This window comes from Amycolatopsis granulosa, from assembly GCF_011758745.1.
Lineage (GTDB): Bacteria > Actinomycetota > Actinomycetes > Mycobacteriales > Pseudonocardiaceae > Amycolatopsis_E > Amycolatopsis_E granulosa.
Genome location: NZ_JAANOV010000001.1, coordinates 2758391 through 2871398 on the forward strand (window position 1 = coordinate 2758391; position 113008 = coordinate 2871398).

The window sequence follows — 113008 nt, forward strand, 5'->3', positions numbered from 1 at the left end:
TACCCGTGGACCCTGACGGAGGTCCCGTGGTCGACGGATCGGGAGTTCACCCGCGGCCGGCTGGACGGGCTACACCTGCTCTCCTACGGCATCGCGCCGCGGGACAAGCTCGCGACGCGCCGCCAGCTGCGGGCGATGGGGTTGCGTCCGGGCGGGCAGGACCCGGTGGCGGTGCTGTACTTCCGCTGCCGCAAGGCCGGCAAGCAGGTCCAGGCCAACCTTTACCTCATTGACCGGGCCAAGCCGGTCCGTCCGATGACCCCGGCCCGCGCCGCCGCCCTGGCGAAGGCCATGCGGGCGCGGCGTACGTGCCGCCAGTGCGGGGAGACGGGCTACGCCGAACTCCCCAAGCCCTACCGGGTGTGCGAGCCGTGCCGCTACCGCTTGGGGTTGCCGGCGGATGACTACCTGCACGACTACCTCACCGGCACCCCGACCCTGACCGCCGACGAGCACGCAGCGCTGGACGCGCGGCCCGACAACGTGATCCCGCTGCACCGCCGCTCCCGCGTGGACGGTGCCTCGAACGCCCGGAAGGGGGTGGCCTGATGAACTCCACCGTCATCTACGTCCTCGGCGCGTTGGCGCTGATCGGGTTGTTCGCGACCTGGCGGTCCGGCCGCAAGTCCGCGCTCAAGGCCCGCAAGGGCGTGCGGGAGGTGACCCGGCTGGCCGGAAGCACCGTCCGCACGCTGGTCACCGCCGCCGTGATCGTCGGCGCCCAGTGGCTGGTGATCCGGTTCTGGCACAACACCACGGCCCTGGCCGTCGCGCTGATCGTGCCCGCCCTGTTCGCGGGTGCGGCCGTGGCGCGGCTGCTCGCCGTCACCGAGATCGTCACCACCACCCGAGGAGGCCACCGATGAGCACGGATCTCGCGACCAAGCAGGACGCTCGCGTGATGCCTCTGTCCACTGCGGACAAGCTGCGTCAGGACGCGGAGACCGCTGCTGAGGTGCGGGCGCTGTCCAACCACCCGGACGTGATCGCGCTGCGGGTGGAGAAGGTCCGCAGCTTCGTGGACACGCTGGTGTGGATCGGCATCTTCCTCGGGCTGGCCTTCACGATGGTCAACGTCCAGACCTTCGCCGCTGCCGGCGCCACGATGTGGTCGCTGCCGTGGCTGGCCGCGTGGCTGCTGGACCCGATGGTGTCGCTGGTGCTGGTGGCGGTGCTGCGCGCCGAGCAGATCACCGCCCGCTACCAGGTGCGCGATGGAATGGTGTGGGCACACCGGACGAAGTGGTTCGCGTTCCTGGCCACCTACGTGATGAACACGTGGCAGTCCTGGACCGAGCTGCACGTCGCCGGAGTCGTGCTGCACTCGGTGCCGCCGGTGCTGGTGTTCCTCGCCGCGGAGACCGCACCGGTGCTGCGTGACCGGCTCACCGAGGCCGTCACCAAGGCCGCCGCCCCGGCGTTCACCGGCCAGCCCGCCCAGCCTGCCGAGGAGTCCGTTCCACAGTCCGCCCCGGAGACCGTTCACGAGACGGCTCCCGAGCCGGTCACGCCGCCTGCTCGCCGCGCGCCACGCAAGCCCAAGGTGGCGACCAAGCCCGCACGGAAGCTGCGTGCGGACTACCTCGCCGAGGCGCGGGCGGCGTGGGCGCCGGGAATCGAGATCACCCCGGCGTGGGTCCGGACCGTGTGCCCAGACATCTCGCGGGGGACCAGCAAGAACGTTGCCGATGACCTCACCGTGGAGGTCACCTCGGCCACCGGGGCGAGCACCGCGCCGACCCCGTTCCCGTCCGAGCAGTCCAGCGCCGAGCGTCGTGAGGAGGCCGCCTGATGTCCGTCCCGACCCAGCCCCGCCCCGGTGACGACGCCAACCGTGAGGAGCCCGTGAACACCCCCGAGCAGGAGCCCGTGAACACCCCGGCAACCCCGGACGTGAACGCCTCCGACACCCCGGCCGTGAACACCGAGCAGACCGACACCGTGAACGGCAAGGTGCTGCCGTTCGCGCCGCGACCCGACAGCGCCGCGAATGTCGAGGCGATCCCCGTTCAGGACCGCCGCGACCTCGCCCGGTCCGAGGTGATCGACGCCGAGATCGTGGACGACGACGCCGCCGCGGCTGCGGCGCCGGTGCTGGTCGATCCGCCCGAGGCGCCGCGGACCTGGTGGGAGACCATTGGGGACGCCACCGCCCGCCCGCTGGTGGCCAAGTGGCTGACCTCGTGGGAGGAGTTCACGGCCCGCGCCAAGTACCTCGCCCGGTACGCAGCCCACGCGTTCGCCTTCCACGCCCTGCGGGTGCCGGTGTACGTGCCCACGGCATTCCTGCGCTCGTTCGGCGCCATCGGCCGGCTGGTCGCCCGGCTGTACCGGTGGGTGTACGACGCGGAGTCCAAGCCGGTGCGCATGGCTGCCCGTGACCGGGCGGACGTGAACGAGTACATGAAGCTGCGTGAAGCCCGTAACGAGACCGTGCGCAAGCGCATGCTGCCGGTTTGGCTCGGGCTGCTGTGCCTGATCGGCGTGGGGTACGTGTGCCTGTCCACGCTGTCGGCGTTCTGGAACTGGACGCTGCTGCTGTCGGTCATGACCATGATCGGGTGGTGGGGTGCCCCGGCCGACAAGCCGGTCGCCGGTCGCGCCGTGGACAGCGTGAAGACGCCGAAGATCACGTCCCAGATGGTCGAGGACGCCCTGTGTTCGCTGGGCATCGGGGCGCTCAACCAGGCTTACACCAAGGGCAAGCGCATCAGCTTCCCCTCACCGATCCAGCGCGACGGCGATGGGTGGCGCGCGGAGGTCGACCTGCCGTTGGGCGTGCCCGCGGGGGACGTGATCGCCAAGCGGCAGGAGCTTTCCTCGGCGCTGCGTCGTCAAATCGGCTGCGTGTGGCCGGAAGGTGATGCGAAGGTCCATGAGGGACGGTTGGTGCTGTGGGTGGGTGACCAGGACCTGTCCAAGTCGCGTCAGCCGGCGTGGCCGCTGGCCAAGCCGGGTGCGGTGGTGGACCTGTTCAAGCCCCAGCCCTTCGGCACCGACCAGCGCGGCCGGTGGGTGAACGTGACCCTGATGTTCGTGTCCATGGTCATCGGCGCGGTTCCGCGGATGGGCAAGACGGTCACCCTGCGGGAACTGCTGCTCATCGCGATCCTGGACCCGCGCGCCATCGTCTACGCCTACGACCTCAAGGGCACCGGTGACCTGGCCGCGATCGCCCCGTGCGCGCACGCCTACGGTGTCGGCGACGACCCGGAGGACATCGAGGTCATGGTGGCCGAGATGCGCAAGCTCCGGGAGGAAATGCGCCGACGTACCAAGGTGATCCGCTCGCTTCCGGAGTCGATCTGCCCGGACAACAAGGTCACTCCCGAGCTTGCCGCGCGCAAGGACCTCGGCCTGGCGCCGATCGTCGTGGGTGTGGATGAGTGCCAGGTGTGGTTCGAGCACGAGAAGTACGGCAAGGAGTTCGAAGAGATCTGCACCGACCTGGCCAAGCGCGGCCCGGCGCTGGGCATCCTGCTGATCCTGGCCACCCAACGGCCGGACGCCAAGTCCCTGCCCACCGGCATCAGCGCGAACGCGATCCTGCGCTACTGCCTCAAGGTCCAGGGCCACACCGAAAACGACATGGTGTTGGGCACCAGCATGCACAAGAACGGCGTCCGGGCCACGATGTTCGCCCGCACCGACCGCGGTATCGGCTACCTGGTCGGTGAGGGCGAAGAAGCCAAGATCGTGCGGTCGGTCTACAAGGACGCCACCGACGCCAAGAAAATCGCCGCCGGTGCCCGCCGTCGCCGGGAAGAGGCCGGGAACATCACCGGCTACGCCGCCGGCGAGTCCGTCGACATCGAGGCAGCCCGCCTGGACCCGCTGGCCGATGCCCTCGCGATGTTCCAGCGTGGCGAGGACAAGCTCTGGTCCGAGGTCATCGTCACCCGCCTCGCCGAGCTGCGCCCCAACCAGTACGGCAACTGGACCCCCGCCAACCTCGCCACCGCCCTCAAGCCCTACGGCGTCAAGCCCAAGCAGGTGTGGGCCACCGACCCGACGACCGGCAAGGGCAGCAACCGCAACGGCTACACCCGCGACGCCCTCCACGCAGCACGCGACACCGCGAAAAGCAACGGAGCGTAATCGCCACTCGGGCTAGGGGCGGCCCGCGCTCTAGACCGGACCGCCCCTAGACCTAGACCCCACCCCTAGACACCAAAACCACCGCTGACCAGCGCACTAGCGACCTAGACAGCCGGAGCGCTGACCAGCGGAAATCCCGCCAAGGCCCGGCTCACGGGCACTCGCCCGCCCCTAGCCCTACCTCCGCGCACTCAGCTGCAATCACAAAGAGTAATTGACCGTTGGGGACGTGACCCCGGAAGAGGAACCGACATGTGCCGCTCGTCCAAGCACGGAGGCCGCCGCTGCCCCGGCAGCAACACGACCCGCACCCGCGCCCTCAACACCGCGCGCAAGCAGGTCGAACGCGCCAACCGACGCCTCGACGCCGCCCGCGCCACCGGAGATTCCACTGCCATTCAGGCCGCCGAAACCCGCCTCATCGAGGCCCGGCAGCGACTGGCCGACACCTACGCCGCCCACCCCCGCACCTCACAGGAGCGCCCCATGACTGAAAAGCCTGCTGAGCACAGGGACATGACGGCACCCAACGGCCAGCCGCAGCCCGAACCGGCCGCGCGAACGGAGAACACCACCGTGATCCACCACGCCGAAGGCCCGATCAGCACCGGCACCGAAACCCAGATCAACGTCTACGACGGCAACCGCCAGGTCACCAGCACCACCATCGGCTCGACCGGCCCCATCGACCAGGCGGCATACGAGGCGCGCAGGCAGGCACGCGCCACCGAGCGGGCGGCCCGCGCCGAAGCGCGCGCTGCCCGCAAGGCCGCCAAGGCGCAAGGCCACTGGCGGCAGACCAGCAACCAGCCGCCGGCCGGCACGACCATCCACCACCTCCACGGACCGGCCCACTTCGGCAGCGGCAACACCTACACCAGCGAGCCCGAGTGATGAAACCCGCCGCTCACCACAGGGACACGACACCTCACCGAAGGAACCCCATGCACACCCGCACCAGCCTCAGTCTCGCGCTGCTCGCCACCCTCGCCCTGACCGCCGGATGTGACCCCCTCACCGACGCCGGCGCCACCACGGCCGACTCGACCGAGGCCACCGCCGCCCTCGCCGCGCTACCCGTCGCCCCCGAGGACACAGGCTTCCACTACGACCGCGACGACTGGCCGCACTGGAAGACCGTGCACGGCACCTGCAACGCCCGCGAACAAGCCCTGCTCGACCAGGGCCAAGGTGTGCACGTCGACGACCAGTGCCGCCCGGTCGCCGGGACGTGGGTCAGCCCCTACGACGGGGTGACCGTCACGGATGCGTCCAAACTGGACATTGACCACCTCGTGCCGCTGGCCGAGGTCGCCCGCTCCGGCCGCATCGAGAACGGCCGGCGCGTCGGCCCTCGCACGTGGTCTCGGGCGGAGCGGGAGCGCTACGCCAACGACCCCGACGTCCTGGTCGTCGCGACCGCCCGCGCGAACCGGTCCAAAGGGGACCAGGACCCCGCGCACTGGCTCCCCGAGCGGGACCGCTGCGGCTACGCCACCCGCTGGATCGAAACCAAGACCCGCTACCGCCTCTCGATCGATCAGGCCGAACACGACGCCCTGGCCGCCGTCCTCGCGCACTGCGACTGACACCGAAGGGACCACCATGGCTACCGCCACCGATGCCCTGACCAACCCGGAGCGCCAGTTCCTCGGCTGCCTCATGCAGATGCACGCCCGCGCGGCGCGGCATGTGCTGGCCGGGATGCGTGCCACCGACTTCGCCGGCGGCATGGCCGCCCACGTCCTCCAACTCGCCATCGAGGTCGTGGCCGCCGACCAGACCCCCGCCCCGGTCGCCCTCTACGCCCACGCCGTCGCCACCGGGCAGGCACCGGGCGAGAAGCGCCGCGAGTGGCTGTCCGGCTGGCTCATCGACACCTACCGCGACGCCCCGATGCCCGAGCTGGCCGACCACCTCAAAGCCGTCCTGCTGGAGACCGCATGGCGACGCGCCCTGCTCGCACACGCCCGCCGGATCGAGCAGGCCGTGTCCGGTTCCCCCACCGAGGTGCTGCGCGAGCTACCCGACGACACCGCCGCGATCGACGAACTGTGGACCCGCTACCAGGCCGCCGTGACCGGCCGCCCGAGTCTGGAGGTGGCCGCCTGATGCCCCAGCTTCGCCAGCCGCGCCGCATCACCGGCACCACCACACCCGGCCGCGCCCCAGCCGTCCCGCCGACGTGGGCCGTCCTCGGCGTGACCGCCGCCGAGCTTGCCTGGCACGAGCAGGCCGCCTGCCGCGGCACCGACCCGGACGCGTTCTTCCCCGAACCCGGCCCCGGGGCCGCCGAGCTGACCGCCGCGGCCAAGCGGGTCTGTGCCCGCTGCACCGTCCGCGCTGCCTGCGCGGAGTGGGCTCGGAGCCACGACGAGGAGTTCGGCATCTGGGGCGGACAGACCGAGCAGGAACGCCCGCACCGCCGGCACCGCCCGCAGAACCCGCGGGACCGGGAGGTCGCCCGCCTCACCCGCGCCGGCAAGACCGCCCGCGAGATCGCCTGCACCCTGCGCACGACCCCGCGCACCGTCGTCCGTGTCCGGGCTCGGCTGCGCGACGCCGCCTGACCACCCGCTCTCTGGAGGAAGGAGGGCCCCAGCCATGACCTACCCCGTCCGGCTGGTGCACCCGGCGCCGATCCCGGCCGGCGCCGACGAGTTCGAGGCCAAGGCCGCCGCCGCGGTCGCCCGCGCCCGCGCATGGTTGCCGACCTTGGACGAGACCGTGTTCGACTGCTACCTCGGACACCTCGTCCGGCAGATCGAGCCGACCAGCGAGGCCGACCCGGTGGCGATCCTCGCGTCGCTGCTGTGCTTCGCCGGGGTGCACCTCGGACGGCACCCGCACGTCCGTGCCGGTGACGACCCGCACCCGCTGTTGGTGTGGCCGCTGGTCATCGGCCACACCAACACCGGTAAGAAGGGCTCGTCCTGGTCGGCCGCCAAGCGGGTCATCACCGACACCGACGCCGAGTTCGTGCCCGCCAACATCAAAGCCGGTCTCGCCTCCGGCGAAGGGCTCGCCCAGCGCTTCGCCATCAACGAAGACGACGACACGGGACCGCGGGACCTGCGCCTGCTGGTGATGGAACCGGAGTGGGGCGGGGTCATGGCCAAAATGAAGCGCGAGGGCAACAGCCTCTCCCAAGTGCTGCGCGCCGCCTGGGAAGGCGGCGACCTGTCCACCCTCACCGTGAACGCCCGCATCGCCCCGGAGTCCCACGTCGGGATCGTCGCCCACATCACCCCGGACGAGTTCCGCGCCAAGCTCTCCGACGCCGACATGGCCGGCGGCACCTACAACCGCTTCCTCCCGCTCGCCGTCGCCTGGTCCAAAGCCCTGCCCGACAGCGTCGGCGCCGCCCCGAACCTCGTGCGCTCACTCGCCGCCGGGCTCGCCGACCGGCTCGCCGCCGGCGCCCGGCTCGGCGCCTTGGACCTCGCCGAGGACGCCCGCCCCCTGTGGCGCCAGCTCTACCTGGAGTTCAACACCGACACCCACCACCCCAAGGTTGCCCAGTTCGTCTCACGCGCCCTGCCGTACTGCAAACGGATCGCCGGAATCCACGCCGCCCTGGACGGAGAACCCGCCATCCACGCCGCCCACCTCCACGCCGCCGCCGCACTCGTGCGCTACTCCATCGACTCCGCCCGCGCCCTGTTCGTCGACACCACCACCCCCGCCAAACTCGCCGCCTGGATCGCCGAAGCCGGCGAGACCGGCCGCACACGCAAGGACATCACTCGCGAGTTCTTCGGCGGGAACGCCGACCGCGCCACCATCGACGGCATCCTCACCCAGCTGATCCACGCCGCGATGATCAACCGCAGTAGCCGCCGACCGGACAGCGGCAAGGGCCGACCGATCGAGGTCTACACCGCCCGCGCGCCCGACCCACGAACTAAACGAACTAACGAACAAGCTCCCTGACCAGCACAAACGCAGAACAGAGGTCCGGCATTAGTTCGTACCGAACGAACTAATACCCACCCCGCCAACACCAAACCCGCAGGTCAACGCGTTAGTTCGTTAGTTCGTTTCCTTCGTCGCCTCGCAACCCAAGTCGCCAACGAAAGCACTGCGGAGTCGCCATGCCTCATACCAGCCGTCGCCGACCGTCACCACTCCTCGGAGGACACCTCGTCATGGGCGCCACGTCCCGATTCCTCACCTTGAAAGCGTTCTGCGAAGAGCTTCAGGTCGCCAAGTCGACCTTCTACGACTGGTGCGCAAAGGGCCGCGCGCCGCGCCACATCAAGCTGCCGAACGGCGAGATTCGTATTCGCCGCTCGGACCTCGACGCGTGGCTCGAATCCCGAGAGGTGGCAGCCTAATGCAGACCAGCCACGACGTCCGTATCTGGGCCGTAGAGAAGATCAAGGGCAAGCGGAAGACCAGCTACCGCGTGCGCTGGCTCGTGGCGAAACAGAGGTTCGGCGAGTCCTTCGCGACGGTCGGTCTCGCCGATAGCTTCCGCTCGGATCTCGTCACCGCAGCGCGTAAGGGCGAAGCGTTCGACACCGAGACCGGCCTGCCGGTCTCGATGATGCGGAAGCTCGCGACAATGCCATGGTTCGAGTTCGCGTGCGAGTACGCCGACATGAAGTGGCCGAACTCCTCGCCTCGATACCGGAAGTCCACTGCGGAATCGCTCGCACGAATCACCTTGGCCATGACCGAGAGCCGCGCTTCGTTGCCTGATGCAGGCAGCCCCGAGGGACGGGAGTTGCGGCAAGCCCTGATGGCTGCGTTCAATCCGACGACGCGCAAGGCAGCCCTGTCCGGCCGGATGGCCGGCGAGCTGAGCACGATCGCCCGGAACAACCGGAACGTGAACGACCTGGAGAAGCCCGAGGTACTCCGGTCCGTGCTGGCCGACCTCGAAACCAACCTGGACGGGAAGCGAGGATCGGCGAACACCGTGCGCATCCGCAAGGCCGCGCTCACCAACTCCATCGACTACGCCATTGAGAAGAAGCTGCTCGCGGGAAACCCACTCGCCGAGCTGAAGACGAAGCGGCGCAACTACGCACTCAAGGAGGTCGACCCCGCATCGGTCGTGAACCCGATGCAGGCGCGGATGTTGTTGGAGGCAGTCGGAAACGTGGGGAAACCGGGACCACCACTCGTTGCCTTCTTCGCCACGATGTACTACGCAGGTTTGCGCCCCGAGGAGGCCGCGAACCTGAACAAGACTGATCTGGCGATTCCCGAGGAAGGTTGGGGTGACCTCAACCTGAGTGGCGCGCGCCCAGAGATCGGGAAGGAGTGGACCGACTCGGGTGAGGCGAGCGAAGTGGGTCCGCTGAAGCACCGCGAGGAGAACATCGGCCGGACCGTTCCGTGCGCGCCGGCGTTGACGGAGATCCTGCACAACCACCTCACCCGGTTCGGCACCGCGCCGGACGGTCGCCTCTTCCGCGGCGCCCGGGACGGCGGTCGGGTGTCGAGCAGCGTCTACGGACGCGTGTGGGCTGCCGCGCGCGAGCTGGTGTTCACCGAAGCGGTGCAGGCCGGTCCGCTCGGCAAGCGGCCGTACGACCTCCGTCACGCGTGCGTCTCAACGTGGCTGAGCGGCGGCGTAGAGCCCACCCGGGTAGCGAAGTGGGCAGGCCACAGCCTCTCGGTGCTGCTGAAGGTCTACGCGAAGTGCCTGGACGGCGGCGAGAAGGCCGCTCGTGACCGCGCTGAGCGCGCCATGCGTGGCTGGTAGGGCTCTGGGGCGTATTTGGGGCGGGATGCCGGTCCGTGCCGGACCGAGTCGGACACAGCCGGACATACGAGAACACCCCCGCGTCCTGTTCGTGCAGGTCACGGGGGTGTTTGCCCTGTGTGGCGGGTAGAGGATTCGAACCTCTGAAGGCAGTGCCGTCTGATTTACAGTCAGATCCCTTTGGCCGCTCGGGCAACCCGCCATGGCCGGGCGTCCCGGCCGGGTACTAGCTTACCAACCCCCGCGGGCGCGTCCGCCGGGGGGCGGGGCGGCGCTATGGTGTGGTCAGCCGACAAGCGAAAAGACGAGGTAGGACACGTGGCGGATCCGTCATTCGACGTGGTGAGCAAGGTCGACCGGCAGGAGGTCGACAACGCGCTGAACCAGGCGGCCAAGGAGCTTTCCACCCGCTTCGACTTCCGCGGCGTCAACGCCAAGGTCTCCTGGGCCGGCGAAGAGGCCGTGACGATCGAAGCCGACACCGAGGAGCGCGCCAAGGCCGCGGTCGAGGTGTTCAAGGAGAAGCTGATCAAGCGCGGCATCTCGCTGAAGGCGTTCGAGGCCGACGAGCCCGCGGTGTCCGGCAAGATCTACAAGGTCAACGGCAAGATCGTCCAGGGCATCGCCACCGACAAGGCCAAGCAGATCGCCAAGGCGATCCGCGACGAGGGTCCCAAGGGGGTCCAGGCGCAGATCCAGGGTGACCAGCTCCGCGTCTCCGGCAAGAAGAAGGACCACCTGCAGGACGTCATCGCCCTGCTGAAGGACAAGGACTTCGGCATCGCGTTGCAGTTCACCAACTATCGCTGACCCTCAGGACAGCAACAGCGCCACGTCCCACGGCGCGGGGTTGCCGGCGTAGGTCGCCAGTGCCAGTGCCGCCCCGGCCGCGCCCTGGAGCAGGCCGGGCTCGTCCGCCCGCTCGCCGGTGTGGCGGAGGTGCCGGAACCCGAACGGCGCCGCCGGGTCGAACGCCGCCAGCACCCGCTCGGCGACGGTGTCCCCCGCCACCCCCATCCGTGTGGTGATCTGCAGCAACCCGGCGTCGCCGTGGCAGAAGGTCGGGCCCTCCGCCGGGCCCGGCCTGCGCACCGCGGCCGAGGCCAGCCCGGCGACCCCGGCGTCGCGCAGCTCGGCTGCGGCCAGGTGCAGCGCGTACGCCACGCCGGCCGTGCCGTAGCACCAGGCCGAGCGCGACGCCGGCACCGCCGAGCCCCGCACCTGCGCGTCGAACCCGACACGCGACGGCCAGCTCACCCCGGTCTCGTCGGTCCACGCCCACCGCAGCAACCAGTCCGTGATCACCCGCATCGCATCGGTCATCCCGTCCACCCGGTGGCCGTGCCGGTGGGCCAGCGCCAGCAACGCGAGGGGACCACTGATGCCGTGCGCCAGGCCGAGGTTGAAATCGCCGCGCGGGTAGCGCTCGCGGTCGACCGGCACCGCGTACCGCTCGGGCGAACACCACCAGCCGGGCACCTCGTAGCCGTCCACAACGACCGGCCGGGTCAGCCCGACGAGATACGACAGCACCCCGTCCAGCGCGGCCGCGCACCGGTCACCGCCCACGGCGAGCAGCAGCCGGCCCTTGCCGGTGAGACCGCTGATCACGTCGTAATCCGGCACGCCGAGCGGGCCGCGCGCCGGCCACGACTCACACACCCCGGCGAGCGCCGCACCGGCCTTGCGCAGCAAGCCGTCGTAGCCGCCGCCGTGCACCGCGCGGTGCACCAGCACGGCGGGAATCAGCGCGTCCGGGGCCGCCCCCTCCGCATCCGCGAGCTGGGCGTGCGTCACCGGCGCCCAGGCCGGGTCCCAGGCGGACAGCGCCGCGTGCAGGAGCGCGATCCCGGGGTGCCCGTCCAGCAGCCCCGGCCCGCGGCCACGCACCGCGCGCAGGCGATCACCCACCTCGAACGCGACCGCCGCCGCCGTCACCGGCCGGCCTCCCCGCGCGGGAACACCCACGCCGTCGAGCGGCCTCACCGGCCGTGCCCCGCCCGGTCCAGGCGCAGCGACAGTCCACCGTGGACCACCGCGTACACCTCCTGCTCCCGCGTCCGGTCCAGGCCGAGCACGCGGTTGCAGTGCATGTGCGCCAGACTCAGCGCCACCCGCCCGTGCTGCTCCGGCGACAGCGTCTTCAGGTAGTCCGCGAGCACCTCGCTCCGCCGCCGCCACGGTTGGCCCAGTGACGGCCGGCCGGTGGTATCCAGGGCCGCGGCCAGCGCTTCCCGGCTCTCCCGCCGTGCGGCGCGCCGCTGGTCGAGGGGGACGGCCGCGGCGAGCCAGCCGAGTACCCGCGGACCGGATCCGAAGTGCCGGACGAGATCGAGCACGCTCAGGGCCAGCAGTTCCGCCGTGTCCCGCTCCAGCACGGCGAGCGCGACCACGGAATCGGCGTGGAACACCCGCTCCGCCTCGGCGATCGCATCCGGGCCGCCGTACCGTTCGACCTCGGGGTCGTAGCTGTCCAGCACCAGCCGGGACAGCAGTCCGGCGTCGCGGAGCGCGCCCGCCCAGGTGTGCAGGCGCGGCAGCAGCGTCGTCCACAGGACGTCGGGCTTGCCGGCGAAGCGGATCCGCAGGTGCGGATCGGGATCGGCGTAGCGGACGAAGTGCCAGTCGTCCACCCCGCCGACCAGCTCGGGCAGCCGCGTCCGGAGGATCTCGCGCTGCGCGGTGTCCGCGGCGTACAGCTTGGCGTACAACCAGTCACCGCCGGGCAGCCGCAGCGCGTCGGAGCGCGTCCGGACAGCCGGCGCCGGCCGCTCGGCGGGGCGTTCGCCGAGCAGCGGGAAGACGACCTCGCACGCGTGCCCGCCGAGCCAGCCGTCGCCGTGGGCGAGGACCTCCTGGACGACCAGCCGTGGCGTCTTCCGCAGCTCCGCGTCGAACAGCCGCAGGTGACCGGGGTCGTCGAGGTCGATGCGGATCCGGTTGTCCGAGCTGGTCAGCTGCACCCATCGCGGCACCTCCCAGCGCTGCCGCCAGGCCCGGACCGCCTCCGGCCAGCTGGAGGTGCGCTCCAGCATCTCGTGACTGGGCCGCCACCGCGCGGGCGCGAGCACGGTCCGGCCGTACCGGACCCGCGGCAGGTACGGGGCCGGCGCGAGCGCGCCCCACCGCCACGGCAGGCACGACGGGTTCGCCTGCTCCCCCAGTTCGAGCAGGAACCGCGCGACCGGCGGGACGTGGCCGCTGCGCGGGTTGAGCATCGAACCGGACACCGGCACGATCCGCCGCCCGGTTTCCCGGTCCACCAGGTACAGCTCGTCCTGCGTCGCGCCCACGGCCAGCCGGTCCAGCCGCACGTCGGCGACCCGCGCGACGGCCGGCCCGCACCCGACGGGAAGGCGCACCGGAAGCCGCTGCGGCACCGCGGCGACGTTGGCGGAGCGGATCGTCCGCGGCCGGAACGCGACCTGCGCGGCGCCGGCCGGGGCGCCGTTGCGGACCAGCGCGGTCAGCTCGGCGTCGACCTCCGGCATCAGGTGCGCGAACCGCGCGCTCGTCGACCCGGCCTGGGGCGACCCCAGGTTCTCCCCGACGACCAGCCGGAAGTCCCCGGCGCACAGGGCCTCCCAGTGGGGCGCCAGCACTTCCGCGCACAGCTCCATCGACACCGGGCGGCGCGCGGGCGGATCCTCGGCGAGGCGGTCGATCAGCTCGTCGTCGAGTTCGATCTCGTCGCGGCCCGCCCGCACCGCCGCCAGCAGGTGCGTCACGAGGTCCTCGTGGCCGTGCGGGTCGGGCCGCTGCCCGAACTCGGGCAGGCCCAGGCCACGGGTATCGTCGAGCAGCTCCAGCACCGGCACCGCCCGGTCACTGCCGTACCGTTCGAGGAAGCGCTGCCGATAACCGTCCAACCAGGACGGAGCGGACACGCTTCCCAGCCGCCACAGCACGTCGGCGGCGCGCGCGGCCTCCGCGCCCACCTCGGCCGGCAACGTGGCCGTGAGGTCGAGCCGCAGGTCGGTCTGGATCACGTCGTTCGCGTCGTGCAGCGCGCGCATCCGCGCCACGACCGTCCGCCGCCGTGACCGGCGGTCCTCGGCGGCGACGTCCGCGGCACGGAGACCGGCCTGGATCGCGCGCAGCTCCGAGTGCACCGGGTGCGCGGGCGGAATCCGGTCGAGGACGTGGGCGAGCGGGTCCACGCAGTCCGGCGGCGGGTCGAGGTCGGTGAGCAGGACACCGGCCTCGACGAGCTGCCGCAGCACCGTCTCGAACCCGGTGCGCCGGAAGCGGCGGCACAGCGCCTCGACCAGGTCCGGCCACGCCACCGGTGTGCGAGCGATCTCCCGGACGGCGCGCACGAGCGGGGTGAACCGGACCGACGCTTCGCGGCGATGCGCCGCCTCGTACCGCTCCGGCAGCACGAGCCGGTCCCCGCGGACGAAGACGATGTCGTTCGCCACGAGGACCGCTCGATCGAGGACGAGCGGATCGGTGCGCAGCCGGTGCAGCAGCCCGTCCAGCCACTCGGCGTCCGGTCGCGTGGCCGGACGATGCCGGTCGCCGAACCGCAGCTCGGGCCGCTCGCCCAGCCGGACGGGCGCGACGCCCGCGAACAGCCCGAACGGCGTGGCCCGGCTGGTCATGCGCAGGTGGTACTTGCCGAGGGCAAGGGCGGCGCGCCTGCGGACCTTGTCCTTGACCGGTTCGCCGCGCACCACACGGTGAACGTCGGCGGCCAGGCTCGGGCTGGCCGTCTCCACCGCTTCCATCAGGACCCGGTCCGCCGCGAGCGCCTCCAGCGGCGGGAGCGGCCCCGTGGCGCGCGGACGCACCGCGGCCCGCAGCAGGGCCGGGCTCGCACAGCTGAACATCGGTTCCCCTCCCGGCTGGAACGGGTGGCGGGCCCCCGCAGACCCGCCACCCGGGATCAGGTCAGCAGGACGGCCACAACGTGGCGCAGATGTCGCTGAAGCCGGACTTGGTGGTCAGCACTTCGCCGTCCTGCGTGGGCGTGCTGATGCGGAGGTCCAGGTCGAAGTCTTCGGGAGCCAGGTTTTCCATCGGCATGCGAACTCTCCTTCGTCGTGAACGGTGGCTTGTGCCACCGCCTCCGAACGTAGGGATCGTTGAACAATCCATCAAGGGGTTGATTTACACGTAGTACTGCGCTACAAAGTGGCCGTTTGTCAGCCTGGCGGCGCGGCCCCGGACGATCACGCTGTGGTCTAATTCCGCTGCTGACAGTGAGGGGGACGAATGCGCCGGATTGCCGCGCTGATGCTGACAACGCTGGTCATGACGGCCGCGCTGACAGTTCCGGCACAGGCCGCGCAACGCACCGAACTCGGGGTCGGCGCCTACCCACGGGCCATCCGGTTGGAGCACACGCAGTTCCGGCGCGGACGGATCATCGCCTCCGTCAACAGCTGGGACGGCGGCGGGGCGTTCGCGCGCATCTTCGAGAGCACCGACGAAGGCGCGTCGTTCCACCCCATCGCCGAGATCCGCGATCCGGAGGGCGCCCGGGGCGAGTGCTGCGGCAGTCTCTACGAGCTGCCGCAACGCGTCGGACGGCTGCGTGCCGGCACCCTGCTGTGGGCGGCGTCCTACGGGCAGAACGACGGCGCGGACCGGCGCATGTCGATCCGGATCTGGTCCAGTTCGGACGGTGGACGGAACTGGAGCTTCCTGTCCGAAGCCGTCCGCTCGCACACCGGCGACGGCGTGTTCGAGCCGGAGTTCACTGTGGACTCCGGCGGGACGCTGTGGATGCACTACGCGGACGAGACCGAGGCGCCCCGGCACAGCCAGGTGCTCAACCGGGTCCCCTCCACCGACGGCGTCACCTGGGGAACCAGGCAGACCACGGTCGCGATCTCGCCGGACCGCGTCCGGCCCGGCATGCCGATCGTGCGCAAGCTGCCCGACGGGCGCTACTACTTCGCCTACGAGATCTGCAACTACGGCAGCCGCTACTGCGATCCGTACTTCAAGATCTCACCGGACGGCGCGGACTACGGCGACCCCGCCGACCCGGGCACCCGGGTCGGGACGGCGAGCGGCAACTACTTCCAGCACGCCCACACCGTCGCCGTGTTCCCCGGCGGACCGAACGGCGTCCGGCTGGTGATGGTCGGCCAGATTTACACCGACGGCACCGGTCGCCCACTCCCCTCGAACGGGCGGGTGCTGCTCGCCAACGACAACTTCGGCGCCGGGAACTGGTACGAGCTGCCGGCCCCGGTGCCCGTTCCCGGTGCCTACAACAACTTCTGCCCGAACTACAGCTCGTCGCTGCTGCCGGTGGACGACTCCCGGAACGTGCTGGAACTGGCCGCCGACTACGACGGCGGCGTGTGCAAGGTCTACTTCGGCAAGGGGCCGGTGTCCTGATAGGTCTTGTCCAGCACGGTGGCGAACGTTTCGGTGGGCTGGGCCCCGGAGACCGCGTAGCGGCGGTCGAAGACGAAGAACGGCACCCCGTTCGCGCCGAGCGCGCGGGCCTGGTCGATGTCCGCGCGCACCTCGTCGGCGTAGCCGCCCTCGGCCAGCACGCGGCGGACCTCGGCACCGTCCAATCCGGCCTCCGCGGCCAGCCCGGCGAGGGACTCCGCGTCGAACACCGAACGGTGCTCGGTGAAGTAGGCCCGGAACAACCGCTCGGCGACCGCCTCCTGCAGACCGCGCTCGCGGGCGAGGTGCAGCACGCGGTGGGCGTCGAAGGTGTTGCCGATCAGGCCACCGTCCAAGTGGTACTCCAGGCCGTCGGCCGCGGCGAGCCGCGTCAGGCGCTCCTCGTTCGCGGCGAACTCCGCCTCGCTGATCCCGTACTTCGCGGCGAGCAGCGGGGCCTTCGGCTGCGGCTCCCGCGGCGCGCCCGGATCCAGCTCGAACGGCCGGAACACCACCTCGACCTGGTCGCGGTGCTCGAACGCGGCGAGCGCACGCTCGAAGCGCCGCTTGCCGAGGTAGCACCACGGGCACACCACGTCGGACCAGATCTCGACCTGCACGAAACGGACAAACGTCGCCGGCCCCGGAATTATTCCGCGAGCAGGCCCAGCAGCCAGGTGGCGAGCACCTGCTCGGCGTCCGAGCGGGCCTGGGCGGGGTTGTCGGCGTGCGTGATCATCAGCGCCGCCTCGTTCACGGCGCTCAGCACGAGCTGCGCGAGCACCTCGACCGGGAGCGGTTTGACCAGGCCCCGCTCGACGGCCTGCCGCAGCACGGTGGTGATCAGTCCCAGGCCGTGCCCGGCCTCGATCTCGCGCCAGGCGGCCCAGCCCAGCACGGCCGGGGCGTCGACCAGCGAGATCCGCCGGACCTCCGCGCGCTCACACGCGTCGAGGAACGCCTTGAGCGCGAGCAACAGGCCTGTCGCCAGGTCCGGCGCGTCCGTCATGGCGGCCTCGACCTCCGCCGTGACCTCCAGCTCGACCTGCTCGAACACCGCGCGGAACAGGCCCTGCTTGTCGCCGTAGTGGTGGTAGAGCGCGCCGCGGGTCACCCCGGCCGCGCGCACGATCTCATCCGCGGGCACGGCCTGGTAGCCGCGCTCGGCGAACAGCTCGCGGGCGGCCGCCACCAACGCGGCCCGGGTGTTCTGCGATCGCTCTTCCTGTGTCCGGCGCACGGCCCCTAATCTGCCATGACGCCGGCGAACGCCAGGATGTGCCGCACCAGCTCGGCCGGCTGGTCCTCGGGGACGAAGGCGGAGGAGTCGGCGATTTCGACCAGGCGCGCGCGGGGCAGGATCTCGGCGAGCCGCCGGGCCAGGCGGAGCGGGAACATCCGGTCGTCGTCACCCCAGGCGAGGAGGACCGGCTTGTCGAAGGCGCGCAGCTGCTCCGCGGCCGCGAGCGTGTAGCGCGGGTGTACCGCCCGGACAACCTTGCGCACGTCGCGGCGGATCGCGGCGGAACGGTGCGCCGGCCGCACGTAGGACTCGGTGATCGGCGCGGGAAACGGCCGCTTGGCCACCCAGCCGAACACGAGCGGAGTCCGGTGCAGGGCCTTGACCTGGAGCAACGCCGCAACCAGGCGCATCGAACCCGGGATGCGGGCGAGCTGGGTGAGCGGTTTGTACAGCGGCGGGAAGAAGTGACCGAAGCTGTCCGACGGGGTCAGCACGACACGGCCGACCCGTTCGGGGCGCCGCGACAGCATGATCTGGGTGAGCGCACCACCGGTGTCGCTCGCGACGAGGATGACGTCCCGCAGGTCGAGAGCGTCGAGGAAGTCCGCGATGAGATCGGCCAGGCCGGGCGGGGTGAGGTCGGCGTCCGGGCGGACCGGGATCTCGTGCGCCCCCAGTGGCATGTCGACCGTGAGGCAGTGGAAGCCGGCGGCGGCGACGTCCGGCACGACCTTGCGCCAGAGGTCGGCGTTGACGAAGGCGCCGTGGACGAACACGACCGGTCGGCCGGTGCCGCGGTCGAAGTAGCGGACCTCACCCTGCGGGAGGGTCACGTGCCGGGGCTGGCCGAGTGCTGGTGAGCGAGTCATCCTCCGAACATACATACAGACTGTATGTATGTGAAGCGATTCGGCACGCTAGGGTGGTTCCGGATCGATCCGGGAGGAGCTGAGGCATGAAGGGCATCGTGCTGGCGGGCGGCAGCGGGACGCGTCTGCACCCGATCACCCAGGCGGTGTCGAAACAACTGCTGCCGGTGTACGACAAGCCGATGATCTACTACCCGCTCTCGGTGCTGATGCTCGCCGGGATCCGGGAGATCCTGATCATCTCCACACCCGCCGACCTGCCGAACTTCCGGCGGCTCCTCGGATCCGGCGACCAGTTCGGGTTGCAGCTGGCCTACGCCGAGCAGCCCAGCCCGAACGGCCTGGCCGAGGCGTTCCTCATCGGTGCGGACTTCCTCGGCGACGACGACGTGGCGCTGATCCTCGGCGACAACATCTTCTACGGCCAGGGGTTCTCCGGGCGGATGCAACAGGAGGTCGCCACGCTCGACGGGTGCGTGCTGTTCGGGTACCCGGTGAAGGACCCGCAGCGCTACGGCGTGGGCGAGCTCGACCGCGACGGCAGGCTGGTGTCGATCGAGGAGAAGCCGGACCGGCCGAAGTCCAACCAGGCGATCACCGGGCTGTACTTCTACGACAACCAGGTCGTGGAGATCGCGCGCGGGCTCACCCCTTCGCAGCGCGGCGAGCTGGAGATCACCGACGTCAACCTGGCGTACCTGCGGCAGGGCCGCGCGAAGCTGGTCGAGCTGGGGCGCGGATTCGCGTGGCTGGACACCGGCACGCACGACTCGCTGCTGGAAGCCGCGCAGTTCGTGCAGGTGCTCGAGCACCGCACCGGGGTGCGCATCGCGTGCCTGGAGGAGGTGGCGCTGCGGATGGGCTACATCGATCCGGACCAGTGCCTGGCGCTCGGGCTCAAGCTGTCGAAGTCCGGGTACGGCGACTACGTGATCGCGTGCGCGCGGGCGGCCGGGGCGACCGGATAGGTCAGAACGGGCCGCGGCGGGCCATGTCCTCCAGGCGCCGGATCCGGTCCTCGATCGGCGGGTGCGTGGAGAACATGCGGGAGAACGACTCGCCGGGGCGGAACGGGTTCGCGATCATCAGGTGCGACTGCGACACCAGCTGCGGCTCCGGCACGAGCGGGGCGCGGCGCGTGCCGTCCTCCAGCTTCCGCAACGCCGAGGCCAGCGCGAGCGGATCACCGGTCAGCTCGGCGCCCGACGCGTCCGCCTGGTACTCCCGCGAGCGGCTGACGCCCATCCGGATGATGCCCGCGGCGATCGGGCCGACCAGGATGATCAGCAGCGTGACCAGCGGGTTGTTGCCCTCGCGGTCGTCCCCGCCGAACACGCCGGCGAACATCGCCACGTTCGCCAGCACGCTGACCATGCTCGCGAGCGCCCCGGCGACGCACGAGATGAGGATGTCGCGGTTGTAGACGTGGGACAGCTCGTGGCCGAGCACCGCCCGAAGCTCGCGCTCGTCCAGCAGTTCCAGGATGCCCGTCGTGCAGCACACAGCGGCGTGCCGCGGGTTGCGGCCGGTGGCGAACGCGTTCGGCGCCTTGGTCGGGCTCACGTACAGCCGCGGCATCGGCTGGCGGGCCGAGGTGGCCAGCTCCCGCACGATGCGGTGCATGACGGGCTGCTCGGGCTCGGACACCGGACGCGCGCGCATCGCCCGCAGCGCGATCGTGTCGGACTTGAAATAGGCGTAGGCGTTCATGCCCAAGGCGAGGGCCAGCCCGATGAACAACGCGCCACGCCCGAACAATGAACTGATCGCGATGATGATGGCACTCAGCAATCCGAGCAACAACGCCGTTTTCAGCCCGTTCTGGTGCCTGTGCACGTCCCCTGCGCCTCCTTCCACTTCCGCAACGCGCGAACGGGAAGCGGAGTTCCGCAGCAACTCTCGCGTGCGCGCGGGCGGGCACGCCAGGTTGCGGCTGGATCCGGGTGCCCCACCCATTGTGGAAAACGGCTGGCGCGTCGCGGACGGGCACTGGCGCCACCGCCTCGGGGAATGCCGTTCGCGCTGGTCAGGGCAGCACTGTCGGAGACTCGCGGCCGGTGCCTAGCGGTCGTCGCAGGCGGCCCTGGCCCGGGTCATCGCCGCGTCGAACTCCGGCCCCTTCGCGGCGAAGTTCTGCATCACGATGTCGACCGGGGCCTTCAGGGCGTCGGCGAGCGACTGGTAGCGCGGCTCCTGCTCGGCGGCCGCGGCCGCGAGCTGCGCCGCCGCGCCCCAGCGCTGGAACCCGGCGTGCTTGTCCACCGGATCGAGTGACGTGGTGCGCGCCACCGCGGCGCATGCGGCGTCGACGTCGGCGGCGGCGTCGGATCCCGCAGCGCCCGGACCGGACCCGATCCAGACGAGCCCCACGACTCCCGCGCCGACGACGAGCCCCACGACCAGGGCGACCACGGCGAGCGGCCACCGGTGGCGCGGAGACGGAACGGGGTGCGGCTGGGCCATGTACGGCTGGGCCATCGGAGATCCTTCCAGCGTGAGCGGTCCTCCCATGGACGCACCCCCGCCGCGTCCGGTTCCGGGGCGTTGTGCCGCCCACAGCGAGCCCCGGAGGGAATCAACGCAGGCCGGGGACGAGACCCTCGATGAGGACGTCCAGTGCCTGCTCGACGTGCACGTCCTCCGCCACCTGGACGGCGGGCCGCCCGCCGCGCCCGCTGCTGCTGTCCGCGCGGGTGCGTCCCCGTGCGGCGCCCTCGGCCAGCTCGACCCGCACCGGTGTGGAGCGGCAGCTCACCAGGTCGGGGCGGGCCAGGACGGCCGCCGCGAGCGGGTCGTGCAGCGGCATCGGCGGCCGCTGATCCGGTGGTGCGGCGGCGAGCAGCGCCGCGAAGCCGCCCCAGGGCAGCGGGTCCTGCGCCAAGGCGGTGAGCCACCCGGTCGTGGGCTGGACCTGGCGGGTCACGTCGAGCCCGACCAGCGTCAGGTCGAACCCCGCCGTGAGAACCATGTCGGCGGCCTCCGGGTCGCACCAGATGTTGGTCTCGGCCACCGCGGAGACGCTGCCGTCACCACTGAACACCCCGCCCATCACCACGACCCGGCCGGCCAGCTCGGGCAGCCGGGGTTCCTGCCGCAACGCCAGGGCGAGGTTGGTCAACGGGCCGAGCGTGAGCAGGGACAGCGCGCCCGGGCGTGCCCGCACGTGCCGGACCAGCTGGGCGGCGGCCGGCTCGCCGACGGGACCGGCCGCGGGCGCGCCGAGCAGGCGGCCCACCGGGTCCTCGGGATGGCGGTAGTGCACCTCGCGGGTCAACGGCCCGGTAGCTCCTTGCGCGACCGGCACCTCGGCCCCGAGCAGCTCCAGCACGCGCAGCGTGTTGCGCGCGGCGGCCTCGGCGGGCACGTTGCCGTGGACCGAGCCGATCGCGACGACGTCGACAGCGGGGCTGCGGGTGAGGAACACCAGTGCCAGCGCGTCGTCGAGGCCGCCGTCGGTGTCGACGAGGACGGGGACGGGTGCTGCCTGCGGGGTCATGGGAGATGACTGTGCCGTAACGCGTGAACCTCGCGCCGCCCGCCCGGTTCACGTCGCCAATTCGGGTACCCCACCACCCGTCAGCGCCCGCGGCACCACCCGCTGGTCGTCAGCACCGGAGCCTGAAGTTCGAAACCACGCAGAGGACACCCATGAAACTCGGACTGCAAATCCCCGACTTCACCTGGCCCGGCGGCCCCGCCACGCTCGGCCGCGACCTCGCCGACGTCGCCCGCGCCGCCGACGACGCCGGATTCGGCTACCTCGCCGTGATGGACCACTTCTTCCAGATCCGCGCCGTCGGACCCAGCGAACACGACATGCTCGAGGCGTACACCACGCTCGGCTACCTCGCCGCCCACACCGAGCGCGTCAAACTCCTCACCGTCATCACCGGCGTCCTCTACCGCCAGCCCGGCGTGCTCGCCAAAGCCGTGACCACCCTCGACGTCCTCTCCGGCGGCCGCGCCATGCTCGGTATCGGCGCCGGCTGGAACGAAGAGGAGAGCCGCGGCCTCGGCTTCCCGTTCCCGCCCACCGCGGAACGCTTCCAGATGCTCGAAGAGACCCTGCAGTACGTGCTGCGCATGTGGTCCGACGACGACGGGCCCTTCAGCAGCCCGCACATCGAGGCCGAACGGCTCCTGAACGTCCCGCAGGCGCTCACGAAACCACACCCGCCGATCATGATCGGCGGCAGCGGCGAGCGGAAAACCCTGCGGTTCGTGGCGCGGTACGGCGACGCCTGCAACATCTTCGACGGGCCCGACCTCGAACACAAGCTGGACGTCCTGCGCGGGCACTGCGAAACCGAGGGCCGCGACTACGCCGACATCACCAAAACCGTCTACCACCCCCTCGACGTCGGGGCGCACGGCGACAAGGCCGACGAGCTCAAGGGTGAACTGCGCCGCCTGCACGAGCTCGGCGTGGACGCCGTGATCGGCTCCATCCCGGGGCTTCCGGACCCGGGCCTGATCGAAACCTTCGCCGACGACGTCATCCCGTTCGCCGAAGCGCTCTGACCGCCGGTTCCCGCCCCAGGAGGTTTCTTCCTCGCGGAAACCCGACCAGGACAACGGTTTTCCGCGACCGCGGCCCGTAACGATGTCCTCCCGTCCCCCGACCTCTGGGTCAAGCCGGTGGCGGCGGGAGGATTTCCATGAAGATCAGCGTCTTCGGGCTCGGCTACGTCGGATGCGTTTCGGCCGCGTGCCTCGCCGGTGAAGGACACCGGGTGATCGGCGTCGACATCAATCCCGGCAAGATCGATCTCATCCGCCGGGGCAAAGCACCCGTGGTGGAAGAACGCATCGGCGAACTGACCGCACGGGTCGTCGCGAACGGCGCGCTCACCGCCACCACCAGCGTCGCCGACGCGATCGCCGGCAGCGACATCTCCCTGGTCTGCGTCGGCACGCCGTCGGCCCCCAACGGCAGCCTGTCCACCGCATTCCTGGAACGGGTCACCGAGGAGATCGGTGGCGCACTCGCCGGGAAGACCGGCCGGCACACGGTCGTGTTCCGCAGCACGATGCTGCCCGGCACGTGTCTGGACCTGCTGGTGCCGATCCTGGAAAAGACCTCCGGACTCACCGCCGGTGTCCACTTCGGCGTCGCCGTGAACCCCGAGTTCCTGCGGGAAGGCAGCAGCGTCAGGGACTTCTTCGACCCGCCGAAGACGGTCATCGGGGAACTCGACCCGGCCAGCGGCGACGCGGTCGCGGACCTCTACGCGGACCTGCCCGGCGACGTGTTCCGCGTGCCGATCCCGGTCGCGGAGATGACCAAGTACGCCGACAACGCCTTCCACGGCCTCAAGATCGGCTTCGCCAACGAGCTGGGCGCGATCTGCCGCGCCCTCGGCCTCGACTCGCACCGCGTGATGGACGTGTTCCTCGCCGACCGCAAGCTCAACGTCAGCCCCGCCTACCTGCGGCCCGGCTTCGCCTTCGGCGGCTCCTGCCTGCCCAAGGACCTGCGCGGGCTGGTCTACGCCGCGCACCGCGCCGACGTGTCGGTGCCGCTGCTCGCACACGTGCTGCCCTCCAACGAAGAACACCTCCGCCGCGCGTTCGACCTGGTCGCGCGCACCGGCAAACGGCGCGTCGGCCTGTTCGGGCTGTCGTTCAAACCGGGCACCGACGACCTGCGCGAGAGCCCGCTCGTCGAACTCGCCGAACGCCTGCTCGGCAAGGGCTACGACCTGAAGATCTACGACGCGAACGTGAGCCTGTCCCGGCTGGTGGGCGCCAACCGCGAGTACATCGAAAGCCGCCTGCCGCATCTGGGCCAGCTGCTCGCCGGCTCGCCCGGCGAGGTGCTGGACCACGCCGAGGTGTGCCTGGTGGGCAGCACCGACCCGGCCGTGCTCGCCGTGCTGCCGCACGCCGGCGGCCGGACCCTGATCGACCTCGTCCGCCTGCCCGACGCCGCCGTGCGCCGTGCCGAAGAAGGATACGTCGGCCTTGCCTGGTAACGCCCTGATCCTCGTCGAGAACCTGTCCGTGCCGTTCGACCGGCGGGTCTGGCAGGAGTGCACCACCCTGCGCGACGCCGGGTGGACCGTGCACGTGATCTGTCCACAGGGGACAAAACGGGACAGCGAACCGGAGGTCGTGCTCGACGGCGTGCACATCCTGCGGTACCCGCTCACCGCGGCCACCGGTGGCCCCGCGGGTTACCTGCGGGAGTACGGTGCCGCGCTGTGGCACACGGCCAGGCTGGCCCGCACGGTCGGCCCGGTCGACGTCGTGCACGCCTGCAATCCGCCCGACCTGCTGTTCCTCGTCGCGCTCCGGCTCAAGCGCCGTGGCGCGAAGTTCGTCTTCGACCACCACGACCTGGTCCCCGAGCTGTACCTGTCGCGGTTCGGCCGTGGCCGGGACCTGCTCTACCGCGGCGTGTGCGCGCTGGAACGCGCCACGTTCCGCGCCGCGGACGTGGTCATCTCGACCAACGAAAGCTACCGCGACGTGGCGCTGACCCGCGGGGGCAAGCGGCCGGCGGAGGTGTTCGTGGTCCGCAGCGCCCCGGTCGTGGAGCGGTTCCACCAGGTGCCGCCGGAGCCGGAACTCAAGCGCGGCAAGCCGCACCTGCTGTGCTACCTGGGTGTGATGGGGCCGCAGGACGGCGTCGACCACGCCCTGCGCGCGCTCGCGAAACTACGGGACGACCTGGGCCGCACCGACTGGCACGCGGTGTTCGTGGGATCCGGCGACGCGTTCGACGCGATGGTCGTGCTGTGCCGGGAACTGGGCCTGGACGACCAGGTGGAGTTCACCGGCCGCATCCCGGACGCCGACCTGGTCCGTTTTCTGTCCACAGCGGACGTCTGCCTGTCCCCGGACCCGCGGAATCCGCTCAACGACGTGTCCACCATGAACAAGATCATGGAATACATGGCGATGAGCCGGCCGATCGTGTCGTTCGACCTGCACGAAGCGCGGGTTTCCGCCGGCGACGCGGCGGTGTACGCGCCGGCCAACGACGAACTCGAGTTCGCCAAGCTCACCGCGCGGTTGCTGGACGATCCCGCGGAACGGCGGCGCATGGGTGACATCGGCGCGGCGCGCGTCACGGGAGCGCTGTCGTGGGCCAACTCGGCGAAATCCCTGCTCGCCGCATACGCCGCCGCGAGTCGGTGATTCGCTGACCGGTACCGGGAAAACCCCGTCGAGAAACTTTTTGCACAAGGCCGGTAACCAATTCAGGAATTGCCGCGACCTGGTTCGTGAAAGCCCATCCAACCGGACGCCGGTGGCGTCCCGCGGATCGATCGAGGGGGCAACAATTGGGTGACGACACCGTGCGCCTGTCCACGATCGGACGGATCCTGCGCAACCGCTGGCGCGTGCTGGCGGCGCTCGCGGTGCTCGGCGCGCTCGTCGGGGCGGGCGCGTCGCTGCTGTTCTCCCCCGGTTACCGGACCTCGACGAGCGTGCTGCTCCAGGGTTCGCGCGACGCGGGCGAACTCCTCACCGAAGCCCAGGTCGCGACCAGCACCGTGGTGCTCGACCGGGCCGCGCAGGCACTGGGCTGGGGGGTGAGCGGGACGGCGCTGAGCGGCAACGTCAAGGCCGGTGCGAGCCAGGCCAACATCATCGACATCACCGCGACCGCGGACACACCGGACAAGGCGCAGAAACTGGCCGACCAGGTGGCCAACGCCTACGTGGCCTACACCGCGCAGCTCTTCGGCGCGAATTCCGACGCCGCGAGCCAGGTGGCGCAGGAACAGGCGAACGCGTTGCGCCACCAGGTCCAGGAAACCAACGACCGCATCACCGAACTGTCCCAGTCCGCGCAGAAGCTGTCCGTGGAAACGGTCGACGTGCGCACGCAGCTGGAACAACTGCGCAGCGACCTGGCCGACGCGATGCTCAAGCTGGACCAGTCCGACCAGACGATCAGCCAGACCAGGACCGTCGTGATGGGTTCGGCGCAGCTGCCGACCAGCCCGGCGTCCCCGACGCTGATCCAGTTCACCGGTGGTGGCGCGGTGGCGTTCTTCCTGCTCGGCGTGCTCGGCCACCTGATCGGCGCGCGAGCGGACCGGCGGCTGCGCGACGAGCAGGAGATCGGGTCCGCGGTCGGCGGCCCGGTACTCGGCAGCGTCGACGTGCCGGTGGACCGGCACACGCACCAGGCGACCGGCAAGGCGCGGCACGCCTGGTCCCGCTGGCTCGGCCTGGACCGGGCGTGGAACGAACCCGAGCTCCTGCCGTCGGTGGACCGGGCGAGCCGGGAGGTGCGCTACCGCCGGGTGCTGTCCCGCCTGGGTGACGACCGGGGGACGTTCGGGCTCGTCGTGCTGCTGGTCGCCGACGACGACCCGGCCGGGCGGGGCGCCGCCGCCCAGCTGGTCGCGGCCTCGGCCGGCCGGCCCGAACTGCGGATCGTGGTGACCAGCGCCGCCCGGCCCACCGTCGGCGAGGTCGAGGGCGCGGACGGTGTCGTGGTCGTGCAGGGCAGCGGCACCCGGACCGGCTGGGAGCTGGTGGACCTCGCAACCGCGTGCGGGGACGCCGGGCTGCGGGTGCTCGGCACCGTCGTGGCCCACCCGGCCCGCACGTCCCCGCGCTCCGCGGACGAGCCGGCCGGGGCGCCGCGAACGGACGAGGCATTGGCGGGTTCGGCATGACCAGACCCGACCGCGCACCCGCGGACCAGCCGCTCATCGACCTCCACCGGCTGCTGACCTCGATCCGCCGCAGGCGGCGGATGTGGCTCGCCACCGCGGCCATCGGCCTGCTCGGCGGCGCGGCGTTCGCGTTCCTGACCCCGGCGAAACCGACCGCGGTGACGTCCCTGCTCGTGCTGCACACGGCCGACCAGCCCAACGACAGCAAGAGCCTGATCCAGACCGACGTGGCGGTGCTGCAGAGCACCCGCATCGCGGGCGCCGCGGTCAAGACGCTGAACCTGCCGGCCACGCCCGAGCAGTTCCGCACCACCTACACCGGTGCCGGGCTGACGAACAACATCATGCAGGTCACGGTCACCGGGCCGACGCTCCCGGACGCGCTCACCCGGGCCAAGGCGGTCGCCGACGCGTTCATCACCGACCACCGGCAGCGGTTGCAGGCGGCCGCCGACGCCGAGGCGCAGGCGCTGCTCAACCAGCGCGACCAGCTGCAGGGCGAGCTGAACCAGGTGGACGTGCAGATCGCACAGGCGTCGGGCCGCAACAGCCAGATCGGCCCCGCCGAGCTGCAATCGCTGTACGCGCGCCGGGCCGACCTCGCCTCGCGCGTCTCGGACTACACCGGCCGCGCCACCGAGGCCCGGGTCGGGCAGCCCCAGCTGGGTGCGGGCAGCCAGATCGTCGACGGGCCCCGCCCGGTCGCCTCGTCCACGCTCGGCTCGGCCGTGACCACCGGCGGGATCGGCGGTGGCTTCGGCCTGTTCGCCGGGCTGGCGATCGCCGCGGTGCTCAGCGTGGTGCGGGACCGCCCGGTGCTGCGCCGCGACATCGCCGCCGAGCTGGGCGCCTCCGTGATCGGTGAGCTGCCCCAGCCCCGCCGGGTGCGGCGGTCGCGGGCCGCCGCCCAGCACAACCGGGTGGCCGCCACGATCGCCCGCACCGTCGCCCCGGACGGCGGGTCGGTGTCGGTCCTCGAACTGGGCTGCCCGCGGATCGCGGCCACGCTCGCCCTGGACGTGGCCAAGCACGTGGCCGGCGAACTCGACGGCCCGGAGCACACCGTTGTGCTCGTCGACGACCTGCCCGGACGCGAACTCAGCGCGGTAGCCGGTGACCCGCCGGAGATCCCGGTGGTCGACGGCGAGCGACCCCTGGGCGCGGGCCTGCGGATCGGCGTCGGCTCGGTGGCGCCGGGCACGGCGTGGACCGACCTGAGCCGTCTCGGCGCGGAAACCGTGCTGGTGGTGCGCGCAGGGAAGGCGACCACCCAGTGGCTGCACACCGTGGCGCGGCAGCTGGCCGACCTGGGCATCCCGGTCATCGGGATCGTGCTGGTCGCGCCGGACCCGAAGGACCGCACCGACGGCACCCTGTGGGACGGCCTGCACACCGCGCTGCGCGGCCGCGCCACGTTCGCCGCCACCGCACGCCCGGAGGGCGGCAGCGGCCACCCCGCCCGGTGGTACGCGCCGCTCCCGGGCCGCAACGGCGAACGGACGGTGACGCTCGAACCGGTGCACGCCGACCTGCCGGCGAAGCAGTTCGCCCCGGTCACCGGCCCGGCCGGGCCCGCCGGGTCGTGCACCAACGGCAAGCCGCCCCTCGAACGCGAAGGCTGACCAGCGCATGTGCGGTATCGCAGGAACCCATCACCTCCCGGACGGCGGCCCGCTCACCGACCGGCTCACCCGGCGGCTGGCCCACCGTGGCCCGGACGGCGAAGGCCGCTACGACCACGGTGACGTCCATCTCGGGCACCGGCGGCTGTCCATCATCGACCTGTCCGGGACCGGCGCGCAGCCGATGGTTTCCGGCGGGCTCGCGCTCACCTACAACGGCGAGCTGTACAACGCGCCGGAGCTGCGCGCCGAACTGCGGGGCAAGGGTGTGCGGTTCCGCGGCACGTCCGACACCGAGGTCCTGCTGGAGGCGTGGCGGCGGTGGGGCGTGGAGTGCCTGCCGCGGTTGCGGGGCATGTTCGCGTTCGCGGTCTTCGACGAGCGCACCGGCGAGCTGTTCCTGGCGCGCGACCAGCTCGGCATCAAACCGCTGTTCTACGTGCGCCGCGGCGACGGACTCGTGTTCGCCTCGGAGCTGAAGGCGCTCGCCGGCGAGCTGGGCGGCGGGCTGCACGTGGACGAAACCGCGCTGGTCGCCTCGCTGCTCTACTACTGGGTGCCGGACAGCCGCTGCGCGTTCCGCGAGGTGCGCAAGCTGCCGCCGGGCAGCTGGTTGCGGTCCCGCCCGGACGGGCGGGTGGACACCGGCCGGTACTGGAACCTGCGGGACGTGGCCACCGAGGCGCAGGCCGGGCCGCCGGCTGATCTCGCCGCCGTGGTCGAGGACTCTACGCGGGCGCACCTGCTCGCCGACGTGCCCGTGGGGACGTTCCTGTCCGGCGGGCTGGACTCCAGCTACCTGACCGCCCTCGCCGCCCGGCACCGGCCCGGGATTTCCGCCTACACCATCGGGTTCCGCGCCGCGGACGCGAAGTTCGAGGCGATGCCGGACGACCTGCGCTACGCCCGGATCGTCGCGCGGCGCTTCGGCGTCGACCTGCACGAGATCGAGATCGCGCCGGACGTGCAGGAACTGCTGCCGCACATCACGCATCACCTGGACGAGCCGATCGGCGATCCAGCGGCGATCAACAGCTACCTCATCTGCACGGCCGCGCGCGAGGCCGGGGTCAAGGTGATGCTGTCCGGCATGGGCGCCGACGAGTTGTTCGCCGGGTACCGCAAGCACCTGGCGAACCTGATCGCGCTGCGCTACCAGAAGATCCCGCCTGGCCTCCGCCACCCGATCGAGTCCGTTGTGGACCGTCTGCCGGTGGCGAACGGGAAGCGCGGCTTCCGGTCCGTGCGGTTCGCCAAGCGGTTCCTGTCCTTCGCCGAGCTGCCGGAGGAAACCGCGTTCCGGCGCAGCTACACGATGTACGACCGGGACGAGCTGACCGGCCTGGTCCACCCGGACCTCGCCGCCGCCGTGGACGACGTGCTCACCGAGCACGCCGACACCTACCACGACAACCAGTTGCACGACTTCGTCAACCGCATGTGCCTGGCCGACGCGCGGATGTTCCTGCCCGGGCTGAACCTCACCTACACCGACCGCGCCAGCATGGCGGCCTCCACCGAGGTGCGAGTGCCGTTCGTGGACGTCGAGGTCGTCCGGGCCGCGTTCAGCCTGCCCGGCAACCGCAAGATCGCCGGGCGGCAGGGCAAGGCGGCGTTGAAGGAAGCCGCGTCGCCGATCCTGCCGAGGGAGATCGTGTACCGGCCCAAGGGCCTGTTCAGCGCTCCCCTGCGGGCGTGGATGAGCCGGGACCTGGCGCCGCTGGTGCGGGAGGTCGTGCACGACGGCGAGCTGGTGCGGTCCGGGCTGCTGCGGCGGGAGGCGTTGCAGCGCCTGGCCGACGAGGACGCCGCCGGCCGCGAGGACCGGTCCAAGCACCTCTGGCACGTCCTGACCCTCGAGTACTGGTACCGCGGCGCGACCGAAGCCGGTGCGGCCGAGCGAGCAGCGTGAAGGAGCCCTGGTGAAGCAGGTCGTGCAGAACTACAAGAGCGGCGAGCTGGCGCTGCTGGACGTCGAGGCGCCCGCGTGCAAGCCGGGCGGGGTGCTCGTGCGGACCGCGTACTCGCTGATCTCCACCGGCACCGAGATGATGAAGGTGTCCGAGGCGAGCATGTCGATGCTGGGCAAGGCGCGCTCGCGGCCGGACCAGGTCGCCAAGGTCGTGCAGAGCGTCGCGGCCAACGGCGTCGGCCCCACCTACCGCAAGGTGATGAACCGCCTCGACTCGTACACGCCGCTGGGCTATTCGCTGTGCGGGGTGGTCGAGGAGGTCGGTACCGGGCTGGCGGGCACCGTCGAGGTCGGCGATCTGGTGGCGTGCGCGGGCAACGAGCACGCGCTGCACTCCGAGCTGAACTGGGTGCCGAAGAACCTGTTCACCCGCGTGCCGGCCGGGGTGCGGCCGCGGCACGCCGCGTTCGGCACCGTCGGCGCGATCGCCCTGCAGGGCGTCCGCCGCGGTGAGCCGCAGCTCGGCGACACCGCGCTGGTGATCGGGCTCGGCCTGATCGGGCAGCTCGTCGTGCAGCTGCTGGTGGCGTCCGGGGTGCGCGTGGTCGGGGCCGACCCGGACACCGGGCGGTGCCGGCTGGCCGAGCGGCTCGGCGCGTCGGTGTGCGGTCACCCCGGTTCCGGTGAGGTGGCGGTCGCGGTCGGCGAACTGACCGGCGGGCACGGCGTCGACCAGGTGTACCTGGTGGCCGGCGGCGGCACCAACGAGCCGGTCGAGCTGGCCGCGAAACTCGCGCGGGACCGCGGGCGGGTGGTCGACATCGGCAAGTGCCGGCTCGACCTGCCGTGGAACGCCTACTACGAAAAGGAACTCGACGTCCGGTTCTCCCGCTCGTACGGACCGGGCCGCTACGACCCGGAGTACGAACTGGACGGCCGGGACTACCCGATCGGCTACGTGCGCTGGACCGAACGCCGCAATCTGGCGTGCTTCCTCGACCTGATCGCCCGCGGCCGGGCCGACGTCGAACCGCTGGTCTCGCACGTCGCGGACTTCGCCACCGCCGTGGAGACCTACCGCAGGCTCGACGAGGGCGAGCTGGCGGCCGTCGCCGTGTTGTTCCGCTACCCGGGCGCGGAGCACGAGCCCACCGAGCCGGAGCTGAGCGCCGCGGTGCCGCACCGGGAGCCGGTCCGCACCTCGCGGCGCACCGGCCGGATGCGGACCGCGTTCCTCGGCGCCGGCAACTACGCGTCCTCGATGCTGTTGCCGCACCTGGCGGAGCGGGCGGACGTCGAGCTGCGCCGCGTGGTCACCACGTCCGCGCTGTCCGCGGCGAACGCCAAGCGCAAGTTCGGGTTCGCCGAGGCCGCCACCGACGTGGCCACGGCACTGGCCGATCCGGACATCGACGCGGTGTTCGTGGTGACCCGCCACAGCTCGCACGCCGAGCTGACCCGGCGCGCGCTGCTGGCCGGCAAGGCGGTGTTCGTGGAGAAGCCGCTGGCGCTGACCGAGGCCGAGCTGGGCAAGGTGCTCGGCGCGATCGAGGAATCCGGCAACGACCGGCTGCAGGTCGGGTTCAACCGCCGGTTCGCGCCGCTGCTGCGGGACAGCGCCGGGCGCTTCGGCAGGCGGATCGGCCCGGCGTCGGTGCGGTACCTGGTCAACGCGGGCCGCCTGGAGCACGGCAGCTGGTACGACCGGGCCGCCTCGGAGGGCACCCGGTTCACCGGTGAGGGCGGGCATTTCATCGACACGGTGAGCTGGCTGCTCGGCGAGGACCCGGTGTCGGTGTACGCGGCTGCCACGCCGGACCAGCAGGACCTGCAGATCCTGCTGCGGTACCCGGGTGGCTCAACGGCGACGATCAGCTACACCACCAGCGGCGCGGCGGGCTTTCCGAAGGAGACGCTGGACGTCGCCGCGGACGGCAAGGTGCTCGCGTTCGACGACTTCGCCCGCGCTTCGGTGTACGCGCGCAAGCGCTGGACCAGCTCGCGCATCCCGCAGGGCCGGGACAAGGGTCAGCGCGCCGAGCTGGACGCGTTCGTCGCGGCGGTCACCTCCGGCGGCCCGATGCCGGTGCCGCTGGAGTCGCTGGTCGCGACCACGCTGGCCACGCTCGCCGTGCAGACCAGTCTCGCCACCGGCGCGCCGGTCAAGATCGGGGCCCGCCCATGACAGACCTGGGCTGGTACCTGCGGCGGCTTTCGCGGATGGGGCCGCGGGAAGCCGCCGGGCGCGCCGCGGACGTGCTGAACCGGCGCAGGCTGAGGCGGGCGCTGCCCGAGCCGTCCGCTCCCCTGCCCGGCCGCCGGTTCACCGCCGTGCTGCCTGCGGGCGTGCCGGTCCCGCCGGCCGCGCGGGTGCGGGTGCTGGCCACCGCGGACCGGCTGCTCGACGGCCACGCCGAGTACTTCGGCGTGCCGCGCGACGATCTGATCAACCCGGACTGGTCGCTCGACCCGAAGACCGGCCGGCGCGCCCCGACGGACACCGTCGCGTTCGACATCCCCTACCGGGACGAGGACGTGGTCGGCGACATCAAGCAGATCTGGGAGCCGTCCCGCCACCAGCACCTCACCGTGCTCGCCACCGCCTACGCGCTGACCGGCGAGGACCGGTACGCCGAGCGGGTCGCCGACCACCTGAAGTCGTGGTGGGCGGCCAACGCGCCGATGACGAGCGTGCACTGGGTCAGCGGGATCGAGCTGGGCATCCGGTTGCTGTCCTGGGTGTGGGTGCGGCGCCTGCTCGCCGCCTGGCCCGGCGCGGCCGGGCTGTTCGAGGACAACCCCGAGGCGCTGCACCAGATCTGGCACCACCAGCGCTGGCTGGCGACCTTCCCCAGCCGCGGGTCGTCGGCGAACAACCACGTCATCGCCGAGGCGGCCGGGCAACTGGCCGCGGCGCACGCGTTCCCGTGGTTCCCCGAGTCGGCGGCCTGGCGCTCGGCGGCGCTGCGGTCGCTGGCCGACCACCTGGACGCCAACACCTTCGGATCCGGGCTGAACCGCGAACTGGCCACCGAATACCACGGCCTGGTCCTGGAACTGGGCCTGGCCGCGGCGGCGGAGGCGGGGCCCGCCGCACCGGACTCGCTGTGGCGGACGCTGCTGCGGATGACCGACGCGCTCGCGGCGGTGGTGGACGTCCGGCTGCGGCCGCCGCGGCAGGGCGACGGCGACGACGGCCACGGGCTGGTCCTCGACGGCCACGGCACCGACCGCTGGTCCTCGCTGTTGTCCACCGGCGACGCCGTGTTCGGCCGGCTGGACTGGTGGCCGCGTCCACGTGGGGACGACGTGCGCACCCCGCTGCTCGCCGCGCTGGCAGGGCGGCACGAGCTGCCCGGCCGCCCGGACACCCGGGCCGACCACTTCGCCGACGCCGGGCTGACCCTGCTGCGCACCCCGCCCGGCGACGGCCGCGCCGAAATCTGGTGCCGGTGCGACGGTGGCCCGCACGGGTTCCTGTCGATCGCCGCGCACGCGCACGCCGACGCGCTGTCCGTGGAGGTGCGGCACGACGGCATCGACATCCTCGCCGACCCGGGAACCTACTGCTACCACGGGGAACCCGGGTGGCGCGCCTACTTCCGGTCCACCCTCGGCCACAACACGGTGCAGCTGGACGACACCGATCAGTCCACTTCGGGCGGTCCGTTCCTGTGGACCCGGCACGCCAGGAGCCGGGTGCTGGCCCGGCCGGGCGGCGGGGTGCCGCGCTGGTGCGCCGAACACGACGGCTACCGGCCGACCGTGCACCGCCGCACCGTCGAACTCGACCCGGCCGACCGCGCACTGCGCATCACCGACGAGATCACCGGCGGTCGGCAGCACCCGGCGCGGCTCGCGTTCCACCTCGGTCCGCGGGTGTCCGCGGAGCTGGCCGGGAACGCGGCCGTGCTGACCTGGACGGCGGGTGGCCGCGACGGAACGGCGATCCTCGAACTGCCCGGCGGGCTCGCCTGGACCGCGCACCGCGGCCGGACCGCGCCCCCGCTCGGCTGGTACTCGCCCGGCTACGGCCGCCGCGAGCCGGCCACCACCCTGATCGGCAGCGGATGCACCGGGCGCGGCAGCGCGCTGGTCACCCTGCTGCGCTTCGCCCGCTAGCCGGAGGTTGGACGCCGTGCCCGCACGATCGACGACCCGGATCCGCCTGCTGCTGCCCGCACTGGCACTGCTGGCGGTGCCGGCGTGCACGTCCCCGCCGACCACGGCGAACACCGCGCACGAGGGCCCGCCGGATCACGTCGCCGCGGTGTGCGGCCACGTCGAACCCGGGCCGGTGACCCCGCCCGCGGGCGCGGTCGTCGTGCACCCCGGCCTGCCCAACGACCTGGCCGTCCAGACCGCGGACCACCCGCCGGGCACCACGTTCTGGCTCGCGCCGGGCAGGCACGTCCTCGGCGACGACCAGTACGACCAGATCCAGCCGAGGAACGGTGACGTCTACCTCGGCGCGCCCGGTGCGGTGTTCGACGGCCGCGGCGTCAACCGGTACGCCTTCGCCGGTTCCGGAGCGAACGTGACGATCAGCCACCTCGTGGTCACCGGGTTCAACGCGCCGGTCAACGAGGGTGTGGTCAACCACGACTCCGGTGACGGCTGGGTGATCGAGCACAACAGCATCGAGGACAACCACGGCGCCGGGCTGATGGCGGGCGCGCGCCAGCAGGTGCGGGGCAACTGCCTGCGCACCAACGGCCAGTACGCGATGAACGCTTACCAGGCCGGAGACCACATCACCGGCCTCGTCGTCGAGGGCAACGAGATCACCGGCAACAACACCGACCACCTGGAGGAGCAGTACAAGGGTTGCGGCTGCACCGGCGGCATCAAGTTCTGGGCGGTCGACGGCGCCGACGTGCGCGGCAACTGGGTGCACGACAACCAGGGCACCGGGTTGTGGGCCGACACCGGCAACAACGACTTCCTCATCGAGGGCAACGTCATCGAGGGCAACGGCGGCTCCGCGATCATCTACGAGACCAGTTACAACGCGGTGATCCGCGACAACACGATCCGCCGCAACAACTGGGTCGACGGCCGCTCCTTCGTGGACAAGGGCGACACCTTCCCCGCCGCCACCATCTACATCTCCGAGTCCGGCGGTGAGCCGCGCGTCCCGGCGCGCACCGACAAGATCGAGATCACCGGCAACGACCTGATCGACAACTGGTCCGGGGTCACGCTGTGGGAGAACGCGGACCGGTTCTGCAACAGCGCGGCGAACACCTCCACCGGTTACTGCACGCGCCTGGTGCGCGACGCGGCGACCTGCTCACAACCGGCCATCGCGACCCCGCCGCTGTACGGCGACTGCCGCTGGAAGACCCAGCGCGTCGACATCCACCACAACCGGTTCTCCCTGGACCCCAAGGTGGTCGGCTGCACCGCGCTGTGCGGGCGGATGGCGGTGCTGTCCAACTACGGCACCTATCCGGACTGGTCGCCCTACCGGGGCGAGGTGATCCGGCAGGCGATCACGTTCCACCAGGGCAACCAGTGGCACGACAACACCTACGCCGGGCCGTGGAGCTTCATGGCGCTCGACACCAACGGGGTGCTCGACACGCTGGCCTGGCAGGCGCCGCCCTACCAGCAGGACACCGGCAGCACCTTCACCGGCGGGACGGGCAGCCGATGAGCGCCGGCACGTTCCTCCCGCGCGCCGGACCGGGCTCCGCCGCGGAGACCTTCCCCCGGCTGCTGCCGGCGATCTGGGGGCTGCTGGTGTTCAACACCCTCGGTTCGCAGGGCGGTCAGCTGCTGATCACGCTACCCCGCACGGTCGTGCAGGTGGCCACGATGGGCTCGATCGTCGCCGCGTTCGGGCTGGCGCTGGTCATCAACCCGCGGGTGCGGATCCGGCCGAGCGCGTTCCTGTTCCTGCTCACCCTGCTGCTGGCGTCGAGCATCGCCGGCAGCGTCCGGCTCGAAGCAGGCTGGGGCTCGTTGTTCCGCTGCTTCCGGCTGACGTTGTTCGTCGCCACGCTGTGGCTGATCAGCCCGTGGATGGGGCACGCCGTCCGGTTCATCCGCATGCACCTGCGGGCCTTGATCGTGGTGCTGGTCCCGGTCGGGATCGGCCTGTTCATCTCGCCGGGCAACGCCCTGCCGGCGAGCAACCAGGGCCGCCTGAGCGGCACCTTGTGGCCGATGACGGCGCCGCAGGTGGGCGCCTACAGCGCGATCGTCGCCGGGCTGGTCGTGCTGCTGTGGATGACGCAGGAGACCGACGGCCGCACGGTCGCCCTCGTCGCCGGTCCGGCGTTCGGCATGCTGGTGCTGAGCCACACCCGCACCGCGATGCTCGGCGTCGTGGTCGCGCTGGCCGTCGCCGGGCTGTCGGTGTTCCTGACCAGCCTGCGGGCCCGCAAGGCGTTCACCGTCGCCGCGGGTATCGCCGCGCTGGCCGCGATCCCGCTCGGCCCGCTGGTGCAGGCGTGGATGCTGCGCGGCCAGGACCAGGAGGCGCTGAGCAACCTCACCGGGCGGACGAAGGTGTGGGACGCGCTGCTGACCGAGCCGCGCGGCTGGTTCGAGCAGGTGTTCGGCACCGGGCTGTCCAACAAGTCCTTCAACGGCCTGCCCATCGACAGCGGCTGGCTCGCGGTCTACCACGAGCAGGGCTGGCTCGGGGTCGTGCTGGTGGCGCTGTTCGTGCTGACGCTGGTGATCGTCGCGTTGTCGCGCCCCCCGTCCCCGTCGCGGGCGTACGCGATCTTCCTGATCACCTACTGCCTGGTCGCCTCCTACACCGAGGTCGGTATCGGGGATGCCTCGCCGTACCTGCTGCACCTCTTCGTCGCCGCCGGATTGCTGTCCGCGCCGCGCGGAATTCCACAACGGACGGTCACCGGATGGCCGTAACGGACACCGTGGTCCCCGCGACCTCAAGACATCCCAGGAGAGGTGGTCGAACCGTGAGCCAGCCAGGGGTTCTGCTCGACCGGGACGGCACGATCATCGTCGACAGCGGGTACGTCGGCTCGGTCGACCGGGTCGAGTTCATCGACGGATCCATCGCCGCCATCGCCGCGCTCAACCGCGCGGGCATCCCGGTCGCCGTGGTGACCAACCAGGCCGGGGTGGCGCGCGGCTACTACGGCATCGCCGACGTGGAACAGGTCCACAAGCACATGATCGCCGAGCTGGCGCGGCACGGCGCGCACGTCGACCTGTGGCTGTTCTGCCCGTACCACCCGGACGGCGTCGTCGAGGCGTTCGCGCGGCGCAGCGCCGACCGCAAGCCCGGGCCGGGCATGGCGCTGGCCGCGGCCGAGGCGCTCGACCTGGACCTCTCCGCGTCCTGGGTGGTCGGCGACAGCCCGTCCGACGTCGGGCTCGCCCGCGCGGTCGGCGCCACGCCGCTGCACGTCGGGCCGCCGGGGTCGGCGGTGACCGGCGTCCAGGCGTTCCCGGATCTCGCCGCCGCCGTGGGGTTCATCCTCGGCGGCGCGGCCGTGCCGCAACCGGTGCCGCGGCGGGCGCCGAAGTTCCCGGCCGCGCGGTTCCACCGGGCCGACTCCTACGGCGGCGCGTACGTCGCCGAGCTGTCCCGGGCGTTCGCCACCGTCGACCTGGAGCAGGTGAGCCGCGCGGCGAAGATCCTGGACACCGCCTACGACTCCGATGCGGCCGTGTTCGCCTGCGGCAACGGCGGTTCCGCGTCGATCGCCAACCACCTGCAGTGCGACCACGTGAAGGGCGTGCGCAACGGGACCGGTGTCACCGCGCGGGTGCAGAGCCTGAGCACCAACGTGGAGTTGTTCAGCGCGATCGCCAACGACCTGGGATACGAGCACGTCTTCGAATACCAGTTGCAGTCCCAGGCACGGCCGGGCGACGTGCTCATCGCCGTGTCGTCGTCCGGCCGCTCACCGAACATCGTGCGGGCGCTGGACTGGGCGACGGCACACGGCCTGCGGACCATCGCGCTCACCGGGTTCGAGGGCGGGCCGGCGCGGCGCCGCGCCGAGGTCGCCATCCACGTCGGCTCCGCCAACTACGGCGTCGTCGAAGACGCCCACCAGGCGTGCATGCACCTGCTGGCCCAGTACGTCCGACAGTCGAGGATGACCCCAGATGCCGTTGCCGCCCAGACGTTCTGACCGCATGCGCGTCGCGATCAACCTGCTCACCGACGACCCGGGCAACCCGTCGGGCGCGCACTGGTTCTGGACGCGCGTCATCCCGGAGATGGCGAAGCTGCTCACCGAGGGCGAGTCGTTCCACCTGATGGTGAGCCCGCGGTCCCGGCCCACGCACTCCGGCTACGGACCGGGCGTGGAGTACCTCACCTACCCGTGGTCCAACGAGAAGCGCAACCTGCGCACGCTGTCGGAGCACCTGTATTCGCCGCTGCGCCTGCCGCTGGGCCGGATCGACGTGCTGAACACGCTGATGGCCCCGATCGTCCGGTCCGCGCCGAAACTCGTGGTGCACATCAAGACGCTGCACGCGTACACCACCCCGCACGCCATCTCGCCGCCCGCGCGGCTGTACCGGCAGCTGAGCTACCCGCGCACCGGGCGGCTGGCCGACGCGATCATCCTGAACTCGCGCAGCCTGGTCGACGAGGTCCAGCGGTACCTGGCGGTCGATCCGGCGAAGATCCGGCTCATCCCGGAGGCGGTGGACCACGACCTGTTCCGGCCCGGGGACCGGGACGAGGCGTTCGCGCACCTGTCGGCCCGCTACGGCGTGCGCGGGCAGTTCGTGCTGTTCGTGTCGTCGCTGTGGCCGTACAAGAACTGCGAGGGCCTGATCCGCGCGTTCGCGGCGGCGAAGTCCGATCTGGGCGGCCGGCAACTGGTCGTCGTCGGCCCGGGCCGCGACGTCGAGTACGTCGGGCAGCTCAAGTCCCTGGCGGCACGGCTCGGCGTGGCCGGCGACATCGTGTGGGTGGGCGGGGTGCCGCTGGCGGAGACCGTGCAGTTCTACCGCGCGGCGGACGTGTTCGTGTACCCGTCGCACAACGAGACGTTCGGCCTGCCGATCCTGGAGGCGATGGCGTGCGCGTGCCCGGTGGTCACCTCGAACGTGACCGCGATGCCGGAGACGGCCGGCGGTGCGGCGCTGCTGGCCGACCCGGCGGACACCGGCTCCATCGCCGACGCGATCGTCAAGGCGTGCGGCCCGGAGGGCGAGCGGCTGCGGGCGCGCGGGCCGGCACGCGCCGCCGCGTTCACGTGGGCGGCCACGGCGAAACGCACGCTCGACGTCTACCGGGAGGTGCACGCCCGATGAGGATCCTGGTCACCGGCGGTGCCGGGTTCATCGGGTCGCACACCTGCGACCGGCTCACCGAGCTGGGGCACGAGGTGATCGTGCTGGACGCGCTCGCGCCGCCGGTGCACCGCGGCGGTCCGCCGGAGCACCTCACGCCCGGCGTGGAGTTCTACGAAGGCGACGTGCGCAACCGCGACCTGATGCGCAACCTGATGCGCCGGGTGGACGCGGTGTACCACCTCGCCGCACACCAGGACTACCTGCCGGACTTCGCGAAGTTCACCGACGTCAACGTCACGTCCACCGCGATGATCTACGAGATCGCCGTGGCCGAGAAGCTCGACCTGGCCCGCGTCGTGGTGGCGTCCTCGCAGGCCGCGATGGGCGAAGGGCTGTACCGGTGCACGGTGCACGGTGAGCAGACCCCGGACATGCGGCCGGAGTCCCAGCTGCGCGCGGGCCGCTGGGACATCGGGTGCGCGGTGTGCGGTGAACCGCTGGAGATGCTGCCCACGCCGGAGCGGATCGCGAACCCGCAGAACGCCTACGGGATGTCCAAGCACGGCGAGGAGGTCGTGGCGGTCAACCTCGGGCGCCGCTACGGGATCCCGACCGTCGCGTTGCGCTACAGCATCGTGCAGGGGCCGCGGCAGTCGGTGTACAACGCCTACTCCGGCGCGTGCCGCATCTTCAACCTGCACTACCTGCTCGGTGGCGCGCCGACCCTGTACGAGGACGGGCAGGCGATCCGCGACTACGTCAACATCCACGACGTTGTCGACGCGAACGTGCTGGTGCTCACCGACGACCGCGCGGCCGGGCGGGTGTTCAACGTCGGCGGTGGCGCCGGGTACACCACGCGGGAGTTCGCCGAGATCGTGCGCCGGCAGTACGGATCGGACCGGCCGGGCCGGATCAGCGGCGAGTACCGCTTCGGCGACACCCGGCACATCACCTCCGGCATCGACGCGCTCGGGCAGCTGGGCTGGTCGCCGAAGCGGACCCCGGCCGACTCCGTCGCCGAGTACGCCGGGTGGCTGCGGGATCTGCCCGGCCTGGACGACATCCTGGCCGGGGCGGACGCGACGATGCGCTCGCTCGGCGTGGTCCGCAAGGCGGCAACGTGAAGGCGGTCCTGCTGGCCGCCGGGCTGGGGACGCGACTGCGGCCCCTGACCGACCACGTCCCCAAGTGCCTCGTCGAGGTGGCCGGGCGGCCGATGCTGGACATCTGGCTCGACGCGCTGGACGCCGCGGGTGTCGGCGAGGTGCTGGTCAACCTGCACCACCTCGCGCCGCTGGTGCGGCGGCATCTGGCCACGCGCACCGGCGGCCCGCTCGTGCACGCGGTCGAGGAGCCGGAACTGCTCGGCAGCGCGGGCACGTTGCGCGCCAACCGGGCGTTCGTCGCGGGCGAGGAGATGTTCCTCGCGCTCAACGCGGACAACCTCACCGACTTCGACCTGCGGGTGCTGATCGACGCGCACCGCGCGGGCGGCGCCATCGCCACGCTGTCGGTGTACCACGCCGCCGACCCCACCCGCTGCGGGATCCTCACCGTCCACGACGGACTGGTCACCGGGTTCACGGAAAAACCGGCGAAACCGGCCTCGTCCCTGGCGAACGCGGGGATGTACGCGTTCAGCCCGGCCGTCCTCGACCTCATCGGGCCGCCGCCCCGCGACATCGGCTACGACCTGCTGCCGGAACTCGCCGGGCACGCCCGTGCGGTCTCCATCGGGGACTCCTGGTTCCTCGACATCGGCACCCCCGCCGCCCTGGACAGGGCGCGCGGTGAATGGCAAGGCAGGCGAGCATCGTGATCATCACGCAGACCCCGCTGCGCATCGGGCTGGTCGGCGGCGGGACCGACCTGCCGGGCTACTACGCCGAACACGGCGGCCGGGTGCTCAACGCGGCCATCGACAAGTACGTCTACGTCGTGGTGAAGCAGCGCTTCGACGACGAGATCTACGTCAACTACTCGCGCAAGGAAATCGTCTCCCGCGTCGAGGACCTCGACCACGAACTGGTGCGCGAGGCCATGCGGATGACCGGGGTGCGCAGCGGTGTGGAGATCACCACGCTCGCCGACATCCCGTCGGCCGGGTCCGGGCTCGGCTCGTCGTCCTCGGTGACCGTGGGGTTGCTGCACGCGCTCTACGCCTACCGGGGCAGGCAGGTGACCGCGGAGGAACTGGCCGAACGCGCCTGCGCCATCGAGATCGACCGGTGTGGCAAGCCGATCGGCAAGCAGGACCAGTACGCGGCCGCGTTCGGCGGTCTGTGCGACCTGCGGTTCGGGCCGGGCGACGCGGTCGGCGTCGAGCAGATCGACCTGCCCCGCGCGGACTGGCGGAAGCTGCAGGACGAGCTGATGTTGTTCTTCACCGGCATCACCCGCAGCGCGGACACGATCCTCGGCGAGCAGAACGCGAACGTGGGCAGCAGGCTCGCCCAGCTCGGCCAGTTGCGCGACCTCGCCGGGGAGGCCGCGGACGGCCTGCGCCACGGCGACCTGTCCGCGGTCGGCATCGCGCTGCGCAAGAGCTGGGAGGCCAAGCGGGCGCTCGCCTCCGGGGTGTCGAACCGGCAGATCGACGAGGCCGTGGACACCGCGCTGGCCGCGGGTGCGTCGGGCGCGAAGGTGACCGGCGCGGGCGGCGGCGGGTTCCTGCTGGTCACCTGCCCGCTGGAGCACCAGCGGGCGGTGCGCGACCGGCTGGCCGGGATGACCGAGCTGCCCATCAAGCTGGAGCGCCTCGGGTCCCGGGTCATCCTGAACGTGCACCACGACATCTGGAGCTGACGCGTGACGAAACCGGCCACCGCCCCGCCCGTCGCCGCGGCACCCGAGGTCCGCGGGCACCGGCTGTGGCCGGCAGGCACCCTCGCGGCCGTCCTGGGGCTGGCCGGGCTGTGGTGGTGGGCCGGGCCGGCGCCGATGTCCGCGCCGTGGGACGTGTTCATCCTGCTCGACGGCGGCTACCGGATCACCGAGGGCCAGGTGCCGGGCACCGACTTCGCCAACCCGATCGGGCCGCTGGTGTACGGCCTGGTCAGCGTCGGGATGCGGATGCAGGCGGTGCCGTCGCTGAGCGCGGTCGTCTACGCCGGGCTCCTCTTCCTCGCGATCGCCGCGCCACTCGCGTGGTTCGTCGCACGCCGCCGGCTGCCCGCGGCGGCCGCGGCCGGGTTCACGGTCTTCACCGCACTGCTGGTGCTCGCCGCCCGGCCGCTCGGGTTCTCGCCGTGGATCACGACGTACGCGATGCTCTACAACCGCTACGGCTGGGTGCTCTACTCCACCCTCCTGCTGCTGGTGCTGATCCGGCCCCGCGGGCCGCTGACCGCGCGGCGGGCGGTCACCGACGGGCTCGTGCTCGGTCTGCTGCTGGGCCTGATGTTCTTCGCCAAGGCCAACTTCTTCGCGGCCGGCGTGGTCGCGGTCGTGGCCGGCCTGGTCCTGGGCACCCTGCCGCGCGGTGTCCGGCTCGGCGCCGCGGCGCTCACCGCGTTCCTCGGCGTGGTGGCCGTGATGCGGCTGGCGTTCGGCATCCGGCTCACCGGCTACCTCGCCGACCTCGTGCACGCCGGTGCGTCGCAGGGCGGGCAGCGGCTCGGCATGCTGCTGACCAGCGCGGCCTACACCGCACCGGTGCTGCTGCTCGCCGTGTCGGTCGTCGGAGCGCTGGCCGTGCGGGCGCGCCGCCGGGGACTGCCCGCGCGCCCGCTCGCCGGGGTCGCGGTCGCGGCCGGGTTCGTCTGGGTGTCCAGTGTGCTGGTCGCCTCGGCGAACACCGCCGAGCACGGCGACCTGCCCGCGCTCGTGGTGATCCCGCTCCTGCTCGTCCCGGTCCTGCCCGCGGCAGCACCCCGGGCGGTGGGGGTCGCGGGCCTGGCGGTGCTGGTCGCCGCCGCGGTGGGCCCGATCGCCGGGAAGGACGCGCTGTCGCTGGTCCGGGCCGTCGGCGGGCACGAGTCCGTGGCGAGCCCGCCGGTGAGCCAGCGGATCGACAGCCCGGGTCTGCGGGACTTCGTGGTCCCCGCCGACGCCCGGTGGCAGACGGCCTACCGCACCGCAGGCGCGGTACCGGCGATGATCGACGACGGCATCGCGGTGCTGCGCCGCCACGCCGGGCCGGCGGACACCGTGTCGACTCTCGCGCTGGCCAACCCGTTCTCGTTCGCGCTGTCCCTGCCACCGGCCGCCGGCGGTCCACTGTGGTGGGACGTGGGCATCAGCTTCGACGCGTCCACGCACCCCACCCCGGAGCAGGCGTTCGGGACGACGAAGTGGGTGATGATCCCCCGGGTCGTGGACGGCCAGGGCTGCTGCACCGAGACCGTCACCGCGCTGCGTCAGATCTACGGCCCCTACCTGGCCCAGCACTTCACCGAGGTCGAGACGACGGCCGACTGGGTCCTGCTCGGGCGGACGCGATGACCGGCGTGCGGGAACCCGCGACGAGACGGCGGAACCGGCCGCTGCTGCCCGCACCCGCGGCACGGGTGCTGCACCTGACCGCGGCCGTGGCGGCGGTGGTCGTCGTGCTGCTGGGCGTGCTCAACGCCGGGCACAGCGAACCGGGCTGGTTCGACGCGTGGGTGCAGCCGGCCGCCACCCGCTCGGTCGGCGCGGCCTGGTCCGCGGCGATCGCGGTGGACTTCCTCGGCGAACCACGGGGATCGGTGACGGTCGTCGTCGTGCTCGCGGTGCTGTTCGCGGTGCTGCGCCGGTGGCGGATGCTGGCGCTCGCGCTGGCCGGCCCCGGGTTGACGATCGCCGTGACCACGCTGGGCAAGACGCTGGCGGGCCGGACGATCCACACGGTCTACCTGTCCTATCCGAGCGGGCACACGGCCTTCGTCACCGCGGTGACGCTCGCGCTGGCGATGCCGCTGGCCGGACGGCTGCGTGCGGGTCCGGTGGTGGTGCTGGCGTGTGCGCTGGTCACCGGCGCCTACGCGGGCTGGGCGCAGGTCGGGCTCAGCGCGCACTACGCCACCGACGCCATCGGCGGGTTCTGCACCGCGCTGGCGGTGGTCCCGGCGACCGCGACCCTGATCGACCGGATCTGGCGACGGGCCGCGACCGACGCCCGCCCGGGTCAGGCGTAGGGCCGGAACACCGGTTTGACGGACCGGCCGCCCAGCCACGGCGTGGGATCCTCCACGTCGAGGGCCTTGCGGTAGACGGCGCACGCCTGCGCGACCACGTCCACCGTCCGGTCGATGTCGGTCTCGGTGAGCGCGCTGCTGACCACGAACGACGGCCCGAGCACGCCACCGGCCACCAGCTGGCGCAGGAACAGCGTCCGGTACTGCTGGGACGGCCGCAGCTGCTCGTCGAGCGTGCCGAACACCAGGTTGCTCGCGCGGCCGCGCACGACCACGTGGTCGCCGACGCCCATCGCCGCGGCCACGTCCCGCACCCCGGCCGCCAGCCGCTCGCCCAGCGCGTGCAGCCGCGCGGTGATGCCCTCCGCCACGTAGGTGTCGATCACGGCCATCGCGGCGGCCAGTGAATGCGTTTCCGCGCCGTGCGTGGTGGACAGCAGGAACACCCGTTCGCGCGAGTCGCGCAGGCCGCCCAGCTCCATCAGCTCCCGCCTGCCCGCCAGCGCGGACACCGCGAACCCGTTGCCGAGCGCCTTGCCGAAGGTCGACAGGTCCGGCGTCACCCCGTAGTAGCCCTGCGCGCCCGCCTCGGACCAGCGGAACCCGGTGATCATCTCGTCGAAGATCAGCACCACGCCGTAGCGGTCGGCCAGCGCACGCAATCCGGCGAGGTACCCGGGCGGCGGTTCGACGGCGGTCGCCGCCTCCAGGAGCAGGCAGGCGACGTCGTGCCGGCGCAGGACCTCCTCAGTCGCGGCCAGGTCGCCGTAGGGGAAGCGCACGGTCAGGTCGGTGATGTCGCCCGGGATGCCGGCGGGCATGCCGGTGGTGCCGATGAACCAGTCGTCGGTGGAGAAGAACGGCTGGTCGCCGCAGACCGCCGCCACCCGGCGCCCGGTGACCGCTCGCGCCAGCCGCACCGCGGCCGTGGTGGCGTCCGACCCGTTCTTGGCGAACTTGACCATGTCCGCGGTCGGTACGGTGGCCAGGAACCGCTCCGCGGCGGCCAGTTCGATGATGCCGGGGCGGACGAAGTTCGTGCCCCGCTCCAGCTCGCGCCGCACCGCCTCGACCACCCGCGGATGCGCGTGCCCGAGGCTGACCGAGCGCAGCCCGGAGCCGTACTCGATGTACTCGTGGCCGTCCACATCCCACACGTGCGCGCCCCGCCCGTGCGAGATGACCGGCGCCAAACCCTCGGGGTACTGGTCCTCGCCCTTCGCGTAGGTGTGCGCGCCGCCGGGCACGAGCCTGTGCAGCCGCTCGTTGGCTTCGGCGGACCGGGGCAGGAGCTGCGCGTCCATGACGGTCACCTCAGGGTCTTCAGAACTTCGGCGAGCGAGGGCGCGCGCCGGTCACGGTCGGAGGTCAGGGTCACCGGCAGCGGCCACGGGATCGCCAGGCCGGGGTCGTCGAAGGCGATCGCGACGTCCTCCGACGGGTCGTGCGGCCGGTCGATGCGGTAGGACACGTCGGCGGGGTCGGTCAGCGCCTGGAAGCCGTGGGCACAGCCCGCCGGCACGTAGACGGTGACCTGGGTGTCGCCGGAGAGCTGGAAGTACTCGCTGTTGCCGAAGGTGGGCGAGTCCGGCCGCAGGTCGACCACCACGTCGAACACCTCGCCGTAGGAGCAGCGGACCAGCTTGGCCTCCCCGGCGCCGGAGCGCAGGTGCATCCCGCGGATCACGCCCCGCACCGACCGGGACAGGCTGTCCTGGGCGAACCCGTCCGGGTCGATGCCCACCGACGCCACGACCTCCCGGTCGAAGGTGCGCGAGAAGAAGCCGCGCGCGTCGGCGTGCGGCGTCGGTTCGAACAGCCAGGCCCCGGCGATGCCGGGCACCGGAACGGCCTTCATGTCCGGCCCCCTTCCAAGACGGATTGGGACAGTGTGTCGAATTGGTGACGAATCCGCTCGGACATTGCGCGATTGCGGTCCTTGAGCACGGCGATCAGCTCCTCGCGCCGGTCCTCGGCGGCGCGGAACCGGCCGACGAGCCGGTCGAAGTCCGGTTCGCGCGCGGACAGGCAGAACTCGCCGAGCCCCATCGCGTCCATGAGCACGTCGTTCTTGCGCGCGTAGCCGAGCGAGACGGTCGGCCGCACGGTCTTCAGCGCGCACAGCACGTTGTGGTAGCGGGTGGCGACGACGACGTCGACCTCGGCCATCCGCTGCATCAGGTCGGCCAGCGAGGTGACCGGCTCGGCGGTGACCCCGGGCACGGCGGCCGCGATCCGGCGGGCGATCTCCTCGTCGGCGGTGTCGCCGGTGAACAGCCGGACGGGACGGCCCTCCGCGGCGAGCAGGCGCACGAACCGGGTCACGGTGGCCAGGTAGGCGCGGTGGATGTCCGCCGCTCGCGCGCGGTCGTCGTTGCCGCCGGAGTACGCCATGACCCCCACCCCGACCGCACCGGCCGACGGCCGCGGCTGCGGATCGGGCAGGCCGAACGCGAGGTCGGGGTGGACGGCGTCGCCGCGCACGTCGACGCCCATCCGCGCCATGGCCCGCCGCGAGTGTTCGTCCCGGTAGGAGCGGTGGTGCGCGAGCCGCGCCGCACGCGTGATCACCCAGCGCGTGGCGGGCCGGCGCACGTACTCGGCGCCGGCCGCGACGAGCGCGACCTTCGTCCCGGTCAGCCGCGCGGTCAGCCCGAGCAGCAGCAGCGAATAGGGAAACCCCCACGGCCGCAACGGAAGCGTGGCCTCCAGCACCCCCATGCCGGGCACGATCACCACGTCGTGCCGGCGGACCCATCGTCCGATCCACAGCGGGTCGGCGAGCTTGCCGAACACCTTGGCGGCCGGTGATTCCGTGCGGAACCAGTGCAGGCGCACGGCGGGGATGCCGAACCGCGCGCGGATCTCGGCGGGACCGCCGCACAGCGCGTCCACGGCCGCGTCCGGGTGTTCCCGGCGCAGGAATTCCAGCAGGGCCGCCAGGGATCCGTCGTTGCCGAGGTTTCCCTGTCCCAGCAGGCCGAAGACGCCGATCCGCATCACCGGCCCCCGCGCCCCGCCACCACCGCGTCGACGACCACGTCCAGGTCGTTGTCGACGTGCGCGAACTCCTCGGACGGTTCCCGCCGCAGCGCGCGGCGGCCCAGCCACTCGCCCAGGTGGCGGTAGCACTCGCGGCGCTCGGCCGGGGTGATCGGCGCGCGCTGGACGATGCGGATCCAGCCCCACACGTACCCGCCGAGCAGGCGGGCGGCCGGGTGCCGCAGCGGGTCGGCGCGTCGGGGGTCGAGGTTGGCGCAGCGGGACCGGATGGTCGGGTTGGCCCGCTCGGCGCGGTCCGGGTGGTCGCGCCGGAAGTACAGCAGCTCCGGGACCTGGAAGAACGGTCCCTGCAGGGCGATGTCGGCGACGAAGGTGCGGTCGGCGTGGTGGTAGCTGTCGTGCGGCTTCACCCGCCGCAGCGCCGACGCGCGGATCACGCCGTAGAAGTCGTCGCCGCCGTCGGCGAACAGCAGCGCCCGGAACCGGGTCGGCGGATGCGGCGAGTCGGTGGCGAGCCGGTACTCGAACGGCGCGGTCACGCCACCGGCGCCGTCGATGATGGCCGTGCCGGCGTGCGCGAGCACCATCTCCGGGTGCTCGTCGAGCGCCTCGACGCAGCGCCGCAACAGGTCGCGCCCGTACAGGTCGTCGTGGGAGGCCCACTTGAACAGCTCGCCGCGCGCCTCGCGGAAGACGAGGTTGTGGTTGGGCGCGGCCCCGATGTTGCGGGGCAGCGGGAGGAACCGGATGCGCCGGTCCTGCCGCGCGTACCGGCGGCAGATGTCCGCGGTGCCGTCGGTCGAGGCGTTGTCGGCGAGGATGAGCTCGAAGTTCTCGTAGGTCTGACCGAGCAGCGCCTCGAGGGATTCGGCCAGGTACTCCTCGCCGTTGTGGACGGGCAGTCCGATGCTCAGCCTGGGGGTGCCGGTCATGCGGTCCTCATTTCCTCGGAGGTGGGAGCGGATTCGCGGAGGCAGAACTCCAGTTCGAGCCACCGGGCCGCCGCGCCCAGCGCACTGCCGGCGGCGGTGCCCCAGCTGGATCCGACGGCGCCGCCCATCGCGGCCCCGGCCAGCCCGCCGCCGACGTAGCCCGCGAACGTGACGACCTCGGCGCGCAGTCCGCGGCCCGCGGCGCCGAGCGCTCGCAACGCCGACGACGAACCGGTGGTGAAGCTCGCGGCGGCGACGGCGAGCGTGGCGGGCAGGATCAGCGCGGCGGCCGAGGGCCACACGTCGCCCAGCAGGCAGCGGCCGGCGGATTCGGGCAGCAGCACGATCAGCGCGAGGCCCCACACCATCGCCGCGGCTGCCTGACCGCCGCCGAGCAGCAGCGCGAACAGCCGCAGCCGGTGCGGCCGTTCCCGCACCACCCGCGCCGCCTCGGACACGGTGACCAGCGACAGTCCGATGAGGACGGCCATGAACGGCCCGAGCAGCAGCTGGGATCCGCGGACCGCGCCGACGTCGGCCAGCCCGGCGATCGCGCCCAGCCCGTACATGCGCAGCTGCCCGGACCCGGCCACCAGCACGTTCTCCGCGAGGAACCGGCTGCCGAGGTCGCGGTGCTCGCGGATCCAGCTGCCCGTCCCGCCCCAGGCCGGGGTCATCCGCGTCTGCCAGTAGCCGTAGGCCCCGGCGACCGCGGCGGACAGGCCCCACGCGAGCAGGAACGCGACCACGCTGCCGTGCGGCATCGCCAGCAGCAGCGCCGGCACCAGGGCCACGTTCCACACCATGTCGTTGACGAACGCCTTGCGGCCCTGCCCGGCGGCGAAGAACGCGAACCGCCAGCTGTCCTGCAGCATCAGTCCCGGCAGCACGACGCCGAGCGCGATGAACGCGGCACCCACGGTCCCGCCGATCACCAGCCCGGCGAGCGCGCTCACCACCCCGGTGGCGGCACCGACGAGCAGCGCGGTGCCACTGGACCGGGCCACCGCGCCGCGCCACAAGCCGGTCGAGACGCCGCTGAACCGCACGGACAGCGGATCGGTCGCGAGCCCGCGCGAGAAGCCCAGCACCACGCCGTAGGTGACCCAGGCGAGCGTGAACACGCCGAAGGCCGCCGCGCCGAGCGAGCGGGCGACGTAGACGCCGACGAAGAAGTTGCTGACACTGGACACCGCTTGATCGCCGAGGCCCCAGGTGATCCGGCCGGCCATCGCGCGCAGCGGCGAGTCGCGCACCCGGCGGTGCCGTCCGGTCCGGTCCGTCACCGCCATGTCCGCACCCCGCCGGCAAATCGCTCCACCAGCGCGTGCATCCCGGCGCCGGTCCGCATCAGGTGAACCGCAGGGAGTCGTCGACCAGGCCGTCCTCGCGGTGCTGCCGGAGCCGGGCCAGCCGGGTGAAGCGCTGCTCGAACGCGCGGCGCGTCAGCCCGTACCGCTGGTACGCCTCGACCAGCTCGACCGCGCCGTCCTTGACCAGCCACTCGCAGGTGAAGCCGGGGACCGCCGCGCGGAACCGGGAGAAGTCGACCCGGTAGGACCGCGGATCGGCCCCGGCCTCACCGGTGATCCGCAACCGGGAACCGGGCACGGCCTCCACGACCTGCCCGGCGATCTCGGCCACGGTCACGTTGTTGCGTTCCGTGCCGATGTTGAACGCCTGGTCGTGCACCGCTTCCCGGGGCGCGACCAGCGCGGCGGCGAAGGCCCGCGCGATGTCCTGCGCGTGCACGAGCGGCCGCCACGGCGTGCCGTCGGAGAGCACCAGCACTTCCCCGGACAGGCACGCGTGCCCGACCAGGTTGTTCAGCACGATGTCCGCGCGCAGCCGCGGGGAGAACCCGAACGCGGTCGCGTTGCGCAGGTAGACCGGCGAGAAGCCGTCGTCGGCCATCGCGTGCAGGTCGTCCTCGACCAGCACCTTCGACTCCGCGTAGGGGGTCACCGGCCGCAGCGGCGCGTCCTCGGTCACCAGGTCCGCGCCGCCGGAGGCGCCGTAGACCGAGCATGTGGACGCGTACAGGAACCGCGACACCCCCGCGTCCTTCGCCAGCCGGGCCAGCCGGACCGCCGCCCGGTGGTTGATCTCGTAGGTCAGCTCGGGCGCGAGCGCACCCAGCGGATCGTTCGACAGCGCGGCCAGGTGGATCACCGCATCCACATCGGACACCTGCGCGGGCGTGACGTCCCGCAGGTCGGTCCGGTGCCCGGGCGGGTCCTGCGGCGCCGGGCCGAGCACGCAGTCGTCGAACAAACCGGAGTCGAGCCCGGTCACCTCGTGACCGGCGGCGGTGAGCACCGGCGCCATCACCGTGCCCAGGTAGCCCTTGTGCCCGGTCAGCAGCACACGCATCGCTCAGCCCTCCAGGTGGAGACGCATCTTCTGCACGTGGAAGCCCTCCGCGTACCGCGCCTGGCATTCGATGCCGCGGATGCGGGCCAGCCCGAGGAACGCTTCCCGGTCGTACCAAGGACGATGTCGCTGCGAGGCGTAGTGCCGTTGCAGCAGTTCCACTTTTTTCCCGGCGAGTTCGTCCCGCAGCGGCACGTACGCGGTGGGCGTCGTGAGGTCGCCGTCCCATTTCACGATCTCGTAGCCGAGGGTGAGGTGGCCGCGGAACGCGGTCGGCACGAGTTCCGCCAGGCCGCGGTGGTCCTGGTGCGCGTCGCCGGTGCGGGGCGCGAGGATCAGGTCCGGATCGGTGCGGGACCGCAGGTCCTCCAGCGCGTTCTTCACCTCGTCCCAGTGCGCGGGCAGCCGCCCGTCCGGCGTCTTCAGCACCGTCACGTCGAGGTCCGCGCCCGGGCAGAACGCGGCGAGCGCGGACCGTTCCTCCTCCTCGCGCTCCGTGCCGCCGCCGGAGGAGACCAGGGCGTCCACCCGCAGCCCGGGACGGGCGAGGGTGAGCAGGGTGCCGCCCGCGCCGATCGCGATGTCGTCGCAGTGCGCGCCGAGCACGACGATCCGCTGGATGCGTCCGGCAGTCAGTCCGATCACGCCGGCACTCGGTCCTTCTCCCACAGCGCCCACGGGCGCACCCCGCGCGTGTAGCCCTCGTCCAGGGCGAAGCGTTCCTTGACGGTGTCCGTCGGCTTCCAGAACCCGCGGTAGGGGTAGGCCAGCAGGCGGCCGCGCTTGGCGAGTTCGGCGCACCCGTCGGCGACCAGGTCACCGCCGGGCGGGATGTGGTCGAACACCTCCTGGCGCAACACGAAGTACCCGCCGTTCTCCCACAGCGGCATCTCGCTCACCGCGGTGATCGAGCCGACCAGGCCGCCCTCGTCCATCTCCACGCAGTGGAACGACGACTGCGGTGGTACGACCATCATCGACGCGCCCGCGTCGGTGGCGGCGAACCGCTCGATCATCGCCGGCAGCGGGGCGTCGGTGAGCACGTCGGCGTAGTTGGCGAGGAACATCGCGTCACCGTCGAGGTGCTCGCGCACCCGGCGCAGCCGTTCCCCGATCGGCGATTCGATGCCGGTCTGCACGAACGAGATCGTCCAGTCCGCGATGTCGGTGGACAACAGTTCCGCCCGGCCGCCCCGCAGCACGAAGTCGTTGGACGTGGTCTCGGAGTAGTTGAGGAAGAAGTCCTTGATGTGGTGGGCACCGTAGCCGAGGCAGAGGATGAACTCGGTGTGCCCGAAGTGCGCGTAGTAGCGCATGACGTGCCAGATCAGTGGCCGGGGACCGACCATGGCCATCGGCTTGGGCACGTCGGAGGCGGTGCCGCCGCGCATCCGCATTCCGTACCCGCCGCAGAACAGGACGACCTTCACGATGGGTTCACCTCGACGATTTCCAGGTGGGGTATGGGGAAGACCAGCCGCCCGCCCCACTCCCCGACGTAGGACAGTTGCCGGACCAGTTCGTCCCGGAGGTTCCAGGGCAGGACGAGGACGTAGTCGGGCCGGTCCGTGGCGATGCGGTCCGGCGGCAGGATGGGAATGCGCGTGCCGGGCGTGTACCGGCCGTGCTTGTACGGGTTGCGGTCGACGGTGTAGGCGAGCAGGTCCGGCCGGATGCCGCAGTGGTTGAGCAGGGTGTTGCCCTTGCCCGGCGCCCCGTACCCGGCCACGGTCGCGCCGTCGTCGGCCGCGTCGACGAGGAACCGCAGCAGGTCCCGGCGCACCCTCGCCACCCGGGCGGCGAACTCGGTGTAGCCGGACAGCTCGTGCAGCCCGGCGGCCTTTTCCCGGGCCAGCACGTCGAGCACGCGCCGGCTCGGTTCCCCCGCGGCCTCCACCGGCCGCGCCCACAACCGGATCGAGCCGCCGTGCGTCGGCAGCAGCTCCACGTCCACAAGCGACAGTCCACCGGAAGCGAGGGCGCGTTGTGCGGAAGCGACCGTGTAGTACTGGAAGTGCTCGTGGTAGATCGTGTCGTACTGGGTCTTCTCGATCAGCGTGAGCAGGTGCTGCACCTCGATCGAGACCCAGCCGTCGTCGGCGGTCAGCGACCGCAGGCCCTTCGTGAAGCCGGTGACGTCCGGGATGTGCGCGTAGACGTTGTTGGCCACCACCAGATCCGCCGGGCCGTGCTCGTCGCGCACCCGTGCGCCCGTTTCCGGGCCGAGGAACGCGGTGAGCGTGGGCACGCCGGCCGCGCGCGCGGCCTGGCCGACGTTCACCGACGGCTCCACGCCGAGACACCGGATCCCTTGTGCCACAACGTGCTTGAGCAGGTACCCGTCGTTGCTCGCGACCTCGACGACGAACGAGTCGCCGTCCAGGCCCAGCCGGTCCACCGCACCGGCGACGAACTTCCCCGCGTGGTCCACCCAGGACCGCGAATACGACGAGAAATACGCGTATTCGGTGAATGTTTCCTCCGGCGTGATCAACGGCGGAATCTGCGCGAGCCAGCAATCCGTGCAGACCCGCAGGTGCAAGGGAAAGGTATTTTCCGACTCGTCGAGCTGTTGCGCGGTCAGGAACTTCTCGCACGGCGGCGTTGCGCCGAGGTCGACGACGCTGGCCAGGTGGGTGGAACCGCAGAGCCGGCAGGAGGTCATGCCCCTGATTCGGGAGACACCGCGGAGCTGTTACAAATCCCGGGCACATTCCCGGCGCCGAGCTCGAAATGAGACGCGGGAACTACTTGCGGATCTCCAGCGTGCAGCACTTCGGGCCGCCACCGGCCTTGCGGAGTTCGGAGATGTCCACGAACACCGGTTCGTAGCCGCGCGCGACGAGCCGCTCACCCAGGCCGGTGGCCTCCCGCGGCAGGACGACGTTGCGGCCGTCGGACACCCCGTTGAGGCCGAAGCACTCGGCGTCGGCCGCGGTGGCGAGCACGGCGTCCGGGAACAGGCGCGCCAGGACGCGGCGCGACCCGGCGGAGAACGCTTCCGGGTAGTACGCGATCTGCGCCGGCGTGGTGTCGGTGGCCTCGCTGAGCACGAACAGCGCGGTGTCCAGGTGGTAGTAGCGCGGATCGGTCAGGCGCAACGACAGCACCGGCACGCCGAGCACCTCCTGCGCCTCGGCGTGCGCGGCCGGGTCGGTGCGGAAGCCGGTGCCGGCCAGCAGCAGGCGACCGGTCCAGGCGAAATCGCCCTCGGCCTCGTTGACATAGGAGGGCATGACGATGTCGCGGTAGCCGTGCTCGGCGAACCAGCGGCGGAAGTGGGCGGCCTCGGCGGCGCGCTGCGGAGCGCGGAACTTCGCGCCCAGCACGCGCCCGTCGACGACGGTGCCGGAGTTGGCGGCGAACACCATGTCCGGCAGGCCCGGCTGCGGCTCGATCTCCTCGACGGTGTGGCCGAGGCGGCGGTAGGTGTCGCGCAGCTCCCGCCACTGCCGCATCGCCCGTTCGGTGCTGACCGGCTGCGCCGGGTCCATCCAGGGGTTGATGGCGTAGTCGACCGCGAAGTACCGCGGCGGGCACATGAGGTAGCGGCGGGTGGTCGGTACCCGGGTCGTCATGGAATCAACGGTATGGCTCGATTCAGGGACAAGCAATCGCTGTTCTTTGCTCATCAACCTGATAAACATTGCGTGTGAACACTCTCGATCAGCAGATCGTTTCGTGTCTGGTGACGAATGCGCGCGCAAGTTACGCCGAGATCGGCAAGGTGGTCGGGTTGTCCGCACCGGCGGTGAAACGCCGGGTGGACCGGCTGCTGGAGACCGGCGTGCTGCGTGGCTTCACGGCGGTGGTCGACCCGGAGGCGCTGGGCTGGGGCACCGAGGCGTTCGTCGAGGTGCACTGCCGCGGCAACGTCTCCCCGGCCCGCATCCGGGCGCGGCTGGAACCACTGCCCGAGGTGGTCGCGGCCTACACCGTGACCGGCGCGGCGGACGCCATCGTGCACCTGCGGGCGGCCGACATCCACCAGCTGGAGATGGCCCTGGAGCGGGTGCGCGGGCTGGAGATCATCGACCGCACGGTGTCCACCGTCGTGCTGTCCCGGCTCCTTGAGCGCCCGCCCAACCCCGCGACATGATGGCGGGATGACCGAACGGATCGTTTCCGAGCGGCACGGCGGGGTCGCGGTGGTCACCGTGGACGCCCCGGCGCGGCGGAACTCGCTCACGGTGTCGCTGTCCACCGAGCTCGCCGAGGCGGTCGCCGAGGCGGAGCGGGACGTGCGGGTGCACGCGCTGGTCGTCACCGGGACGCCGCCGGCGTTCTGCGCCGGTGCCGATCTGACGACGCTGGGCAGTGCCGGGGAGGAGGGTCTGCGGGCGGTCTACGCGGGCTTCCTGGCGGTGGCCCGGTCCACGCTGCCGACGATCGCGGCGGTCGGCGGCGCGGCGGTCGGCGCCGGTCTGAACCTCGCACTCGCCGCGGACGTCCGGCTGGCCGGGCCGCGTGCGAAGTTCGTCCCGCGGTTCCTCGAACTCGGCCTGCACCCGGGCGGCGGGTTCACCTGGATGTTGCAGCGCGCGGTGGGTGCCCAGCGCGCGCGGGCGATGACGTTGTTCGGTCAGTCCCTCGACGCGGCCGCGGCCGAGGCGGCCGGCCTGACCCTGGGTACCGTGCACGGCGACCACGGCGACCTGCTGGCGGCGGCGCTGGAGCTGGCGGAACCGGCGGCGGAGGCACCCCGGGACGTCGTCCTCGCCACGAAGTCCTCCCTGCGGCAGACCGCGGCCATGGCCGAGCATTCCCGCGCGGTGGACACCGAGCTCGAACCGCAGCTGAAGTCCCTGGATTCGCCCGGGTTCGCGGACCGGCTCGCCGCGATGCGGGCGGCGATCGGCGCGGCGAAGTAACTGTTACCATTGGTAGCAGGTAACCGGGATCACACCGCCGATCCACGACCGGGAATCCCCGCGCACAAACAGCAAGTAAGGTGGAGGTATCGGCGAAAGTGTGCCCACGGCCACGTGTCGACGACACGACCGATCGGGAGAGAGGGATTCTCTGACCCATGAGCACGACCACGAACGGCAACGGTGTGCTGTCGGCCAGCAGGCCCACTGAAGTCGCCAAACTGGACCGCGTGGTCATCCGCTTCGCGGGCGACTCCGGCGACGGCATGCAGCTGACCGGCGACCGGTTCACCTCCGAGGCCGCGGCGTTCGGCAACGACCTGGCCACCCTGCCGAACTTCCCCGCCGAGATCCGGGCACCACAGGGCACCATCCCGGGCGTCTCGTCGTTCCAGGTCCACTTCGCCGACTACGACATCCTCACCCCGGGCGACCGGCCGGACGTCCTCGTCGTGATGAACCCGGCCGCGCTCAAGGCGAACCTGCGGGACGTGCCCGCGGGCGGCACGATCATCGTCAACACCGACGAGTTCACCAAGCGCAACCTGACCAAGGTCGGCTACGGCTCCGACCCGCTCGAGGACGACACCCTGTCGGCGTTCCAGGTCCACAAGGTCGCCATGTCGACCCTGACCCAGGGCGCGCTGGAGGGCACCGGGCTGGGCAAGAAGGACGCCGAGCGCTGCAAGAACATGTTCGCGCTGGGTCTGCTGTCCTGGATGTACCACCGGCCGACCGAGGGCACCGAGGCGTTCCTGCGGGAGAAGTTCGCGAAGAAGCCGGACATCGCCGAGGCCAACATCCTCGCCTTCCGGGCGGGCTGGAACTACGGCGAGACCACCGAGTCGTTCGCCACGACCTACCAGGTGGCGCCGGCCAAGCTGGACAAGGGCACCTACCGGCAGATCACCGGCAACACGGCCCTGGCGTACGGGATCGTGGCGGCCGGGCAGCGCGCCGGGCTGCCGGTGCTGCTGGGCACGTACCCGATCACCCCGGCCTCGGACATCCTGCACGAGCTGTCCCGGCACAAGAACTTCGGCGTGATCACCTTCCAGGCCGAGGACGAGATCGCCGGCATCGGCGCCGCACTGGGCGCCGCCTACGGCGGGGCGCTGGGCGTGACCTCGACGTCCGGGCCGGGCATCGCGCTGAAGTCGGAGACCATCGGTCTCGGCGTGATGCTCGAACTGCCGCTGGTCGTGATCGACGTGCAGCGCGGCGGCCCGTCGACCGGCCTGCCGACCAAGACCGAACAGGCCGACCTGTTGCAGGCGATGTTCGGCCGCAACAGCGAGTCGCCGCTGCCGGTCATCGCACCGCGGTCCCCCGGGGACTGCTTCGCCGCGGCCCTGGAGGCGGCCCGGATCGCGTTGAAGTACCGGACGCCGGTGATGATCCTGTCCGACGGCGCCAACGCCAACGGCTCGGAACCGTGGCTGATCCCGGACGTCGACCAGCTGCCCGACCTGTCGGTCGAGTTCGCCACCCGGCCCAACGCCACCGACGGCTCGGGCGAGTTCTGGCCGTACGTGCGTGACCCGGAGACGCTGGCACGCGCCTGGGCCGTGCCCGGCACACCGGGTCTGGAGCACCGCATCGGTGGCCTGGAGAAGGCCGACGGCAAGGGCAACATCTCCTACGACCCGGACAACCACGACCACATGGTCCGGCTGCGCCAGGCCAAGATCGCCGGCATCGACGTACCGGACCTGGAGGTCGACGACCCCTCCGGGGAGGCCCGGGTGCTGGCGCTGGGCTGGGGGTCGACGTACGGCCCGATCGGCGCCGCCGCCCGCCGGGTGCGCAAGCAGGGCATCCCGATCGCGCAGGCGCACCTGCGGCACCTCAACCCGTTCCCGCGCAACCTGGGCGAGGTCCTGGCGCGCTACGACAAGGTCGTGGTGCCCGAGATGAACCTCGGACAGCTCGCGATGCTGCTGCGCGCCAGGTACCTCGTGGACGTGCACTCCTACACGAAGGTCGCCGGCCTGCCGTTCAAGGCCGAGGAACTGCAGCACGTCTTCACCGACATCATCGAAGGAGCGCTGACCCGATGACCGCCACCGACTTGGGCCTGCCCACCCTGGGCGGTCTGGACCTGGTGCCGACCACGGACGAGACCCAGAAGGCGAAGGACTTCAAGTCCGACCAGGAGGTGCGCTGGTGCCCGGGCTGCGGCGACTACGTCGTGCTCAACACGGTCCAGTCGTTCCTGCCCACGCTCGGGTTGAAGCGCGAGAACATCGTGTTCATCTCCGGCATCGGCTGCTCGTCGCGGTTCCCGTACTACCTCAACACCTACGGGATGCACTCGATCCACGGCCGTGCCCCGGCCATCGCGACGGGCCTGGCGACCACGCGGCCGGACCTGTCGGTGTGGGTGGTGACCGGTGACGGCGACGCGCTGTCCATCGGCGGCAACCACCTGATCCACGCGCTGCGGCGCAACGTCAACCTGAAGATCCTGCTGTTCAACAACCGGATCTACGGCCTGACGAAGGGCCAGTACTCGCCGACGTCCGGGCAGGGCATGATCACCAAGTCCACCCCGATGGGCTCGGTGGACACCCCGTTCAACCCGGTCTCGCTGGCGCTGGGCGCGGAGGCCACGTTCGTCGGACGGGCGCTGGACAGCGACCGGAAGGGCCTGAGCGAGGTGCTCACCGCCGCGGCGCAGCACCGCGGGTCCGCGGTCGTCGAGATCTACCAGAACTGCCCGATCTTCAACGACGGCGCGTTCGACGTGCTGAAGGACAAGGACGAGGCCGCGCACCGGATCATCCCGTTGCGCGCCGGGGAGCCGATCCGGTTCGGCCCGGAAGCGGAGTACGGCGTGGTGCCGACCCGCTGGGGCGGGTTCGAGATCGCCAAGGTGGCCGAGGTGGGCGAGGAGAACGTGGTGGTCCACGACCCGTCGATCCGGGACACCTCGTACGCCTTCGCGCTGTCCCGGATCGGTGACCAGAACCTCGACCACACCCCGACGGGCATCTTCCGCCAGGTCAGCCGCCCCACCTACGACGACCAGGCCCGCGCCCAGGTCGAGCAGGCCCGCTCCGCGAAGCCGGCGGACCTGCAGGCGCTGCTGACGGGCCGGGACACCTGGACGGTCGACTGAGGTACCGGCCGACGGCCCCGCGCGGATCCGCCCCGCGGGGCTCGGCGGTACCCGGCCACGCCGGGCGCTGACGTCACCTCACAGCGGCCGGAACCCGACCCGCTCCGCGTCCTCGGCCGACCGGAACCACACCTCGGCCACCATCCGGCCGAACTGCGGCGACTCCTCCGTGCAGTACCGCAGAGCCGTCACGCTCGCCTTGACGGTGTACTCCTCGGACGGCTTCCCGCCGCCGGGCCGCGGCATCGCCGATCCGGGACCGAACGGCCCGGGCGGCACGGTGGCACCGGCGGTGTCGCTACGGGCCGACGGCGGGGTCGGCTCGAACAGGGAGCCGCTGCGGCCGCCCTCCTCCGGCGGCACGGGTTCGCGCCGCTCCACGGTCCGCATCGAGGGTCGCGGCGGCTCGACACTGTGCGCCGGGCGTCGTGGTTGCCGCCTCGGGAGGACCTGGGTGGTCTCGGTGGCCGTCTCCTCGTCGGCGGGCCGCTCCGGCTCGTCACCGCCGAAGGCGTAGGCCGGCGGTTCCGGCGCGGCGAACGGCGAGAACCCGGGCTCCTGGCCCCGCGCCGGCTCGGGTGCGGCGAACGGTGCGAACGTCCCCGGCTCCGCCTCGCGCGACGGCTCCGGCGCGTGTCCGGGGTCGAACAAGGACCCCGGCTCCGGCTCCGGAGCCTCGCCCCGGCCGAACAGCGACCCGCGGCCGGTTCCGGGCTCGTGCGCGCCACCCGGCTCGAACAGCGACCCGGCGTCCGGCTCCGGGGCTTCGCCCGGCTGGAACAGCGACCCGGCCTCCCGGGTGTCCTCCCGGTCGAACAGCGGCCCGCTCCCGGCCTCGAACCGTGCCGCCGGCTCCGGCTCGGCGTCCGGCCGCGCGTGCGCCCCCCGCCTCGGCTCGGCGGCCTCGGCCTGGTCCCGCTCGAACAGCGACGCGTGGCCCCGCTCGGCACCCGCCTGCCCGGACGCCGCCTCGAACCCGGCCGGCCGCTCGAACAGCGAGCCGGCGAGCCCCTGGTCGGCCGCCTCCCGGCCCTGCTCGAACAGGGCGCCCCGCTCGGCTGCCTCGTCCCGCGGCTCACCGGCCGGCCCGTGGTCGCCCGCGAACCGCGCGCCGCGCTGAGCGGACTCGTCGTCGCGCCCGAACGCGTCGAACACCGTCGTCGCGTCGGGCCGGGGTTCGGGGTCGAACAGCGCGTCGTCGTCGATCTCGGAACCCGGCTGGTACCCGGGGCGCCCGGCGAGGCTGTCGCGCTCCAGCCAGGACGTCCGCGGGTGGTGCGGCTCCTCCGGCGCGGGCTCCTCCGCGCCGATCGGCTTCTTCCGCGCAACCGGCGCCGACACCGGGTCCCGGTCCAGGGCTCGCGTCGGTTGCGCGGCACGTGCGTTCTGCGCGTCGAGCAGCCGGCGCTCCAGGTGCCGGCTTCTCGCCTGGGCCGGCCGGGCCAGGAACAACCAGGTCAGCAGCACCCCGATCACGAATGCCGCCGCGCTCCAGAGCCAGACCTGTCCGAAGAGGGACATCCGTGCTGCCCTTCCTTTCCTACCGCGCGGTTACCACTCTCAGTGACGCCGCACCGGCTCGAGCATGACGCGACCGGCCCGCCCGTCGTCAACCGCCGACCGGTCCGGCGGTCGTCACCGCGTCCGCGCGACCAGGTAATTCGCGACGGATTCGCACGCGTCCCGCGCGGGCCCGGCAGGCAGGGAGGCCAGCTCGGCCCTCGCCTGCTGAGCGTAGTCCGACAGGGTGCCCATGGCGCGGTCCAGGCCGCTGGAGGACCGCAGCAGCGTCAGGGCCTCCTCGACCAGGTCGTCGTCGGTGACCGGGCCGTCCAGCAGCTCGACCAGGCGGGGGTCGGTGTCCGGGTCGGCCAGCGCGTACAGCATCGGCAGGGTCCGCACGCCTTCCCGCAGATCGGTGCCCGGCGTCTTGCCGGACTCGTGGGACGGCGAGGCGATGTCGATGATGTCGTCGGAGATCTGGAAGGCGGTGCCGACGATCTCGCCGAACCGCTGCATCGCCCGGATCGCCTCGGGCTTCGCACCGGACATCATCGCCCCGAAGCGGCCGGAGGTGGCGATCAGCGAACCCGTCTTCTGGGCGATGACGCTGAGGTAGTGGTCGACCGGGTCGTCGCCCTCGCCCGGGCCCACGGTCTCCCGCATCTGGCCGGTGACCAGCTCGCTGAAGGTCTCGGCGAGGATGCGGGCGGCGTCGGTGCCCAGGTCGGACACCAGCCGCGAGGCGTGCGCGAACAGGAAGTCGCCGGTCAGGATGGCGATGCTGTTGGTCCAGCGGGCGTTGACGCTGGGCGCGCCCCGGCGCATCGTCGCCTCGTCCATGACGTCGTCGTGGTACAGCGTGGCCAGGTGCACCAGTTCGACGGCGGCGGCGGCGATCACGACGTCTTGGTGGTTGCCCTCGCCGAACTCGCCGGCGAGCAGGGTCATCAGCGGACGGAAGCGTTTGCCACCGGCCTCGACCAGGTGCGATGCGGCGTCGTGGACGGCGCGCACCTCGCTGCGGGCGGTGTCGCGCAGCAGCTTCTCGACGTCATCGAGGCCGGCGGCCAGCGTGCGCAGCAGCTGCTCATCGGCGATCTGCAGGCCCACGCTCCCGCGCAGCTCCTCGATCGTGCTACCCCGGTGCCGCACTGACACGTTGTCCGCCCTCTCCGCACTTGCATGACCGGTCCTCACCAGCGTAATGGCTGGCTCCGGGGCGTCTGTGGGCCCATTGCGAACCGTCCCGGTGATGCCGGTGACAACCGGCTCCACACCATCGGGTGAGGCGGCCCGCGGATCGCCCTGACCAGCACCAATGTTCGCCGCAACACCGTCCGGCTGGCGCCGGGCGTGCTCGGTGACCGTCCGCTCCGGTCTTGGTGCTGGTCGGGGCCGCGTTGCGCGGCCGGCGGTCCGGGCCACGGCGCGGCCACGCGTCGACTACCGGGGGGATCGTCCTCATCGCACTCGCCTCGACCGGGTTGACACCGGTGACGAGCTGGGGCGGGGCCGAGTACGCGCGGGCGTCACCGATCGCGGCTGCTTGAGCCGCGCGCGGCGGAACCGGTGCGCTCGGCTAGCACCCGGGTCCGACAGAATCGGTGTCAGGCGGCGAAATTCCCCGGCTTTGTCCACATGCCGCTGAGCCATCCACAGAATGTGGTTCTGTTTCCCACGCCGCGGCTTCACCGGGCACGCTCGAGACATGACCGGACAAACCATTTCCCGCCGCCGCACCAGCAACCAGGCCACCCGGCCGGCCTTCGACGACGCCCGCCAGCACGGCCTCGCCCAGCGCCACCTCCGCAAGCTGATCCGGGTGGCGCAGGACAACCCCTGCCGTTGCGGCGGAGTCCACCGGCACACCTGTTCCTACGGCGACGTGGTGCACGCGCTGGATTCCCCTTGACCCCGGACACGCCAGTGCCCTCCGGCCCGGATGGGCGGAGGGCACTTCCGGTGGCGCTGCCTCAGAACGCGAAGGCCCCTGCCCCCGCCCAGTCGAGCGCGAACGCGGGGGCGACCCCGAGCAGCAGCGTGATGATCACGCCGAGCGTGATCGCCGCGGTGGTGAACGCGCCCGGCACCGTCACGGTGGGCCCGTCGGGGGCCGGCTTAGAGAAGTACATGAGCACGACCACCCGCAGGTAGAAGAACGCCGCGACGGCGCTGAACACCAGCGCGATCACCACCAGGGGCGCCATGCCGTCCCGCAGTGCCGCCGAGAACACGACGAACTTGCCGACGAACCCGCTGGTCAGCGGGATCCCGGCCAGAGCGAGGAGGAGGAAGGTGAACACCCCCGCCAGCACGGGCGACCGCTTGGCCAGGCCGGCCCACGCGGACAGGTGCGTGGCCTCGCCCTTGGCGTCGCGCACGAGGGAGACCACCCCGAACGCGGCGAGCGTGGTGAAGCCGTAGGCCAGCAGGTAGAACAGCGTTCCGGACAGGCCCTGGCCGGTCATCGCGAGCACGCCGACGAGCAGGAAGCCGGCGTGCGCGATGGACGAGTAGGCGATCATGCGCTTGACGTCGGTCTGGGTCAGGCCGAGCACGGCGCCGACCGCCATCGAGATGATCGCGACCGCCCACAACACGCCGCGCCACTCCCAGCTGGTCGACTCGAAACCGACGGTGAGCACCCGCAGGATGCCGCCGAACGCGGCGACCTTCGTGCAGGCCGCCATGAAGGCGGTGACCGGGGTCGGCGCGCCCTGGTAGACGTCCGGCGTCCAGGTGTGGAACGGGCCGACCGAGCCCTTGAACAACAACCCGACCACGAGGAGACCCATGCCCGCGAACAGCAGCAAGTCCGAACGATCCGAGCCGGCCGCCGCGCCGGCGATGTCGGCCAGCTTCACCGAACCCGCGTAGCCGTACAGCAATGCGAGCCCGTAGAGGAAGAACGCCGACGAGAACGCCCCGAGGAGGAAGTACTTGACCGCCGCCTCTTGCGACAGCAGGCGCCGGCGCCGGGCCAGGCCGCACATCAGGTACAGCGGCAGGCTCAGCACCTCGAGCGCGATGAACATGGTGAGCAGGTCGTTGGCCGCGCAGAACGTCATCATCCCGCCCAGCGCGAACAGCGCCAGCGGGAAGACCTCGGTCTGCATCCCGGTGGAGCCGACCTGGGCCCGGTCCTGCACGGTGCCCGGCCGGATCGCGGCCTGCGCGACGAACGCCCCGCCGGGCTCGACCGAACGGTCCGCGATCAGCAGGATCGCGGGCAGCGCGAGCGCGAGCAGCGTGCCCCACAGGAACAGCGCCGGCTTGTCGACCGACACGGCACCGCTGAGCGTGGTGAGACCCTGAACGGGCGAGCCGCTGACGTACACCGCGAGCGCGATCCCGGCGGCGGCGAGCCCGGCGAGGCTGAGCAGCACCTGCGACGGCCACCGCAGGTGCCGGGGCAGGAACGCCTCGAACAGCACGCTGACGCACGCCGCGCCGAGCACGATCAGCACCGGCAGAATCGCGCCGTAGTCGATGTGGGGTGCGGAGATGTGCCCCTGCTGGGCCAGAATCCCGGGCATTTCACTGGCCTCCGTTGAGTGCGGAAAGCGTCGCGTCGACCGACGGGGTCACCGTGTCCAGCACGGGTTGGGGGTAGAAGCCGAGGCCGATGACCAGCACGGCCATCGGCACCAGGATCGCCAGCTCCCGGCCGCCGAGGTCCCGGATGGTCCGCCGGGCGCCCAGCTCCGGGGCGATGGCGGCGCCCGGGCCGCCTCCGGCGCCGACCAGCGCGGTCCCCCGCACCGGACCGTTCATCAGGCGCTGGTACAGCCAGAGCACGTACGCCGCGGCGAGCACCATGCCGACGGTGGCGAGGATCGAGTACACCGGCTGGGTCTCGAACGCGCCCAGCAGCACCAGGAACTCACTGACGAACGAGTTGGTACCGGGGAGGGACAAAGTGGACAGACCGGCGATGAGCAGCATGCCGCCCAGCAACGGGGTGAGCTTGTACATCCCGCCGTAGTCGGAGATCCGGGTGGAACCGCCGCGGGCGATCACCAGGCCCAGCACCACGATCAGCATGCCGGTCGCGAGGCTGTGGTTGAGCATGTAGGTGACCGCACCGACGGTCGCCTGCTGGGTGAAGGCGAAGATGCCCAGGGCGATGAACCCGAAGTGGGCGATGGAGACGTAGGCGACGAAGCGCTTCATGTCCTGCTGCCCGGCGGCGAGGATCGAGCCGTAGAGCACCCCGATCACGGCGAGCACCAGCACCAGCGGTGCCAGGTCCTTGCTGGCCTGCGGGAACATCGGCAGGCAGTAGCGCAGGAACCCGAACGTGCCGACCTTGTCCAGCACACCGACCAGCAGCACGGCGACGCCGATGGGTGCCTCACCCGCCGCGTCGGGGAGCCAGGTGTGGAACGGCACGAGCGGCGCCTTGATCGCGAACGCCAGGAAGAACCCGAGGAACAACCAGATCTGGGTGCTCGCCGGCGCGTCCCGGACCACCGTCACCAGCGTGGCCCAGTCGAAGGTGCCGTGCCCCAGCTTGTCGGCGGCGAGCGAGTAGGCCCCGATCGCCGAGGCCAGCATGATCAGACCGCCGAGAAAGGAGTACAGGAAGAACTTGACCGCCGCGTACTGCCGGTTCGCACCGCCGTAGCCGCCGATGAGGAAGTACATCGGGATCAGCATGATCTCGAACAGCACGTAGAACAGGAACACGTCGGTCGCGGCGAACACCGCGATGGTGATGGCTTCCTGCACCAGGATCAACGCGAGGAAGCCACCCGCGCTGCGGTCCTGCGGCAGCTTGTCCGCCGTGCCGAGCGCGCCGATGACGATCGGCACCAGGAAGGCGATCACGGCGATCATCACCAGGGCGATGCCGTCGATCCCGAAGGAGATGTGCACGCCGAAGCTCGGGATCCAGTCCATCGAGCTGGTGTGCTGCAGACGGGGGCCACCGGGGTGGTACGTCGCCCACGTCGGGATGATCATCGCCAGCTCGACGAGGGAGAACACCACGGCGGTGACGGTGGCGAGCCGGTCGTTGCGGCGCAGCCCGGTGACCACGCACGCGCCGGCCAGCGGCCAGAGGATGAGGGCCAGTACCCAGGTCATGAGAACCTCACCATCAGCAGTGCGGCGACGAGGACGAACGAGCCGGCCAGCATCGACAGGGCGTAGGAGCGGACGAACCCGGTCTGCAGCCTGCGCAGCCGCCCGGATCCGCCGCCGAGCGCGGCGGCGAGGCCGTTGACCGCACCGTCGACGCCCCGGCTGTCGAGGTAGACCGAGAACCGGGTGAGCCACATGCCCGGGGTCGCCACCAGCGCCTCGTTCAGCGCGTTGCCGTAGAGGTCCTTGCGGGCCGCCTTGACGACGGCCGAGACGTTCTCGGGCCGCTCGACCGGGGTGTCGCGGCGGCCGACGACGAGCCAGGCGACCAGCACGCCGAGCGCGGAGAGCACGACCGTGATCCACGGGATGAGCGAGTGCGGGATCGCGGTGTGCCCGGCCTCACCGAGCTCACCGAGTGCGGGGGCGAGCCAGTTCGACAGCCGGTCGCCGAGGGCGAAGAACGCGCCCGCGCCGACCGAACCGATGGCCAGCACGATCATCGGCGCGGTCATCACCGGCGGCGACTCGTGCGGGTGGTACTCCTCGCCCTCGGCGGTGCGCAGGTCGCGCCAGCGTTCCTTGCCGAAGAAGGTGAGCAGCATCAGCCGGGTCATGTAGAAGGCGGTCAGCGCGGCGCCGAGCATCGCGGCGAGACCGAACACCCAGCCGCGCCAGCCCTCCTGGCCGAACGCGGCCTCGATGATCGCGTCCTTGGAGAAGTAGCCGGACAGGAAGGGGAAACCGATGAGCGCCAGGTAACCGAGCCCGAAGGTGACGAACGTGATCGGCATGTGCCGGTACAGGCCGCCGAACCTGCGCATGTCGACCTCGTCGCGCATGCCGTGCATGACCGACCCGGCGCCGAGGAACAGCCCGGCCTTGAAGAAGCCGTGCGTGAGCAGGTGCATGATGCCCAGCGCGTAGCCGAACGGCCCGAGCCCGACGGCGAGCATCATGTAGCCGATCTGGCTGACGGTCGAGTACGCGAGCACCTTCTTGATGTCGTCGTAGGCGCAGCCGATGACACACCCGATCAGCAGCGTGACCGCGCCGACGAGGGTGACGATCAGGCGTCCCGCCTCGGTCTCGTTGTAGATCGGGTTGGCCCGCGCGACCAGGTACACACCGGCGGTGACCATCGTGGCGGCGTGGATCAGGGCGGACACCGGGGTGGGGCCCTCCATCGCGTCCGGGAGCCACGCCTGGAGCGGGAACTGACCGGACTTGCCGCACGCACCGAGCAGCAGCAGGATCGCGATCGCGGTGATCACCGCGGGCGGCGCGTCGCCGATGCGGGCGAACACGCCGGCGTAGGTGACCGTGCCGAGGTACTTGAACATCAGGAAGATCGCCAGCGCGAGCCCGACGTCACCGACGCGGTTCATCAGGAACGCCTTCTTCGCCGCGGTCGCGGCGGACGGGCGGTCCGAGTACCAGCCGATCAGCAGGTACGACGCCAGGCCGACACCCTCCCAGCCGAGGTAGAGCGTCACGAAGTTGTTGCCCAGCACCAGAACCAGCATGGAGGCCACGAACAGGTTCAGGTAGCCGAAAAAGCGACGGCGGTCGCGGTCCTCTTTCATGTAGCCGATCGAGTAGATGTGGATCAGCGCACCGACCCCGGTGATCAGCAGGACGAACACGAGTGACAGCGCGTCGATCCGCAGTCCGAAGTCGATCTGCAGGGAGCCGACCCCGATCCAGGTGAACATCCGGGTGTCGGTCACGTGCCCGTCGCTGCCGAAGAACAGCACCAGGCCGTACACGAACGACGCGATGACGGTCGCGCAGCCGAGCAGGTGTCCCCATCCGTCGGTGCGCCTGCCCCCGGCCAGCAGGACGAGCGCGCCGAGGGCCGGGAACGCGACCAGCAGCCACGATGATGCGATCACTGAGTAGCCCTCTCAGTACTTGAGCAGGTTGGTGTCGTCGACCGACGCCGACCGGCGGGTGCGGAAGATGGCCATGATGATCGCCAGGCCGACGACCACCTCGGCGGCGGCGACGACCATCACGAAGAACGCCATCACCTGGCCGTGCAGCCCGCCGTTGATGCGGGAGAACGTGACCAGGGACAGGTTCACGGCGTTGAGCATCAGCTCGATGCACATGAACACGACGATGGCGTTGCGCCGCACCAGCACGCCGACCGCGCCGATGGCGAACAACAGGGCCGAAAGGAGCAGGTAGTAGGTGGGGGTCATTCCTCGTCACCCTTCCCGACCAGTGCGTGGGCGCCGGGCTCCGGCTCGGTGCCCTCGACCTGCTTTCGCTCGGCTTCGAGCCGGGCGGTGGGTGTGGACTCGATGATCGTGGACAGCGACTCGGGCGCGACGGAGCCGTCCGGCAGGATCGCGGGCGTCGTGACCGAGTGGGAGGTGGCGAACACGCCCGGCCCGGGCTTGGGCGAGATGCGCTCGTACTCGCCGCGGAACCGGGCCTCGACCAGTTCCTTCTGTGTGCGGTGGCCGCGTTTCTCGGTGAAGGCCAGCACCATCGCCCCGAGGGCGGCGGTGATCAGCAGCGCCGAGGTGAGCTCGAACGGGAACAGGAAGTCGGTGAAGATCAGCCGGCCGAGCCCGCCCGGCGTGCCGTTCGGCGCGGGGGCCGGGGTGGCGTTGGCGAGCGCCCGGGTGAGCGCGGTGGCCAGCAGCCCGGCGATGCCGATGCCGAGGATGCCACCCCACAGGCGCTGCCCGCGCAGCACCTCGACGACCGAGTCGGAACTCTCCCGCCCGACGAGCATCAGCACGAACAGGAACAGCATCATGATCGCGCCGGTGTAGACGATGATCTGGGTGAACCCGAGGAACGGTGCCTGCTGGACCATGTAGAGGATGCCCAGCGAGAACATCGTGAGGGCCAGGAACAGCGCCGAGTGCACCGCGTTGCGCGCGAAGATCAGTCCGAGCGCGCCCAGGAGAGCGATCGGACCGAGGATCCAGAACGCGACGGCCTCGCCGGTGGAGACCGTTTGCGCGGCCTGTGCCAGCACCATCACCGCACCTCCTCGGGAACGGCTCGCGCGGTGTCGCGGCACGAGGGGTGGGGTGACCGGGGTGTCGGTGTCCTCATTGGATCGCCTCCTCGCGGGAGGTTTCCACGGTCTCGCCGGCCGGGACTCCGCGGCCGCGGGCCAGTTCCGGGCCGTGCACGTAGTAGTCCTGCTCGTTGTCGCCCAGGCGCATCGGGTGCGGCGGTTGCTCCATGCCCGGCAGGAGCGGCGCCAGCAGGTCCTCCTTGGTCCAGATCAGCTTCTGGCGGTCGTCGTCGGCCAGCTCGTAGAAGTTGATCATCGTCAGGCTGCGCGTCGGGCAGGCTTCGATGCACAGGCCGCAGCCGATGCACCGCAGGTAGTTGATCTGGTAGTCCTTGCCGTACCGCTCACCGGGCGAGTAGCGCGCGTCCTCGGTGTTGTCACCGCCCTCGACGAAGATCGCGTCCGCCGGGCACGCCCACGCGCACAACTCGCAGCCGACGCACTTCTCCAGCCCGTCCGGATGCCGGTTGAGCTGGTGCCGGCCGTGGTAGCGCGGCGCGGCCGGGGCACCGATCTCCGGGTACTCCTCCGTCGCCACCTTCTTGAACATCGTGCCGAAAGTGACGCCGAAACCCTTGATGGGGTCAAACAGTCCCATCGGAACCCTCCTTCCCGGCGCCCACCTGCGCGGGCTCCGAAGTCCGGCCGGCGACCCGGCGCCCGCGCTTCCCCGCGCCCCGTTCGGGCACATCGGGCACGCGCAGGTCCAGCGGCGGCAACGGGAAACCACCGCCGGTGACCGGCACCGAATCGCCACCGGCCTGCTTCTTCTCCGGCACCAGCAGCGCGATCGCGACCGCGACGACCACGACGATCGCACCGCCGATCAGGATCTGAGCGGTCGTCAGGCCACCGTTGTTCCGGATGGCGCGGATCGTCGTGATGATCAGGATCCACACCAGGTTCGCCGGCACCAGGACCTTCCAGCCCAGCTTCATGAACTGGTCGTACCGGAACCGCGGCAGCGTGCCGCGCAGCCAGATGAACCCGAACAACAGCGCGAACAGCTTGATCGTGAACCAGATCAACGGCAGCCAGCCCCGGTTCAGCGGCGAGTCGAGCCCGACGAACGGGAACATCCAGCCGCCCAGGAACAGCGTCGTCGCGAACGCCGACACGATCACCATGTTCACGTACTCGGCGAGGAAGAACATCGCGAACTTCATCGACGAGTACTCGGTGTGGAACCCGCCGACCAGCTCCGACTCCGCCTCCGGCAGGTCGAACGGCGCGCGGTTCGTCTCCCCGACCATCGAGATCAGGTAGATCGCGAAACTCGGCAGCAGCAGGTAGAAGTACCAGCCCCCGGCCTGCGCGTGCACGATGTCGCCGGTCGACATCGACTGCGAATACAGCACCACGCCGACGATCGACAGGCCCATCGCGATCTCGTAGGAGATCACCTGCGCCGCCGACCGCAACCCGCCGAGCAGCGGGTACGGCGACCCGGACGACCACCCGGCCAGCACGATCCCGTACACCCCGACCGACGAGCAGGCCAGGATGACCAGCACCCCGACCGGCAGGTCGACCAGCTGCAGCACGGTCTGCTCGCCGAAGATCGACACCTGCGGCCCGAACGGGATGGCCGCCAGCGCGATCAGGGCCGGTACCGCGGACAGCACCGGGGCGAGGAAGTAGACCTTGCGGTCGGCGCCGTCCGGGATGATCTGTTCCTTGAACGGCAGCTTGATCGCGTCCGCGAGGGACTGGAAGTAGCCACCTGGGCCGACGCGGTTCGGGCCGGGCCGGTTCTGCATCCGGCCGATCGCCTTGCGCTCCCACACGATGAGGAACACCGTCAGCAGCGGACCGATCAGCAGGATCACGACCGTCTTGAGCAGGACCAGCCACCACGGGTCGTCCGCCAGCAGCTGCGCCCGGGTCATCTGCTCGGGAACCTGGGCCAGTAACGCAGACATCAGCGCGCTCCCTCGATGTTCACGACCGCCCCGTGCCCGGCGCCGAGCGTCTTGCGCACCCGTGAGCCGTCCGAGTTGCCCGGCAGCCACACGACGTCGTCGGGCAGGTCGGCGATCTCGACGGGCAGCGTGATCGCGCCGCGGCCCGTGGAGACGGTCACCTCGTCGCCGAGGCGCGCCGCGGTGCGGGCCGATACGCGGGCCACCACGGCGCGGGCGGTCCCGGCGAGATTCGGTTCCTCCGCCTGCAGCGAACCCTCGTCCAACAGCTGCCGCCAGCTCGCCAGCCGCGCCTGCCCGGGACCGGCGTGCCCGGCGGCGCGCGGCGCGCCGGACTCCCAGAACTTGCCGTGCACGGCGTTCGACGAGCCCAGCCGGGCGAAGTCTCCGCGTGCGGCCGCCGGGGTCTGGGTGAACAGGTCGGCGTCCATCTCGACGGCGAGCGTGTCCAGCACCCGGCAGTCCGGCAGGGCTCCGGTGCCTTCGAGGGTCGTGTCGAACTCGCGGCGGCGGCCCTCCCAGTTGACGAAGCTGCCGGACTTCTCGACGACCGGCGCGATGGGCAGGACCACGTCGGCGTGCTCGGTGACGGTGCTCGGCCGCATCTCCAGGCTCACCACGAACTCCGCTCTCCCCAGCGCCTGCCGGGCCAGCGCCGGATCCGGCAGGTCGTCCAGGTCGACCCCGCCGACGACCACACCGGACAGGTAACCGCCGGCCAGCGCGCCGATGATGTCGTTGGTGTCACGGCCCGGTTCGGCCGGCACGGGCGCACCCCAGACCGCCTCGACCTCGGCCCGCGCGGCCTCGTCGGTCACCGGGCGGCCGCCGGGCAGCAGCGTCGGCGCCGCACCCGCCTCGAGCGCGCCGCGTTCGCCGGCCCGGCGCGGGATCCAGGCGACCTTCGCGCCGGTCCGCGCGGCCAGCCGGCGCACCGCGGCGAACAGGCCGGGCACCTCGGCCGCCCGTTCCCCGACCAGCACGACCGCGCCGTCCGCGCCCAGCGCCGCCTCGACGTCCGGCGCGTGCTCGGGGATCCCGTCCAGCGCCGCGGCCTCCGTGCCGGGCACGCAGGCCAGCAGCTCGCCGGAGGTCTTGCGCACCGAGGGCGTGGTCCACTGTCCCAAGTGGACGACCCGGGCCCGCTTCTTCCGGGCGGCCTTGCGCAGCCGGAGGAAGACGATCGGCGCCTCCTCCTCGGGTTCGAACGCCACGCACAGCACGGTCGGGGCGTTCTCGATCGCGCCGAACGTGACGCCCTCCTCCGGCGTCGTACCGACCACCTCGGCGGCGAGGAACTCCAGCTCCTCCGGCGAATGCGCCCGCGCCCGGAAGTCGATGTCGTTGGTGTGCAAGGCGACCCGGGCGAACTTCGCGTAGGCGTAGGCGTCCTCCAGCGTCAGCCGGCCACCCGCGAGCACCGCGGCGCCGCGGTTGTCCCGGGCCCTGGCCAGCCCCTCCGCGGCGATCCGGAGTGCCTCGGTCCACGGCGCCTCCCGCAGCTCACCGGAGGCGTCCCGCACCAGCGGCCGCCGGATCCGGTCGGCCGCGGTGGCGTACCGGAAGGCGAACCGGCCCTTGTCGCAGATCCACTCCTCGTTGACGTCCGGGTCGTTGGCCGCCAGCTTGCGCATCACCTTGCCGCGCCGGTAGTCGGTGCGCTCGGCGCAGCCGGAGGAGCAGTGCTCGCACACGCTGGGCGCCGACACCAGGTCGAACGGCCGGGACCGGAAGCGGTACTGCGCGCTGGTCAGCGCGCCGACCGGGCAGATCTGGATGGTGTTGCCGGAGAAGTACGACTGGAACGGCGCGCCCGACGAGGTCCGCGAAGCCAGGTCGAGCACGTCCGCCGTTTCAGCCGTGCCGATCTGCTGGTGCGCGCCGCGCTCCAGCAGGTCGATGAACGGATCCCCGGCGATCTGCGCGGAGAACCGCGTGCACCGCTGGCACAGCACGCACCGCTCACGGTCGAGCAGCACCTGGGTGGAGATCGGCAGCGGCTTCGGGAACGTGCGCTTGGTGTCGCGGAACCGGGAGTCGGCGCGGCCGTGTGCCATCGCCTGGTTCTGCAGCGGGCACTCGCCGCCCTTGTCGCACACCGGGCAGTCCAGCGGGTGGTTGATGAGCAGCAGCTCCATCACGCCCTGCTGGGCCTTGTCCGCGACCGGGGAGGTCAGCTGGGTCTTGACGACCATCCCGTCGGCGACCGTCATCGTGCACGAGGCCTGCGGTTTCGGCATCGGCCGGCCGCCCATCTCCACCTCGACCAGGCACTGGCGGCAGGCGCCTGCCGGGTCCAGCAAGGGGTGGTCGCAGAACCGCGGGATCACGGTGCCGAGCCGCTCGGCGGTGCGGATCAGCAGCTCGCCCTTCGGCGCGATGACCTCCTCACCGTCGATCGTCAGCTTGACGTGACCTTCGGGGACCGGCGTCTCGGTCCCGGGGTTTTCCGGCGCGATCGTCATGCCTGTGCTCCCACCAACTCGCGCTTGTTGCTCTCGCACAGGGCGAGGAACTCGTCGCGGAAGTACTTGATGCCGCTGGTGATCGGGCTGACCGCGCCGTCACCGAGGGCGCAGAACGAGCGGCCGAGGATGTTGTCGCAGACGTCCAGCAGCGTGTCGATGTCCTCGGCGGTGCCCCGCCCGTCGACCATCCGCTCCAGGATCTGCGCCAGCCAGTACGTGCCCTCGCGGCAGGGCGTGCACTTGCCGCACGACTCGTGCTCGTAGAACTGCGTCCACTTCATCACCGCCCACGGCACGGACACCGTCTCGTTGAACACCTGCACCGCGGTGGTGCCCAGCATCGACCCGGCCTCCGCGGCGCCCTCGAAGTCGAGGGGGATGTCCAGGTGCTCGGCGGTGAACATCGGGGTGGACGAGCCGCCCGGCGTCCAGAATTTGAGCGGGATGCCGTCCTTCATGCCGCCCGCGAGCTCCAGCAGCTGGCGCAGCGTGGTGCCGAGCGGCGCCTCGTACTGGCCCGGGTTCTCCACGTGCCCGGAGATCGAATAGATCTTCGGGCCCGGCGACTTCTCCCGGCCCATCTTGCGGAACCAGTCGGCACCGCCGTTGACGATGAACGGGACGCTCGCGATGGTCTCGACGTTGTTCACCGTGGTCGGCGCCGCGTAGAGACCGGCCGCCGCGGGGAACGGCGGCTTGAGCCGCGGCTGGCCGCGGCGGCCCTCGAGCGAGTCGAGCAGCGCGGTCTCCTCACCGCAGATGTAGGCGCCTGCCCCGGCGTGCACTGTGATGTCCAGGTGGAACCCGGACCCGAGGATGTCCGTGCCCAGGTACCCGGCCCGGTACGCCTCGCGCACGGCCGCGTTGAGCCGCCGGTACGGGTGCAGCGCCTCGCCGCGCACGTAGATGAAGCAGTGGTGCGAGCGCATCGCGTAGGCGGCGATGATGCAGCCTTCGACCAGCGAGTGCGGATCGGCCATCATCAGCGGGATGTCCTTGCAGGTCCCCGGCTCGCCCTCGTCGGCGTTGATGACTAGATAATGCGGCTTGTCCTCGTTCGGTGGCATGAACGACCACTTCACGCCCGCCGGGAAGCCCGCACCGCCGCGGCCGCGCAGGCCGGAGTCCTTGATCAGCTGCACGAGCTGCTCGGGCGTGCCGCGCAGCGCCTTGCGCAGCGCGGTGTAGCCCTCCAGCTGTTCGTAGGTGGACAGGCGCCAGGAGTTGGGCGAGAGCCAGCGCTTGGTCAGCACCGGCGTCAGCGGGTCGGTCATTTCGCCTCCACCTCCGGCAACGGCACGTCGTCCGCCATGACCGGGGCGGTCCAGCCCCGTTCCTGCGCGATCCGCGCGCCCCTCAGGGTTTCCGGCGCCTGGGACGGTCCGTCCACCTGCGACCGGTAGTTCTCCTCGTCCTCCGGGAAGAACCCGGCGAGCTGGAGCTCCGCGCTCTTGAAATCGCCGAGCGGGGCGCCGCGCGAGGGCTGCGGCTTCTCCCCGCGCCGCAACGCGTCCACGAGTTCGACCGCGCTGTCCGGGGTCTGCTTGTCGTAGTACTCGTAGTTGACCTGGAGCACGGGCGCGAGGTCGCAGGCGGCCAGGCACTCGGCGTGCTCCAGCGTGATCGACCCCGGCTCACCCGGGGTGCCCGCGGTTTCCTCGTGCCCCAGCGGTTTCCCGTCCTCGCCGAGGTGTTCCTGCAGGGTGCGGTAGATCGCGTCGCCGCCCAGCGCCGCGCACAACGTGTTGGTGCACACGCTCACCAGGTGCTCGCCGCACGGCCTGCGCTTGTACATCGTGTAGAAGGTGACGACCGCGCTGACCTCGGCCTCGGACAGACCCAGCTGCTGCGCGCAGAACGTCACGCCCTCCTGGCTGACGAACCCCTGCACCGACTGGACGAGGTGCAGCATCGGTAGCAGCGCCGACCGGGACTGCGGGTACCTGGCCATCAGCTCCCGCGCCCTGGCCACCGTGTCCGCGTCGAAAACCGGTGCTGTGGGCTGTGTCTTCAACGGTCCACTCCTCCCATGACCGGGTCCACGGACGCGACCGCCGCGATCACGTCCGCCACCAGGCCGCCCTCTGACATCGCCGGCAGGGCCTGCAGGTTGACGAAACTCGGTTCCCGGACGTGCACGCGCACCGGGCGGGTGCCGCCGTCGGAGACGAGGTGGAAGCCCAGCTCGCCGCGCGGCGACTCGATCGGCGAGTACACCTGCCCCGGCGGCACCTTGAAGCCCTCGGTGACGAGCTTGAAGTGGTGGATCAGCGACTCCATCGACTGACCCATGATCTTGCGGACGTGTTCGAGCGAGTTGCCCATGCCGTCGCTGGAGATCGACAGTTGCGCCGGCCACGCGATCTTGCGGTCCTCCACCATCACCGGGCCCGGCTCGATCTTCTTCAGGCACTGCCGGATGATCCGCAGCGACTGGTGCATCTCCTCGACCCGGCACAGGTAACGGCCCCAGCAGTCGGCGTCCGTCGAGGTCGGCACGTCGAACTCGAACTCGTCGTAGCGCGAGTACGGCTCGATCTTGCGCAGGTCCCAGGGCAGGCCCGCGGACCGCAGCACCGGGCCGGTGACACCGAGCGCGAGGCACGCGTCCACCGGCAGGTAGCCAACGCCCTTGAGGCGGTTGCGCCAGATCGGCTGGCCGGTGAACAGCTTGTCGTACTGGGGCAGGCGCTCGTCCATCACCTTGACGAACTCGCCGACCTTCTCCCGCCAGTCGGCCGGCAGGTCCTGCGCGATCCCGCCGGGACGGATGAACGCGTGGTTCATGCGCAGCCCGGTCAGGTATTCCAGCAGGTGCAGCACTTCCTCGCGCTCGCGGAACCCGAACGTCATCGCGGTGGTGGCGCCCAGCTCCATGCCGCCGGTGGCGATGTAGACCAGGTGCGAGCCGATGCGGTTGATCTCGCACAGCAGGACGCGGATCAGCTCGGCCCGGCGCGGCGCCTGGATGCCGAGCAGCTTCTCCACACCGAGGCAGTAGCCCAGCTCGTTGAACAGCGGGGACAGGTAGTCCATGCGGGTCACGAACGTGACGCCCTGGGTCCAGGTCCGGTACTCGCAGTTCTTCTCGATGCCGGTGTGCAGGTAGCCGATGACCGAGCGCAGCTGGGTGACGGTCTCGCCCTCCAGCTCGAGCACGAGCCGGAGCACGCCGTGGGTCGACGGGTGCTGCGGGCCCATGTTGATGACGATCCGCTCGTCGTGCTGGGCGTCCTCCAGCACGTCGTCCCAGTCGCCGCCGCTGACGTGGTAGATGCGGCCTTCGGTGGTGTCCCGGGATTCGGCGTAGCCGGTGGCGCTGTCCGTGTTGTCCGTGCTGTCGCTGCCCGGCACGGACGTGTCCGTGCCGGTGCTGACGTCCGAGAGCCGTTCCGTGGTCATGCCTGGACACCTCCCCGCTGTGCTCGTTGTCGCCTTCGGGTGGTCACGAGTACGACCTCCGCTGATCGGGGGGCGGGATCTCCGCGCCCTTGTACTCCACCGGGATCCCGCCGAGCGGGTAGTCCTTGCGCTGCGGGTGACCGTCCCAGTCGTCCGGCATCAGGATCCGCGTCAGGGCCGGGTGACCGTCGTAGACGATGCCGAACAGGTCATAGGCCTCGCGCTCCTGCCAGTCTGCCGTCGGGTAGACCTCCACAATGGACGGCAGGTGCGGATCGTCCAGGTCCACCGCGACCTCCAGCCGGATGCGCCGCCGGTAGGTCATCGACGTCAGGTGGTACACCGAGTGCAGCCGCTGCGGCACGTCCGGCCCGTAGTCCACGCCGGAGACCGAACTGCACAGTTCGAACCGCAGCCCGGCGTCGTCCCGCAGGATGCGGCACATCGCCACCAGGTGCTCGCGGGCCACGTAGAGCGTGATCTCGCCGCGGTCGACGGTCACCTGGTGCACCGCCTCGGCCGGCACGTCGTTCTCGGCCAGCGCGGCGAAGAACTGGTCGGCGAACTCGTCGAACCAGCCACCGTAGGGCCGTTCCGCGGGTGGCGGCAGGTAGGCCGGCAGCCGCAGGCCGCCGTAGCCGGAGGTGTCACCGCTGTCGCGGACACCGAACATGCCCCGGCGCTCGCGCCCGGCGACGATCGGCTGCGCCGGGCGCGGCCCGCGCGGCTCCAGTCCGGTGTCCGGTCGCTGGGCGCTGGACTGCTCGCCGCCGGCCTCGGGGGTTTCTTCAGCCATGCCGCATCACTTCTTCGCGTACTTGATCGACGAGGGGATCAGCTCGGTCTGCTGCCCGGCCTTGAGCGCGGCGCGGCGCGGTCCGAGCGGCTCGTCGGCGATCTTGGCGTGCAGCTTGAGGATCGCGTCGAGCAGCATCTCCGGCCGCGGCGGGCAGCCGGGCAGATACATGTCGACCGGGACGATGTGGTCGACGCCCTGCACGACCGCGTAGTTGTTGAACATGCCGCCCGAGGAGGCGCACACGCCCATGGCCAGCACCCACTTCGGCTCGGCCATCTGGTCGTAGATCTGCCGCAGGACCGGCGCCATCTTCTGCGTGACGCGGCCGGCGACGATCATCAGGTCGGCCTGCCGCGGGGTCGCGCTGAACCGCTCCATGCCGAACCGGGCGATGTCGTAGCGCGAGCCACCGACGGTCATCATCTCGATCGCGCAGCAGGCGAGCCCGAAGGTGGCCGGCCACAGCGAGTTCTTGCGCGCCCAGTTGACCAGCTTCTCCAGGCTGGCCAGCAGAATGCCGTTGGGGAGCTGCTCTTCGAGTCCCATGACGTCCCTCCCCTAGTTCCAGTCGAGCCCGCCGCGACGCCACACGTAGGCGAAGGCGAAGCCGACGGTCGCGACGAACAAGACGATCTCCACCACGCCGAACAGGCCGAGCGCGTCGGCCGAGACGGCGAACGGGTAGAGGAAGACCATTTCGATGTCGAACAGGATGAACAACATCGCGGTGATGTAGTAGGCGACCGGCATCCGGCCGCCGCCCACCAGCGGTTGCGGTGACGGCTCGATCCCGCACTCGTAGGCCATCTGCTTCGCCCGGTTGTACCGGCGCGGGCCGACCAGCGGACCGAGCAGCACGGAGAACACCGCGAAGCCCGCGGCGAGGACGAACAACAGGACCAGCGGCAGGTACATCTCCAGCCCCGGGGACGAGGCGGCCTGCGCGAGGGGACTCGGGGACTGCGACATCAGCACGGTGCTTGCCGTCCTTTCCGCGCCGTTGCGAACGTGCCGCTTGTGAAACTGTTCACAATCTGTCCTGCGACGTTGTGAACCGGTTCACAAAGCATAGGGGCAGTGTAGGACGTGGCTCACATTGTTGTCGCGGGGTGTTTCGGGTAAGGCGAACCTAACCAAAAGACGCCCTGGTGGGGAGCCATAAGCCCGAGACCAGCACGAAAAGGATCTTCACGATCACGCAACGCACAACTGGTGTGACGTAACCCACGGAACCTGAGCCGGGTGCGGCCCAGATCACGTCCGCGGAGAGCGCCGTCGCGCCGCTCGCGGGCGGCAGCCGGACCGCCCGTCAGGCGCTCGGCGTGAGCCGGGCGGCCAACGCGATCAGCCGGTCCACGGCGTCGCCGCCCTTGGCGTCGTAGCAGCCGGACAGGCCCTTGTAGATCAGCGGGATCAGCGGGTTGATCCGCAACCCGTACTTCGTCGCCGCACGCATGACCTTCGGATTGCCGATGGCCTTCGCGAAGACGTTGCCCAGCCGGTAGTAGCCGCCCATCAGCTCCTTGAGCGCGAGCTGGTACCCGTGCAGCGCACGCTCCCGCGACGAACCCGCGGGCCGGGCCAGCGCCTGCACCACGAACTCGGCCGCGAGCTGCGCCGACTCCATCGCCGCCGAGATGCCCTCGCCGTTGAACGGGCTCACCATGCCGCCCGCGTCGCCGAGCAGGAGCAGCCCGTCGCGGTAGTGCGGGGTGCGGTTGAACCCCATCGGCAGACCGGCGCCGCCGATCCGGCCGATCGCGTTCTCCTCGCGGTAGCCCCACTCCTCCGGGGTCGAGTCCAGCCACTGCCGCATGAGGGCGCGGTAGTCGGTGTTGCGGAAGGACTTCGACGTGGACAGCATGCCGAGCCCGACGTTCACCGTGCCGTCACCGAGCGGGAAGGCCCAGCCGTAACCGGGCAGCAGCCGCGGATTGCGCGGATCCTTGCGGTCCCACAGCTCCAGGTGCCCCTCGATGAACGGGTCGTCGTGGCGCGGGCTCCGGTAGTAGCGCCGCACCGCGACGCCCATCGGGCGGTTGTCGTCCGTCTCGATGCCGACCGACCGGGCCAGCCGCGCGGACACACCGTCGCACGCCAGCACGAGCGGTGCGTGGTAGCGGACGGGCGTCTTGTCGGGACCCTGTTTGCCCTCGACCCCGATCACCCGGCCGCTGCGCTCGTCGGTGATCGCACCGGTGACCGTGGTGCGCTCCAGCAGCCGGGCGCCCGCCTTGACCGCGGTCCTGGCCAGCAGGTCGTCGAAGTCCTGCCGGGTGCGCGAGACGCCGTAGGGCGGGTAGCTGGTCAGCTCCGGCCAGTCCATCTCCAGCGTCAGCTCGGCGGTGCGGATCCGCAGGCCGCGGCTGTGCACCCAGCCCGCCTCGCGGCTGGTGTCGATGCCCAGGTCGATCAGCTGCTTGACGCCGCGCGGGGTCAGGCCGTCGCCACACACCTTCTCGCGCGGGAACTCCGTCTTCTCGCAGACCAGGACGTCCAGCCCGGCGCGCGCCAGGTACGTCGCGACGGTGGATCCGGCCGGGCCCGCGCCGACGACGATTACCTGAGCGTCCTGGGTCATGCCCCGGAGTTTACGGAAGGCTTCGTGGCACGGTGGATGGCGACGACGCCGAACGTCAGGTTCAGCCACTCCACCTTCGTCCAGCCCGCGTCGGCGATGATCCGCGCCAATCCGCGCTGGTCGTGCCACGCGGCCATGGATTCGGCCAGGTAGGAGTACGCCTGCGGGTTGGTCGAGGAGAACCGGCCGAGCAGGGTCATCACCCGCAGGATGAACCGCCGGTAGACGAACCGGATCGGCGGGAACGTGGGCGTCGACACCTCGCAGATCACCAGCCGCCCGCCGGGCTTGACCACCCGCGCGATCTCCTCGAGCGCGGCCCGGGTGTCGACGAAGTTGCGGATGCCGAAGGTGATCGTCGCGGCGTCGAAGCTGTCGTCGGCGAAGGGCAGGTGCAGCGCGTCGGCGGCGACCATCGGGACGCGGCGGTGCTTGCCGCTGCGGAGCATGCCGAGCGAGAAGTCGGCGGCGAGGCACCACGCGCCGCCACGCGCGTACTCGGCGGTGGACACCCCGGTGCCGGCGGCGAGGTCGAGCACCTTCTCCCCGCGGCGCGCGTCGAGCACGCGGGATGTCATCGTGCGCCACCGCCGGTCGAACCCGAACGTCATGACCGAGTTCGCCCGGTCGTAGCCGGCCGAGACGCCGTCGAACATGGCGGCGACCTCGTGCGGATCTTTGTCGAGGCTCGCACGGGACATGCCTGAAGCCTAACCGCGGTGCCCGCGCCCCCGGGTCAGGGTGGCGGGGACAACGCGGACAACATCCCCCGCACGCTGGCCGGCCAGGCGAACTCCTCCGCCCGCGCCCGGGAAGCCGCACGCCGCACGTCCTCGGGCCGTTCCAGCAGTCCGGTCACGGCGGTCGCGAACGCCCGCGGCAGGTCCGGCACCGCGGCCCCGCACCCGGGCCGGACGATCTCCCGCAGCGCCGACGACCGCGACACCACCACCGGAGTCCCGGACGCGAGCGCCTCCAGCGCGGCGAGCCCGAACGTCTCGTGCGGACCGGGCGCGAGCGAGACGTCCGCGCTGGCCAGCAGCCGCGCGACGGTGGTGCGGTCGGACACGAACCCGAGGAACGTCACCGGCAGGCCGCGGGCCCGCCGCTCCAGCGCCCGCCGCCGCGGGCCGTCCCCGGCGATCACCAGCCGCACCCTGGCGCCGGACCCGGTCAGCTCGGCGACCGTGTCCACGCTGCGTTCCACGTGCTTCTCCGGCGACAGCCGGCCACAGTGGACGAGCAGGGCGTCCGCACCGGACGCCAGCTCACCGCGCAGCGCGGCATCGCGGTGGGCGGGCCGGAAGGTGGCGAGGTCGACGCCGAGCGGGACCCGCCGGACGTTGCCGGCACCGATCCGGTCGAACTCCTCGCGGGCGAACGAGGTGGTGCACACGACGGTGTCGTAGTTGCCGGCCATGCGGCGGTTGGCGACGTCGGCGACCCGGCGCGCCAACGGCCCCGGCACGAGGAACTGCTCCAGCAGCCGGTCCAGCCGTTCGTGCGAGATCACCACACTCGGCACGTCGTGGCGCCGCGCCCACACCCCCATCCCGCGCAGCGTCAGCCGGTCGGACACCTCCAGCCGGTCCGGCCGCAACGCCGACAGCAGCGCCCGCACCCGGTACGGGTCGACCGCGCGGTAGCCACCGGTACCGGGGATCCTCGGTGCGGGCAGGCTGATCCGGCGCACCCCGGTCGGCAGCCGCTCCTCGGCGTGCCGGGGTCCCGGCACGACCAGCGTCACCCGGTGGCCGCTCGCCGCGTACCCGGCGCCGAGGTGGTGCAGCGCGGTGCGCAGGCCACCGGAGCGGGGCCCGTAGAAGTTCGCCAGCTGGACGATGTGCACGGCCTCACGCGGCCCGCGCCACCCGGCCGGTGACCGCCTCGTAGTGGTGCACCAGCTCGCCGCACACCGCCGGCCACGTGCGGCCCAGGACGACCTTGCGCGCCTTGCCGCCCAGCCGCTCGCGCAGCGCCGGATCGCGCAGGTCGCGCACCCGCCGCACCAGCGCCTCGGCGAACCCGTCCGGGTCCGGTGGCAGCAGGTAGCCGGTGCGGCCGGGCAGGACGAGGTCCCGCGGGCCGCCCGCGTCCGGCGCCAGCACCGGCAACCCGGAGGCCATCGCCTCCTGCACCGCCTGGCAGAACGTCTCGTGCGGTCCGGTGTGGACGAACACGTCCAGGCTGGCGTAGGCGGCGGACAGCTCCGCGCCGTAACGGGCGCCGAGGAAGGCCGCGCCGGGCAGGCGGGCCTGCAAGTCCTCGCGGTCCGGACCGTCACCCACGACCACCAGCCGCACCCCGGCCATCCCGGCCAGCGCCGCGAGCCTGCCGACCTCCTTCTCCGGCGCCAGCCGCCCGACGAACCCGACCAGCAGCTCCCCGTCCGGGGCCAGCCGGGCGCGCAGCTCCGGATCGGCGTGCGCGGGCGAGAACCGGTCGACGTCCACCCCCCGCCCCCAGCGGTGCACGCGCGGCACGCCGTGTGCCCTGAGGTCCTCGACCGACTGGGTGGACGGCGCGAGCGTCCGGTCGGCCTTCGCGTGCAGCCGCCGCACCCAGCGCCACGCCGCCCGGGCGCCCAGGCCGAGCCCGTAGGCGGTGGCGAACCCGGCGATGTCGGTCTGGAACACCGCGATCGAGGGCACCCGCAGGCGGCGGGCCGCGGCGAGCCCCCGCGCGCCGACCACGAACGGCGAGGCCAGGTGCACCACGTCCGGGCCGAACGCGGCGAGCGCGGTCAGCACCGTCCGGGTGGGCAGGCCGATCGGCAGCGAGTTCACCACCGGCAGGTCCAGCGCCGGGATCCGCACCACCGGCACGCCCCGGTAGCGCACCGGCCCGGCCAGGCCGGGGGCGACCACCAGCACGTCGTGACCGGTGTCCAGCAGGTGCTCGACGATCCGCAACACGGAGTTGGTCACGCCGTTCACCTGCGGGAGGAAGCTTTCGGTGACGATGGCGACGCGCACCGTCCCACGGTGACAGCCGGTCCGGTTCGGGCGGAAAAGCGTGCGTGACGAGGCAGCCAACGGTGCCCGAACTTCGCGAAGCTTTTTCCCCTTCACCTGGGTGTTGCCACCCGGACACCCGGCGCCGCCACACTCGGCTGGCGTGACCCTCCTCTCCGCCCGCCCGCCCCACCCGGTCGAGCCGGGCCTGCTGTCGCGAGCGCTCGAGGTCGCCGGACGGCTGGCCAACGACGCCACCGACGTGATCACCGCGACCGCGGGGCGCGGCGCCCACCCGGACGTGGCGGACTCGCCGTTCGACTGGGTCACCGACACCGACCGCATCCTGGAACGGCACACGCGCCGCGTGCTGACCGCCGAGTTCCCCGGCATCCCGGTCGTCGGCGGCGAGTTCGGCGCCGACACCGGCGCGGACTCCGCGGCCTACCGCTGGGTGGTGGACCCGGTCGACGGCACCGCCAACTACGTGGCGGGCGTGCCCTGGTGCGCCTACAGCCTGGCCCTGGTCGACGCGTCCGGCCCGGTCGTCGGCGTGGTCGCCGACCCCTACCGCGCCCAGATCTACGCCGCCGCCCGCGGTCGCGGCACCCGCGCGAACGGCAAGCCGGTCCGGCTGACCGGACGGGACCGGATCGCCGGGGCGATCGTGTGCACCGAGCTGGCCCGCAAGGGGCCGTGGCCGGGCATGGGCTCGTTCATCGAGCACGCCGCGGCCGCGCGCGCCGGGGTCCGCGTGCTCGGCTCGGCGGCGTTGTCGATCGCGCAGGTCGCGCTGGGACACGCGATCGCCGCGGTGCTGCACAGCTACCACGAATGGGACGTCGCCGGCTCGGTGGCGCTGGCCATCGAGGCGGGCGCCGTCGTGCTGGACCGCCGCGGCGACGACAGCCCGCTGCCCACCGACGGCCTGCTCGTCGCCGCACCCGGCGTCGCCGGGGAGGTCCTGTCGTGGTGGCAGGAAACCGAACGCGGGATCCGTGCGTCCTAGATCCGACGAGAATCCGGAACCGGGAGCGACACGAATGATCATCTATGGCTGGCGCAAGAGCGTCCAGGACCTGGCCACCGCGACCTACCTGTGCGGGAACTGCCAGAACCCCAGTGCGCACGCCCTGCGCCGGGCCGTGACGAAGTTCACCCTGTTCTTCATCCCGCTGTTCCCGATCAGCTCGACGTACTTCACCGTGTGCACCTTCTGCGGCATGACGAACAAGCTGACCAAGCAGGAGGCGCAGCAGGTCCAGGCCATGCAGCAGGCGCAGCCGCCCGCCGGGTACCCGCAACAGCCGCACCCGGCCTATCCGCAGGCCGGGTACCCGCAGCAGCAGCCGCAGCCCGGCTACGTCCCGCAGCCGCAGGTGCAGCAGTACCCGCAGCAGCAGATCCAGCCGCCGCGGCAGGGTTTCTAGCGCGTCACGCGGTAGCGGAGGTAGACGACGTCCGCGCCGAAGGTGCGGGTCTCGACGAGGTCGAGATCCACCCGGCGCTCGCGCTGCGGGAAGAACGGAACGCCACCGCCGAGGAGCACCGGGTAGACCCTGGCCCGGTACTCGTCGATCAGGCCCGCCGCGGCCACCTCGGCGGCGAGGGTCGCGCCGCCGATCGCGATGTCGCCGTCCCCCGGCTCGGCCCGCAGCCGCTCGATCTCCTCCGCCACGCCGCCGGTGGCCAGGCGAGCGTTGCCCCGCACCTCCCGCAGCGTGGTGGAGAAGACGACCTTGGGTAGCGCCTTCCAGATCTCGGCGAACTCGAGCTCCGCGTCATCGAGGGACTGCTCCTGCTCGGCGGTCTCCCAGAACAGCATCGTCTCGTACAGCCGCCGTCCCATCAGGTGCACGCCGACTCCGCGCACCTCGTCGAGGGCGAGGCGGAAGACCTCCGCGGTGGGGACGCTCCAGCCGAAGGAGCCGTCCGGCCCGACGATGTAGCCGTCCAGCGAGACGGCCATCGAGTAGGTCACGCTGCGCATCGGGCCCCCCGGGCCGTCGGATTCAGCCGGATTTGACCGGGGCGTCGTCGTCCACGACGGCGACCTCCGGTTCCGCCGGTACGGCGCGGCGCAGGCGGTGCCGCATGCCCCACGACGCGGTACCGGCGACCAGCCAGGTGACCAGCACCGTCAGGCCCAGCGGCAGCAGGGTGAGCGTCGCCGTGCGGCCGGCCACCCGCGCCAGGTCCGGATCCGTCGCGTCGTACTCGACGCGCACCAGATCGCCCGCGACCAGGCCGCTCGGGTAGAGCACCCCGTTCGACGGGATGCGCACGATGCCGTCCGGGGTTTCGAAGCGGATGATCGTCCGGTCCCACGCCACCGCGTCGACCTCGGCCGTCGCCGTGCCCAGGTGGCCGGTGATCGCCTCGTCGTTGCGGATCGCGGCGAGCAGCAGCCCGGCGCACAGCACGGTGATCACGACGCCGACGGCGAGCACGCAGCGACGGCCGATCTTCAGCCACCACAGACTTCTCGCCGTCACCCGTCCGAGCATAGAAGGTGCGGGTTAACGGCTTCCCCCGGCCGCCAGGAGCCGGTGGGTCCGCTCGATCGACGGGTACGACTCCGGCTGCGCCGCGCCGCGCAGCGTCACCGCCCCGTTCGGCCCGGTGGCCGGTTTGCCCGCGGTGAACAGCCACGTCTGGAACAGCTGGCGCAGCGGTTTGCCGGAGACCTGCTCGGCCAGCGCGACGAAGTCGCTGATCCGGGCGTCGCCGCCCCGGTGCCGCGCGACCCAGCCGCGCAGGATGGCGAAGAACGCCTCGTCCCCCACCGCGGTGCGCAGCGCCTGCACCGCCATCGCGCCGCGGTCGTACACCGCGTCGTCGAACTGCGCGGCCACGCCCGGGTCACCCGGCAGGACCTGCCAGAACGGCGCGTCGGCCGGGTGGGAGTCGTAGGCGTACTGGGCGAGCTCGGCGGCAGTGCCCTCGCCCTGGTGCTCCGACCACAGGTACTCGGCGTAGCTGGCGAAGCCCTCGTTGAGCCAGATGTCGCTCCACCGGCCCAGCGACACCGAGTCGCCGAACCACTGGTGGGCGTTCTCGTGCGCGACGACCGAGGTGTTCGCGCCCGGGACGAAGAACTTGGTGCCGTACACCGGCCGCGTCTGCGCCTCGAGCGCGAAGGTCAGGCCGGTGCTGACCACGCCGCCCTCCGCCTCGAACGGGTACGGGCCGAACTGGCTCGCCAGGAACCCGACGATCTCCGGCGTGCGCTCGACACTCGCCTTCGCCGCGGCCAGCGACTCACCCGCGGACGGGTCGTACGCGGTGGTGAACGGCTTGCCGTCCGGGGTCGCGGACTGGTTCACCTCGAACTTGCCCACTTCGAGAGTAGTGGCGTAGGTGTTCTGCGGCTGCGTGCTGCGCCAGTTCCACCGCGTCCAGCCGGCCCGCTGCTTGGTCTTGCGGACGAGCGTGCCGGTGGACAGGGCGGCGACGTCGTCGGGCACCTCGACGGACACGTCGTAGGTGGCCTTGTCCGTGGGGTGGTCGTCGGACGGGTACCACCACTGGGCGTTCTGCGGCTCGTCGACGGCGAGGGCACCGTCCGGGGTCTTCTTCCAGGCCGTGTAGCCGTCGATGACGACCTTGGACGGTGTGTCGGCGTAGGTCACGACGACGGTGATGGGCTGGTGCTTCGCCAGCGGCCGGACCGGGGTGACCTCCAGCTCGCCCGGCCGGGTCACGCGGAACGCGGCGGGCGCGTTGTTCACCCGGATGGAGCTGACCCGCAGGCCGAAGTCCAGGTCGAAGCTGGCGAGCTCCTGCGTGGTGGTGGCGAGGATGGTCGTGGTGCCGGCGAGCTCATCGGTGGCGGGCTGGTAGGTCAGGCGGATGTCGTAGTGCGCGACGTCGTAGCCGCCGTTGCCGGCGTACGGGTAGTAGGGATCGCCGGCGCCGGGCGCGCCGGGCGCCGGCGCGGCACTGGCGGTCGAGGCGAGCAGAACGGTCGCCAGTCCGGTCGTCACGGCCCCCAGGCCTGCGCGAGTTCGCAAACGCATGCGGCGACGCTAGCCGGAAAACTCCGCACCGGACACAGCCGAAAGATGGTTCCTGCCCACGGGAAGCGGCTGGCCGCCGGAAACGCGTCGCCGACCAGCCGACTCACCGCCCGCAAGAGCCAACACGCCACCCGGAAGGGCAAACACACCGCCCCAACCAGCAAACACGCGCGCACCAGCGTGTTCGCCGCTCCCGGCGGCGTGTTGGTGCGTCGGGGCGGCTGCGGGTCAGGAGAGGGCGGTGGAGACCGCGGCGCGGATGCGGGCATGCAGGTCGCGGTGGCGCGAGCGGTCCACCTGCACCTCGACGACCCGCAGCCCGGGCGCGGGCCGGAGGGCCGCGTGGAACTCGTCGATCGTGCCGGCGAGCACGTGCGGGACGTCGAAGCCCGCGCACAACGCCGCCAGATCCGCGCCGTGCGGGGTGCCGAAGACGTGCTCGAACGAGTCGCGGTGCTCCGGTGCGCCCTGCTCCAGCAGCGAGAAGATCCCGCCGCCGTCGTCGTTGAGCACCACGATCGTCAGGTCCGGCCGGACGTTCGCCGGGCCGGCCAGGAGGCCGTTGATGTCGTGCAGGAACGTCAGGTCGCCGAGCAGGGCGTAGGACGGGCCGCGGTGCACCGTCGCCGCGCCGATCGCCGTGGACACCGTGCCGTCGATGCCCGCCACCCCGCGGTTGCGGTGCACCAGCACGTCCGGGCGCATGCGGCCGGCCAGCGCCACGTCCCGCGCCGGGTTCGACGAGCCCACCACCAGCAGCGCGTCCGGCGGGAGCGCGTCGACCAGCTCGGACGCCAGCCGCAACCCGCTGGGCCACTGCTCCTGCCGCAACGCCCGGCCGACGGCCGCGTTCGCCAGGCCGTCCGCACGCTGCCACGCGGCCAGCCAGTCCGGGTCGGCCGGCTTGGTCGGCGAGTCGAACCACTGCCCGACCTGCCGCACGTTGTGCGCCGGCGCCGGCCAGTCCGAATCGGGCCGGACCAGCAGCACCTCGACATCGGCGTCGGACAGCAGCTGCTGGATCTGGCGGAACACCGTCGGCCGGCCCAGGCACAGCACCTGCTCCGGCTTGTGCCGCCGGATGAACTCCTCGGCACCGAGCAGCCACACCCCGGACGAGATCGCCGACGACCCGAGCAGGCCCAGTCCCCCGGTCTCCGAGATCACCGGCCAGCCGTGCTGCTCACCCCATTCGCTCGCCGCGCGCACCCCGCTGTCGCAGGCGACGACCAGACCGCAGCGCGCCGACGGCACCACGAACGACGGCAGCGCACCGAAGTCGGGCAGCTCGGTCCACCGCTCGCCGCCGGGCCTGCCTTCCAGCGACTCGTACCACTCGTTGTCACCGTCGGGCACCAGCGGTTCACGGAACGGCACGTTCAGGTGCACCGGGCCGCAGCGCCACTCGCCGTAGGCGGCGTTCCACGCCCGGCAGATCTGGCTGCGCCAGTACGCGTTCTGGCCGCCGCGCCGCTCGGCGACGGCCAGCTCGTCGAAGTACCGGACCGCGTTGCCGTACAGCCGCTGCTGGTCGATGACCTGGTTCGCGCCCGCGGCGCGCAGCTCGGGCGGGCGGTCGGCGGTGAGCACGATCAACGGGACCCCGGCCCGGTCGGCTTCCAGCACGGCCGGGTGGAAGTTCGCCGCCGCGGTGCCGCTCGTGCACGCGACGGCGACCGGGCGGCCGGTGCGCGCGGCGATGCCGAGCGCGAGGAAGCCGGCGCCCCGCTCGTCGATGCGGACGTGCAGCTGGAGGCGCCCGGCCGCGGCGGCGTCGTGCAGCGCCAGCGAAAGCGGCGCGTTGCGCGAGCCCGGGCACAGCACGACGTGCGAGACGGTGTTGCGGACGAGTTCGTCCACGATGACCTTGGCCTGCGCGGTCGACGGATTCACCGGGCACCGCCCGGCGTGTCACCCGTCACCACAGTCACACGGCCTATTCTCCCAAACGTGCATGACGCCCGCGTTTCCGAGCTGTTCGACCCGTCCGCCTGGACCGAAATCGAGGGTTTCGGTTTCACCGACATCACCTATCACCGTTCCGTCGAGGCTCGCTCCGGCAAACGCGTCGTCCGCGTCGCGTTCGATCGCCCCGAGGTTCGTAACGCCTTCCGCCCGCACACCGTCGACGAGCTGTACCGCGCTCTCGACCACGCGCGGATGAGCTCGGATGTCGGCTGCGTCCTCCTGACGGGGAACGGTCCCTCGCCGAAGGACGGTGGGTGGGCATTCTGTTCCGGTGGTGACCAGCGTATTCGCGGTCGGTCCGGGTATCAGTACGCGAGCGGCGAGACCTCCGACACCATCGACCCGGCGCGGGCCGGGCGCCTGCACATCCTCGAGGTCCAGCGGCTGATCCGGTTCATGCCGAAGGTGGTGATCGCGGTGGTCCCGGGCTGGGCCGCGGGCGGCGGTCACTCGCTGCACGTGGTGTGCGACCTGACGCTCGCCTCGGCCGAGCACGCCCGGTTCAAGCAGACCGACGCCGACGTGGGCTCGTTCGACGGCGGGTTCGGCTCGGCCTACCTGGCGCGTGAGGTGGGCCAGAAGTTCGCGCGGGAGGTCTTCTTCCTGGGCCGCGAGTACGACGCCGAGCAGATGCACCGGATGGGTGCGGTGAACGCGGTGGTGCCGCACGCCGAGCTGGAGGCCGAGGCGCTGCGGTGGGGCTGGGAGGTCCTCGGCAAGTCGCCGACGGCCCAGCGGATGCTGAAGTACGCGTTCAACCTCATCGACGACGGGCTCGTCGGGCAGCAGGTCTTCGCGGGGGAGAGCACCCGGCTGGCGTACATGCAGGACGAGGCCGTCGAGGGCCGGGACGCGTTCCTGCAGAAACGCGACCCCGACTGGTCGGCCTTCCCCTACTACTACTGAGGTCGCCGTGCGCGAGGTGTGGCTGCGGGGGCCGGAGTCGATCGACGAGCTGGCCGGGGCGGTGGCCGCCGCCCTGGACGGGGGCGAGCCGGTGCTCCCCCTGGACGGCCGCGATCCGAAGACCGCCGGGCTGCTTGCCGCGATGCGGCCGGACCAGCCGGTCGAGGACGGCACGGCGGTGCTCATCGCGACCTCGGGATCCACCGGTGAGCCCAAGGGCGTGCTGCTCTCCGCCGACGCGTTGCGGGCGTCCGCCACGGCCACCCACGCCCGGCTCGGGGGTCCCGGGCGGTGGCTGCTCGCGACCCCGGCGAACTACATCGGCGGGCTGCAGGTGCTGGTGCGGTCGATGCTCGCCGGGCAGCCGTTCGCGGTCCTGCCGTCCGGGCCGTTCCGCGCGGACCGCTTCGCCGAGGCCGCCCGCCCGGTGCTCGCCGCGGACGGGCCGCGGTACACCGCGATGGTGCCGACCCAGCTGACCCGCCTGCTCGACGCCGGTGGCCCGGGGCTGGCGGCGGCGAGGGCGTTCGACGCGATCATCCTCGGCGCCGCGGCGACCACCCCGGCCCTGCGTGCCCGCGCCGCCGAGGCCGGGGTGCGGATCGTCCCGTCCTACGGGATGAGCGAGACCGCCAGCGGGTGCGTCTACGACGGCGTGCCGCTCGACGGGGTCCGCGTGCGGATCGCCGGCGACGGGCGCGTCCTGATCGCCGGGCCGGTCCTGACCCACGGTTACCGGCTGCGGCCCGACCTGACCGCGGAGTCGTTCGACGGCGAGTGGTTCCGGACCGGGGACCGCGGGCGGCTGCGCGACGGTCGCCTCGAGGTGCTCGGCCGCCTCGACGACGTGATCAACACCGGTGGGGTGAAGGTGTCCGCGGCAGCGGTGGAACGCCTGATCACGGCCCTGCCCGGGGTGCGGGAGACGTGCGTGGTCGGGCTGCCGGACCCGGAGTGGGGCCAGATCGTGGCCGCCGCGGTGGTACCCGAAGGCGAGGTGCCGGACGTGGCCGAGCTGCGGGCCGCGGTCCGGGCCGAGGCGGGCGCCGCGGCCGTGCCGAAGCGGGTCGAGTTCGTTACCACACTCCCGCTCCGCGGACCGGGCAAAATCGACCGGACGGCAGTCGCCGACCAGATTTTTCCCCCGGTTGGTTGACATCTGACGCGGTCCGTCTTTGAGTTACCCAATGAGATCGCTGCAACGTTTCCTCGTCGCGGCCATCGGCGCCGTGCTCGCCGTCTCCGCGGCCACCGGCACGGCGGCGGCCGTTCCGCCCCGGCCCGACTCCGGAACACTCACCTGGTCCGTCCCGGTCACCGGGGAGTAGACCGTTTCCGCTTGAATTGCGGTCATGGCGACTGTGACGGAATGGATCGAGGGGGCCCGCCCCCGGACGCTGCCGAACGCGGTGGCGCCGGTGGTGGCGGGTGTGGGGGCGACGATCCAGCTGGGGGCCTTTTCGTGGTGGCAGTCCCTGCTCGCCCTCCTCGTGGCGCTGGCGCTGATCATCGGCGTCAACTTCGCCAATGACTACTCCGACGGCATCCGCGGCACGGACACCGACCGGGTCGGTCCGCTGCGCCTGGTCGGCTCCGGTGCCGCGGCGCCGAAACTCGTGCTCGCGGCGGCCCTGACCTGCTTCGGCGTGGCCGGCGTGGTCGGGCTGGTGCTCGTCGCGGCCACCGGCCGGTGGTGGCTGATCGCGGTGGGCGCAGCGTGCATCCTCGGCGCCTGGTTCTACACCGGCGGCCGCAAGCCCTACGGGTACGCGGGCCTCGGCGAGGTCGCGGTGTTCATCTTCTTCGGGCTGGCCGCGGTGCTCGGGACGGTGTACGTGCAGGCAGGCCGGATCAGCTGGGAGGCACTGGGGGCCGCGGTGGCGGTGGGGTGCTTCTCCATGGGCGTGCTGGTGGCCAACAACCTGCGGGACATCCCGACCGACCGGGTGGCCGGCAAGGTGACGCTGGCCGTCCGCCTGGGCGACGCGGGCACGCGGCGCTTCTACCTGGCGCTGATCGCGGTGCCGTACGTGGTGACGCTGCTGCTGGCGATCGGGCACCCGCTGCCGTTGATCGCCCTGGTGACCGCGCCGCTGATGCGCACCCCGGTGCGGGCCATCACGAGCGGCGGCACCGGCCCACGGCTGATCCCGGTGCTGAAGGACACCGGACTGGCGATGCTGGGGTGGTCCGTGCTGACGGCGATCGGGCTCGCGGTCAGCTGACCCACTTGCCGGTGGCCAGGAACTCCTCCATCCGCGCGGTGTGCGGGGCCAGGTCGAAGCCCTGCTCGGCGATCCACTCGTCGTTGTAGTAGGTGTGCGCGTACCGCTCGCCACCGTCGCAGATGAGGGTCACCACACTGCCCACCTGGCCCGCTTCGAGCATGCCGGCGATGATCTCGAACGCCGCGTACAGGCTCGTGCCGGTCGAGCCGCCCGCCCAGTGCCCGGTGCGTTCCCGCAGCAGCCGGATCGCCGCCATGGACGCGGCGTCCGGCACCTGGATCATGTGGTCGATGACCGTCGGCACGAAGGACGGCTCCACGCGTGGCCGGCCGATGCCCTCGATCCGGGACGGCATGCCGGTCGTGTAGTCCGGTGCGCCCGTTTCCCACGCCCCGTAGAACGACGAGTTCTCCGGGTCGGCCACCGCGACCTTCGTGGTGTGCCTGCGGTAGCGCACGTACCGGCCGAAGGTCGCGCTCGTCCCGCCGGTGCCCGCGCCCACCACGATCCACGACGGCACCGGGTGGCGTTCGGCACGCATCTGGGCGAACACCGACTCCGCGATGTTGTTGTTGCCACGCCAGTCGGTGGCCCGCTCGGCGTAGGTGAACTGGTCGAGGTAGTGGCCGCCGCACTCGGCGGCGAGCCGTTCCGCCTCGCTGTACATCGCGGACGGGATGTCGACGAAGTGGCACCGGCCGCCGTAGAACTCGATCAGGTCGATCTTCTCGCGGCTGGTCTTGCGCGGCACCACGGTCACGAAGTCGAGCCCGAGCATGCGCGCGAAGTACGCCTCGGACACCGCGGTCGAGCCGCTGGACGCCTCGATCAGCGTGGTGCCCGGGCCGATCTGTCCGTTGACCAGCCCGTACAGCAGCAGCGAGCGCGCCAGGCGGTGCTTGAGCGAGCCGGTCGGGTGCACCGACTCGTCCTTGAGGTAGAGGTCCACGCCCCATTCCGGCGGCAGCGGGAAGCAGTGCAGGTGGGTGTCGGCGCTGCGGTTCGCGTCGGCCTCCAGCAGCCGGATCGCCTCGCGCACCCAGGCCCTACTCGCCGGTGGCATCTTCACCTCGCAGCTGGGCGCGCAGCTTGGCCCGCTCCCGGGCGCGGTGCTCGTTGCGGGCCGCGAGGCCGGCGGTGACCCGCGCGTTCAGCTTGCGGAAGACGAGCAGGCCGACCGGCAGCCCGACCACCACACCGACGGCCACGGCGACCAGCAACGGCACCTTCACCAGCACGAGCACGGCCGCCACGACGACGATCAGCCCGAACCGCGCGAGCAGGTAAAGCGTCAGGTCGCGGCCCAGATGGGTACGGGTCTCGCTCACGTCTGAGGAGCCTACGCGCCGGACCGCGGCGGATCTTCGAGCACCGTGTTGTTCGGCCGTCCCTCGAACCGCGTCGACAGCACCACGGTGGTGCGGGTGCGGGCCACCCCGCCGATGCGGCGCAGCCGGCCGAGGGTGTGCTCCAGCTCGTCGACCGTGGGCACGCGGACCTTGACCACGAACGCCTCGTCGCCGGCGACCGCGTAGCAGCTCTCCACCTCCGGCAGCGCGCCCAGCTCCTCGGCGACCTCGTTGTCGTCGGCGGTGTCGGTGGGCTGGATGCCGACCAGCGCGGTGACGCCGAGGCCGACCGTGCTCGGGTTGACGGTCGCGTGGTAGCCGGTGATCACCCCGGCCGCCTCGAGCTTGCCGACCCGTTCGTGCACGGACGAGGCGGCCAGCCCCACGGTCCGGCCCAGCTCCGCGTAGGTGGCCCGGCCGTTCAGGCGCAGCGCGGCGATGATCTTGCGGTCCAGCGTATCCACGCGGCTCAGCCTAGGCCGCACCCGCTCGCCGCCGCCGGAACGCCCAACTCACCACCCGAACCGGCCAACACGGTGCCCCGAGCAAAATGGCTAACCGGCGACCCGTGAGGCAACCCCGATGTGAACAACTTTTCCTTTGTTCTTGGGACAGGTTGCGCGTGATACTTTTGGCGGCGATACGACATTGCCCTGTACCCTGTTCTGGTGACTCATATTCCCACACTGCACCTCGACTGAATACCTCGAATAGGCTTGCTTGTCGGGGTTTGTCGGCCGGCAAGTTGCTTCCGCGGTGTAATCGCCCGTCTTTCGAGTTACACAGTGCGGGTCTGCCGAAGCGGGTGTGGCCATCAGCGGCACGAGCCCTGCGACCGTCACCACGGCGAGCACCTGACCAACAATACGCCTGGACTTTCCACGAAAATTCAACCCCATGATCCGCACCCTATCAACCCTACGGCGATGCACCTTCCTCGGGCGTGTTTCATCGGCCCGCGGTCGGCGAGTAAACCGATCGCCTTTGCGGCGCGTCCGATGCGAACATTTTTTGCGTTTGATGCGAAAATTTTTCTGGTGTATTCGACCAGGCGGAGACAGCTGCTCATTGGCATGAGCGCGCCGTCAGCCGGCCACCGGTCAACGGCATGAGGGTGTGTGGCAACGCCAGGAGCGGGCCGGGGCGCCGGCCGCAGCACCGTGTCTTCCGGTGCGCACCGAGGTGGCAGCGGGCGCGCGCGGCGTGGGCGTTTTGTCCCTTACTACCTCTTTACCTATCGACAACCGTTCGAGTACCTGGCGGGTGAAGTGCCACGATTGCCGCGTTGATGGGACCGGGGCTCCGGCCTCCGGTTTAGCAGTGTGGTCGTGAAGGAGGCGGAAAATGACCGCGAGCACGGGAGGGCGCCTGCTGACGCCCGGCGAAGTCGCCGCGTTGTTCCGGGTGGACCCGAAGACCGTGACCCGCTGGGCGACCGCGGGCCGCATCGGCTCGATCCGCACCCCCGGTGGGCACCGGCGGTTCCGGGAGTCCGAGGTCAACGCCCTGCTGGCCGAGCTCACCACGGACGCCAGCGAGCCGACGCGCGTCTGACCTGCGTGGCGCGTCCCGCGGACCGGCCCGGACAGCCGGATCCCGCGGGGCCCGAGCGCGTCAAGGAGAACTCACGCCGCAGGGGTTACCCTCGGGGCAGCAGTTCCGCGCCAACGCACTCGGAAGGGAGCGGGGATGATCTACCTGCTCGCAGCGATCGGAGCGCTCACCATCGCTGTCCTGTTGTGGCGAGCGTTCGGCCCCGAGCACGTCGGGGTGTCCTCGCGAGCGACGGTCCCACCGGACGACGACCCCGAGTTCCTCCGCAAGCTGGGCCAGCAGAAGCCACCGAAGTCCGACGAGGACTGATCAACCCCGGTCACGCGCCCGTCGGCGTCATCGCTTTCCGGGAAACGCGTCGGCCATGGTCGCGGCGAGTTCCAGGAGCGCCGTGCGCGTCTCCGGCATCAGGCGCTCCAGCTCGATCTCCGCGCCCTCCTCCAGGTGCGGGTCGAACGGGATCCGGCACACCGCCCTGGTCCGCGCCGCGAAGTGTGCGGCCAGCTTGTCCAGGTCCACCGAACCGGCCTTCGGCCGCACCGAGTTGATCACGGTCACCGACCGTTTCACCAGGTCACCGTAACCGTGCGCGTCCAGCCAGTCGAGCGTGGCCGACGCGCTGCGTGAACCGTCCACCGACGCCGAGGACACCACGACCAGCGAGTCGGCCGCGTCCAGCACGCCCTTCATCGCCGAGTGCATCAGACCGGTGCCGCAGTCGGTGAGCACGATGTTGTAGAAGTGCTCCAGCAGCGCGATCGTGCGCAGGTAGTCGCTTTCCGAGAACGCCTCCGACACCGCCGGGTCCTGCTCACTGGCGAGGATCTCCAGCCGGCTCGTCCCCTGCGAGGTGTAGGCCCGCACGTCGCTGTAGCGGGTGATCCGGTCCGCGTCCCGCAGCAGGTGCCGCACCGTGGCGGTGGTCTCGATCGGGATCTTCTGCGACAGCGTGCCGCGGTCCGGGTTGGCGTCCACCGCGATCACCCGGTCGCCACGCAGCGCCGCGAACGTCGAACCCAGGGTCGTGGTGATGGTGGTCTTGCCGACCCCGCCCTTGAGGCTCAGCATCGCGATCCGGAAGCACCCGCGCAGCGGCTGGTTCACCCGCCCCACCAGCTCGCGCTGACGCTGCTCCTGCGGGCTCTCCCCCGGGTTGATCAACTTGCCGGAGGCGACGTAGACCGCCTTGCGCCAGCCCGAATGGGGCACCCGTTTCGGCGGCCGCACGCCCTGCTCGGGCGCGGCGTGACGGGGCCGGGAGGGCTGCGGCAGCGGCGGGTACTGGTACTGCGGCTGCCCGTACTGCTGGTGCAACGGGGGCAGGTTGGGGTCGTAGCCGGGCTGCGGGAGCGGCCGCGGCGGCGGAGGAGCCGGATGCGAGGCGGAGTCGGTTCGTTCGTCGGAGAAGTAGGACTCGGGTTCGCGCGGCTCGGTCATCAGCCGACCCCGGCGTAGGAATGCAGGCCGGTCGTGACGAGGTTGACGAAGAACAGGTTGAACACCGTCACCGCGAACCCGAGGGTGTTGATGACCGCGGCGCGGGTGCCGCGCCAGCCGGCCGTCGCCCGCGAGTGCAGGTAGGCGGCGTAGACGACCCACGCGATGAACGCCGTGGTCTCCTTGGGGTCCCAGCCCCAGAACCGGCCCCACGCGGCCTCGGCCCACACGGCGCCGCACAGCACGCCGAAGGTGAACAGCGGGAACGCGAAGACGGTGGTGCGGTAGGCGATGCGGTCGAGCACGTCGGCCGCGGGCAGGCGCGAGCCGAACCGGGCGAACCGCTTCGGGTCGCGCTCGTGGGCGGTGCGGACCAGGTAGAGGATGCTGGCCACACCGGGCACCAGGAAGATGCCGGACGAGGTGGCGGCTGCGGACACGTGGATGACCAGCCAGTACGACTGCAGCGCCGGCTGCACCGGCGCGGCCACGGTGTAGAGCATCGTGCCGCCGACGAACATCAGGATGACGACCGGCAGCAGCAGGAATCCCGACAGGTGGCGGGCCGGGAACTTGCGGATCACCACGAGCCAGGTCACCACGGCGATGAGCGTCACCGCCATGATGTATTCGTACATGTTCCCCCACGGCACGCGGTGGGTCGCCAGGCCGCGCAACACCAGCGCGGCCACGTGCAGCAGCGCGCCGAGGACCGTGAGGGACACGCCCATCCGGCCGATGCGCTCGGCGCGGCCGCGGCTCGCGCGGGCCGCTGGAGGTTCAGCCGGAGGGGTGACGGTCTCGGTGCTGCCCGGACCGCCGGCGCCGACCAGTTCGCGCGCTCGCTCCCGGGAGCGCTCGGCCGCGCGGCGCCCCTTGGCGCCGAAGGACTGTTCGATGAGGAAGAAGACCAGCGCCAGTACGTAGACGGCGGTCGCGGTGGTGTAGGACCAGTCGCTGTACTGGGACAACGTTGCATCAACAGCAGCGCCCGGCATTTCGGTTACCTCGTCTTCCTGGTGCCTGTGAGCAGCTCTTCCGCGATCCGGGTGAACTCCTCGCCGTAGCCCGCCTGGTCGGTGCGGGCGAGCCCGCCCACCTCGACCACGGTACCTGTCCCGGCCTCGCCGTCCGGGACGACCCGCACCCACAGCCTGCGCCGTTTGATCACCAACGACAACCCGAGGCCCAGCAGCATGGCGATCGCGAACCCGAGGACGTAGGTCTGGGTGGGGTCGTGCGAGATCTGGAGCGACACGTAGCGCTGGGCCCCGTCGAACCGGACCACGGTGCCGTCGTCGAGGGTGATCGACTGGCCGACGCCCAGGTTCTGCCGGGCCACCCGGGTGAGCCGTCCGTCGTCCACCATGGACTGGTCGATGGAGAAGATCGACTGGCTCTTGCCCGAGTCGAGGCCGAGGTCACCGCGCATCACGTCGACCGCGGCCATCGGGTCGGTCATCTGCGGGCCGCCACCGGTGAGCACGCCGCCGTGCAGCACACCGGCCGGCGCGAACAGGCCGGTGATCGCGAGCTGCTTGGTCCGCCGCGCGAACGGGTCCGTGATGTTCGGCGGGTCGAACTTGGTGGCGCCCTCGCTCAGGGTGGCGGTGCCGTCGGTCGGGCGCCACTGGACCGCCCTGGTGCGGGTGGTGCCGTCGGGCCAGGTCACCGTGAAGATCGGCGAGTAGCCGTTGCCCAGCAGGTAGACGCGGTCGCCGGCGAGCCGCAGCGGCGAGTTCACCTCGAGCAGGTAGTTCCGCCAGGTCCCGGTCTGCAGGTCCGTGCCCGACTGGTACTGGACGTTCGACCGGTACTGGACGGGCTGGCCGGCCGGGGTGAAGTCGGCGGTGAAGTCGTTCACCTTCACGCAGAACGGCTCGAGCTCGGTGCCGTCCACGCGCAGGCCGGGGGTGAACGAGTCGTAGGCGTAAATGCCGGAGTTGCAGAACTGGGACCCGTTGGCCTGGACGATCACCTGGCCCTCGTAGGTGTACATCTTGCCGAGCGCGAAGGCGAGGATCAGGCCGAGCATCGCGAAGTGGAAGACCAGGTTGCCGGTCTCACGCAGGAAGCCGCGCTCCGCGCTGAGCGTGCGGACCCCGCCGTCCTCCGCGCGCTCGACGCTGCGCCATCCCTTCAGGCGAGCGCGGGCGGCGGCCATCACCTCGTCGGCGTCGCGCGGCGTGGTGGCGGTGGCGAAGTGCGGCAGCCGGGACAGGTTGCGCGGGGTGAGCACCGGCTGGGCGCGCATCGCCTTGAGGTACTCGACGCTGCGCGGCAGGAGGCAGCCCACCAGCGAGACCATCAGCAGCAGGTAGATCGCCGAGAACCAGACGCTCGAGTAGACGTCGAAGAACTGCAGGCGGTCCAGCAGCGTGCCCCACCAGCCGTGGGCGGCGATGTACTGCTCGGTCTTCGGCGCGTTGAGCGTGCGCTGCGGCAGCAGGGCACCGGGCAGCGCGGCGAGCGCGAGCAGGAACAGCAGGATCAGCGCGGTGCGCATCGCGGTGAGGCCGCGCCAGGTGTTGCGCAGGAACGCCAGGATCCGCTTGGCCGGTGAGTTGCGGTACGGCTTGGGGTGCGGGGGCGCTTCGGTGGCGGTCACAGCGGCAGCACCGTGTCCGTGACGAAGGCGTCGCGCAGCCAGCTGACCAGCTCGCCCCACAGGCCGGTGACCAGCAGGACCCCGACGACGAGCAGCAGCCCACCGCCGACGAGCTGGACGCGCCGGCCGTTGCGGCGCACCCAGTCGGTGGCGCGCACGGCCCAGCGGGCGCCGAACGCGATGAGCAGGAACGGCAGGCCCAGCCCGAGGCAGTAGACCAGGACCAGCAGGTATCCGCGGACACCGCTGGAGCCGGTGCCGGCGGCGAGGGCGAGGACGCCGGACAGCGTGGGGCCGATGCACGGTGTCCAGCCGAGTCCGAAGACCGCGCCGAGCAGCGGCGCGCCGAGCAGCCCGGCGCGCGGCACGCGGTGCGAGCGGACGTCGCGCTGCAACGCCGGGACGAGCCCGAGGAAGACCAGGCCCATGGCGATGGTCACCACGCCGCCGACCCGTTGCAGCAGGTCCTGGTTGACCAGCAGGGCGTCGGCGAGCCACACCAGGCTGCCCACGCCCGCGGCGAACACGACGGTGAAGCCGAGCACGAACAACGCGGCCGCGCCGAGGACCGCGTACCGGCCCTTCTTGCGCTCCTCGCCGGCGGTCACGGCGGGCGCGTCGGCGCCGACCAGCGCCGCGAGGTAGGCGAGGTAACCCGGCACGAGCGGGACGACGCACGGCGAGGCGAACGAGATGGCCCCGGCGAGCAGGGCGACCCCGGCGGCGAGCAGCAGCGGCCCGGAGGTCGCCAGCTCGGTCACGGAGTTCACGGTTCGAGGGTAAGCAGTGAGTTCGGTGTGAGTTCACCGGGATGGCCTCGGCCGAACGGCCGAGGCCGGCGAGCCCATCGACCGAAGCCGTGACCGTGGTTCCCACCCTACCTTTTCGGCCATGACCGTTCCGCTGCGTGTGCACGCGTTGCTGTCCGTGCTGGTCGGAGCACCGCTGGTGTGGGAAATCACCCGGGTCGACCTGAGCCGTCCCGCCGCGTACGCGTTCCTGGCCTGCTCCGCGCTCGTCGCCGCCGCGCCGTGGTTGGCACTGTGGTTCCGGTGGTGGGCAGGGGTGCTGGCCGCGGCGGCCGGCGTGCTCGGCTCGGCCGGGCTCATGCTCCTGCTGGACTGGTTGCCGGCCCGGCCCGAGGTGGCGAACCTGCCGCTGGTCCAGGTGACCGCTGTGCTCGCGGTGCTGGTGATCGTGCTGCGCGATGCGGGGCGGTGGGGCGCGGTGCTGGGCGCGACCGGCCTCACGCTGTCCGTCGCGGCCGCCGCGGTGGCGGTCCAGCAGTGGGCGCGGGTTTCGCCGCACCTCGCGACGCCGTACGCGCCGACGGTCGCGGGCACGGCGCTGCTGGTGTTCGGCGGGGCGCTGGCCGCCGGGGTCTACCTGCGTTCCGGCGACTCGGCCGCGAGCCGCCGGACCACCGGCTCGATGTCGCTCGCCAGGATCGACCGCAGGTAGACGGCGGCCACGCGCTGCTGCTTGTCGAGGATGATCGTCGACGGCACCGCGTTGCGCGGGTAGCCGGACAGCTGCAGCAGGCTGCGGCCGGGCGGGTCGTAGATCGACGGGTAGGTCAGCTGCCGGTCGCGCACGAAGTCCTGCGGCGCCGACCGGTCGTCGTCGCGCACGTCCAGCCCCAGCACCTGCACGCCCTGCGCCTGGGTCTGGGTGTACAGCTTCTCCAGCTCCGGCGCCTCGGTGCGGCACGGTGCGCACCACTGGCCCCAGATGTTGACCACCACGACCTTGCCGGTGTAGTCGGCGACCGAGACCTTCCTGCCTTCGGACATGAGGTCCTCGCCGGACAGCTCCGGGACCGGCTGCCGGTCCGCGGTCTCGTAGAAGATGTCGGTCTTGCCGCCGGGCGCGACGAACTGGAAGCTGCTGCCCTGCGACACCGCGTCGCTGCCCGTGCTGCACCCGGCGAGCACGAACACGCCCGCCAGGACCGCCGCCAGGACCCGCCTCATGCTCCGGTGACCTTCGGGTCGGTCGCACCCGCCGGCTCGCTGTACACGATCTTCACCAGCTCCTCACCGTGGAACACCAGGCTGGTCAGCGACGCGAGCGAACACTGGCGGCGGCGCGGGTCGTGCCACAGGGGCTTCGCCTCGAGGAACCGGCGCAACGTCCAGATCGGCAACTGGTGGGACACGCACAGCGCCTCGTGGCCCTCGGCCTTGCCCCGGGCGCGCTGCACCGCAGCGAGCATCCGGTGCGCGATCTCGCGGTACGGCTCGCCCCACGACGGCTGGAACGGGTTGCGCAGCTTCGACCAGTGCCGCGGCTGCCGCAGCGCGCCGTCACCGACCGACACCTTCTGGCCCTCGAACGCGTTGCCCGCCTCGATCAGCCGCTCGTCGCTCTGCACGTCCAGCCGGTGGGCCGCGGCGATCGGCGCCGCCGTCTCCTGCGCCCGCTGCAGCGGCGAGGAGACCACGTAGGTGATGTCGTGGGCCGCGACCGCCTCGGCGACGGTCAGCGCCTGACGGCGACCACGCTCGGACAGGTGGAACCCGGGCAGCCGCCCGTACAGGATGCCGTCCGGGTTGTGCACTTCGCCGTGCCGCAGCAGGTGCACGATCGTCGTCGTCACGGGCGGGCCGCCTCTGCGCTCAGCGCCGCCTGCGCGGCCGCGGGCAGCGCGGCCTCGATGATCTCGAAGGCGGCGTCGTCCATCGCGGCGTTGACGAACCACGCCTCGAACGGGCTCGGTGGCCCGTACACGCCGCGCTCCAGCAGGGCGTGGAAGAACGGCGGGAAGCGCCAGATGTCGCCGCTGGTCGCGTCGTGGTAGTTGCGCACCGGCTCCTCGCGGAAGAACACGCTGAGCAGGTTCCCCGCGTAGGCGACGTGGTGCGGCACGCCCGCCTTCGTCAGCGCTTCGCTGAACAGCGCGCCCAGGCGCTGCGAGTTGGCGTCGAGGCGGCGGTACACCTCGTCGTCGGCCGCGCGCAGGGTCGCCAGGCCGGTGGCCACCGCCACCGGGTTCCCGGACAGCGTGCCGGCCTGGTAGACCGGGCCGGTCGGGGCGAGCCGCGCCATCACGTCGGAGCGGCCGCCGAAGGCCGCGGCGGGCAGGCCACCGGACATGACCTTGCCGAACGTGTAGAGGTCGCCGGGCACGCCTTCCACCCCGAACCAGCCGGAGCGCGACACCCGGAAGCCGGTCATCACCTCGTCCATGATCAGCAGCGCACCGTGCTCGTGGGCGAGGTCCCGCAGCCGGGCGTTGAAGTCCCCGTGCGGCGCGACCGCACCCATGTTGCCCGCGGCCGCCTCGGTGATGATCGCGGCGATCGCGTCCGGGTTCTCCGCGAAGGAACGGCGGACGGCCTCGATGTCGTTGTAGGGCAGCACGATCGTGTCCGCCGCCTGCGCCCCGGTCACGCCGGGCGAGGTGGGCAGGCCCAGCGTCGCGACGCCGGACCCGGCCTGCGCGAGCAGCGCGTCGACGTGCCCGTGGTAGCAGCCGGCGAACTTGATGATCTTGGTGCGCCCGGTGAACCCGCGGGCCAGGCGGATCGCGCTCATGGTCGCCTCGGTGCCCGAGTTGACCAGGCGCACCTGGTGCACCGGGTCGACCCGGTCGATGATCTCCTCGGCCAGCTCGACCTCACCGATCGTCGGCGTGCCGAACGACAAGCCGGAGCCCGCGGCCGTCCGGGCCGCCTCGACGACCGCCGGGTGCGCGTGCCCGAGGATCATCGGTCCCCAGGAGGACACCAGGTCCACGTAGCGGTTGCCGTCCGCGTCCCACAGGTGCGGACCTTCGCCGCGCACCATGAACCGCGGGGTGCCGCCCACGGAGTTGAACGCCCGCACCGGGGAGTTCACGCCCCCCGGCGTCACGGCGGCGGCGCGGTCGAACCACGCCCTGGACTTGTCGACTGCTTGCGTCACGGACCCCAGTCTTGCAAAGGTCCCGTCAGGCCCGGTTCAGGTGTCCGGCGAAGTAGCCGAAGTCCTCGGTGTCCCGGCTCTTGCGGCGACGCTTGACCCGCGTCGCCAGCAGGACCTCGCGCACCGCGTCGGCCAGCAGGATCCCGGCGACCATGCCGAGTCCGATCGCCGCCGCCATCCAGCTACCGACCCACCGGGTGCTGGTCAGCACGGTGCCGTCGGTGAGCCGCACCACGACCGTGTGCACACCGGCGCCCCACACCACGAACGCGCCCCACACCGCGGCGGCCGCCAGCAGCACCTCGACCAGCGCCACCGCCGCCCGCGCGGGCTGGTTCAGCCGGGCCTGTTCAGTCACGTGAGAAGCCTCTCATGCCGCACGCGCCCCCTGCAGCGCGGTCTTCAATGCGCCGACGTCCTTCGCCCAGGCGAGCACGACGGTGCCGTCGGTGAGGCGGAGGGGCAGCGCGTCGTACTTGTTCGGCACGGACCAACCGCCGCCGAGGACGCGGGCACCGGTCGGGGCGCCGACGTCGGTGACCTCGGCGATGTCGGCCAGCGGCAGCTGTTCGCGGCCCTGGCACAGGAACGAGCCGGTGACCTCGACGGTCAGGAACCGCCGCCGCGCGTAGATCCACGGCGCGGTGATCGCCGCCAGTCCGAGGCCGACGAACACCCACGCGATCGCGTGGGTGGTGCCGGTGAACAGCTCGGCGAGGTAGCCGAGCACGGCGAACCCCGACCCGTAGGCGAGGGCCGACCAGCTCGCGCCACGCTCGAGGTACCGGGTCACGGCTACCGGCGGCGGACCTTCGGGAAGTACGGCTGCACCCCCGGGATGTACATCAGCGCCAGCGCGACGAGGCCGAGCAGCGTCGCGATCAGCGAGATCCCGGTGTAGGTCCGCAGCAGCACCTGGAACAGCAGGACGATGACGAGCAGGACGGTCAGCACCGTGCGGGCGGACCGGGTGCCCTGCCGCGCCTTCCACGCGAAGAGCACGAAGAAGGCCCCGAACGACACCGACCCGACCAGCAGCATCGCGAACAGCACCGTGATGCCCGACGCGATCTTCTCCGGCGTCACCTGCGCGTTGGTGTTCGTCCGGACCAGGTCGTCGACCAGCTGCTGCCGGGTGAGGAACGCCACCAGGTAAGCGGCGGCCAGGACGACGCCCGCCGCGACCCACAGCCAGAACGACACCTGCACCGGCCTCGGCGCCTCCGGCCGCTCGGCCTCCTCGCCGGCCAGGCTCGGCGCCGGCGGCAGACCCCGGGCGCGGCGCTCGTCGTCCGATTCGTTCGCTGCGGTCACCCGTCAGAGACTACTGCGCCGGAGTGCGCCGCGATGCCCTCACCCGACCTCGGCGACGCGGTAGGCGATGCCGCCCTCGACCAGGTAGCCGGAGCCGACGCAGACGATGTCGTTGAGCCAGGCGTGCTGGTGGGCACCGGTCTCGAACAGCGGTGTGGTCCGGAAGTAGTAGCGGGCCGGATCGACGTGGTGCCGCGTGCCGCGGTCGGCCAGTGCGGCCCGCAGATCGGGCGGGACGATCCAGCGGCCGTGGTAGGTCATGTGCACGAGGGCGGCGTCGTCGGTGCGCAGCGTCAGCCGGACGTCCAGGGACATCCCGCCGTCCTCCCGGAACAACGCCCAGTCGCCGCCACCCGGCAGCACCTCGCCCCGGATCCGCGGCCCGGTGAAGCTGCCCCCGGCGGCGCCGAACAGCACGCGCCGCCCGAACGGTCCGGAGCCGAAGTCCAGCCGCGGATCGAGGTCGACGACCATGTCGAACAGGTGCCGGGTGGTGATCTCGCCGATGTCCCGCAGCCGGGGGTCCGCGGTCACGAGCGGGCTCCGAACTGTGTCCGTCGCACGGTATCGGCCGAGACGCCCGACTGGGCGCACAGTTCGGCCAGGTCGAAGAAGAACCTCTCACCGGCGATCAGGTCGTCGGCGAAGGTGAACTGCAGGAACACCGGCAGCTCGGCGCGCCTGCCGGTGGGCACCACGCCGAACCGGTCGCCGGTCATGGTCATCCGCGCCACGCCCCAGCAGACCAGGGTCGTGCCGTCGCTCGCGTGTCCGTCCAGGGATATTTCGTAGTCGGGGAAGGAGGCGAAGAAGCGGGCCAGCGCCCGCTCGTTCGCCGCGTGGCCGGCGGCCCGGGTGCCCAGCGGTGGCGACTCCAGCAGGATCTCGGGGTGCAGCAGCCGCAGGGCCGCGGGCAGGTCCTGCCGGCTCTTCGCCACGGCCAGCTGGGAGGCCAGCTCGAACATCCGGTCTTCGTTCATCGGATAAGCATACGGTCGACCGTACTTTTTGCAATGAGTCTGTGACAGGATGGTTCAGGTGAGCGAGGTGGTGCAGGACCGGCGGCGGCTGCGAGGCGCCCGCTCCCGGCGGACGATCCTGCGGCACGCCGTGGACGTGGCGTCCGCGGACGGGCTCGACGGCCTCAGCTTCGGGCGGCTCGCGGGCGACCTCGGGGTGAGCAAGGCCGGCATCCAGACCCTGTTCGGGACCAAGGAGAATCTGCAGATCGCGGTCGCCGCAGCGGCGCGCGAGGTGTTCCAGGACGCCGTCGTGGCCCCGGCGCTCGCCGTGCCGCCCGGCCCGGCCCGGCTGCGCGCGCTCGTCGACCGGTGGATCGCCTACGCGGCGGAACCGTTGTTCCCCGGCGGCTGCTTCTGGGCGGCGAACCTGCCGGTCTTCGACAGCAGGCCGGGTCCGCTGCGCGAGGTGCTGGCAGCCCAGCAGCGGGACTGGCGGGCGCTGCTCGCCGACCAGGTGCGCCACGCCGCGAGCCCGAGTGGGAGGGCACCCGCCGAGGCGGACCTGGTGGCGTTCCAGATCGACGCCGTGCTCACGGCGACCAACACCGCGCTCCGGCTCGGCGAGACCGGCTCCGTGGACCGCGCCCGCCGCGCGATCGACCGTCTCGTCGGTCCGGCCGCCTGAGCCGCCCGCGACCGCCGGTCAGTCCAGCCAGGCCGCCGCTTCGCTGGCCCAGTAGGTGAGGATCATGTCCGCCCCGGCCCGCCGGATCGACGTCAGCACTTCGAGGATGGTGCGCTCGCGGTCCAGCCAGCCGTTCGCGGCGGCGGCCTCGACCATCGCGTACTCGCCGGAGATGTTGTACGCCGCGACCGGGACCGGGGACACGTCCGCCGCCTGGCGGAGGATGTCCAGATAGGACAGCGCCGGCTTGATCATGATGGCGTCGGCGCCCTCTTCGACGTCCAGTTCGATCTCGCGCAGCGCCTCGCGGGCGTTGCCCGGGTCCTGCTGGTAGGTCTTGCGGTCGCCCGTGAGCTGCGAGTCCACCGCTTCCCGGAACGGGCCGTAGAAGGCACTCGCGTACTTGGCCGAGTAGGCCAGGATGCCGGTGCCGAGGTGCCCGGCCTCGTCGAGCGCCCGCCGGATCACGCCGACCTGGCCGTCCATCATGCCGCTCGGGCCGAGCATGTGGGCGCCGGCCTCGGCCTGGGCCACGGCCATGTCGGCGTAGACCTTCAGGGTCGCGTCGTTGTCCACACCGCCGTGGTCGTCGAGCACGCCGCAGTGGCCGTGGTCGGTGAACTCGTCCAGGCAGGTGTCCGCCATCAGGACGGTCGAGTCGCCCAGTTCCGACCGCAGGTCGCGCAGGGCCACGTTCAGGATGCCGTGCTCGTCGACCGCGCCCGAACCGGTCGCGTCCCGCTGCTCGGGGATGCCGAACAGCATCAGCCCGCCGACCCCGGCCCGCACCGCCTCCACGGCGGCCTTGCGCAACGTGTCCCGGGTGTGCTGGACGACACCGGGCATGCTGGAGATGGGCCGGGGCGTGTCGATCCCCTCGGCGACGAACAGGGGCAGGATCAGCTGCCGGGGGCGGAGCGTGGTCTCGCTCACCAGGCGCCGCAGCGCCGCCGTACTCCGCAACCGCCGGGGACGATGCTCGGGAAACACCCCACCGACGGTACTCCGGGACCGGACGCGGCCCGGGGCCGCCCGTGACATCGCACAGGCGGCCCCGGACAGGCGGCGATCAGGAGGAGCGGCGGGTGCGCTTGGCCTTGCGCGGCGGCGGCAGGGCACCCTCGGCGCGCAGCTTCGCGGCGTGCGCGGCCAGCGCGTCGACCAGGTGCGGCACGTCCGCCACCTCCGGTTGCACGTCCACCCGCAGGCCGAACTCCACGGCGGTCTCCGCGGTCTTCGGCCCGATGCACGCGACCAGCGTGCGCGTGTGCGGCTTGCCGGCGATGCCGACCAGGTTCCGCACCGTCGAGGACGAGGTGAAGCAGACCGCGTCGAACCCGCCGGTCTTGATCATCTCGCGGGTCTCGGCCGGCGGCGGCGCCGCCCGGACGGTCCGGTAGGCGGTCACGTCGTCGACCTCCCAGCCGCGCTCGACCAGGCCGGCGGACAGCGTCTCGGTGGCGATGTCCGCCCGCGGCAGCAGCACCCGGTTCACCGGGTCCAGCACGTCGTCGTACGGCGGGAACTCGGCCAGCAGACCCTCGCTGGACTGCTCGCCCTGCGGGATCAGCTCCGGGTTGATGCCGAACGCACGCACCCGCGCCGCGGTGGCCTCACCGACGCAGCCGATCTTGACCCCGGAGAAGGCGCGGGCGTCGAGGCCGAACTCCTCGAACTTCTCCCACACCGCCTTCACCGCGTTGGCCGAGGTGAACACGATCCACTGGTAACGGCCGTCGACCAGGCCCTTGACCGCGCGCTCCATCTGGGCGGGGCTGCGCGGCGGCTCGACCGAGATCGTCGGAACCTCGTGCGAGGTGGCGCCGTGGATGCGCAGCCGCTCGGCCATCTCGCCAGCCTGCTCCTTGGTGCGCGGCACCAGGACCTTCCAGCCGTAGAGCGCCCGCGACTCCCACCAGGACAGCTTCGCCCGCTGCCCGGCCTGCTCGCCGACGGTCACCACGAGCGGGCCGGCCAGCTCACCGGCGTCCTGCGACAGGCTCGCCAGGGTGGTGTCCACCGTGCGCTGCGTGTTGATGGTGCCGTTCGCGGTGACCGCGACCGGGGTGGTGCCCGCCAGGCCGTGCTCGGTCAGCGCGCCCGCGGCCTCGGCGAGCTGGGCCGACGTCGCGTGCAGCACGATCGGGCCCGGCGCCGCGGCGACCTTCGCCCAGTCGACGTCACCGCGGACGTCCACGTCGGTGTGGCTGCCGCCGAGCGCGATACCCGCGTACGCCGGCACGGCCGAACCCGGCGTGATGCCCGGCACGACCTCGAAGACGGCACTGGTCTTCGCGACGGCCTGCACCTCGGCCACGGCGGCGGCGCTGGTCAGCGGGTCGCCACTGGACAGGCGCAGCACGAGCCGGCCGCCCTTGGCCTCGTTGGCGAGGTCCTTGGCGACCTCGGCCGGCTCGCCGACGGCGGGCCGGACCTCGGCGTCCGCGCTGGCGCCCGCGAGCACGCCGGCGGGCACGTCCGGGTCGGTCACCACGACCTCGGCCTTCGCCAGGAGCTCCTGGGCACGTACGGTCAGCAGTCCGGCGTCGCCGGGGCCGGAGCCCACGAAAGCGACGCGCCCAGCGGTTGTCCGCGCGGGGGTCATCGTGTCTTTCTCCTATTGATCGGCGCGAGCGCGCCGAGCCGTTCGAGGAACTTTCACCGGTTTTCGCGGCCCGGGCCGGACAATGCGCCGGCTCCGAGGTCGAGCAGCTCCGCGGCCAGATCGCGGCCGAGTTGCTCCGCTTCGCTCTTGCCGGCGACCGCCGAGGCGCGCAGCAACTGCACGGACTCGTCGTCGAGGCCTGCGGCGGCGACCCCACGAAGCGAGACGCGCTCGACCACGCGGGCGTCCTCGCCTGTGTCTTCGTAATCCTCCACAACCTCGGCGAGTGCGCCGACGGGCGCGCTGCAGCCGGCTTCGAGCGCGGCCAGCATGGCCCGCTCCGCCGTCACCGCGGCCCGTGTCGCTTCGTCGTCCACAATGGACCGAAGAAGGTGTTCGATGTCCACGTCGTCGACGCGGCACTCCACCGCCAGCGCGCCCTGGGCGGGCGCGGGCAGCATCTGGATCGGGTCCAGGGTCTCGGTGATCACGTCGGCCCGGCCGAGGCGGACCAGGCCGGCGCGCGCGAGCACGACGGCGTCCAGTTCGCCGTCGAAGACCTTGTTCAGCCGGGTGTCGATGTTGCCGCGGATGGGCACGACCTCGAACCCGAGGCCGAGCGCACGCAGCTGCGCCGTGCGGCGCGGCGAACCGGTGCCGATCCGGGAACCGGACGGCAGCTCACCCAGGGTCAGCCCGTCACGCGCGATCAACGCGTCGCGCGGGTCCTCCCGCGGCGGCACGGCGGCCAGCACGATGCCGGGCTCCGGCGCCGTGGGCAGGTCCTTGTACGAGTGCACCGCGACGTCGACCTGCTTGTTCAGCAGGGCCTCGCGCAGCGCGGAGGTGAAAACGCCGACACCGATCTCCGCGATGGGCGCGCTGGACCGGTCGCCGGGCGTCGTGATCGGGACGATCTCGACCTGCTCACCCGCCTTGCGCAGCACGTCGGCGACCGTGCCGGTCTGCGTCCTGGCGAGGGCACTGCCCCGCGTTCCGATCCGAATGGTCCTCGTCACTGGGTTTCACCGTCTGTCCTGGACAGGCGCTCGGGGGTCGGGCTCGACACGACGGCCGGCGAGGCCGGGTCGAGCTCGAACAGCTCCCGCAGCGCGTTGGCGTAGTCCGTGCCCTGGGTCTCCGCGGCGAGCTGCTTGACGCGCACCGTCGGCGCGTGCAGCAGCTTGTCCACGACCCGGCGCACGGTGCGGTTGACCTCGTCGCGGACCGCGGTGTCGAGGCCGGGCAGCCGGTGGTCCAGCCGCAGCATCTCGGCGTCGACGACCTCGGCGGCCCGCTTGCGCAGCGCGGTGACGGTCGGGGTGACCGCGGCGCTGCGCTGCGCGGCGAGGTACTCGCGCACCTCGTCCAGCACGATGCCGTTGGCCCGGGCGAGCTGCTTGGCGCTGCCGGCCGAACCCCGGTCGTCCATCCGCTTCCGGACGGTCTCCAGGTCGACCAGCCGCACGCCCGGCAGCGTGTCCACGCCGGGGTGCACGTCCCGCGGCAGCCCGAGGTCGCACACCACCACCGGGCGGCCGCCACGGGCCAGCAGGTGCTCGGGGGTGACGACGACGTCCTGGGCACCGGTGCAGGCGACCACCACGTCGGCGTCGGCCAGGCGCTCGGCCAGCTCGTCCATGCCGGCCGCCACGGCGGGCACACCCTGCTCGGTGACGTTGGCCGCGAGCCGCTCGGCGTTGGCCAGGGTCCGGTTGACGACCGTGATCCGGCCGATGCCGGCCTTGCGCAGCTGGCTCGCCGACAGCGCGCCCATCGAGCCGGCGCCGACGATCACCGCGTGCTTGCCGGTGAGGTCGGGCGCCTCGCCGAGGGCCTCGGACACCACCGACGCGCCGAGGTGGTCCAGGCCGGTCTCGGTGTGCACGCGCTTGCCGACCCGCAGCGTGGTCTGGATCAGCTCGTGCAGGGTGCGGCCGACGGTGCCGGCCTCGCGCGCGGCGGCGTAGTAGTTGCGCACCTGGCCGAGGATCTGGGTCTCACCGACGACCATCGAGTCCAGGCCGGCGGCCACGGAGAAGATGTGCTCGACGGCGGCACCCGCGTAGTGCACGTACAGGTTGTCGTAGAGGTCGGCCGCCGCGCAGCCGGCCTGGCGGGCCAGCACCTCGGAGATGTCGGCGAGGCCGCCGTGGAACGCCTCGACCACCGAGTAGACCTCGATGCGGTTGCAGGTCGAGACGACCATGACCTCGTTCACGTGCGGCGACTGCTGGAGCTCGTGCAGCACCTTGTCCAGCTCGGTGGCCGGGATGGCGACCTTCTCCAGCGTGCGCAGGTCCGCAGTGCGATACGACAGCCCGACGGCCAGGACACTCACTTACCGCACCACCATTCCGTTACCCACGTTCTCCGCTCGCCGGGCCACGTGGAACGACAGGATCTGCAGCTCCACGGCCAGGTCGACCTTGCGCACCTCGACGTGGTCGGGCACCTGGAGGACCACCGGCGCGAAGTTCAGGATGCACTGCACCCCGCCCGCCACCAGCCGGTCGGCGACCGTCTGGGCCGCGGGCGGCGGCGTCGCGATGACGCCGATCGAGATCCCCCGCTCCGAGCACACCTCGGGGATGTCGTTGAGGTGCGACACCGGGATCCCGCCGACCGGCACGCCGATCAGGTCGGCGTCGATGTCGAACAGCGCCTCGACCGGGAACCCGCGGCCGGGGAACCCTCCGTAGTTGGCCAACGCATGACCGAGGTTACCGATTCCGACCACGGCCACCTTGTGCTGTCGCGTGAGTCCCAGTGTCCGTTCGAGCTGCCCGACCAGCACCGCGACCTCGTAACCGACGCCACGCGTGCCGTACGAGCCGAGGTAGGACAGGTCCTTGCGCAGCTTGGCGGAATTCACCCCGGCCGCGGCGGCGAGCTCCTCGCTGGCGACGGTGGTCGCGCCCTGCTCGGCCATCGCGGAGAGCACGCGCAGGTACACGGCGAGACGGGCGACGGCGGCCTCCGGGATCGCGCGGACCCGGGCCTCCTCGGCGCCGTTCTCGGTGACCGCGGGCATCTCCGCGGTCGGGGCGTTGTCGGCGTCCGGGGTGGACAGCTTCCGGGCGACGGCCGCACCGTTGCGCCGGCCACGCTGTGCCACCACGCCGGCCTCCTCGTTCCGCCCGTCGACACGCTTCGAATTTCCCCTTGACCCGGGCCGAGAAGTCGGGTTCGATGCACGGCCGTCGTGAGGGGTACCGGGAATACGGTAGCCACTTGTGAACGCAGGCACAAAGTGGCTGGTCAGGGGCATGACCGAAGCCACACCTAGCGTGCTGTGAAGGATATCGTGTGCCAGCCGGTGGCGCCGTCGGGAACGACGTCCGCGAGCTGGTCGGTCTGGGTGTAGCCGCGGCGGTCGGTCGCCCGGACCCGCACGAGGTGGCTGCCCCGCGGGGCGGCCACGTCCACCCACCACATCCGCCACGCGTCCACCGTGACCTCGGCGGACAGCTCGGCCGGTACCCACGGTCCGTCGTCCACGCTCACCTCCACCCGGTCGATGCCGGTGTGCTGCGCCCACGCGATGCCCGCGATCCGGACCCGCCCGGCCGGCACCGCGTCGTGCGGGGCGTCGATCCGGGACTCGGTCTTGACCGGCGCCTGCTCGGCCCAGCCGCGCTGGAGCCAGTACGGGGCCCGCGCGTCCCAGGTGGTGACCTCCAGGTCGGTGACCCATTTCGTCGCGGACACGTAGCCGTAGAGCCCCGGCACGACCAGCCGGGCCGGGAACCCGTGCTCGATGGGCAGCGGCTCGCCGTTCATGCCGATCGCGAGCATCGCGCCGACGCCGGGATCGGTCATCGCGGACACCGGGGTGCCCGCGGTCCAGCCGTCGGCGCTGGTGGAGAACACTTGCTCGGCGCCCGGCCGCACCCCGGCCTCGCCCAGCAGGTCGGCCAGGTCCACGCCGACGAACCGCGCCGTGGAGATGTACGGCCCGCCGACCGGGTTGGACACGCAGCACAGCGTGACGATCCGTTCGACCAGCGGGCGGTCCCGGATGTCCGCCCAGGAGTGCGTGACCTCGCGCTCCACCATCCCGTGGATCCGCAGCGACCAGTCCTCGGTGCGCACCTGCGGCACGACGAGCGCGGTGTCGACCCGGTAGAAGTCCGCGTTCGCGGTGAGGAAGGCCGGCGTGCCGAACTTCGCGAAGTCGGCACCGGCGGGCACCGGCGGTGCGGTCCGCGCGGGCACCAGCGGCCCGACGGCGGCGCGGGAGCCGGCCGCGTCGCGGCTGGTGCCGGCGAGCTGGCCGGCGATCCCGGCGGCCCCGGCCCCGAGCGTCGCGAGCAGGAAGTTCCGCCGTGCGGCCGACTCCGGCCACCCGGCGAGCGCGGTGCGGTGCAGCCACGCGAACACCGCGAGCCCGGCGACCAGGCTGACCACCGGCGCGAGCAACGCGACCTGCCCGAGGTCCGGCCGGGTGACGACGGCGACCCCGCCGAGCGCGCCGACCACGGCGACGAACACCAGGCCGGGGGCGGCCCGGCGGCGCGAGGCCAGCCCGGCGGCGACCGCCAGCGCGAGCGCAACCACCGCCATCCCGGCCAGCAGCACCGCCTTGTCC

110 protein-coding genes and 1 tRNA gene (2 of these 111 cut by a window edge) are annotated in these 113008 nt (G+C 71.6%); 46 read left to right on the forward strand and 65 right to left on the reverse strand.

Annotated elements, in window-relative coordinates; all coding sequences use genetic code 11:
• The 11 genes from FHX45_RS13330 to FHX45_RS13380 form a co-directional block, all read left to right on the forward strand.
• Positions 1–549, forward strand: partial view of an RRQRL motif-containing zinc-binding protein gene (locus FHX45_RS13330; protein ID WP_341771447.1) — the 3' portion only. It extends 15 nt beyond the left edge of the window; only the last 549 of its 564 coding nucleotides appear in the window; its start codon lies beyond the left edge, outside the window; the stop codon is at positions 547–549.
• Positions 549–866: a hypothetical protein gene (locus FHX45_RS13335; RefSeq protein ID WP_167100742.1), complete on the forward strand. Its 318-nt coding sequence runs from the start codon at positions 549–551 to the stop codon at positions 864–866. Before FHX45_RS13330 ends, FHX45_RS13335 begins: the two co-directional genes overlap by 1 nt.
• Positions 863–1792 (forward strand): hypothetical protein, encoded by a 930-nt coding sequence (locus FHX45_RS13340; RefSeq protein WP_167100745.1) that lies wholly within the window; start codon positions 863–865, stop codon positions 1790–1792. Before FHX45_RS13335 ends, FHX45_RS13340 begins: the two co-directional genes overlap by 4 nt.
• Positions 1792–4098, forward strand: a complete 2307-nt coding sequence (locus tag FHX45_RS13345) for an FtsK/SpoIIIE domain-containing protein (protein WP_167100748.1) — start codon at positions 1792–1794, stop codon at positions 4096–4098. The genes FHX45_RS13340 and FHX45_RS13345 overlap by 1 nt, the downstream gene beginning before the upstream one ends.
• Before the next feature lie 252 nt (positions 4099–4350).
• On the forward strand, positions 4351–4992 hold the full coding sequence (locus tag FHX45_RS13350) for a hypothetical protein (protein ID WP_167100751.1): 642 nt from the start codon (positions 4351–4353) through the stop codon (positions 4990–4992).
• Positions 4993–5042: 50 nt separating this feature from the next.
• Positions 5043–5687: an HNH endonuclease family protein gene (locus tag FHX45_RS13355; protein ID WP_167100754.1), complete on the forward strand. Its 645-nt coding sequence runs from the start codon at positions 5043–5045 to the stop codon at positions 5685–5687.
• A gap of 16 nt (positions 5688–5703) precedes the next feature.
• Positions 5704–6210 carry a hypothetical protein gene (locus tag FHX45_RS13360; protein WP_167100757.1) on the forward strand — a complete coding sequence of 169 codons (507 nt, stop codon included), beginning with the start codon at positions 5704–5706 and terminating at the stop codon, positions 6208–6210.
• The gene (locus FHX45_RS13365; RefSeq protein WP_167100760.1) at positions 6210–6668 is read left to right on the forward strand and encodes a WhiB family transcriptional regulator; all 459 of its coding nucleotides are present in this window, start codon (positions 6210–6212) and stop codon (positions 6666–6668) included. Before FHX45_RS13360 ends, FHX45_RS13365 begins: the two co-directional genes overlap by 1 nt.
• Positions 6669–6702: 34 nt before the next feature.
• Positions 6703–8031 (forward strand): DUF3987 domain-containing protein, encoded by a 1329-nt coding sequence (locus FHX45_RS13370; protein ID WP_167100763.1) that lies wholly within the window; start codon positions 6703–6705, stop codon positions 8029–8031.
• 215 nt (positions 8032–8246) lie between these two features.
• Positions 8247–8435 carry a helix-turn-helix transcriptional regulator gene (locus FHX45_RS13375; protein WP_167100766.1) on the forward strand — a complete coding sequence of 63 codons (189 nt, stop codon included), beginning with the start codon at positions 8247–8249 and terminating at the stop codon, positions 8433–8435.
• On the forward strand, positions 8435–9814 hold the full coding sequence (locus FHX45_RS13380; RefSeq protein WP_167100769.1) for a tyrosine-type recombinase/integrase: 1380 nt from the start codon (positions 8435–8437) through the stop codon (positions 9812–9814). Before FHX45_RS13375 ends, FHX45_RS13380 begins: the two co-directional genes overlap by 1 nt.
• 120 nt (positions 9815–9934) lie before the next feature.
• Here the strand turns inward: FHX45_RS13380 and FHX45_RS13385 are convergent.
• Positions 9935–10016, reverse strand: a tRNA-Tyr gene (locus tag FHX45_RS13385).
• 116 nt (positions 10017–10132) lie between these two features.
• Here FHX45_RS13385 and FHX45_RS13390 point away from each other — a divergent pair.
• Positions 10133–10624, forward strand: a complete 492-nt coding sequence (locus FHX45_RS13390; RefSeq protein WP_167100772.1) for a YajQ family cyclic di-GMP-binding protein — start codon at positions 10133–10135, stop codon at positions 10622–10624.
• Between the two features lie 3 nt (positions 10625–10627).
• On the opposite strand, the gene FHX45_RS13395 is transcribed toward FHX45_RS13390, so the two are convergent.
• From FHX45_RS13395 to FHX45_RS28400, 3 genes are all read right to left on the reverse strand, one after another.
• Positions 10628–11752: a lanthionine synthetase LanC family protein gene (locus FHX45_RS13395; protein ID WP_167100775.1), complete on the reverse strand. Its 1125-nt coding sequence runs from the start codon at positions 11750–11752 to the stop codon at positions 10628–10630.
• 44 nt (positions 11753–11796) lie between these two features.
• Positions 11797–14646, reverse strand: coding sequence for a lantibiotic dehydratase (locus tag FHX45_RS13400; protein WP_167100778.1), 2850 nt, complete (start codon positions 14644–14646; stop codon positions 11797–11799).
• 61 nt (positions 14647–14707) lie between these two features.
• Positions 14708–14842: a hypothetical protein gene (locus FHX45_RS28400; protein WP_279588865.1), complete on the reverse strand. Its 135-nt coding sequence runs from the start codon at positions 14840–14842 to the stop codon at positions 14708–14710.
• A 189-nt stretch (positions 14843–15031) separates the two neighbouring features.
• On the opposite strand from FHX45_RS28400, the gene FHX45_RS13405 reads away from it, so the two are divergent.
• The gene (locus FHX45_RS13405; protein WP_167100781.1) at positions 15032–16168 is read left to right on the forward strand and encodes a sialidase family protein; all 1137 of its coding nucleotides are present in this window, start codon (positions 15032–15034) and stop codon (positions 16166–16168) included.
• Here FHX45_RS13405 and FHX45_RS13410 read toward each other — a convergent pair.
• Genes FHX45_RS13410 through FHX45_RS13420 form a run of 3 tightly spaced genes read right to left on the reverse strand, consistent with a single transcriptional unit; the run spans position 16141 to position 18280 of the window.
• Positions 16141–16788, reverse strand: a complete 648-nt coding sequence (locus FHX45_RS13410) for a DsbA family protein (RefSeq protein WP_167100784.1) — start codon at positions 16786–16788, stop codon at positions 16141–16143. The two genes, FHX45_RS13405 and FHX45_RS13410, sit on opposite strands and share 28 nt — an antisense overlap.
• Before the next feature lie 29 nt (positions 16789–16817).
• The gene (locus FHX45_RS13415) at positions 16818–17408 is read right to left on the reverse strand and encodes a TetR family transcriptional regulator (RefSeq protein WP_167100787.1); all 591 of its coding nucleotides are present in this window, start codon (positions 17406–17408) and stop codon (positions 16818–16820) included.
• Between the two features lie 5 nt (positions 17409–17413).
• Positions 17414–18280 (reverse strand): alpha/beta fold hydrolase, encoded by an 867-nt coding sequence (locus FHX45_RS13420; RefSeq protein WP_167100790.1) that lies wholly within the window; start codon positions 18278–18280, stop codon positions 17414–17416.
• Between the two features lie 86 nt (positions 18281–18366).
• On the opposite strand from FHX45_RS13420, the gene rfbA reads away from it, so the two are divergent.
• On the forward strand, positions 18367–19248 hold the full coding sequence (gene rfbA / locus FHX45_RS13425; RefSeq protein ID WP_167100793.1) for a glucose-1-phosphate thymidylyltransferase RfbA: 882 nt from the start codon (positions 18367–18369) through the stop codon (positions 19246–19248).
• Between the two features lies 1 nt (position 19249).
• On the opposite strand, the gene htpX is transcribed toward rfbA, so the two are convergent.
• The 3 genes from htpX to FHX45_RS13440 all read right to left on the reverse strand — a co-directional run bounded on the left by htpX (position 19250) and on the right by FHX45_RS13440 (position 21776).
• The gene (gene htpX, locus FHX45_RS13430; protein ID WP_167100796.1) at positions 19250–20116 is read right to left on the reverse strand and encodes a zinc metalloprotease HtpX; all 867 of its coding nucleotides are present in this window, start codon (positions 20114–20116) and stop codon (positions 19250–19252) included.
• A gap of 225 nt (positions 20117–20341) precedes the next feature.
• The gene (locus tag FHX45_RS13435) at positions 20342–20758 is read right to left on the reverse strand and encodes a hypothetical protein (protein WP_243869025.1); all 417 of its coding nucleotides are present in this window, start codon (positions 20756–20758) and stop codon (positions 20342–20344) included.
• Between the two features lie 97 nt (positions 20759–20855).
• Positions 20856–21776 carry a nucleoside hydrolase gene (locus FHX45_RS13440; RefSeq protein ID WP_167100799.1) on the reverse strand — a complete coding sequence of 307 codons (921 nt, stop codon included), beginning with the start codon at positions 21774–21776 and terminating at the stop codon, positions 20856–20858.
• A gap of 152 nt (positions 21777–21928) precedes the next feature.
• Between FHX45_RS13440 and FHX45_RS13445 the strand changes: the two genes are divergently transcribed.
• From FHX45_RS13445 to FHX45_RS13525, 17 genes are all read left to right on the forward strand, one after another.
• On the forward strand, positions 21929–22801 hold the full coding sequence (locus FHX45_RS13445) for an LLM class F420-dependent oxidoreductase (RefSeq protein WP_167100802.1): 873 nt from the start codon (positions 21929–21931) through the stop codon (positions 22799–22801).
• Between the two features lie 137 nt (positions 22802–22938).
• Positions 22939–24255 (forward strand): nucleotide sugar dehydrogenase, encoded by a 1317-nt coding sequence (locus FHX45_RS13450; RefSeq protein WP_167100804.1) that lies wholly within the window; start codon positions 22939–22941, stop codon positions 24253–24255.
• Positions 24245–25423, forward strand: coding sequence for a glycosyltransferase family 4 protein (locus FHX45_RS13455; RefSeq protein ID WP_167100807.1), 1179 nt, complete (start codon positions 24245–24247; stop codon positions 25421–25423). Before FHX45_RS13450 ends, FHX45_RS13455 begins: the two co-directional genes overlap by 11 nt.
• Positions 25424–25569: 146 nt before the next feature.
• Positions 25570–26919 (forward strand): exopolysaccharide biosynthesis protein, encoded by a 1350-nt coding sequence (locus tag FHX45_RS13460; protein ID WP_167100809.1) that lies wholly within the window; start codon positions 25570–25572, stop codon positions 26917–26919.
• Positions 26916–28541, forward strand: a complete 1626-nt coding sequence (locus FHX45_RS13465; RefSeq protein ID WP_167100811.1) for a Wzz/FepE/Etk N-terminal domain-containing protein — start codon at positions 26916–26918, stop codon at positions 28539–28541. Before FHX45_RS13460 ends, FHX45_RS13465 begins: the two co-directional genes overlap by 4 nt.
• Before the next feature lie 7 nt (positions 28542–28548).
• Positions 28549–30453 carry an asparagine synthase (glutamine-hydrolyzing) gene (gene asnB, locus FHX45_RS13470; RefSeq protein WP_167100814.1) on the forward strand — a complete coding sequence of 635 codons (1905 nt, stop codon included), beginning with the start codon at positions 28549–28551 and terminating at the stop codon, positions 30451–30453.
• Between the two features lie 10 nt (positions 30454–30463).
• Positions 30464–32638: a Gfo/Idh/MocA family oxidoreductase gene (locus FHX45_RS13475; protein WP_167100816.1), complete on the forward strand. Its 2175-nt coding sequence runs from the start codon at positions 30464–30466 to the stop codon at positions 32636–32638.
• Complete coding sequence (locus FHX45_RS13480; RefSeq protein WP_167100819.1) at positions 32635–34575, forward strand: alginate lyase family protein; 1941 nt, start codon at positions 32635–32637, stop codon at positions 34573–34575. The genes FHX45_RS13475 and FHX45_RS13480 overlap by 4 nt, the downstream gene beginning before the upstream one ends.
• 7 nt (positions 34576–34582) lie before the next feature.
• Positions 34583–36112 (forward strand): right-handed parallel beta-helix repeat-containing protein, encoded by a 1530-nt coding sequence (locus tag FHX45_RS13485; RefSeq protein WP_424923803.1) that lies wholly within the window; start codon positions 34583–34585, stop codon positions 36110–36112.
• Positions 36109–37338, forward strand: coding sequence for an O-antigen ligase domain-containing protein (locus FHX45_RS13490; protein ID WP_243869027.1), 1230 nt, complete (start codon positions 36109–36111; stop codon positions 37336–37338). The genes FHX45_RS13485 and FHX45_RS13490 overlap by 4 nt, the downstream gene beginning before the upstream one ends.
• A 53-nt stretch (positions 37339–37391) precedes the next feature.
• Positions 37392–38579: an HAD-IIIA family hydrolase gene (locus tag FHX45_RS13495; protein WP_167100824.1), complete on the forward strand. Its 1188-nt coding sequence runs from the start codon at positions 37392–37394 to the stop codon at positions 38577–38579.
• A gap of 4 nt (positions 38580–38583) precedes the next feature.
• Positions 38584–39717, forward strand: coding sequence for a glycosyltransferase family 4 protein (locus tag FHX45_RS13500; RefSeq protein WP_167100826.1), 1134 nt, complete (start codon positions 38584–38586; stop codon positions 39715–39717).
• Positions 39714–40826: an NAD-dependent epimerase/dehydratase family protein gene (locus tag FHX45_RS13505; protein WP_167100828.1), complete on the forward strand. Its 1113-nt coding sequence runs from the start codon at positions 39714–39716 to the stop codon at positions 40824–40826. The genes FHX45_RS13500 and FHX45_RS13505 overlap by 4 nt, the downstream gene beginning before the upstream one ends.
• Entirely contained in the window at positions 40823–41521 is a 699-nt protein-coding gene (locus FHX45_RS13510; protein ID WP_167100831.1) for a sugar phosphate nucleotidyltransferase, read from the forward strand. Before FHX45_RS13505 ends, FHX45_RS13510 begins: the two co-directional genes overlap by 4 nt.
• Positions 41497–42507, forward strand: coding sequence for a GHMP family kinase ATP-binding protein (locus tag FHX45_RS13515; protein ID WP_208405913.1), 1011 nt, complete (start codon positions 41497–41499; stop codon positions 42505–42507). Before FHX45_RS13510 ends, FHX45_RS13515 begins: the two co-directional genes overlap by 25 nt.
• A gap of 3 nt (positions 42508–42510) precedes the next feature.
• Positions 42511–44145, forward strand: a complete 1635-nt coding sequence (locus tag FHX45_RS13520) for a hypothetical protein (protein WP_167100835.1) — start codon at positions 42511–42513, stop codon at positions 44143–44145.
• The gene (locus FHX45_RS13525; RefSeq protein WP_167100838.1) at positions 44142–44819 is read left to right on the forward strand and encodes a phosphatase PAP2 family protein; all 678 of its coding nucleotides are present in this window, start codon (positions 44142–44144) and stop codon (positions 44817–44819) included. Before FHX45_RS13520 ends, FHX45_RS13525 begins: the two co-directional genes overlap by 4 nt.
• Here the strand turns inward: FHX45_RS13525 and FHX45_RS13530 are convergent.
• The 10 genes from FHX45_RS13530 to ddaH form a co-directional block, all read right to left on the reverse strand.
• Positions 44810–46123 carry a glutamate-1-semialdehyde 2,1-aminomutase gene (locus FHX45_RS13530; RefSeq protein ID WP_167100840.1) on the reverse strand — a complete coding sequence of 438 codons (1314 nt, stop codon included), beginning with the start codon at positions 46121–46123 and terminating at the stop codon, positions 44810–44812. The genes FHX45_RS13525 and FHX45_RS13530 overlap by 10 nt on opposite strands.
• A gap of 5 nt (positions 46124–46128) precedes the next feature.
• Complete coding sequence (locus FHX45_RS13535) at positions 46129–46677, reverse strand: dTDP-4-dehydrorhamnose 3,5-epimerase family protein (RefSeq protein ID WP_167100843.1); 549 nt, start codon at positions 46675–46677, stop codon at positions 46129–46131.
• The gene (locus FHX45_RS13540; RefSeq protein WP_167100845.1) at positions 46674–47819 is read right to left on the reverse strand and encodes a polysaccharide pyruvyl transferase family protein; all 1146 of its coding nucleotides are present in this window, start codon (positions 47817–47819) and stop codon (positions 46674–46676) included. Before FHX45_RS13540 ends, FHX45_RS13535 begins: the two co-directional genes overlap by 4 nt.
• Positions 47819–48754, reverse strand: a complete 936-nt coding sequence (locus tag FHX45_RS13545; protein ID WP_167100848.1) for a glycosyltransferase family 2 protein — start codon at positions 48752–48754, stop codon at positions 47819–47821. Before FHX45_RS13545 ends, FHX45_RS13540 begins: the two co-directional genes overlap by 1 nt.
• Positions 48751–50046 carry an MATE family efflux transporter gene (locus FHX45_RS13550; protein WP_167100851.1) on the reverse strand — a complete coding sequence of 432 codons (1296 nt, stop codon included), beginning with the start codon at positions 50044–50046 and terminating at the stop codon, positions 48751–48753. Before FHX45_RS13550 ends, FHX45_RS13545 begins: the two co-directional genes overlap by 4 nt.
• A gap of 58 nt (positions 50047–50104) precedes the next feature.
• Positions 50105–51127: an NAD-dependent epimerase/dehydratase family protein gene (locus tag FHX45_RS13555; RefSeq protein ID WP_167100853.1), complete on the reverse strand. Its 1023-nt coding sequence runs from the start codon at positions 51125–51127 to the stop codon at positions 50105–50107.
• A 3-nt stretch (positions 51128–51130) separates the two neighbouring features.
• Positions 51131–51772, reverse strand: a complete 642-nt coding sequence (locus FHX45_RS13560; protein WP_167100856.1) for a PIG-L family deacetylase — start codon at positions 51770–51772, stop codon at positions 51131–51133.
• Positions 51769–52557, reverse strand: coding sequence for a sugar phosphate nucleotidyltransferase (locus FHX45_RS13565; RefSeq protein ID WP_167100858.1), 789 nt, complete (start codon positions 52555–52557; stop codon positions 51769–51771). Before FHX45_RS13565 ends, FHX45_RS13560 begins: the two co-directional genes overlap by 4 nt.
• Positions 52554–53792 (reverse strand): class I SAM-dependent methyltransferase, encoded by a 1239-nt coding sequence (locus FHX45_RS13570; protein WP_167100860.1) that lies wholly within the window; start codon positions 53790–53792, stop codon positions 52554–52556. The genes FHX45_RS13565 and FHX45_RS13570 overlap by 4 nt, the downstream gene beginning before the upstream one ends.
• Positions 53793–53874: 82 nt before the next feature.
• Positions 53875–54759 (reverse strand): dimethylargininase, encoded by an 885-nt coding sequence (gene ddaH, locus FHX45_RS13575; RefSeq protein WP_341771448.1) that lies wholly within the window; start codon positions 54757–54759, stop codon positions 53875–53877.
• A 20-nt stretch (positions 54760–54779) separates the two neighbouring features.
• Between ddaH and FHX45_RS13580 the strand changes: the two genes are divergently transcribed.
• The 4 genes from FHX45_RS13580 (at position 54780) to FHX45_RS13595 (ending at position 59119) form a co-directional block, all read left to right on the forward strand.
• Positions 54780–55226, forward strand: coding sequence for an Lrp/AsnC family transcriptional regulator (locus FHX45_RS13580; protein ID WP_167100862.1), 447 nt, complete (start codon positions 54780–54782; stop codon positions 55224–55226).
• Positions 55227–55233: 7 nt separating this feature from the next.
• The gene (locus tag FHX45_RS13585; protein ID WP_167100864.1) at positions 55234–55998 is read left to right on the forward strand and encodes an enoyl-CoA hydratase; all 765 of its coding nucleotides are present in this window, start codon (positions 55234–55236) and stop codon (positions 55996–55998) included.
• Positions 55999–56156: 158 nt separating this feature from the next.
• Positions 56157–58058 carry a 2-oxoacid:acceptor oxidoreductase subunit alpha gene (locus FHX45_RS13590; RefSeq protein ID WP_167100867.1) on the forward strand — a complete coding sequence of 634 codons (1902 nt, stop codon included), beginning with the start codon at positions 56157–56159 and terminating at the stop codon, positions 58056–58058.
• Positions 58055–59119 carry a 2-oxoacid:ferredoxin oxidoreductase subunit beta gene (locus FHX45_RS13595; protein WP_167100870.1) on the forward strand — a complete coding sequence of 355 codons (1065 nt, stop codon included), beginning with the start codon at positions 58055–58057 and terminating at the stop codon, positions 59117–59119. The genes FHX45_RS13590 and FHX45_RS13595 overlap by 4 nt, the downstream gene beginning before the upstream one ends.
• 78 nt (positions 59120–59197) lie before the next feature.
• Here FHX45_RS13595 and FHX45_RS28075 read toward each other — a convergent pair whose 3' ends face one another.
• Both FHX45_RS28075 and FHX45_RS13605 read right to left on the reverse strand, forming a co-directional pair.
• Positions 59198–60640, reverse strand: a complete 1443-nt coding sequence (locus FHX45_RS28075) for a sunset domain-containing protein (protein WP_243869030.1) — start codon at positions 60638–60640, stop codon at positions 59198–59200.
• Positions 60641–60754: 114 nt separating this feature from the next.
• Positions 60755–61774 carry a polyprenyl synthetase family protein gene (locus FHX45_RS13605; RefSeq protein WP_167100872.1) on the reverse strand — a complete coding sequence of 340 codons (1020 nt, stop codon included), beginning with the start codon at positions 61772–61774 and terminating at the stop codon, positions 60755–60757.
• Positions 61775–62330: 556 nt separating this feature from the next.
• Here FHX45_RS13605 and FHX45_RS13610 point away from each other — a divergent pair.
• Positions 62331–62534, forward strand: coding sequence for a hypothetical protein (locus FHX45_RS13610; protein ID WP_167100875.1), 204 nt, complete (start codon positions 62331–62333; stop codon positions 62532–62534).
• Positions 62535–62595: 61 nt separating this feature from the next.
• Here the strand turns inward: FHX45_RS13610 and nuoN are convergent, their stop codons facing one another.
• The 18 genes from nuoN to FHX45_RS13700 all read right to left on the reverse strand — a co-directional run bounded on the left by nuoN (position 62596) and on the right by FHX45_RS13700 (position 82897).
• Complete coding sequence (nuoN, locus tag FHX45_RS13615) at positions 62596–64158, reverse strand: NADH-quinone oxidoreductase subunit NuoN (RefSeq protein WP_167100878.1); 1563 nt, start codon at positions 64156–64158, stop codon at positions 62596–62598.
• 1 nt (position 64159) lies between these two features.
• Positions 64160–65710, reverse strand: coding sequence for an NADH-quinone oxidoreductase subunit M (locus FHX45_RS13620; protein ID WP_167100880.1), 1551 nt, complete (start codon positions 65708–65710; stop codon positions 64160–64162).
• Complete coding sequence (nuoL, locus tag FHX45_RS13625; RefSeq protein ID WP_167100883.1) at positions 65707–67602, reverse strand: NADH-quinone oxidoreductase subunit L; 1896 nt, start codon at positions 67600–67602, stop codon at positions 65707–65709. The genes FHX45_RS13620 and nuoL overlap by 4 nt, the downstream gene beginning before the upstream one ends.
• 12 nt (positions 67603–67614) lie before the next feature.
• Positions 67615–67914, reverse strand: coding sequence for an NADH-quinone oxidoreductase subunit NuoK (nuoK, locus tag FHX45_RS13630; protein WP_167100885.1), 300 nt, complete (start codon positions 67912–67914; stop codon positions 67615–67617).
• Positions 67911–68708: an NADH-quinone oxidoreductase subunit J gene (locus FHX45_RS13635; protein WP_167100888.1), complete on the reverse strand. Its 798-nt coding sequence runs from the start codon at positions 68706–68708 to the stop codon at positions 67911–67913. The genes nuoK and FHX45_RS13635 overlap by 4 nt, the downstream gene beginning before the upstream one ends.
• A gap of 73 nt (positions 68709–68781) precedes the next feature.
• Positions 68782–69348: an NADH-quinone oxidoreductase subunit NuoI gene (nuoI, locus tag FHX45_RS13640; protein WP_167100891.1), complete on the reverse strand. Its 567-nt coding sequence runs from the start codon at positions 69346–69348 to the stop codon at positions 68782–68784.
• Complete coding sequence (gene nuoH, locus FHX45_RS13645) at positions 69335–70672, reverse strand: NADH-quinone oxidoreductase subunit NuoH (RefSeq protein ID WP_167100893.1); 1338 nt, start codon at positions 70670–70672, stop codon at positions 69335–69337. Before nuoH ends, nuoI begins: the two co-directional genes overlap by 14 nt.
• On the reverse strand, positions 70672–73137 hold the full coding sequence (locus FHX45_RS13650) for an NADH-quinone oxidoreductase subunit G (RefSeq protein WP_167100896.1): 2466 nt from the start codon (positions 73135–73137) through the stop codon (positions 70672–70674). The genes nuoH and FHX45_RS13650 overlap by 1 nt, the downstream gene beginning before the upstream one ends.
• Positions 73134–74414: an NADH-quinone oxidoreductase subunit NuoF gene (nuoF, locus tag FHX45_RS13655; protein ID WP_167100898.1), complete on the reverse strand. Its 1281-nt coding sequence runs from the start codon at positions 74412–74414 to the stop codon at positions 73134–73136. The genes FHX45_RS13650 and nuoF overlap by 4 nt, the downstream gene beginning before the upstream one ends.
• Entirely contained in the window at positions 74411–75154 is a 744-nt protein-coding gene (nuoE, locus tag FHX45_RS13660; protein WP_424923804.1) for an NADH-quinone oxidoreductase subunit NuoE, read from the reverse strand. Before nuoE ends, nuoF begins: the two co-directional genes overlap by 4 nt.
• Positions 75151–76542, reverse strand: coding sequence for an NADH-quinone oxidoreductase subunit D (locus FHX45_RS13665; RefSeq protein ID WP_167100901.1), 1392 nt, complete (start codon positions 76540–76542; stop codon positions 75151–75153). The genes nuoE and FHX45_RS13665 overlap by 4 nt, the downstream gene beginning before the upstream one ends.
• 43 nt (positions 76543–76585) lie before the next feature.
• Complete coding sequence (locus tag FHX45_RS13670; protein ID WP_167100904.1) at positions 76586–77338, reverse strand: NADH-quinone oxidoreductase subunit C; 753 nt, start codon at positions 77336–77338, stop codon at positions 76586–76588.
• A 6-nt stretch (positions 77339–77344) separates the two neighbouring features.
• Positions 77345–77887, reverse strand: a complete 543-nt coding sequence (locus tag FHX45_RS13675; protein WP_167100907.1) for a NuoB/complex I 20 kDa subunit family protein — start codon at positions 77885–77887, stop codon at positions 77345–77347.
• Positions 77888–77899: 12 nt separating this feature from the next.
• Entirely contained in the window at positions 77900–78310 is a 411-nt protein-coding gene (locus FHX45_RS13680; RefSeq protein WP_167100910.1) for an NADH-quinone oxidoreductase subunit A, read from the reverse strand.
• A 340-nt stretch (positions 78311–78650) separates the two neighbouring features.
• On the reverse strand, positions 78651–79922 hold the full coding sequence (locus FHX45_RS13685; RefSeq protein WP_167100913.1) for a geranylgeranyl reductase family protein: 1272 nt from the start codon (positions 79920–79922) through the stop codon (positions 78651–78653).
• Positions 79919–80623: a demethylmenaquinone methyltransferase gene (locus FHX45_RS13690; RefSeq protein ID WP_167100916.1), complete on the reverse strand. Its 705-nt coding sequence runs from the start codon at positions 80621–80623 to the stop codon at positions 79919–79921. The genes FHX45_RS13685 and FHX45_RS13690 overlap by 4 nt, the downstream gene beginning before the upstream one ends.
• A 35-nt stretch (positions 80624–80658) precedes the next feature.
• Positions 80659–81771 (reverse strand): glycosyltransferase, encoded by a 1113-nt coding sequence (locus FHX45_RS13695; RefSeq protein WP_167100919.1) that lies wholly within the window; start codon positions 81769–81771, stop codon positions 80659–80661.
• A gap of 4 nt (positions 81772–81775) precedes the next feature.
• On the reverse strand, positions 81776–82897 hold the full coding sequence (locus tag FHX45_RS13700) for a glycosyltransferase family 4 protein (protein WP_341771449.1): 1122 nt from the start codon (positions 82895–82897) through the stop codon (positions 81776–81778).
• Positions 82898–83039: 142 nt separating this feature from the next.
• Between FHX45_RS13700 and FHX45_RS13705 the strand changes: the two genes are divergently transcribed.
• Positions 83040–83885 carry an inositol monophosphatase family protein gene (locus FHX45_RS13705; protein ID WP_167100922.1) on the forward strand — a complete coding sequence of 282 codons (846 nt, stop codon included), beginning with the start codon at positions 83040–83042 and terminating at the stop codon, positions 83883–83885.
• Positions 83886–83919: 34 nt separating this feature from the next.
• On the forward strand, positions 83920–84306 hold the full coding sequence (locus FHX45_RS13710; protein WP_167100925.1) for a zinc-ribbon domain-containing protein: 387 nt from the start codon (positions 83920–83922) through the stop codon (positions 84304–84306).
• On the opposite strand, the gene FHX45_RS13715 is transcribed toward FHX45_RS13710, so the two are convergent.
• From FHX45_RS13715 to menD, 4 genes are all read right to left on the reverse strand, one after another.
• Positions 84303–84866, reverse strand: coding sequence for a dihydrofolate reductase family protein (locus tag FHX45_RS13715; protein ID WP_167100928.1), 564 nt, complete (start codon positions 84864–84866; stop codon positions 84303–84305). The two genes, FHX45_RS13710 and FHX45_RS13715, sit on opposite strands and share 4 nt — an antisense overlap.
• Before the next feature lie 22 nt (positions 84867–84888).
• Entirely contained in the window at positions 84889–85371 is a 483-nt protein-coding gene (locus FHX45_RS13720; protein ID WP_424923805.1) for a DUF3592 domain-containing protein, read from the reverse strand.
• 24 nt (positions 85372–85395) lie between these two features.
• Complete coding sequence (locus tag FHX45_RS13725) at positions 85396–86895, reverse strand: M1 family metallopeptidase (RefSeq protein WP_167100931.1); 1500 nt, start codon at positions 86893–86895, stop codon at positions 85396–85398.
• Between the two features lie 228 nt (positions 86896–87123).
• Entirely contained in the window at positions 87124–88788 is a 1665-nt protein-coding gene (menD, locus tag FHX45_RS13730) for a 2-succinyl-5-enolpyruvyl-6-hydroxy-3-cyclohexene-1-carboxylic-acid synthase (protein WP_167100934.1), read from the reverse strand.
• Between the two features lie 57 nt (positions 88789–88845).
• Here menD and FHX45_RS13735 point away from each other — a divergent pair, with 57 nt between their 5' ends.
• The 4 genes from FHX45_RS13735 to FHX45_RS13750 are packed head-to-tail and all read left to right on the forward strand — an operon-like array spanning position 88846 to position 91994.
• A complete protein-coding gene (locus tag FHX45_RS13735; protein WP_167100937.1) occupies positions 88846–89769 on the forward strand; it encodes a 1,4-dihydroxy-2-naphthoyl-CoA synthase in 924 nt (307 codons plus the stop codon).
• A gap of 7 nt (positions 89770–89776) precedes the next feature.
• On the forward strand, positions 89777–90925 hold the full coding sequence (gene menE, locus FHX45_RS13740) for an o-succinylbenzoate--CoA ligase (RefSeq protein ID WP_167100940.1): 1149 nt from the start codon (positions 89777–89779) through the stop codon (positions 90923–90925).
• Positions 90926–90956: 31 nt separating this feature from the next.
• Positions 90957–91097, forward strand: a complete 141-nt coding sequence (locus FHX45_RS13745; protein ID WP_167100943.1) for a hypothetical protein — start codon at positions 90957–90959, stop codon at positions 91095–91097.
• Between the two features lie 24 nt (positions 91098–91121).
• Complete coding sequence (locus FHX45_RS13750; RefSeq protein WP_167100946.1) at positions 91122–91994, forward strand: 1,4-dihydroxy-2-naphthoate polyprenyltransferase; 873 nt, start codon at positions 91122–91124, stop codon at positions 91992–91994.
• Here FHX45_RS13750 and cds1 read toward each other — a convergent pair.
• The 3 genes from cds1 to FHX45_RS13765 are packed head-to-tail and all read right to left on the reverse strand — an operon-like array spanning position 91987 to position 93810.
• On the reverse strand, positions 91987–93060 hold the full coding sequence (cds1, locus tag FHX45_RS13755; protein ID WP_167100949.1) for an L-cysteine desulfhydrase Cds1: 1074 nt from the start codon (positions 93058–93060) through the stop codon (positions 91987–91989). The two genes, FHX45_RS13750 and cds1, sit on opposite strands and share 8 nt — an antisense overlap.
• Positions 93044–93325, reverse strand: coding sequence for a DUF4229 domain-containing protein (locus FHX45_RS13760; RefSeq protein WP_167100952.1), 282 nt, complete (start codon positions 93323–93325; stop codon positions 93044–93046). The genes cds1 and FHX45_RS13760 overlap by 17 nt, the downstream gene beginning before the upstream one ends.
• An 11-nt stretch (positions 93326–93336) precedes the next feature.
• Entirely contained in the window at positions 93337–93810 is a 474-nt protein-coding gene (locus FHX45_RS13765; protein WP_167100955.1) for an Lrp/AsnC ligand binding domain-containing protein, read from the reverse strand.
• An 880-nt stretch (positions 93811–94690) separates the two neighbouring features.
• Here FHX45_RS13765 and FHX45_RS13770 point away from each other — a divergent pair.
• Together FHX45_RS13770 and FHX45_RS13775 are read left to right on the forward strand one after the other, a co-directional pair.
• Positions 94691–94900 carry a BldC family transcriptional regulator gene (locus tag FHX45_RS13770; protein ID WP_167100958.1) on the forward strand — a complete coding sequence of 70 codons (210 nt, stop codon included), beginning with the start codon at positions 94691–94693 and terminating at the stop codon, positions 94898–94900.
• Positions 94901–95035: 135 nt separating this feature from the next.
• The gene (locus FHX45_RS13775; protein WP_167100961.1) at positions 95036–95209 is read left to right on the forward strand and encodes a hypothetical protein; all 174 of its coding nucleotides are present in this window, start codon (positions 95036–95038) and stop codon (positions 95207–95209) included.
• A gap of 27 nt (positions 95210–95236) precedes the next feature.
• On the opposite strand, the gene FHX45_RS13780 is transcribed toward FHX45_RS13775, so the two are convergent.
• The 4 genes from FHX45_RS13780 to FHX45_RS13795 are packed head-to-tail and all read right to left on the reverse strand — an operon-like array spanning position 95237 to position 99715.
• The gene (locus tag FHX45_RS13780) at positions 95237–96337 is read right to left on the reverse strand and encodes a MinD/ParA family ATP-binding protein (RefSeq protein ID WP_167100964.1); all 1101 of its coding nucleotides are present in this window, start codon (positions 96335–96337) and stop codon (positions 95237–95239) included.
• On the reverse strand, positions 96337–97335 hold the full coding sequence (ccsB, locus tag FHX45_RS13785) for a c-type cytochrome biogenesis protein CcsB (protein ID WP_167100967.1): 999 nt from the start codon (positions 97333–97335) through the stop codon (positions 96337–96339). The genes FHX45_RS13780 and ccsB overlap by 1 nt, the downstream gene beginning before the upstream one ends.
• Positions 97336–97340: 5 nt before the next feature.
• The gene (gene resB, locus FHX45_RS13790; protein WP_167100970.1) at positions 97341–98945 is read right to left on the reverse strand and encodes a cytochrome c biogenesis ResB family protein; all 1605 of its coding nucleotides are present in this window, start codon (positions 98943–98945) and stop codon (positions 97341–97343) included.
• The gene (locus FHX45_RS13795; RefSeq protein WP_167100973.1) at positions 98942–99715 is read right to left on the reverse strand and encodes a cytochrome c biogenesis protein CcdA; all 774 of its coding nucleotides are present in this window, start codon (positions 99713–99715) and stop codon (positions 98942–98944) included. The genes resB and FHX45_RS13795 overlap by 4 nt, the downstream gene beginning before the upstream one ends.
• Before the next feature lie 121 nt (positions 99716–99836).
• Between FHX45_RS13795 and FHX45_RS13800 the strand changes: the two genes are divergently transcribed.
• The gene (locus FHX45_RS13800; protein WP_167100976.1) at positions 99837–100406 is read left to right on the forward strand and encodes a hypothetical protein; all 570 of its coding nucleotides are present in this window, start codon (positions 99837–99839) and stop codon (positions 100404–100406) included.
• On the opposite strand, the gene FHX45_RS13805 is transcribed toward FHX45_RS13800, so the two are convergent.
• From FHX45_RS13805 to FHX45_RS13840, 8 genes are read right to left on the reverse strand one after another with little or no spacing between them, the layout of a single operon-like run.
• Positions 100328–100918 carry a TlpA family protein disulfide reductase gene (locus FHX45_RS13805; RefSeq protein ID WP_167100978.1) on the reverse strand — a complete coding sequence of 197 codons (591 nt, stop codon included), beginning with the start codon at positions 100916–100918 and terminating at the stop codon, positions 100328–100330. The two genes, FHX45_RS13800 and FHX45_RS13805, sit on opposite strands and share 79 nt — an antisense overlap.
• Positions 100915–101544, reverse strand: coding sequence for a histidine phosphatase family protein (locus FHX45_RS13810; protein ID WP_167100981.1), 630 nt, complete (start codon positions 101542–101544; stop codon positions 100915–100917). The genes FHX45_RS13805 and FHX45_RS13810 overlap by 4 nt, the downstream gene beginning before the upstream one ends.
• Positions 101541–102851, reverse strand: a complete 1311-nt coding sequence (hemL, locus tag FHX45_RS13815; RefSeq protein WP_167100984.1) for a glutamate-1-semialdehyde 2,1-aminomutase — start codon at positions 102849–102851, stop codon at positions 101541–101543. Before hemL ends, FHX45_RS13810 begins: the two co-directional genes overlap by 4 nt.
• A gap of 25 nt (positions 102852–102876) precedes the next feature.
• Positions 102877–103209, reverse strand: a complete 333-nt coding sequence (locus FHX45_RS13820) for a hypothetical protein (RefSeq protein WP_167100987.1) — start codon at positions 103207–103209, stop codon at positions 102877–102879.
• A gap of 12 nt (positions 103210–103221) precedes the next feature.
• A complete protein-coding gene (locus FHX45_RS13825; protein ID WP_167100990.1) occupies positions 103222–103644 on the reverse strand; it encodes a hypothetical protein in 423 nt (140 codons plus the stop codon).
• Positions 103645–103646: 2 nt separating this feature from the next.
• A complete protein-coding gene (locus FHX45_RS13830) occupies positions 103647–104165 on the reverse strand; it encodes a hypothetical protein (protein WP_167100993.1) in 519 nt (172 codons plus the stop codon).
• Between the two features lie 39 nt (positions 104166–104204).
• Positions 104205–104699 carry a DUF3237 family protein gene (locus FHX45_RS13835; protein WP_167100997.1) on the reverse strand — a complete coding sequence of 165 codons (495 nt, stop codon included), beginning with the start codon at positions 104697–104699 and terminating at the stop codon, positions 104205–104207.
• Positions 104696–105145, reverse strand: coding sequence for an ester cyclase (locus FHX45_RS13840; protein WP_243869034.1), 450 nt, complete (start codon positions 105143–105145; stop codon positions 104696–104698). The genes FHX45_RS13835 and FHX45_RS13840 overlap by 4 nt, the downstream gene beginning before the upstream one ends.
• A gap of 49 nt (positions 105146–105194) precedes the next feature.
• Here FHX45_RS13840 and FHX45_RS13845 point away from each other — a divergent pair, with 49 nt between their 5' ends.
• On the forward strand, positions 105195–105812 hold the full coding sequence (locus FHX45_RS13845) for a TetR/AcrR family transcriptional regulator (RefSeq protein WP_167101000.1): 618 nt from the start codon (positions 105195–105197) through the stop codon (positions 105810–105812).
• An 18-nt stretch (positions 105813–105830) separates the two neighbouring features.
• On the opposite strand, the gene hemB is transcribed toward FHX45_RS13845, so the two are convergent.
• The 6 genes from hemB to FHX45_RS13875 all read right to left on the reverse strand — a co-directional run.
• A complete protein-coding gene (hemB, locus tag FHX45_RS13850) occupies positions 105831–106802 on the reverse strand; it encodes a porphobilinogen synthase (RefSeq protein ID WP_167101003.1) in 972 nt (323 codons plus the stop codon).
• A gap of 79 nt (positions 106803–106881) precedes the next feature.
• Positions 106882–108417, reverse strand: a complete 1536-nt coding sequence (locus FHX45_RS13855; RefSeq protein WP_167101006.1) for a bifunctional uroporphyrinogen-III C-methyltransferase/uroporphyrinogen-III synthase — start codon at positions 108415–108417, stop codon at positions 106882–106884.
• A gap of 53 nt (positions 108418–108470) precedes the next feature.
• On the reverse strand, positions 108471–109436 hold the full coding sequence (hemC, locus tag FHX45_RS13860; RefSeq protein ID WP_167101009.1) for a hydroxymethylbilane synthase: 966 nt from the start codon (positions 109434–109436) through the stop codon (positions 108471–108473).
• Entirely contained in the window at positions 109433–110758 is a 1326-nt protein-coding gene (locus tag FHX45_RS13865; protein WP_167101012.1) for a glutamyl-tRNA reductase, read from the reverse strand. Before FHX45_RS13865 ends, hemC begins: the two co-directional genes overlap by 4 nt.
• Positions 110759–111538, reverse strand: coding sequence for a redox-sensing transcriptional repressor Rex (locus tag FHX45_RS13870; protein ID WP_167101015.1), 780 nt, complete (start codon positions 111536–111538; stop codon positions 110759–110761). It lies immediately after the preceding gene.
• 164 nt (positions 111539–111702) lie between these two features.
• Positions 111703–113008, reverse strand: the 3' portion of a protein-coding gene (locus FHX45_RS13875) for a molybdopterin-dependent oxidoreductase (RefSeq protein ID WP_341771451.1). It continues 203 nt past the right edge of the window; the window shows 1306 of its 1509 coding nt (coding positions 204–1509); its start codon lies off the right edge, out of view; its stop codon occupies positions 111703–111705.

Excerpts from the sequence above, each read along its gene's own strand:
- FHX45_RS13570 (WP_167100860.1), bottom strand. The coding sequence starts at position 53,792 with ATGACCTCCTGCCGGCTCTGCGGTTCCACCCACCTGGCCAGCGTCGTC.
- FHX45_RS13610 (WP_167100875.1), top strand. The coding sequence starts at position 62,331 with ATGACCGGACAAACCATTTCCCGCCGCCGCACCAGCAACCAGGCCACC.
- FHX45_RS13350 (WP_167100751.1), top strand. The coding sequence starts at position 4,351 with ATGTGCCGCTCGTCCAAGCACGGAGGCCGCCGCTGCCCCGGCAGCAAC.
- rfbA (WP_167100793.1), top strand. The coding sequence starts at position 18,367 with ATGAAGGGCATCGTGCTGGCGGGCGGCAGCGGGACGCGTCTGCACCCG.
- ddaH (WP_341771448.1), bottom strand. The coding sequence starts at position 54,759 with ATGAGCAAAGAACAGCGATTGCTTGTCCCTGAATCGAGCCATACCGTT.
- FHX45_RS13620 (WP_167100880.1), bottom strand. The coding sequence starts at position 65,710 with ATGACCTGGGTACTGGCCCTCATCCTCTGGCCGCTGGCCGGCGCGTGC.
- FHX45_RS13535 (WP_167100843.1), bottom strand. The coding sequence starts at position 46,677 with ATGAAGGCCGTTCCGGTGCCCGGCATCGCCGGGGCCTGGCTGTTCGAA.
- FHX45_RS13585 (WP_167100864.1), top strand. The coding sequence starts at position 55,234 with ATGACCGAACGGATCGTTTCCGAGCGGCACGGCGGGGTCGCGGTGGTC.
- FHX45_RS13370 (WP_167100763.1), top strand. The coding sequence starts at position 6,703 with ATGACCTACCCCGTCCGGCTGGTGCACCCGGCGCCGATCCCGGCCGGC.
- FHX45_RS13400 (WP_167100778.1), bottom strand. The coding sequence starts at position 14,646 with ATGTTCAGCTGTGCGAGCCCGGCCCTGCTGCGGGCCGCGGTGCGTCCG.
- FHX45_RS13590 (WP_167100867.1), top strand. The coding sequence starts at position 56,157 with ATGAGCACGACCACGAACGGCAACGGTGTGCTGTCGGCCAGCAGGCCC.
- FHX45_RS13715 (WP_167100928.1), bottom strand. The coding sequence starts at position 84,866 with ATGCGCAGCGTGACCTACTCGATGGCCGTCTCGCTGGACGGCTACATC.
- FHX45_RS13550 (WP_167100851.1), bottom strand. The coding sequence starts at position 50,046 with ATGGCGGTGACGGACCGGACCGGACGGCACCGCCGGGTGCGCGACTCG.
- FHX45_RS13840 (WP_243869034.1), bottom strand. The coding sequence starts at position 105,145 with ATGAACGAAGACCGGATGTTCGAGCTGGCCTCCCAGCTGGCCGTGGCG.
- FHX45_RS13445 (WP_167100802.1), top strand. The coding sequence starts at position 21,929 with ATGAAACTCGGACTGCAAATCCCCGACTTCACCTGGCCCGGCGGCCCC.
- FHX45_RS13595 (WP_167100870.1), top strand. The coding sequence starts at position 58,055 with ATGACCGCCACCGACTTGGGCCTGCCCACCCTGGGCGGTCTGGACCTG.
- FHX45_RS13340 (WP_167100745.1), top strand. The coding sequence starts at position 863 with ATGAGCACGGATCTCGCGACCAAGCAGGACGCTCGCGTGATGCCTCTG.
- FHX45_RS13665 (WP_167100901.1), bottom strand. The coding sequence starts at position 76,542 with ATGACCACGGAACGGCTCTCGGACGTCAGCACCGGCACGGACACGTCC.
- FHX45_RS13515 (WP_208405913.1), top strand. The coding sequence starts at position 41,497 with ATGGCAAGGCAGGCGAGCATCGTGATCATCACGCAGACCCCGCTGCGC.
- FHX45_RS13805 (WP_167100978.1), bottom strand. The coding sequence starts at position 100,918 with ATGAGGCGGGTCCTGGCGGCGGTCCTGGCGGGCGTGTTCGTGCTCGCC.
- FHX45_RS13420 (WP_167100790.1), bottom strand. The coding sequence starts at position 18,280 with ATGACTCGCTCACCAGCACTCGGCCAGCCCCGGCACGTGACCCTCCCG.
- asnB (WP_167100814.1), top strand. The coding sequence starts at position 28,549 with ATGTGCGGTATCGCAGGAACCCATCACCTCCCGGACGGCGGCCCGCTC.
- FHX45_RS13780 (WP_167100964.1), bottom strand. The coding sequence starts at position 96,337 with ATGACCGAGCCGCGCGAACCCGAGTCCTACTTCTCCGACGAACGAACC.
- FHX45_RS13555 (WP_167100853.1), bottom strand. The coding sequence starts at position 51,127 with ATGCGTGTGCTGCTGACCGGGCACAAGGGCTACCTGGGCACGGTGATG.
- nuoK (WP_167100885.1), bottom strand. The coding sequence starts at position 67,914 with ATGACCCCCACCTACTACCTGCTCCTTTCGGCCCTGTTGTTCGCCATC.
- FHX45_RS13525 (WP_167100838.1), top strand. The coding sequence starts at position 44,142 with ATGACCGGCGTGCGGGAACCCGCGACGAGACGGCGGAACCGGCCGCTG.
- nuoH (WP_167100893.1), bottom strand. The coding sequence starts at position 70,672 with ATGTCTGCGTTACTGGCCCAGGTTCCCGAGCAGATGACCCGGGCGCAG.
- FHX45_RS13345 (WP_167100748.1), top strand. The coding sequence starts at position 1,792 with ATGTCCGTCCCGACCCAGCCCCGCCCCGGTGACGACGCCAACCGTGAG.
- FHX45_RS13450 (WP_167100804.1), top strand. The coding sequence starts at position 22,939 with ATGAAGATCAGCGTCTTCGGGCTCGGCTACGTCGGATGCGTTTCGGCC.
- FHX45_RS13845 (WP_167101000.1), top strand. The coding sequence starts at position 105,195 with ATGGTTCAGGTGAGCGAGGTGGTGCAGGACCGGCGGCGGCTGCGAGGC.
- nuoI (WP_167100891.1), bottom strand. The coding sequence starts at position 69,348 with ATGGGACTGTTTGACCCCATCAAGGGTTTCGGCGTCACTTTCGGCACG.
- FHX45_RS13365 (WP_167100760.1), top strand. The coding sequence starts at position 6,210 with ATGCCCCAGCTTCGCCAGCCGCGCCGCATCACCGGCACCACCACACCC.
- ccsB (WP_167100967.1), bottom strand. The coding sequence starts at position 97,335 with ATGCCGGGCGCTGCTGTTGATGCAACGTTGTCCCAGTACAGCGACTGG.
- FHX45_RS13435 (WP_243869025.1), bottom strand. The coding sequence starts at position 20,758 with ATGGCCCAGCCGTACATGGCCCAGCCGCACCCCGTTCCGTCTCCGCGC.
- FHX45_RS13480 (WP_167100819.1), top strand. The coding sequence starts at position 32,635 with ATGACAGACCTGGGCTGGTACCTGCGGCGGCTTTCGCGGATGGGGCCG.
- FHX45_RS13545 (WP_167100848.1), bottom strand. The coding sequence starts at position 48,754 with ATGACCGGCACCCCCAGGCTGAGCATCGGACTGCCCGTCCACAACGGC.
- FHX45_RS13650 (WP_167100896.1), bottom strand. The coding sequence starts at position 73,137 with ATGACGATCGCGCCGGAAAACCCCGGGACCGAGACGCCGGTCCCCGAA.
- FHX45_RS13540 (WP_167100845.1), bottom strand. The coding sequence starts at position 47,819 with ATGCGGATCGGCGTCTTCGGCCTGCTGGGACAGGGAAACCTCGGCAAC.
- FHX45_RS13465 (WP_167100811.1), top strand. The coding sequence starts at position 26,916 with ATGACCAGACCCGACCGCGCACCCGCGGACCAGCCGCTCATCGACCTC.
- FHX45_RS13690 (WP_167100916.1), bottom strand. The coding sequence starts at position 80,623 with ATGTCCCGTGCGAGCCTCGACAAAGATCCGCACGAGGTCGCCGCCATG.
- FHX45_RS13680 (WP_167100910.1), bottom strand. The coding sequence starts at position 78,310 with ATGTCGCAGTCCCCGAGTCCCCTCGCGCAGGCCGCCTCGTCCCCGGGG.
- FHX45_RS13405 (WP_167100781.1), top strand. The coding sequence starts at position 15,032 with ATGCGCCGGATTGCCGCGCTGATGCTGACAACGCTGGTCATGACGGCC.
- FHX45_RS13855 (WP_167101006.1), bottom strand. The coding sequence starts at position 108,417 with ATGACCCCCGCGCGGACAACCGCTGGGCGCGTCGCTTTCGTGGGCTCC.
- FHX45_RS13710 (WP_167100925.1), top strand. The coding sequence starts at position 83,920 with ATGATCATCTATGGCTGGCGCAAGAGCGTCCAGGACCTGGCCACCGCG.
- FHX45_RS13375 (WP_167100766.1), top strand. The coding sequence starts at position 8,247 with ATGGGCGCCACGTCCCGATTCCTCACCTTGAAAGCGTTCTGCGAAGAG.
- FHX45_RS28400 (WP_279588865.1), bottom strand. The coding sequence starts at position 14,842 with ATGCCGATGGAAAACCTGGCTCCCGAAGACTTCGACCTGGACCTCCGC.
- FHX45_RS13335 (WP_167100742.1), top strand. The coding sequence starts at position 549 with ATGAACTCCACCGTCATCTACGTCCTCGGCGCGTTGGCGCTGATCGGG.
- FHX45_RS13635 (WP_167100888.1), bottom strand. The coding sequence starts at position 68,708 with ATGGTGCTGGCACAGGCCGCGCAAACGGTCTCCACCGGCGAGGCCGTC.
- FHX45_RS13725 (WP_167100931.1), bottom strand. The coding sequence starts at position 86,895 with ATGCGTTTGCGAACTCGCGCAGGCCTGGGGGCCGTGACGACCGGACTG.
- FHX45_RS13750 (WP_167100946.1), top strand. The coding sequence starts at position 91,122 with ATGGCGACTGTGACGGAATGGATCGAGGGGGCCCGCCCCCGGACGCTG.
- FHX45_RS13380 (WP_167100769.1), top strand. The coding sequence starts at position 8,435 with ATGCAGACCAGCCACGACGTCCGTATCTGGGCCGTAGAGAAGATCAAG.
- FHX45_RS13505 (WP_167100828.1), top strand. The coding sequence starts at position 39,714 with ATGAGGATCCTGGTCACCGGCGGTGCCGGGTTCATCGGGTCGCACACC.
- FHX45_RS28075 (WP_243869030.1), bottom strand. The coding sequence starts at position 60,640 with ATGTCCCTCTTCGGACAGGTCTGGCTCTGGAGCGCGGCGGCATTCGTG.
- FHX45_RS13685 (WP_167100913.1), bottom strand. The coding sequence starts at position 79,922 with ATGACCCAGGACGCTCAGGTAATCGTCGTCGGCGCGGGCCCGGCCGGA.
- FHX45_RS13360 (WP_167100757.1), top strand. The coding sequence starts at position 5,704 with ATGGCTACCGCCACCGATGCCCTGACCAACCCGGAGCGCCAGTTCCTC.
- FHX45_RS13490 (WP_243869027.1), top strand. The coding sequence starts at position 36,109 with ATGAGCGCCGGCACGTTCCTCCCGCGCGCCGGACCGGGCTCCGCCGCG.
- FHX45_RS13530 (WP_167100840.1), bottom strand. The coding sequence starts at position 46,123 with ATGGACGCGCAGCTCCTGCCCCGGTCCGCCGAAGCCAACGAGCGGCTG.
- FHX45_RS13670 (WP_167100904.1), bottom strand. The coding sequence starts at position 77,338 with ATGGCTGAAGAAACCCCCGAGGCCGGCGGCGAGCAGTCCAGCGCCCAG.
- FHX45_RS13745 (WP_167100943.1), top strand. The coding sequence starts at position 90,957 with ATGAGATCGCTGCAACGTTTCCTCGTCGCGGCCATCGGCGCCGTGCTC.
- cds1 (WP_167100949.1), bottom strand. The coding sequence starts at position 93,060 with ATGCCACCGGCGAGTAGGGCCTGGGTGCGCGAGGCGATCCGGCTGCTG.
- FHX45_RS13770 (WP_167100958.1), top strand. The coding sequence starts at position 94,691 with ATGACCGCGAGCACGGGAGGGCGCCTGCTGACGCCCGGCGAAGTCGCC.
- nuoF (WP_167100898.1), bottom strand. The coding sequence starts at position 74,414 with ATGACCGACCCGCTGACGCCGGTGCTGACCAAGCGCTGGCTCTCGCCC.
- FHX45_RS13675 (WP_167100907.1), bottom strand. The coding sequence starts at position 77,887 with ATGGGACTCGAAGAGCAGCTCCCCAACGGCATTCTGCTGGCCAGCCTG.
- FHX45_RS13800 (WP_167100976.1), top strand. The coding sequence starts at position 99,837 with ATGACCGTTCCGCTGCGTGTGCACGCGTTGCTGTCCGTGCTGGTCGGA.
- FHX45_RS13775 (WP_167100961.1), top strand. The coding sequence starts at position 95,036 with ATGATCTACCTGCTCGCAGCGATCGGAGCGCTCACCATCGCTGTCCTG.
- nuoN (WP_167100878.1), bottom strand. The coding sequence starts at position 64,158 with ATGCCCGGGATTCTGGCCCAGCAGGGGCACATCTCCGCACCCCACATC.
- FHX45_RS13440 (WP_167100799.1), bottom strand. The coding sequence starts at position 21,776 with ATGACCCCGCAGGCAGCACCCGTCCCCGTCCTCGTCGACACCGACGGC.
- FHX45_RS13355 (WP_167100754.1), top strand. The coding sequence starts at position 5,043 with ATGCACACCCGCACCAGCCTCAGTCTCGCGCTGCTCGCCACCCTCGCC.
- FHX45_RS13500 (WP_167100826.1), top strand. The coding sequence starts at position 38,584 with ATGCGCGTCGCGATCAACCTGCTCACCGACGACCCGGGCAACCCGTCG.